Here is a 91,945-nt window from a genome sequence, read left to right as displayed (position 1 = left end):
GGATGGCATCGGTCCAGTTGCCGGCCGCCGACCTGGGTCCGTATCTGGAGCCGTGGGGTGAGCGGTTGTCGGTGGCCGCGGTCAACGGCCCGTCGGCCACGGTACTGGCGGGTGACACCGAGGCCGTCGAGGAGGTCGTGCGGCGGCTGGTCGCGGACAATGTCGCGGCCCGGGTGATGCCCGTGGACTACGCCTCGCACTCCGCGCAGGTCGAGGAGATCCGGGACACCCTGCTGACCTCGCTGGCCGGTGTCACCCCGGCCCGGTCCGCGGTCCCGTACTACTCGACCGTCGACGCCACCTGGTGTGACACCGGCACCCTGGACGCCGCCTACTGGTACCGCAATCTGCGCGAACCCGTCCGGCTGCACACCGCCGTAGAGCGTCTCCTCGACGCGGGCCACCGCACCTTCCTGGAGATCAGCCCGCATCCCACCATCACCTGGGGTATCGCGGACACCGCCGCCGAGGCGGGGGCCGACGACACCGCGGTGATCGGCACTCTGCGCCGTGACGACGGCGGGCCCCGGCGCATGCTGCTGTCCCTCGCCGAGGCGTACACCGCCGGGCTGCCCGTCGACTGGCGGCCCGCCTACCCGACGGGCGGCGCCCGCCGGGTCCCCCTGCCCACCTACGCCTTCCAGCGGCAGAGGTACTGGCTCGACGCGGGCCGGCGCGGCGGCGACCCCGGCGCCACCGGCCAGTCCGGCACCGGCCACCCCCTGCTCAGCGCGGCGGTCGAGCTGCCGGAGGACGGCGGGACCGTCTTCACCGGCAGGATCTCCGCCACCACCCACCCCTGGCTCACCGACCACACCGTCCTGGGCACGGTACTGCTCCCCGGGGTGGCCTTCGTCGAGATGGCCGCCCACGCGGGACGGCGGCTGGACTGTCCGCGGATCGAGGAACTCACCCTCGCCGCGCCGCTGACCCTTCCCGAGGCCGCCACCGACGGCGGTGTCCATCTGCGGCTCACCGTCTCCGCCGCGGACCCCGACGGCCGCCGCGCCCTGTCCTTCCACTCGCGTTCCGAGTCGGCCACGGCCCAGGACCCCTGGACACCCCACGCGACCGGCCACCTCACCCCCGGCCTGCCGGCACACCCGGCCCAGGACCCGGTGTGGCCCCCAGCCGGAGCCGCCGCCCTGAGCGTCGAGGAGCTGTACAGCGCGCTGGACGCGCAGGGCATCGAGTACGGCCCTGCCTTCCAAGGGCTGCGCTCCGCATGGAGCAGGGGCGAGGAGGTCTTCGCCGAGGCGACCCTGCCCGACGCCGTGTCCGACACCTGGGCCACCGGATTCGCCGTCCATCCCGCGCTGCTGGACGCCGCACTGCAGACGGTCGGCCTCCGCGCCACCGCGGCGGACCAGCACTCCGCCCAACCACCCCTGCCGTTCTCCTGGCACGACGTGGACCTCGTCGCCACACCGGGCCGCACCGTGCGGGTGGCCCTGCGCCCCGCCGGGACCGACGCGGTCTCCGTGAGCGTCACCGACGAGGACGGTCAGACCGTGGCGGAGATCGCAACGCTGACGGTCCGTCCGGCCTCCTTCGCCGCGCCGCGAGCCACCGACCGTTCCCTCCACCGGCTGACCTGGTCCCCGATCACGGTCCCCACCGCCGCGTCACGCCGCTGGACGCTCCTCGGGGAACACGACGGGCGGCTGCTGCCCGAAGGGTTCGCCGAACCCCTGACGGACGGCGCCGCGAACCGGACCGCCGGGTCCACCGCCGCGCTGCTGCCGTGCCCGCCGACCGGAGCGGACGGTCCCGAAGCCGTTCACACCGTCACCGCCACCGTCCTGGAGCGGCTCCGCGGCTGGCTGGCGGACCCCGCCACCACCACCGTGCCACTGGTGGTCCTCACCCGTGGCGCCACCGGCCCCGGCCGTGACGAACCGGTGGACCTCGCGGGCGCCGCCGTCTGGGGCCTGCTGCGCTCCGCCCAGCTCGAACACCCCGGCCGGTTCCTCCTGCTGGACACCGACGACCCGGACGCCACCGCCGCCGCCCTGCCCGGCGCACTCGCCGCTGATGAACCCCAACTCGCCCTGCGCGACGGTGTGCTGACCGTGCCACGACTCATCCGCCAGCCCTCGCTGACCCTTGCCGCCGCCGTTCCGGACACCGGGCCGTTCGACCCCGAGGCCACCGTCCTGATCACCGGCGCGGGCGGCGTCCTCGCCGGGATCACCGCCCGGCACCTGGTCCACCGGTACGGGGTACGTCATCTGCTGCTCATCGGCCGTCGGGGCGACGATGCCCCCGGGACCGGCGAGCTGGTGGCGGAGCTCACCGCGGCGGGGGCCCATGTCACCGTCATCGCCTGTGACGTGACCGACCGGCACGCCCTGACCGAGGTTCTGGCGGACGTTCCCGCACGGTGTCCGCTGCGCGCCGTCGTCCACACCGCGGGCGTCCTCGACGACGGACTGCTGGAGGCCCAGACGCCCGAGAGGCTGAGCGCCGTCCTGCGGCCGAAGGTCGACGGCACCTGGCATCTGCACGAGCTGACCCGCCACCTGGACCTGACGGCCTTCGTCGTCTACTCCTCGGCCGCGGGTGTCCTCGGCAGCCCCGGTCAGGCCACCTACGCCGCGGCCAATGCCTCCCTCGACGCCCTGATGACCGCCCGCCACCGCGAAGGACTGCCCGCCACCTCACTGGCCTGGGGGCTGTGGGAGCGGCGCGGCGGCCTCACCGCCGAACTCTCCGACACCGATCTGCGCCGGATGGTCCGCAGCGGTGTGCACGGCCTGTCCGACGAGGACGGTGTCGCGCTCTTCGACACCGCGCTCACCACCGGTGAGCCCCACCTCGTCCCCGTCCACCTCGACCTGGCGGCCTACCGCGGCACCGAGGTGCCCCCGCTGCTGCGCTCGCTGGTCCGCACGCCCGCCCGTCCCCACCCGACGGCCGACCAGAGTCCGCTGCGGCAGCGGCTCGCGGCGGCCACGGCGCAGGAACACCCCGGGATCCTGCGTGAACTCGTCCTCGCGGAGGCCGCCGATGTGCTCGGACACACCGGAGCCGCCGCCCTTGACCTGGACGACGCGTTCCTCTCCGTCGGCTTCGACTCGCTGACCGCCGTGGAACTGCGCAACCGGCTCGCCGCCCGCACCGGACTGCGGTTGCGCCCTACCGCCGTCTTCGACAGCGGCACCCCGGCCCGGCTCGCCGAACTGCTGCACACCCAACTGTCCGCGGCTGACGTGCCGGACGAGGCCGAGCGCACCGAGGAGACCGCGGCACCCGAGGCGACGGGCCCGGTGGCCACCCTGTTCCGGCAGGCCTGCGAACTGGGCCGCACCGACGAGGGTCTGGCCCTGCTCAAGAACGCCTCGGCGCTGCGCCCCGACATCCGTACCGGTGAGGAACTGCTCAGCGCCGATGCCCGCCCCCGGCTGCTGCGGCTGAGTCCACACGACACCGCTCCGGAGGTGGTGTGCTTCGGCTCCGTCGTGGCGCTCGGGGGCGCCCATCAGTACGCGCGCTTCGCCTCGCACTTCCGTGACCACTTCGGCGTCAGCGCCCTGGCGGCCCCCGGTTTTCTGCCCGGTGAGCCGGTGCCCGCCGATATGGCCGCCCTGCTGGACTTCCAGGCCCGGACCCTGCTCGAGACGGTGGGGGACCGGCCGCTGATCCTCACCGGCTCCTCCTCGGGCGGCACGCTGGCGCACGGTGTCGCCGCCCGGCTGGAGGAACTCGGCGCGGGACCGAGGGCGGTGGTCCTCATCGACACCTACCTGTCCCACAACCAGGGGATCACGCAGTTCAACGACGTACTGATCGGTGGGATGTTCGCGCGCGAGGACCGGGCCGCCCCGATGGACGACACCCGGCTCACCGCCATGGGGCGCTACTTCCGCATCCTCGACGACTGGTCCCTCCCTGTCGTCGCGGCGCCCACCCTGCTGGTCCGGGCGACCGAACCCCTCGGGCGCCCGGACCCCGGAGCGGGGGAGTGGCGCGCGTCCTGGCCCACCGCCCACACCGTCGTGGACGTACCCGGCGACCACTTCACCCTCATGGAACAGCACGTCGCGACCACCGCTCAGGCCATCCGCGACTGGCTCACCACCGTTTCCGGCCAGCCTGCCGTCCCGGCACACGGCTGACCGACCCCCAAGCCCCCAGGAGAGGCCCATGCCAGCAGAACCACCTCAGGAATCCCATCCGTCGCACGCCCACCGGATCGCCGTGCTCGGCGCCGGAGTGATGGGGGTGGGCATCACCGCCCTCGCGCTCGGCCACGGATTGCCGGTGCTGCTCATCGACACCGACCGGGACAAGCTGGACCGGGCGGGCGGCGCCATCGACCACGAGCTGCGCATCGCGCAGCTGATGGGCACCCTGCCGCCGGACGTCCGTACCGGCCCCCTGGAGACCGCGACCACCACCGGCGGTATCGGTGGGGTCACCGCCGTGATCGAGGCCATCACCGAGGACACCGGACTCAAGGCCAAGGCCCTCGCGGAGGTCTCGGCCCGCGTCCTCCCCGGTACGCCGCTGATCTCCAACACCTCGTCGATCCCCATCGACGAGCTCGCGGGCTGTGCCGAACGCCCCGAGGACGTCATCGGCACCCACTTCATGAACCCGCCGTACCTCATCCCGACCGTGGAGGTCATCCAGGGCGCCCGGACCGCTGCCGCCACCATGGCCGCGGCCGGTGAGCTCCTCACCGCCCTCGACCGGCGGCAGGTCGTGGTCAGGGACGCGCCCGGCTTTGTCACCAGCCGGGTGCTGCACCCGATGATCAACGACGCGGCCCGTGTGGTGCAGGAAGGCACCGCCACCGCCGAGGCCGTCGACGCCCTGATGGAGGGCTGTCTCGGCCATCCCACCGGCCCTCTGCGCACCGCCGACCTGATCGGCATCGACAACCTCGTCGACTCGCTCCGCGTACTGCACCAGCACACCGGAGACGACGGATGCCGCCCCTGCGACCTGCTGCTCGACAAGGTCCGGCGCGGCGAACTCGGCCGGAAGTCCGGCCGTGGTTTCTACGACTACCAGGAGGAGAACTGATGGACACCCACACCCAGGGCCGGATCACCACCCGGACCGCGTCGACCGTGCCTACGGCGGACCAGACGGAAAGGGACGTGCAGAAGGACATCCTGCGCTTCCTGCAGACGCGCACCAAGCGCACCTGGCAGCCCGAGACGGACATCTTCGCCTCCGGTGGCCAGTCCTCGCTGTTCGCCATGGAACTCGTGGTGCACCTGGAGAAGTCGTTCGGTGTCGCGATCCGCGGCAAGGACCTGCGGCTCGACAACTTCCGCACGGTGGTGTCGATGACCGAGCTGGTCCACCGCCTCCAGGCGGCGGCCGGAGGAACCGGTGACTGATCCGATCTCCTTCGCCAGCACCGAGATCACCGGGCTGATCGCCGGCGACGCCGAGGAGTGGGACCGCACCGGAGCGCTGCCGGTGGCCCTGCTGCGCAAGCTGGGCGCCGACGGACGGCTGTGCGGACAGGTCCCGGCCACCTACGGGGGCTGGGGGCTCGACAGCGCGGCCAACGGGGCGTACACCGCACATGTCGGCAGTCTGTGCAGTTCCGTGCGGAGCGTGATGACCTCCCAGGGCATGGCCGCCTGGACCGTCGAACGGTTCGGCACCCCCGAGCAGCGCTCGGACTTCCTGCCGCTGCTGACCGGCGGTGAACTGGCCGCGATCGGCTTCAGCGAACGCGGTGCCGGAAGCGATCTGGCCGCCATGTCCACCCGTGTCCGGCGCGATGGAGACACGGTGGTCCTCGACGGGCACAAGGTGTGGGTGACCGCCGCCCACTACGCGGATCTGCTGGTGCTGTTCGGCATGTTCGAGGACGACGGCGACCTTGACGCCCAGGAGGAGGGGGCGGTGGCCGTCGTGGTCCCCGCCTCCACCCGTGGGGTCCGGGTCGACCGCGTCCCCGATCCGCTGGGCTGCAGGGCGGCGGGCCACGCCGACATCACCCTCGATGAGGTCCGCGTTCCGCTGACCCATGTGCTCGGCGGGGCGGCCCTGCCCCTTCCCCTGCTGGTCACCACCGCCCTCGCCTACGGTCGGATGTCGGTCGCCTGGGGGAGCGTGGGCATCCTGCGCGGCTGTCTCACCGCGGCCGCCCGCCACGCCACCGTCCGCGAGCAGTTCGGCGTACCCCTCGGGGAACACCAGCTCGTCGCCCGCCACCTCGCCGAACTGCTCGTCGCCGAGCAGACCGCGACCCGTGTCTGTGAGCATGCCTCCCGCTGCTGGGACGAAGGCTCCCCGGACCAGGTCATGGCCACGGTCCTGGCCAAACACATCAGCGCGGGCAACGCGGCCCGCGGGGCGGCCACCGCCGTCCAGGTGCTCGCCTCGGCCGGGGCCCGTGACTCCCATCTGGTCGCCCGTGCCTACCGGGACGCCAAGCTGATGGAAATCATCGAGGGCAGCAATGAGATCTGCCAGCTCATGCTGGCCCGGCACGTCCTGGGAAGCGCCGCGTGAAGGGAACCGGAGTGAACACCCCCGACAGCGATCTCCTCCCCCTGGTCAAGTGCCTGGTGTGGGACCTGGACAACACCCTGTGGCAGGGCACGCTGCTGGAGGACGGTGAGGTGGTGCTGTCCGACGCGGTGCGGGAGACCGTCGCCGAACTCGACGCCCGTGGCATCCTCCAGTCGGTCGCCAGCAAGAACGACCACGACCTGGCCTGGGCACAGCTGGAGAAGCTCGGTGTCGCCGAGTACTTCGTCCTGCCGGAGATCGGCTGGGGCCCGAAGTCAGGGTCGGTGCGGCGCATCGCCGACACCCTGAACTTCGCGCCGACCACCATCGCCTTCATCGACGACCAGCCCGCGGAGCGTGCCGAGGTCACCCACCACCTGCCCGATGTGCGCTGCTATCCGGCCGAAGCGGTGGCGGAGCTGTCGCGGCTGCCGGAGTTCACCCCCGCCCTGCGGACCGTGGACTCCGGGCGGCGGCGCGAGATGTACCAGGCGGGCTTCCGTCGCGAGGCGGCGCGGGCGGATGCCACCGGGCCGGACGAGGACTTCCTGCGCTCGCTCGACCTCGACCTGCGGATCGGCCGGGCCACCGAGGAGGAGCTCTCCCGTGTCGAGGAACTCACCCTGCGCACCAGCCAGATGAACGCCACCGGTGTGCACTACGGAGACGCCGATCTGCGGCGGCTGCTCACCGATGACGCCCATGAGGTGCTGGTGGTCACGCTCACCGACCGCTTCGGACCGCATGGCGCCGTGGGGGTGCTGCTCCTGGAGCGCCACCCCGGGGTCTGGCACCTCAAACTCCTCGCGACCTCCTGCCGGGTGGTGTCCTTCGGTGTCGGAGCCACGGTGCTGAACTGGCTCACCGGCCAGGCGTCCGGTGCGGGGGTCCATCTGGTGGCCGACTTCAGGCCCACCGACCGCAACCGGATGATGGAGATCGCCTACCGGTTCGCCGGGTTCGAGGAGGATCCGTGCGGATGCGCGGACACCCTCCGCCGTAGGGGCGCCGCCGGCCTCCAGCGCCTGCATCTGCGCCCCGAGCCGCGCCCGGCCTCCGCGACCATACGCGTCACCGCGGTCGACCTGGCGGTGGAGAGGGGGGAAGCCGTGCCCGGCCGGGTCTGAACCGGCGGTGAGCCCGGTACGCGTCGAGGCGCGTACCGGGCTCACGGCCTGTCGGCGTACGTTCGGGAATTCAGCGTTTACGGGCGAGGGTGATGCCGTCGGCCATCACCAGGAGAGAAATGTCCACGCGCTCGTCCCCCGACAGTTTCGCGTTGAGTTCCCGTACCGCCGCGGTATCGGGATCGTCGGCCAGCGGATCGGCGACGCGGCCGAAGAAGAGCGTGTTGTCGATGACCAGCAGTCCGCCGGACCGGGTCAGTCCGAGCGCCTTCTCGTAATACACCGGATAACCGGACTTGTCGGCGTCGATGAACACCATGTCGAACGCCTCGGTGCCGCGCTCGTCCAGCAGCGTGTCCAGTGTCTCGACGGCGTCCCCGATCCGCAGGTCGATTCGTCCCTCCACCCCGTCCCGTTTCCAGTACTCGGCCCCGACCGCCGGCCACCGGTCCGTGATGTCGCAGGTCACGACCTGCCCGTCGAGGGGCACGGCGCGCGCCATGCACAGGGTGCTGTATCCGGTGAACGTCCCGATCTCCAGAACCCGCCGGGCACCGGTCAGCCGCACCAGCAGGGCCAGTAACTGCCCCTCTTCCGCCATGACTTGCAATGCGGCGCCCCCGGGGAGCTGTGCGGTCTCCTCGCGCAGCCCGCTCAGGATGTCGTCGTCCCGCAGGGAGACGTCCCTGACATAGGAAAGGAGCTCCTCCGTTGCGTCTATCTGCTGGGCCATGGGTGATGCAACCCCCTCTGTTCTCTCCGGAATTCGATGAAAATGATGCGAGGTCATTTTATGGTCGGCGCACCGGAAAGTGGGTGGGGAGCGGTTTCCGGAGGACTCCTGTACTGATGTGCGAAATCTTCCGGACACCGCTTCCGTTCAGAGCAGTTGCCTGTGCATCACGACACAGGGGCGGCCGTACTGGTTGTCGGCCCGGCGGTCGATCTCCCGCCAGCCCAGGGAGTTCCAGAAGACCGTGGCCGACGGGTTGTTCTCCAGCACGGCCAGCCGGACACCCCGGTGCCGCCGTTCCCGGAGCCGTTCCTCCACCACGGCCGTGAGGCGTCGTCCCATGCCCTGGCGGTGCAGATCGCCGTGCACCATGAGCAGCCCGATCCAGGGGAAGCCGTCGGTGGGGTGGCGATCGAGGAGGCAGACGAGGCCGACGAGCCGTCCGTGGCGCTCGCGCGCCAGCAGCACTTCGCAGCCCTCGCCCTCCGCCTCCTCGCGCAGGTCGGCCTCGAGCCGGTCGGTGGGAACGTGCTCGGGGTCGTACTCACCCGCGGCCCGGCAGTACCCGGGGTTGCTCGCGTAGAGATCCGTCACCTCGGCCATCTCTTGTGGGGAGAAGCGGAGAGGGATGAGGGACAGGGCGGGTGCGCGGTTCAGTGTGATCAGTCCCGGGGTTCTGGGGCCGTCGTGGTGGGTGGTCAGGGGAGCTCGGGGCGCATCAGCGCCCGGCGGAACGGCTCTCCGGTGGTCCGGGCGTACGCCATGCGTTCGCGTACCTCGCGGAGGGTGCGCGGACGGTAGCCGGGGCCGCCGCAGCAGCTCTTGTGGAACCGCACGCCCGCGTGGAGCAGTACGGACGCGACCCGCCACCCCTGCGTGTCCCGCCGCCGCGGCGCGGCGAAGGCGGACCCCGCGTGCATCAGCGGTTCCGCGCAGCGCGGGCAGCGCCGTTCGTGGTCACCGAGGTAGGGCTGTTTGTACGAGACCCGGCACGGCAGGCACACATACGAGGTCTTCCCATGCGACATGCGCTCCAGGCTAGGTTCCCCGGCGGCGGTGAGCGACACTATTTTCCCTGGTCCCGGTCTCGGGGCCCCGGTCTTGAGCCTCGGTGCCCGGAGCGCGCCGCCTCAGCCGGTCACCTTCGCGATGAACGCGGCCACGTTCGCCACCGTCCGCTCGATCTTCTCCTCCAGGGTCAGCGATTCCTGCGGCCGCGAACCGACACCCGCGTCCTTCTTCCCTCGCACGTACAGCGAGCAGGCCAGGTCGTCGCAGAGATAGCTGCCGACCGAGTTCCCCTGCTGCCGGGCCCTTCCCGCCTTTGGCGCGACCATCAGCGAGACCCCGCCGGTGTGGGAGGTCAGACATATCGAGCACATACTGCGCCGCCGGTGTGCCGAGGCGAGTCCGGGGGAGCGCAGCGCGAGGGCCCGGGGGCGGTCGTCCACCACGGTGACCAGGTAGGCGCGGTCGTGGGCCTGGGGGTCGCGCCAGCCGAGGAAGTCCAGATCCTCCCAGGGCCGGTCGGCCAGATCGCGGGGGATGTACAGGCGCTTCGCCTCGCCCTTGGTGCAGTTGACGAACGCGGCACGTATCTCTTGCCCGGTCAGCGGTTCCATAATGGCAGGCTAGTTTGCCTAAAGGTATTAGGCAAATGCATAATCGCTTCAGGCAGGCGGAGGGAGCGACATGGCATACGCGGGACTGAACGCGGAGCGTCTGACCCGGGCGGGCGCGGAGCTGGCCGATGAGGTCGGATTCGACCAGGTGACCGTCTCGGAGCTGGCCAGGAGGTTCGACGTCAAGGTCGCGAGCCTCTACTCGCATGTGAAGAACTCCCAGGACCTCAGGACCCGGATCGCCCTCCTCGCGCTGGAGGAGCTCGCCGACCGGGCCGCCGAGGCCCTGGCCGGGCGGTCCGCCAAGGATGCCCTCGCCGCCCTGGCGAACGTCTACCGCGACTACGCCCGGGAGCACCCCGGCCGCTACGCCGCCGCTCAGCTCCGGCTCGATCCGGAAGCGGCTGCCGCCAGCGCCGGTGTCCGGCACGCCCGGATGACGCGCGCGATCCTGCGCGGCTACGACCTGACCGAACCGGACCAGACCCATGCGGTCCGGCTGCTGGGCAGCGTCTTCCACGGCTACGTCAGCCTGGAGATGGGGGGAGGGTTCAGCCACAGCGCCCCCGACACCCAGGAGACCTGGTCGCGGATCCTGGACGCGCTCGACGCCCTGCTGCGGAACTGGCCCGAGCGCTGACGCGCGCCGGTGTCACGGACCGTCAGCGGATCCCGCACGCAACCTCCGACAGGCTGGGACGATGCACACCACCGAGTACGACTGGATCACCACGCCCATCACCGCGGACCTCCTGCGCGGAGCCCTCGACCTGGAGCACACCGCGCGCGGCGTGCTGCCGCACCGGCTGCCCGCCCGGGCCCGCGCCCAGTGCACCGACGCACAGCTCGCCATGGCGGAATCCCAGCCCTCCGGTGTCCGGCTGGTCTTCCGGACCCGGGCCACCGCCGTCGAACTGGACACGCTGCCCACCAAGCGCGTCTACGTGGGCGCCCCGCCGCGCCCGGACGGTGTGTACGACCTGCTCGTCGACGGCCGACCGGCCGGCCAGGGAAGCGTCACCGGCGGCGACACGCTGACCGTCGACATGGCCGCCGGTACCGCCACCAGCCGGTCCGGCCCGGTGGGCACTCTCCGCTTCACCGGTCTGTCCGGCGCGGTGAAGGATGTCGAGATCTGGCTGCCGCACAACGAGACCACCGAACTCGTCGCCCTGCGTACCGACGCCCCCATTGAACCCGCTCCCGCCACGGGCCGTCCCGTCTGGCTGCACCACGGCAGTTCGATCAGCCATGGCTCCGACGCCGCGAGTCCCACCACCACATGGCCCGCGCTCGCCGCCGCCCTCGGCGGGGTGGAACTGGTCAACCTGGGCCTGGGCGGCAGTGCCCTGCTCGACCCGTTCACCGCCCGCGCCCTGCGGGACACGCCCGCCGACCTGATCAGCCTCAAGATCGGCATCAACCTGGTCAACACCGATCTGATGCGGCTGCGCGCTTTCACCCCGGCCGTGCACGGTTTCCTCGACACCCTCCGCGAAGGACACCCCACCACCCCGCTGCTGGTCATCTCGCCCATCCTGTGTCCGCTCCACGAGGACACCCCCGGCCCCAGCGTCCCCGACCTCGGCGCGCTCGCCACGGGACAACTCCGGTTCCGGGCCGCGGGTGATCCGGCGGAGCGCGCGAGCGGAAAGCTGACCCTCGGCGTCATCCGGGACGAGCTGGCGAGGATCGTGGAGCAGCGTGCGGCAGCGGATCCGCACCTCCACCACCTCGACGGCCGTGAGCTCTACGGCGAGGCGGACACCGGTGAACTGCCGCTGCCCGACGGGCTCCACCCGGACGCCGCCACCCACCGCCGCATGGGGGAACGCTTCGCCGAGGCGGCTTTTGCCTCCAGCGGGCGTCTGTCGCGATGGGCTCACTAGGGCGTCCAGCCATGTGTCTTCGGGTCAAGGTCCGCCGAGGAGAGCCGAACGTGCCGGTCTGGTCTCCCGGATCGGTGGCGACGGCCCACCCGCCACGGCGGTCAGGCGCTCGTCCGCACCCCCGCGTTGACCAGGATCTCGCGCGCGGGCAGGGCGGTGCTCTCGGCAGCGGTCAGACCGGAAGCCGCCAGGTGCGCGTCCACTATCCGCAGCCCGACCGCGTACCCGGCGAAATCCGGCAGCCCCACCGTGGGCTGCCCCATCCGCCGCGCCGTGGCGTCGCCGAGGACGTAGCCGGTCAGGTTCTGCATCCCGGCCACATCGATATCGCTGGTGATCCGGTCATGAGCGCTGTCCAGCCCGGCGCCGGTCAGGGCGCTGGACCACGGCCCCAGGGCCCCCTCACCGGCCAGCTCCCTTACGAACGCCTCCGCCAGCCCCTCCGCCACGACGTGTTCGCCGACGGTGACGGTCGCCGGGTTCCAGACCACGTTCGCGTAGCGCACGTTGTGGTGCAGTTCGTGTGCGGCGGCGTGGCCGATCTTCGCGAGGCTGGTCTCGGTGGGCCACATCAGCAGATGGATCGAACCGGGGATGCCGCCCGATCCGAAGTACCCGGCGCTGCGCACCGTCAGGTGGTCGTCGTCGGGGTCCCCGAGCACCAGGACGACATGGACGGTCTCCGCGTGCCCGATCCCCGGCACCGCACCGCTGATCCGTTCCCACGCGGCGGTGAGGGACTCCTCGATCCGCCGCCACACCCCCGCCTCCATCATCTGCCGCAGGGCGGGCAGATACCGCGGGTCCTCACGGTCGAGCCGGAAGCCGCTGCCCATCTGGTGCAGTTGGACCAGATCCATGTCCCCCATGACGGACATCGCGCTCCGCAGCGGCTCGAGCATCTCGCGCAGCGCGTCGGCCCGCTCCTCCAGCGGCCGCCCGAGGAGCTCGAGCATGGCGGACGCCGTGTCATGAACAATGATCTTCATGCCCCGTGACGGTAGGTCCTCACGCCACGTGAGGTGCAAGCCTCCGCCACGTCCCCGCGCGTCCTTCGCCACGTCCCGAGCGCCCAGGGACGGCCGTCCCCTCAGGCGCCGCCGCGGGGCAGTCCGCGGCCGGTCGTGGCCAGGGCATAGACCAGCAGACCGAAGGCGGTGGTGGAGGTGACCGCGCGGATGATGTTCCAGCGCACCCACCGCGCCTCGAACCGCTCGCGGACCGCGGACAGATCGGTGATCCGGTCGGGATGTCCGGCGTCGGCGAGGGCATTGTTGAGGGGTACGTTGACCCGGACGGTGATGACCAGCATCACCAGGTAGAGCACCACCGCGGCCACGATCCACGGCAGTGCCGGACGCCCCGCGCCCCGCAGATGCAGTGTCCCGGCCAGGACGGCCAGCAGCAGGGCTCCCGCGAAGACCAAGGCGAACCAGCCGTTGAGGATGGCCACGTTGATGCGCTGCATCGCGTCGATGAAGGTGCGGTCCTCGGCCCGTGCCAGGCCGGGCATCACCGAGCACGCGTATCCGTAGAACAGGCCCGCGCTCAGGCCGGTGGCGACGGTCGCGGCGATCAGGGCGGGGGTCTGCAGGGTGTGGTGGTTCATCATGCCCTCCAGCCAACACCGGCATCGATGGGGCGGGCCATGGCCGAGAGGCTCAGCCCCATACGCGAGCGTCCAGGCGCGGACGACGGCGTGCGCACAGGAACTCCGATCACCTTCACTGAATATCCCGTCACTTTTCACCGATCCGCCCGGGGAAGCGAACACGCGGCTGCGGCAAGGGGGTCAGTCGCGGTCGCTTGCATATGGAAATTGCAACGGCTCATGCCGAGATTTCCTGGTGCTGGCGGCGTCCATCAGATCGGTGAATATCCGACATCGTGCTCCATACAGTGCCACGACATGGTGTCGGCGGGAACGTGTGAAGTCGCGCGGTGTTTCGACCATTGATTCCCGCTGACTAGTGATTAACCCAGGTCCTGTGCGCCTCGCCGCTTCAGGCGGTTTTTCGATCAGAGCGAATCGGATCACTGCTTCTGACTGGTGGGGGCGTATTTTGCCAGGTGGCAGCCCTGAGGTGACGGCGTGGGCGGACATCCCGGGCAGAGTTCTTGGCGGACATTGGATTTCGGCAAAGACTTGCGGCAATAGATGCCTTCTGCCAATTATTTGATTCATGAAGTTGTTCAACCGCATCTCGTCGCATCGCCGCACGCTGGCCCATGCCGCTCCCGCGGCGCACGGCGGTCCGCCGGCCTACGATCCCGTCGTCGCGCCGGATCCCGCCCTCGCGGGTCTGACCGGGGAGTGGATAATCGATCCGGCGCACAGCAGGATCGGGTTCTCCGTCCGGCACGCCATGGTGACCACGGTGCGCGGCTCCTTCACGGAGTTCGAAAGCCGCCTCTACTTCGACGGCAGCGATCCGGCCCGCTCCCGGGCAGAGGTCGTGATGTCCACCGCCAGTGTCCAGACCGGTGTGGAGCAGCGGGACGCCCACTTGATGAGCCGTGACTTCCTGGACGCGGACACCTACCCGCGTATGAGCTTCCGCAGCACCGCGGCGCAGCTCGTGGGGAAGGACGTCTACCGCATGAACGGCGACCTCACCATCAGGGACACCACCCGTCCCGTCGTCCTGGAGCTCACCTACATCGGACACGTCACCGATCCGTTCGGCTATCAGCGGGTCGGCTTCGACGGCACCACCACCATCAACCGGTCCGAGTGGGGGCTGACCTACAGCGCCCGACTGGCCGAGGGCGGTGCGATGGTGAGTGAGAAGGTGCGCCTGCAGTTCGACATCGCCGCCATCCGCACACCTCCACAGGGCTGAGCCCCTGTTGTTCACCGCTCAGCCGGTGATGGCACATCAGGTGGCGGGAGGGCAAGTGCATACGCGCCGCGCGCCGGGGTCCGGACCTGATGCCGGGCGAGAGCCCCTGAGCGAAGCCCGGCCCCGCTCGGGGGCTCTCGCGCCGTCGCCTCGGCGGTCGTCTACATGACAGTGCCGGCCCCCGGGAGACACGACCCGGAGACCGGCACCCACCGCCGGCCCTCACGGGGCAACGGCGTCAGCGGGTCACACGTAGGTGAACCCGCCCGGGACGGTCGCCGTGCCGTTCGCCGTGGTGACCTGAACCGTCTTGTTGCCCACGGTGTTGGCCGGAGTGGTGCCGACCAGCAGGGTCCCGGTGGGGTCGACGGTGATCCCGGTGGCCGGGACACCACCGAAGGTCACGGTGCCGCCGGTCAGGTTGGTACCGATGATGACGAACGGGGTGCCGCCCGCCGTCGGACCGGAGACCGGTGTGATGCCGGCCGCGGTCGGAGGCGGCCCGGTGTAGGTGAAACCGCCCGGAACCGTGGCGCTACCCGCCGGTGTCACCACCTGGACCGTGACGTTGCCGGGCGCGAGCCCCGGCGGGGTGGTGCCGGTCAGCGAGGTACCGGCCGGGTTGACGGTCACGCCGACGGCGGGCACGCCGTTGAACAGGACCACCGCGTTGGCCAGGTTGGTCCCGGTGAGTGTGAAGGCAGTGCCGCCGGTGACCGGGCCGGTGGCCGGGGCGATCGAAGCGGCGGTCGGCGGGAGGACCGGCGCGCCGTAGGTGTAGTTCACGGCGTTGCTGGTGCCGCTGGGAGTGGTCACCGTCACGGACACCGTGCCCGCGGCGTGGGGCGGCGCGGTGACAACGATCGCCAGGCCGAAGGGACTCTGCGCCAGAATGGTCGCCGGGGTGCCGCCGAAGGAGACACCGGTGGCGTTGTTCAGGCGGACCCCCTCCAGCAGGACGAGGTTGCCACCGGTCGTCGGGCCGGAGGTGGGTGTGACCGAGAGCAGCAGCGGCGTCGACGGCGGTGTACCCCCGCCGGGGCCCGGCCATCCCGGGCCTGGCCATCCCGGGCCCGGGTCCCCCGGGCCCGGCCATCCCGGGCCCGGGTCCCCCGGGCCGGGCCAGCCCCCACCGGGGCCGGTCTGGGTGGGGCGACCGCCGTCGTTCGCGAGCATCTGCTGGGACATGGACGTCCTCCTGTCGGACTGTCCCGGGCGACGGCGGCCGCGGATGGTCGCGCGGCCGGTACGAAGGCGGGTCGGCCGCAGGTGCGTGCCGCCGCCCGGAACGGGGGTGATGGGGCCCTGGGTCCGCTGTCGGAAGGGGTGGGACGGACTCTCCGTGCCACCCCGGAGGATGAGGCGTCTGCGCCTCGCCGACACCGGAGTCGGGCGCGATGTGGGGCCCAGCCCCTTCCGGGAGAACTCGCCGCGGGGCAGGGACCGTCGCCGCCGCACAGAGACACGGGGTGCAACGGGTGGGTCGACTGCCGAGCTCCCGGGAAGGGATGGGCGACCCACCGGTTGGATGTGTTCAGTAACCCATAGGGGCGACAAGACAGCAATGGGGTTGACGCGCAGTCACCCGGTCGGCGTAGTGCGTCTCGTGGGTCACCCGGTGTGTTTGCGCCTGTGCCGGCCGGCCGGAACGCATGACGTGACGGGTGTGCTCCGATCATGGAGAAGCCGGTCCCCGAGCCCGGCCCCTCTGACGCGGTGGTGCGCACCACCGCGGCCATGGTGTGCACCACCGATGTGCACACCATGCGGGGTGCGATGCCGGTCGCCCCGGATGTGACGTTGGGTCATGAGGCGGTCGGTGTCGTCCACGCGCTCGGCTCCGCCGTCGAGGGCCTGGAAGTGGGCCAGTGGGTCGCGGCCGCCGAAATCACCCCGTGTTTCCAGTGTGATTCGTGCCAGCGCGGGTTCTCCTCGCAGTGTGGGGGACGGATGCTCGGCGGTGCCAGGTTCACCCAACAGCGGGACGGGAACCTGGCCGAGTACTTCCTGGTGAACAACGCCCAGGCCAATCTGGCGCCGATCCCCGACGGACTCTGTGACCACCGGGCCCTCTACGCCACCGACATGCTGTCCACGGGCTTCGTCGCCGCCGAACGCGCCGAGCTCGCACTGGGGGAGACCGTCGCGGTCTTCGCCCAGGGGGCGGTGGGCCTGTCCGCCACGATCGGCTGCCGACTGCTGGGCGCGGGCCTCATCATCGCCGTCGAGTCGGTTCCCGCTCGCCAGGAGCTGGCCCGCCGCTTCGGCGCCGATGTGATCGTCGACCACACCCGGTGCGAGCCGGTCCAGCGGATCCTGGAGCTGACCGACGGCCAGGGCGTGGACGCCGCCATCGAGGCCCTCGGCACGCCCCGGACGTGGGAGGCGACGTTCCGTGCCACCAGACCCGGAGGACGGATCTCCAATGTCGGGTATCACGGTGAGGTGGCCGAACCGCTGCGGATCCCGCTGGAACCGTTCGGCTACGGGATGTCCGACAAGCAGGTCTACGCGGCGTTCAACCGTGGCGGGCGGGGATGGCTCCGGCGGATCTTCCGGCTGCTGGAGTCCGGAAAGGTCGACCCCACGCCGATGACCACGCACGAGTTCGGCTTCGACGCGATCGAACGGGCCTTCCGGATGATGGCTTCGAAGGACGACGGGATCATCAAGCCGCTGATTCACTTCGACGCCGGCCATGTGTAGACCGCACCGCGCCCACGGCACCGGACCCTTCGGTGCCGCACGGCTTCTCGGGAGCGCAAAGGTGGGCCAGTGGAAGAGCCACTGACCCACCTCTTTACTGGCTGGTAGTCATGCTCCACTCTGTGGGGGTGCGGGCCGTCCGAAGGTGCGGCCCGGACACCTCCGTGTGCCCGCGTTGCCCGCGTGCGTGCGGTCGTTGCTGCCCTCGTCCCGTCCGCACCCCGCTTCGCTGTCCGTCCGCGCCCCGCCCCGACGCGAGTCCGTGCCGCGTCGCGGAGCCACCACCCACCACCCCCGAGTGCGCAGCGGCCCCCATCCGGGCCGCACCGCTCTTCGAGGAAGGCAGGAACCATCGTGTCCCGTTCGACCCGCATCCGTAGATCTGTCATGTCCCTGGCAATTGTGGCTGGAGTGTGCACCGCCACCCTCACCCCCGTGGCCGCCTCCGCCACCCCTGGCCCGGGAGCCACCCGTACCACCGCCGGATCCCAGTCCGCCACCGCCACTGCCACCCGGACGCCGGGTCCGTTCACCGAGCCCGGCTTCGCCGCCACCTGCGAGTGGCACCGCTTCGGTGAGGGCGAGGTCCCGCCGTGGCAGCTGATGTTCCGCGATCCGCTGTGCGTCGAGTACAGCAAGCGCGACATCACCTTCGACAACGGCGGTGCCCTGCGCTTCCTGGTCGCCGAACCCTCCCGCTTCGCCCTCGCCATGGTCACCTGCCGCTACTACCAGCAGGACCACTGGAGCGTGCAGACCACCACCGGCTCAACGCCCTGGGTGACCTGGGACGGTCAGTACTGGTGGGACAAGACCAGGCAGCGGGCCGGAGCCCGGCTCACCCACTTCCGGATCCACGGCACCAGCGTCGGGATCGGCGACGCCGTGGCCGCGCTGCGCCCCACCCATCCCGAACTGGCCGATGTCCTCGACGAGTACGGCAGTGAAGCCGGAGAGACCGGCCTGACCACGACCCTCCCGTATGATCTGCGCTGCGATCTGGCCGGATGACCACCATGCCCCCGCACCCTGAGCACCCTGAGCACCCCGGCACCTCCGCGCCACCCGCTCGCCGGACGATCCTCAGCGCCCTCACCGCCACCGTCGCACTCCTGGCCGCCGGTCAACTCCCTCCCGCCGTCTCCCGGGCGGTCGCCGCCGAGACCGGGGCCACGGGATGGACCGTCCAGACGATGGAGGCGTTCGCGGACACCCTGATCCCCGGTGAACGCCGCTCCAGCGCTGACCGCGCCATCGCCGGGGCCGTCACCGGCCCCGGCGCCGTACAGGCCGGGGTGATCCAGACACTCACCTCGCCCGAACTGCCCCTGGCTCCGCTCCTGCCGGAGATCGCGGCCCTGCTCAACGCCCGAGCACTCGCCTACGCCACGCTCCACCTGATCCTGCTGCCGCCCACCCTCCCGGCCTTCGTCGGCCTGCCGTTCCGCCACCGCACCACGCTCCTCGGCACCCTCTTCGATCCCGGGGAGCCCGACCGCGCCATCTGGCAGGTGCTGAGCCTGCTGACCGGTCTCGCCTTCGACAGCGCAGCCCATCTGGACACCCGCCAGGCCCTGGACGCCCACCACCCCGGACTGGACTGGCTGGACTTCCCACCGCCCGGAGCGGACGGGCTGTGGCGCTTCCCCCACTACTCCTACGGCAAGGCCCTGGCCACCCCGCACCCCGCCACCACCCCGTCGGGGAGCCCCGCATGAGCGCGCAGACCACCGACGTACTCGTCATCGGCAGCGGCTTCGGCGGCGCCATCCCCGCGTACTACCTGGCCGCCGGAGGCGCCCGCGTCACCATCCTGGAACGCGGACCGCGGCTGGCCGCGGACGACTTCGCCCACTCCCTGCAACTGGGCACCTACAACCGCATCGTCGACGTCGTACGCGGTGAGGGCATCGCCGTGGTCACCGGCAACTGCGTCGGCGGCGGCAGCGTCGTGTACTTCGCGGCCTCCCTGCGCGCTCCCGCGTTCATCTTCGAACGCCGTGGCGGCACCGGCCGCCGCATCTGGCCCGCCGCACTCACCCGCGCCGCACTCGACCCCTGGTACGACCGCGTCGAAGAAGCCCTGCCCGTCACCCGCACCGACTGGTCCGACGTCTCCTACGCGGGCGGGATCCTGGCCGCCGCGTGCCGGCGCACCGGGCACACCTGCAACCCCGTGCCCGTCGCCGTCGACACCGACCGCTGCACCAACTGCAACTGGATGCTGTCCGGCTGCCGGTTCGACGCCAAACGCTCCATGCTCCTCAACTACCTGCCCGCGGCCGAGGCCCACGGCGCCACCATCCACCCCCTGCACGAAGTGCAGAGCATCAGTCCCTCACCCCTGTCCGGCCACCGCTACGCCGTCAGCTACACCGTCCTCGACCCCGATGACTACACCTGCACCCCCACCACGGGCACCATCCACGCCAAGGTCGTCGTCCTCGCGGCCGGGGCCGTCGGCACCCCCGTCATCCTCCAGCGCTCCGCACTGCTCCTCGGCGGCATCCCGGCCGCCGTGGGACGGTACTTCTCCGGCAACGGCGACCGCGTCAGCGTGGCCGACGTGAACGAGGACAAGGTGCGCACACTGCTCGGCCTGTCCCGCCCGGACGGCGTCCCCTACCAGGGGCTGCCGATCGGCCGCCCCATCACGGCGGCCACCTACGACTACCTGGACGCCGCGGCACCCGAGTACAGCCGCTTCAGCCTCCAGCAGATCTACTTCCCGTCGCTGACCAATGTGCTCGCCCAGGCCGCCGACCCGCCCCACTGGTTCGGCATACCGGCGCGCGCCCTGCGCTCCCGGTGGAAGTCCTGGCTCACCCTGCTGGCGATGACCGAGGACGACAACGAAGGCACCTTCTCCGCCGTCCCGCCGCTCACCGGCAGTTTCACCCGCCTCGCCCCCGGCCTCGGCCTCGGCACCATGACCTACCGTCCCACCACCCGGACCCGCGACGGCTGGCACACGGCGGACCAGGCCCTGCGCGGGATCCTCGAAAAGGACGGACTGGCCCAGGTGCGGCCCTGGAGCGAAGACGTGGCCGGAGCGGTGACCGCCCATCCGCTCGGCTCCGCCCGCATGGGCGACACCTCCGCCACCAGCGCCCTCACCGACACCGGAGAACTCCGCGGCCACCAGGGCCTGTTCATCACCGACGGCTCGGCCGTCCCCACCTCCCTGACCGTCAACCCTTCCCTCACCATCGCCGCCCTCGCCGAACGCGCCACCCCCGCCATCACCCGGCGCGCCGCCCAGACCGGTGCCGAGGTCCGCTACGGAGCGCCCGTGCCCACCCCATGACCACGATGTCCACCTCACCCAACCGGCCATGTACCCCGGTGCGGACCCGCACCGGGGTACACCGCCGCCGGTAGCGTGCCCACCATGATGGTGGGCACCGAGGAAACCAGGCTGGTCGTGCTGCGCGGCAACAGCGCTTCCGGCAAGTCGTCCGTCGCGGCCGGGCTCCGCGACACCTTCGGCCGCGGCCTCGCCCTGGTCGGACAGGACACCATCCGCCGCGTCGTGCTGCGCGAACGCGACCGCCCGGGCGCCGTGAACATCGGCCTGATCGACGCCGTCGCCCGTCACGCCCTGGACGCCGGGTACCACGTCGTCGTCGAGGGCATCCTGTACGCCGAGCACTACGGTGAGATGCTCGCCCGGCTGCGTGCCGACCACCGGGGCCCGACCCACGGCTACTACCTGCAGGTGCCGTTCGCCGAAACGCCGGCCCGGCACCTCACCGAACCCCAGGCGGACGAGTACGGCGAGGCGGAGATGCGCGAGTGGTACCGCGAACTCGATCTGCTGCCCGGCGGCGTCGAAAGGGTCATCGGCGCCGACAGCACCCTGTCCGACACCGTCGACCGCATCATGTGCGACACCGGGCTGGCCCATCTCCCGGCGCTGGAGCGCTGACCCGAGGACACGCACACGCGTCGCGCCGCACCGGTGCCACGCCGTCACCCCGCACCGCGGCGGGACGCCGCCACGCGGAACTTCTCCACCGGGCGCTACTTCTGCGTGCTTCCCCGAGTCGGTACAGTCCGTGATCCACGCCGGAACGTTTTCCCCGTACAACGGTCCGGTGACACACGTGCCCCAACGCCCAGGAGACCCCATGCTTCGTCAGCAGGCTCTCAGGCCCGCGATGACGTGTCTGGCGCTCGCGCTCGCCGCCACCGTCAGCGCTCCGGTGACCGCCACCGCCCGGGAGACCACCGCGCACCGCACGCCGCGCGCCGAGTGTCCGCAGCTGAACAAGGACCTGCACTGGTACGGCGACAACCGGGCCGGACTCCAGCGCATGATCGACGAACGCGGAACCTGCGGTCAGGGCTCCCGTCCCGGATCGCCGAAGCCCGTGGCGGCGTTCGACTGGGACAACACCATCGTCAAGAACGACATCTCCGACGCCACGCTCGCGTGGATGCTCAAGCACGACAAGATCCTCCAGCCCAGCAGCTGGCGCGCCACCAACAAGTGGATGACCGAGGCGGCCCATCGCGCGCTCACCCGCGCCTGCGGCACCTCCGTTCCCGTGGGACGGCCCCTGCCGACCTCGACGGACACCGACTGCACCGACGAGATCCTCGACATCTACGCGGACGAGGAGACGTCGACCGGGAAGACCGCCTTCAGCGGGGTGTGGAACCACCGCAGGACCGTACCCTCCTACGTCTGGATCACCCAGCTCTTCGCCGGGCACACCCCGGCGCAGCTGACCTCCTTCGCCCGCAAGGCGCGTGCCGAGAACCTCGCCGCGCCGATCGGCACGAAGCAGACGGTCGGAACCCACAGCTGGGCCGGTTACGTGCGCTACTACGAGCAGCAACTCGACCTCATCCGCACTCTCCGCGAGGCCGGGTTCGACGTCTGGGTGGTGTCCGCCTCCGCGGAGCCGATCGTCCGGGCCTGGGCCCCGGGCGCGGGATTCCCGGACGACCGTGTCGTGGGCATCCGCAACGTCGTCAAGAACGGCCGGCTCACCACGGGTGTCCAGGGATGCGGTGACGTCGGGGACAACACCGGCGGTGACGTCCTGACCTACATGGACGGCAAGCGCTGCTGGATCAACAAGAGCATCTACGGCATCAAGGGCGCCGAGGCATGGCGTGAGCAGGACCCCGCACACCGGATCGCGTTCGGCGCGGGCGACGCCGAGACCGATGTCACCTTCGTCAATGACGCCACCGCCGGGCACCTGGCCATCAACCGCAACAAGACCGAGCTGATGTGCCGGGCGTATGACAACGCCGACCGGCGGTGGTTCATCAACCCGATGTTCATCGAGCCGAATCCGCGCCAGAAGACGCCCTACCCCTGCGCCACCAAGGGACATATGAACACCGATGGTGTCGAGGCACCCCTGCGGCGCCCCGACGGATCCGTCGTCCCGGACCAGGAGGACCGGGTGTACCCGCACACCTCCTGACGGACCTCACCGGGCCCCGCCGCCCACGGCCGGGCGGGGTGAATTCGGGCGTTCGAGGGGCGGGCCCTGTCTCCGGGCCCGCCCCACACCCCGCGCCGTTGGGACGGACCGGACCCGCCGCCCTCGTACCCTGGTCCCCGTGCCATCCTCCCGACTCCACCGTGTCGCCGTCCTCGTGCTCGAAGGCGCGAAACCACTCGACGTCGGCATTCCCGCCCAGGTGTTCACGACCCGCGCGAGCATGCCCTACGAAGTGCGGGTATGCGGTGCGTCGCCCGGTCTCGTCACCGGTGGCGACGGCCTCTCGTACCACGTGGCCCACGGTCTCGACGCGCTCGAGTGGGCCGACATCGTCTTCGTCCCCGGCTACCGGCACCCGGACCGCGAGGATCCGCCCGGGGCCGTCGTGGCCGGGCTGATCGCGGCCCACCGGCGGGGCGCGCGGCTCGCCGCCATCTCCACAGGCGCCTTCGCGCTCGCCGCCACCGGTCTGCTCGACGGCAAGCGTGCCACGACCCACTGGCACTACGCGCGGGCCCTCGCGGTGAAACACCCGCTCATCGACGTCGACGAGAACGTCCTGTTCGTCGACGAGGGCAGTGTGCTCACCTCCGCGGGCGCCGCCTCCGGTATCGATCTGTGTCTGCACATCCTCCGAGCCGATCTCGGGGTGGCCGCCTCCAACCACGCCGCCCGCCGCCTGGTCGCGGCCCCCTACCGCAGCGGCGGTCAGGCGCAGTACGTACCGCGCAGCGTGCCCGAGGCGCTCGGTGAGCGTTTCGCCGCCACCCGGGAGTGGGCGCTGCAGCGCCTCGGCGAACCCCTCACCCTCAAGGCGCTCGCACGGCACGCGGCGGTGTCGCCGCGCACCCTGTCGCGGCGCTTCGTCGACGACACCGGCTACACCCCCATGCAGTGGGTGATGCGCGCCCGCATCGACGTGGCCCGTGAACTGCTCGAGCGGTCCGAGCGGAGTGTGGAGCAGATCGCCACCGATGTGGGCCTGGGCACCGGGGCGAACCTGCGGCTGCACTTCCAGCACATCCTCGGCACCACCCCCACCGAGTACCGGCGCACCTTCACCCAGGGCGAGTAGCCGTTCGCGAGCTGGCGCGATCCTTTTGAACCGTGGCGCTCTCGCCTAGGTCACGGACCGGCATCCGCGCGCGACGCTGGTGGCGAACGGAAGGGACACCATTCATGACTCGCATCGCCATCAACGGGTTCGGCCGCATCGGACGCAATGTGCTGCGCGCACTGCTCGAGCGCGACAGCGACCTCGAGATCGTCGCCATCAACGACCTCTCGGAGCCCGCGACCCTCGCACGGCTGCTCGCCTTCGACACGACGGCGGGCCGTCTCGGCCGCCCGGTGACGGTCGACGGGGACACCCTCGTCGTCGACGGCCGTCGGATCAAGGTGCTGGCCGAGCGCGAACCGGAGCGGCTGCCCTGGGCCGACCTCGGGGTGGAGATCGTGCTGGAGGCCACCGGCCGCTTCACCTCGGCCAAGGCCGCCCGCGCGCACCTCGACGCGGGAGCGAAGCGGGTCCTCGTCGGCGCTCCGTCCGACGGTGCCGATGTCACGCTCGCCTTCGGGGTCAACACCGACGCGTACGACCCGGACGTGCACACGATCGTCTCGAACGCCTCGTGCACGACCAACGCGCTCGCGCCGCTGGCCGCGGTGCTCGATGAACTCGCGGGCATCGAGCACGGCTTCATGACCACGGTGCACGCCTACACCCAGGAGCAGAACCTCCAGGACGGCCCGCACCGCGACGCCCGCCGCGCCCGCGCCGCCGGTGTCAACATCGTGCCGACCACGACGGGCGCCGCCAAGGCGATCGGTCTGGTGCTGCCGAACCTCGACGGCAAGCTGTCCGGTGACTCGATCCGCGTACCGGTTCCGGTGGGCTCGATCGTCGAGCTCAACACGACCGTCGCCCGTGACGTCACGCGCGAGGAGGTGCTGGCGGCGTACCGGTCCGCAGCGGACGGGGCGCTGAAGGGCGTCCTCGAGTACTCCGACGACCCGCTCGTGTCGTCCGACATCACCGGCAACCCGGCGTCGTCGATCTTCGACTCCGAGCTCACCCGTGTCGAAGGCCGCCACGTCAAGGTGGTCGCCTGGTACGACAACGAGTGGGGCTTCTCGAACCGGGTGATCGACTCGCTCGAGCTCCTCGCCGCGCGCTGACCCGCGCCACGGGCGCCCCCACCGGGCCGCCACCCCGCTACGGCACCGCCGGGGTGGTCACGGTGGGGGCGCCCGAGGCGTTTGTGCGCTGATTGGCGCAAGAGGGGGTCCGGGACGGCTGATGCCTGCGAGGCTGTCTCAATGAGGACCCTTTACAGAAGCCTGCTCCGTATGCTTCCCCGGTTCGGGGTACAGGTGCTCGATCTCGGCGCCGGTACGGCGGTGCTGTCCCGGCGGGGTGAACGCACCCGTGTCCCCGTGGGCCGGGAGGCCGATCTCGTGATCCGCGGCGAGGGCCCGTACACCGCGGCGCGGATGCGCAAGGGCGTGTGGGTGGTCGCCCGCGGCCGTGGCGATCCGGCCGCCACCTGGAAGTCCGTCCCGCTCGGCAACACCGGTGCCCAGCTCCTCCTCGACGAGAGCGCCGCGTCCGACGAACGCTCGCTCCAGCTGGCGGCGGCCACCTTCCTGTGCACCCACCACGTGGCTGGGCTGCTGGAGCACTACGGGGTGAACTGCGTCTTCGACGTCGGCGCCAACACCGGTCAGTACGCCAAGCGGCTGCGCGGGCTCGGCTATCCGGGCAGAATCGTTTCCTTCGAGCCCACCGAGGATGCGTTCGCCAAACTGCGGCAGGCCGCGGAGCCCGATCCCGAATGGTGGGTGTACCCCTTCGGCCTCGGGCGCGAGGACGCCACACACTCCATCCACGTGGACTGGAACACCATGAACTCGCTGCTCCCGCCCAGCGAGTACGGCAAGGGCCGCTACCGCCGGTTCGCCAGGACCCGCACCGAGGAGATCGAGCTCCGCAGGCTGGACGGTGTGATGGACAAGGCGCTGGCCGGCCTGACCGAGCCCCGGCCCTATCTGAAGATGGACACCCAGGGGTACGACCTGGAGGTGTTCGCGGGCGCCGGGGACCGGGCGGGAGAGTTCGTGGGGATGCAGTCCGAGGTGGCGGCGCTGCCGCTGTACGAGGGGAGCCCCCGGATGGCCGAGGCGATCGCCGTGTACGAGGAGAGCGGCTTCGAGATCACCGGTATGTATCCGGTGACCCGGGAGGCGACGACGGGCCGGGTGGTGGAGTTCGACTGCGTGATGATGCGCGCGGCCGCCGCCCCGCGCTAGGGCATGTCCGCGAGGTCGCGTCGGATCAGCCCGCGGCGACTTTGCGGACACGCCCTGGGGCGACGGCGCTTCCCCGCATCCTGAGGCCCCGGACCGGCAGACGGTCCGGGGCCCTCGGCGTTCCCGCGGCCGCCCGGCCGCCCGCGAGGGTGAACCATGCCTCATTCCGGAGGGCGTCCTTGCTATGCATCGAGTTGCATAGCAGGATCATGGCCATGGCGCTCGAACACGCGATCCTCGTTTCCCTGCTCGAGAAGGCCGGATCCGGCTATGAGCTGGCCCGGCGGTTCGAGCGGTCCATCGGCTACTTCTGGACCGCCAGCCACCAGCAGATCTACCGCGTGCTCAAGCGCATGGAGAGCGATGGCTGGATCGAGGCCCGCGAGGTGCAGCAGCAGGCCCGGCCGGACAAGAAGGAGTACTCCGTCGCCGAGCCCGGCCGCGCCGCCCTGTCCGAGTGGCTGCACGAACCGGTCGAACCCGAGAGCGTGCGGCATGACCTCGCCGTGAAGATCCGCGGCGCGGCCTTCGACGATCCCGCGGCCCTGATCAGCGAGGTCGAGCGGCACCGCCGGGCGCACAGCGACCGGCTCGACCGCTATCTGGCCGGTGAGGAACGGGACTTCACCGGCCCCGAAGCCCCCGTCGAGCTCAGCGCCGGGGAGTCGCTCCAGCACGTCGTGCTGCGCGGCGGCATCGCCTACGAGCGGATGACGCTCGCCTGGCTGGACGACGTCCTGGACACGCTCCACCGGCTCCGACCCGAGAGCTGAACCCCGGCGCCACGAGCGGCTCACACCGCACCCCGACGCGCCCCCGTACCTCCACCACCCACCCCACCACTGCGAGCAGGAAAGGTGACCCTCCGTGGCCGACGCACTGCTGTTCAACCCGCGTACCTACGACCCGGCGCACTTCGACCCCGAGACGCGCCGACTGCTGCGCGCCACCGTCGACTGGTTCGAGGACCGCGGCAAGCGCCAGCTGATCGAGGACTACCGCACCCGCGCCTGGCTGGCGGACTTCCTGGCGTTCTCCGCCAAGGAAGGACTCTTCGCCACCTTCCTCACCCCGGCCTCGGCCGCCACCCCCGAAGAGGGGGACAAGCGCTGGGACACCGCCCGGATAGCCGCCCTCAACGAGATCTTCGGCTTCTACGGGCTGGACTACTGGTACGCCTGGCAGGTCACCATCCTCGGCCTCGGCCCCGTCTGGCAGAGCGACAACGCCACCGCCCGCGCCCGGGCCGCCGAACTCCTCGCCCAGGGCGAGGTGTTCGCCTTCGGCCTGTCCGAGAAGTCCCACGGCGCGGACATCTACTCCACCGACATGCTGCTGGAGCCGGACGGCGAGGGCGGCTTCCTGGCCAGCGGCTCCAAGTACTACATCGGCAACGGCAACGCCGCCGGGCTCGTCTCCGTCTTCGGCCGGCGCACCGACGTCGAGGGCGCCGACGGCTACGTCTTCTTCGCCGCCGACAGCCGCCACCCGTCGTACCATCTGGTGAAGAACGTGGTCGACTCCTCCAAGTACGTCAGCGAGTTCCGGCTGGAGAACTACCCGGTCGGTGCCGACGATGTACTGCACACCGGCCGCGCCGCCTTCGACGCCGCGCTCAACACCGTCAACGTCGGCAAGTTCAACCTCTGCACCGCCTCGGTCGGCATCTGCGAGCACGCGATGTACGAGGCCGTCACCCACGCCCAGAACCGCATCCTCTACGGCCGTCCCGTCACCGCCTTCCCGCACGTACGCCGGGAGCTGGCCGACGCCTACGTCCGGCTGGTCGGGATGAAGCTGTTCAGCGACCGTGCCGTCGACTACTTCCGCACCGCGGGCCCCGACGACCGCCGCTACCTCCTCTTCAACCCCATGACGAAGATGAAGGTGACCACCGAGGGCGAGAAGGTCATCGACCTGATGTGGGACGTCATCGCCGCGAAGGGCTTCGAGAAGGACACCTACTTCTCCCAGGCCGCCACCGAGATCCGCGGGCTGCCCAAGCTGGAGGGCACCGTCCACGTCAACCTCGCCCTGATCCTGAAGTTCATGGGCAACCACCTGCTGGCCCCGGCCGAGTACGAGCCCGTGCCGACCCGCCTGGACGCGGCCGACGACGCGTTCCTCTTCCGCCAGGGACCGGCCCGCGGCCTGGGCGCCATCCGCTTCCACGACTGGCGCGCCCCCTACGACGATTACGCCCACATCCCCAACGTCGCCCGCTTCCGCGAGCAGGCCGACGCCCTGTGCGAGTTCGTCACCACCGCCGCGCCCGGCGAGGACCAGAGCAAGGACCTGGACTTCCTCCTCGCCGTCGGCCAGCTCTTCGCGCTGGTGGTGTACGGCCAGCTGATCCTGGAGCAGGGGCGGCTGACCGGCGTCGAGGAGACCGTGCTCGACGAACTGTTCGCGGTCTTCGTGCGTGACTTCTCCGCCTACGCCGTGGAACTGCACGGCAAGGACTCCGCCACGGCGGAGCAGCAGAACTGGGCCCTGGGCGCGGTCCGGCGCCCGGTGGTGGACGAGGCCCGCTCGGCCCGTGTCTGGGAGCGGGTCGAGGCGTTGTCCGGGACCTACGAGATGGCTCCCTGACCGGGGCCATACGGCTTCCCTGACGAACGGCGAAGGCGCCCGCACCGGTGGTACCGGTGCGGGCGCCTTCGGCCGGACGGGACGCGGGATCCGGGGATCAGACCCGGCCCGCGGGCAGCTTCCCGCGCCCGAACAGCTTCCGTTCACCGTGGAGGGCGAACGGTGTGGTCCGCAGATCGGCGATCCGTATCCCGAAGATCTTCAGCTGGAGCATCAGCTCGGTCTTCAGGTCGTAGCCCGCGCTCAGCGCCCACGCCGGAGCGCCGCCACCGGTGCCTGCCGCGGCGCGTCCGGTGAGATACACCGACAGGTCCCCGCCCACACCGACGGTGTCGTAGAGGAACACCTCGGCGTGTGCGCCGACACGGGCCGTCGCGGTGGCCGCCCCCTGGACCCGGGGATTGCCGCCCTTGGTCCGCTGATCCGCCTCGCGCAGCGCGCGCCAGCCGTTCTCCCGGTCGTACCGTGCGCCCACGGCGAACGAGCCGGTGGTGCGCTGGTCGGCGTCGAGCACGATGCGGCCACCCGCGGTGAAGCGGTAGTTGAAGGTCACCTCGGTGCTCACCACGACCGGAATCGGGCCCACCCAGAAGACATGACGGCCGGTGACCGCCGCCAGCGGCACCGAGACCTTCCCGGTGTCCGCGGTGCCCCGCACCTTTCCGTGCACCTGCCAGCCGTAGCTGTAGGAGCCGCCGAGGCCGACGGCCGCCCGCTGCGGCAGCAGACTGAGCCCGCCGCGCCGGTCGTACTGGAAGATCAGCTCCGGCCGGAAGGTGATGTCCCCGGCCAGCCGGGCGGGCGACCTGTCGGTTGCCTGCACTCCCTTGGGCAGGGGCACGTCGAGGCCCAGGCGCAGGGCGCCCAGTCCCTTCGCCGCGGCGGACGGAAGGGGCCCGTGCGGGGCGGTGCGTGCCGCGCGGTGCCCGAGCTGGGTGTGCGCGCCGCTGTCGGAGGCCGACGGGGCCGGGGTCGGTGAGGCATCACCGGCCGGGATGTCGCCGGCGCCGGCGGACGGCGTCGGGCTCGTCCCCTGGGACGGCGCCGTGGCAACGCCACCGTCCTCCGCGCCGGGGCCGCCGCCGTCGGACGGCTTGCGTACGGTGACACCGGAGGAGAGCGGTTTGACGCTGAGCTCATCGCCGCGCAACGCCGTGCGGCGGTTCACCTTCTGATCGCCGAGCAGCTCCGAGAGGGTGGCGGGCGCGGTGGTGACCCGGACCTCGCCGTCCTGCGAGCCGGTGACGGTGCGCACCTTGAACAGCGCGCCCGCCGGGGCCTTCCGGCTCGGCGCCGCGGCGATGACGTCGCCCGAGCGTACGGACTTGCCACCGGATGCCTTGAGCACCGCCCGCTTCCCGGCGGCGTCGTACGACGACAGCTTCACGGCGACCGACCGGTTCGGACCGGTGGGCGTCCCCGAGGGCTTGGCGACCACGGCACCGCCCTCCGGGGCGGCGGCCGCGCCATCGGCACCGGACACGGTGTCCGGGCCGGGGGAGCCGGTGGCTCGTGTCCCGGACGCGCCGGGGCCGGAGTCCGGGGAGTCCGAGAGGAGCGAGTAGCCGCCGAGGGCGGCGGGGACCAGCACACCGAGGGCGGCGGCGGGCACCGCGATGCGGCGCCAGGAAACAGCCATGGGAGTCCTTGGGGATGACCGATGAGGGGACGGCAGGGCCGCGGACCACACCCCCGGCGGATCCTGACAACCCGGAAGTTATCCAAGATCGAACATCTGTAGGGGTTCGGGCGGCTTCCTCGTAGCATGGCGGCGAATGATCACTTCTGCCATGGAGAAAGACACCGACTCGGGAGGGGACGGGTGGAGGGTTCCACAACGGTGCCGGAGGCGGTCGCCGCGCTGCACGCCCGGATCGGCGCGCTCACCGACGAGGTCATCGCCGCCCTCCGCGGCCAACTCCCCTCCTATGCCGCGCTTCCGCCGGAGGGCATCCGGCCGCGGGTGACCATGGCGATCCGCAACGGCCTGGCGGTGGTGCAGCGCTGGGCCGACGAGGAGCAGCGGTCACCGCGGGACGGCGTGCGCGACGGCGGCCGGTCCCACGACCTCCCCGCCGGATACCTGGGTGAGGTCGCCGCCCTGGCCCGGGTGCTTCCGGTGGAGGACGTGCTCTCGGCGTACCGCATCGGATCGGACGTCGTCTGGCGGTGTTTCGGGGAGGAGATGGCCGCCCGGCACGCCACCGCCGAGGAACTGCTGCCGATCGCGGAGACACTGCGGGCCTGGGCCAACGCCACCACCCTGCGCATCGTCCGCAGCTGCCACACCGCGGCCAGGCGGGACATCACCACCGACCGGCGGAACTCCGCCCTGGTCCGGGCCCTGCTCCTGGGCGAGGCGCGCTGGGACGATCCGCATGACCCGGACGCCGTGGACGGCCAGGGCACCGACGGGGCCACCTGCGACCGGAGCGCCCTGCGCCTGCCGTTCCGCGCACGCCTGCCCGGCTCCGGCTCCGGGCGCCCCGCCCCCGCGGCCGCCGCCGAGCACGAGGTCCTGGCACGCGCTGTCGATCTGCTGGGGCCCTGGCTCGCGGGCGACGCGGTCGGCGGCCCTCTGGTGACGACCGTCGACGGGGACGCCGCCGGGCTGCTGACCGCGCGCCCGGACGGACTGTGCCGCGGCCTGGTGGTGGGCGTGGGCGCCCCGGCCGCCCGTGCCGCCCTCGCCACCGAGTTCACCCGCGCCACCCAGGCGCTGCGCGCCGCGGTCGACTCCGGCCTCGTGGGGACCTTCACCCGCGAGGAACTGGGGCTGCGGGCCACGGTCGTGGCGATGCCCGCGATCGGCGCCCAGCTGGTGGGACTCCGACTGGAACCGCTGGCCGAACGCGGTGAGGACGGCGCCCAGTTGGAGGAGGCGGCCGCCGCCTACCTCCGTGCTGGCATGCGCCTGGAGGCCGCCGCCCGCAGCCTCTACGTCCACCCCAACACACTGCGCAACCGGCTCCGGCGCTTCGAGGAACTCACCGGAACCCATCTGCGCGACCCGGCCGACCTGGCCGAGGTGTGGTGGGCGCTGGCTCACCGCCGCATCCACGGCCCGGAGGACTGATCCCCCGGCGCGGCGGTCAGGCCCCGGCCGCCCGCGCCGCCTCCTCGACACTTTCCCGGACCCAGCCCAGAAAGGCCCGGACATCGGCGTCCGGCAGGGCGACCGCGAAGGCGCGGGGGCGTTCGAAGCTGTGCACCGCGGCGTCGACCAGCGGCCGGAACCGCTCCTCGGTCAGGGCGATCTCCCGCGCCGCGGTGCGCTTGGCCACCCAGCGGCCGGTGCGGCAGAACACCACGGCCCGGCAGCCGTTGAGCACCCGGTTGTCCGCGAGGTGTCCCTCACCGCCACTGTGCTCGACGACCGACGCGCGGACGGCGGCGAGCACGTCCCGGCGATCCGGCGCGGCGACCAGGTCCCGTGCGGGGCCGCCGAAGAGGGGGAGCCCGGTGTGGTGGGCGATGGACCGGTCGATGACGTACCAGAAGGCGGGGGACCGCGCCGGGTCGGCGTCGGCCCGGTCCGGCAGCGACGGGCCGGTGTTGAGATCGAGCAGATATCCCGCCTCCTCGGAGGGCCGACGGGCGAAGTCCGCTCCGTAGACGACCAGTTCCAGTCCGGCCGCGGGACAGGGCAGTGCGGAGTGGGCGAGGTCGTCGGCCAGGTCGTGCAGGGCCGAGCCGGGCAGGGACGGCTCCACCACGACCGTCAGATCGATGTCACTGCGGCCGTGCCGGTAGTCCCCGAGCGCCAGGGACCCGACCGCGAGGACACCGACCAGGTGGTCCCCGCACACCGCGCGCGTGCGCCGGAGGAGCTCCTGAAGGTAGGAGTGGAGTTCGGTGGGGAGGGACCGCGGCGGTCCGGATGCCGGGGTCACCCGCCCGCTCGCTCCGTGTCCGGCTCGGTGGACCGGGCGGCAGCCCGTACGAGGTTCTGCTCCAGTCGTTCCAGGGTGGCGAGGGCGTCCGCGCGTTCGTCGTCCGAGAGACCGGTGGCCGAGATCTCCTCGAGCTGGCTCCAGACCCGCTCCACCTCCCGGCGCAGGGCGTGGCTGGCCGTCGTGGGCTCGATGAGCGAGGCGCGCTTGTCGGTGGGGGAGGGACGGCGGCGGACGAAACCGGCCTGTTCGAGGCGGCGGACGGTGCGGGTCATGGTGGCGGCGTCGGAGTCCATCAGGCGCACCAGGTCGATCTGACGCTGCGGGCCCAGTTCCCAGAGGTGCATCATGACCAGCTCCTGGCCCGGGTGCAGACCGATGCGGCGCAACAGCTGTCCCGCGAACATGCGGTGCAGCCTGGCCAGCCGGAAGATCGCGTGGCTGATCGGTCCGCCGCCGGCCGCGCCGGGAACCGGCACGGTGGCTTCCCGTTCCGTCACTCCGGAACCCCGCCCGGCGTCAGGTGTGGACTGGGCCATCTCTTCCCCACTCTCCTGTCTGGACAGCCGAAACTGTACCTGTGAGCTGCCCGTGGGCGTTTCCTCGATCGCGTGGGGCATCGGTCAGGCGAGGGTGACGAGGTCGCGGTAGTCCTCGCTCCACAGGTCCTCGTCCGCGTCCGGCAGGAGCAGGACGCGATCGGGCCGCAGCGCGTCGATGGCACCCTCGTCGTGAGTGACCATCACGATGGCGCCCGGATAGGAGCCGACCGCGGTCAGGACCTCGGCCCGGGAAGCGGGATCGAGGTTGTTGGTCGGCTCGTCCAGCAGCAGGACGTTGGCTCCGGAGTGCACCAGAGAGGCCAGCGCGAGCCGCGCCTTCTCCCCGCCGGAGAGCACTCCCGCGGGCTTGTCGGTGTCGTCCCCGGAGAACAGGAACGCGCCCAGCACCTGCCGCACTTCGCCCTCGGTGAGGTGCGGGGCGGCGTCGGCCAGGTTGCGCAGGACGGATCGGTCCGGGCGCAGGGTGTCGTGTTCCTGCGCGAAATAGCCCAGCCGCAGCCCGTGCCCGTGCACCACACGTCCCGCGTCCGGCCGCTGCTCGCCCGCCAGGATGCGCAGCAGGGTGGTCTTGCCCGCCCCGTTGAGCCCGAGGACGACCAGCCGGCTGCCCCGGTCCACGGCCAGATCGACCCCGGACAGAACGTGGTGCCCGCCGTAGGACTTGGTCAGACCGGCCGCGCCCAGCGGGATCCGTCCGCACGGCCGCGGTTCGGGCAGCCGGATCCTGGCGACCCGCTCCGTCCGGCGTGCCGGTTCCAGGCCGGCCAGCATGCGATCGGCGCGCCGTGTCATGCTCCGGGCCATGACCGCGGTCGCCGAGCGGGCCTTCATCTTGTCCGCCTGTGCGTGCAGGGCGGCGGCCTTGCGCTCGGCTCCGGCCCGTTCGCGGGCACGCCGCCGTTCGTCCGCCTCCCGCTGGGTGAGATAGGCGTCCCAGCCCGTGTTGTGGATGTCGATCGCCGCCCGGGTGGCGTCCAGGTGGAACACCCGGTTGACGACATCGGCGAGCAGCGAGGTGTCATGGCTGATCACCACGAGACCGCCCCGGTGGTTCAGGAGGAAGGCCCGCAGCCAGCCGACGGAGTCGGCGTCGAGGTGGTTGGTCGGCTCGTCCAGCAGCAGGGTGCCGCCGTCCTGGCCGGAGAGCAGGATCCGCGCCAGCTCCACCCGGCGCCGCTGTCCGCCGGACAGTGTGCCCACCGGCTCACCCATGACCCGGTCGGGCAGCCCGAGACCGGCCGCGACCCGGGCGGCCCCGGCCTCCGCCGCGTATCCGCCACCGGCCTCGAACGCGGCCTCGGCCCGTGCGTAGTCGTTCATCGCCCGCTCCAGCACGGCGGGGTCCTCGGCCCTGGCCATCGCGGCCTCCGCCGCGCGCAGCCGACGCAGTGCCCGGTCCAGGCCCCGGGCGGACAGGATCCGGTCGGTGACGGTGACCGCCGGGTCGGCGGCCCGGGAGTCCTGGGCGAGAAGCCCGACCGGGCCGGTGTGCGTGATCGTCCCGGCGGTGGGGCGGGACTGTCCGGCGAGGGCGGTCAGCAAGGTGGTCTTGCCCGCGCCATTGCGGCCGACCAGACCGATGCGGTCGCCGGGCGAGACGGTGAAGGAGAGGTCGGACAGCAGCAGGCGGGCACCCGCGCGCAGCTCGACCCCATGAACGGTAATCATGGAAGAACGCTCCGAAACAGCGAAAGGACACACTTCTGGCGTGGAAGCGGGTCCTCAGCTAGGAAATGCGGGGCGTCGACATGGGGCCACCGTAAGGGGCCGCCCGCGGCGACCGCATCCGATTTCTTGCCGCGGGCCTGCGCGCAAGCCGTTCCAGGGCCGGTTCGCGGCGTGCGCGTCGAGGCACGACCGCACCGCCCCCCACACCGTCCGGCCGTGACATGATCGGATCATGGCCGAGGACACGGGATATCTGCTGGACAACCGCCAGGCCGAGGCGGGCACCCGCTTCGAGGCGCTGTCGGCCCTCTTCGACCCCTCGACGTTCCGGCACTTCGAGACGGTCGGTATCGACGAGGGCTGGCGGTGCTGGGAGGTCGGGGCCGGCGGCCCCACGGTCCCCGGCTGGCTCGCCGGACGCGTCGGACCGAGCGGGCAGGTGCTCGCCACCGACATCGATGTGTCCTGGATCCGGGAGGCCGCCACCGAAGGAGTCGAGGTACTCCGCCACGATGTCGCCCTCGACCCGCCCCCGCCCGGCCCCTTCGACCTGATCCACGCCCGCCTCGTCCTGGTCCACATCACGGACCGCGACGCCGCGCTGCGCTCCATGGCCCGGGCGCTCCGCCCCGGCGGCTGGCTGCTGATCGAGGACGCCGACCCCGCTCTCCAGCCACATATCTGTCCCGACGAGTACGGCCCCGAGCAGGAGTTGGCCAACCGGCTGCGCCGCGGAGTCCGCCAGTTGCTCGAGGGGCGGGGCGCCGACCTCGCCTACGGACGGAAACTGCCGCGGCTGCTGCGCGGGATCGGCCTCGTGGAGGTCGAGGCCGACGCCTACTTCCCGATCGCCTCGCCCCACTTGGACGTCCTCGAGGCGGCCACCGTCCATCAGGTACGGGACAAGCTCATCGCCGCGGGTCTCGCCACGGACGAGGAGATCGAGCGGCACCTCGCCCATATCGCGACAGGGCGGCTGGACCTCGCCACCGCACCGTTGATCTCGGCCTGGGGCCGCCGGCCCCTCGAAGACGGCCCCGGCCGACGGCCCCCCGAACACTAGGCCCAGTTCTGTCGGTCTGCGTGGATCAGGCCGCGGCGTCTGGTGCAGGGGGCACCTCCCCGCGGTAGCCGGGTCGGCTGGCATGGCCGAGCGTCGTCCTTGCACTGGGCGTACTCGGACGATCCCACGATGATCGCGCGGCGCTTCCCTGTCCGCTTCAGCCCCGCGCAGACCTGGCGGATCCTGCGTCAGATGGGCTGGACCGTACAGGTCCCGGCGCGCGCCGGGCCGCCGAACGCGACGAGGTCGCGGTGACCGCCGTGGGAAGAAGGGCTGTCAGGAAAAGGATTTCGCTGCCTTGCTGGATGCACCCATCAGCAGCTCGGCAGGCCACCGTCGTGCTGGTGTGGGACGACTGCACCCACCACGTCGGTGCCGCGATGCGCGAACTGATCGCGACCCGGCAGTGGCTGACCATCTTCTCATTCCCTGCTACACACCGACCGCAACCCCGGCCGCCGGCATGTGGGCCCCATCTGGAGGCCGGACTCTCCCCGCCCCGACATGACGTCAGCCCGACCCGGAAAACTCTGTATCTCTGGCGTGCCTCCCTGGACGGCGGTGCCGTTTGGTTCTTTTGGCTGTGTGATAGGTGAGGCGACGTTCGTATGTTGGTATGAATAGCCGCAAAGCGGTCATCACAGTCGCGGCGAGCGGCTGCCGCGCGCCATGAAAGAGGTGTCCGATGGGCATCAGTTGTCGGTCGGGGCCGAAGAACAGGCCCGCGGAGGTTGTGCCGCCGCATCGCGATGGCCCTGGCCTGACGCCGGCACCCGCGCTGGTGGCGGCCAGTCAAGAATTTCCGCGTGGGCGCTCATGGTGGCGGCGGCTCGTTGGGGCGGTGCTGGCGCCGCTGCTGGCGTTCACGGCCACTGCCGCACACGCTCAGGGCGTCTGGTTGACCTTGCCGTCGATGCCGACCGCCCGCTTCAGCCCGGCAGGGGCGGCGGCGCCCTGCCCGGCGGGAATGACGAACACCTGCGTGTACACCATCGGCGGGGATAGTTTCTCGGGCTTTCTGGACACGGCAGAGGTATACACACCAGCCACCAATACGTGGGTGACCCTGCCGTCGATGCCCACCGCGCGCTCCGGCCCGGCAGGGGCAGCGGCACCCTGCCCCAAGGCGTCGAATGGCCCCTGCGTGTACGTCGTCGGCGGAGAAAAGGCCAGTACTGGCTCGCTCTCGGACTTCGTGAACACAGCGGAGGCATTCGCGATCGAGCGCTCCTCCGATCCGCAGCCCCCTCTCCCCTGCCCCCACGATCCGCATGGCAAGTGCCCGCCCAAACCTCGACCGCACCCTCACCACTGACGAGGGCGGCTTCGCAACCGTGCGGAAGGCCTTCAGCTTGTTGATCGCCCCTTCGACGGTGTTGCGCTTCTTGTAGCGGGCCTTGTCGAAACCGGGCGTCCAGCGGGAACCTCCAGCCGTGGCATGTGTATGTCGTGACCGGCGAACCCTTGGCCGAACTGAAGAGACACGCGAGCGCCAGGGCACTGGCGGGAGACCCGGGTGATGAGCGGGAGTATCCGATGTACCCGGACGAACTGACCTCGCCGTATCTGGACCGCTTCTCCGCTGCGGCAGCTCAGCGATACGAAGAGCTGGGGATGGAGCGCGACGACCCCGACCGGCCCTGCCGAGATCGACGGGACACTGCCTAGTGGTCGGTTGTGCCACGGATCGCCTCGGCGGCCGACCGTGCGAACCCCGCCACGGTACGCGGGCAGCGCCAGCGGGACTCCGGATCGGGGTCCTCACCCTGCTCGTCGAGGTCGTGCCACGAGTACTCCGCGCCCCCGCCGAGCAGCGACAGCAGCACGGGGAAGAGCTCCAGCCGCATGTCGAGGTCGCCGTCGTCGCAGGGATGACTCCCGTGGTCGCAGCTGAGGTCCGCCGCGGCCGGGTCCGAGGCGACGGCCAGCAGCGCGTCCGCGGTCCGGTCCGCCACCGCGGAATCCGCCGCCCATGTCGCATGGCCGGACATCAGGACCAGCCCCAGCGTGAAGAACGCAGTCACATCCGGATCCCGGGGCACCGCGGCCCGCGCCCGGCCGAGCCGCTCCACACACCGCGACAGGGTCTCGTCGGGCTCCCCCAGGAAGTACCCCTGTCGTATCGAGTCCCAGTCATCGACCAGCTGTTCCGCATCGGAGATCATGATCCGAAGGACGATGGACCGGGCGTACCGGTTCCCCGTGCGCCGGATCCTGCTGAGAGAGTGAGGCGATGAACGCACGCATGAAGCAGGGACAGTGCCCGGACTGCGGATCGACCGAGGTCTTCCCCATCGACCTCCACCGGAACCAGGGGGGAGCGATCTGGGTCATGCTCTGGGACACCTACGGGCGCAAGCGCATCGATCTCACCACACTCGCCTGTGCGGACTGCGGATTGATACGCCAGTACGCGGCCGACGACGCGAAGAGCCGCAATCACCTGGCACGGGCCCTGATCCGCCCCGCGGACGACCCCCGCTGAGCCGTCTTCGTCACAGGTCCACACCGGACGCCAGACGCTGGCCCACGGCGTTGTAGACATTGACGGTCGCGTCCGATCTCGACTCCTTCCAGTCCGCGTACGCCCACGCCAGAGCCCTCGCCGGTGACTCGTCCACGCTCCCGTCCATCGCGTTGCCCGGCTGGGGGCTATCGGTGAGATCCGTAGCGATATGGACGTCCCCGTCCTTGCTGAAGATGATCCCGACAACCGCGGTGACGTGCCGGGCGAGCTTCCTCTGCTCGGGCGTCCCCTTGGTCTTCAGACGGACACGGAACTCACGGGCCAGCTCCAGTGCCTCGTCATGATGGTCGATACGCGGCATGTCGGCTGTGGGGACCTCATCCTCGGCGGACGATCCGAAGGGCGTCAGACCAGTCACTCCGAGGGCGAGGGCGATCGTCAACGCCACGAGCGCCGCCAGGGCAGCAGCCGTCCACGTCCGGAGTCTGCGCTGAGCCATTCGCGTTCCATTCCACTCATCGATGCGCCATGCAGCGCGAGTGTAGGAACGCCCTCACCGATCGGCTGGAGTAGGCACTACTCATCTGCGGGAGTCGAGCGACCGGGTTGCTTCGGTTGTCCGCGCCGTGATGAAGAGACGCTTGTGCTGGGTTCCGCGGTCGGCACCGCGGCTACCCGCGCCCGGCGCGGGGCGCCACCCCCAGCCCCTTCAGCCGTTCGAAGTCGGCCGCGTCGATCTGTTCCAGAACCTTCAACTGGCGTTCCAGTGACTTGAGCTGGCGGCCGCTGTCCTCGTGGCGCCTGAGGGCGTCCGCGGTCGTGACGTGGAAGCGGGCGAGCGCGACCTTGAGGCTGCGGCTCTCAAGGATCATCCGGTAGATGGTCTCCTCCGCCAGGGCGTCCCGGACGGACCGGACCGGGCGGGTGAAGAACAGGGTGACGATCTGCCCCGCGCCCAGGGTTCCGATGATCGCGGGGGTCTGCCAGGTGACCCGGCCCGGCCACACGACCTGGACCACCGACAGCGCGAGCGCGATCAGCAGCAGACCCGCGCCCAGGCCGAGCAGGAACGTACTGGCGAACCGGACCGTGCGCTGCGCCCGCCGGAGCCGTTCCGAGGTCTGGATGCGGTAGTCGCGCAGCCGGGCGTCCTCGTAGGAGAGGATGCCCTCCTTGTCCTGGATATAGGAGGCGTAGCCGGTGAACTCGGCCTCCCCGCCCCTGGTCAGGCGGCGGTCGTCATCGGGCCGGGAGCCGAGGAAGCGGGCGAGCTCCGCCAGCCCGGTCATCACCTCGGCGCGCAGCACCCGTTCACAGAAGTCCAGCGCCGACAGGTGCCGCTCCAGCGTGCGGCTCGCGGTGAGGGCGTCGGAGACGACGAGCTGGCGGACGTTGTAGCGCGAGCGGATACCGGTCAGCAGTAATTGGATCTTGATGTCGGTGAGCACACCGAGCACCACGACATGAGTCGTCTCCTCCCGGCCGTCCGCCAGCAGGCCGTCCAGCAGCGTCGCCAGGCGTGACGGCTGACGGGGCTCGGGGCGTCCGCCGGAGCTGTGCTGGAAGTCGAACAGCGTGTTGGACGTCAGGTGGTGGACGCGCAGCCTGCCGCCCCAGCCGTCCTCGCGGGGCGGCGGGTCCAGCAACTCCGCGAGGCCGTCGACGTACTCGGCACCCCAGGTGTTCGCCTCGCAGTGCGCGCCGTACTGCCTGCGTTCGAGGTCGTACGCCTCACCCGGTACGTGCCAGTCACGGATGTTGATCAGATGGAGCACTCCGTCCCCGTGGCCGCGGGTCCGGGAGCCCACCGTGGCCTGGAGGAAGCGGGCGAGCGGGGAGTGGCGGATCTGCCCGGCGGACAGGACCCTGCGGTGCCCCTCCGTCCGGAAGCCGGTCCCGTTCTCGCTGTCGAGCAGCAGCTTGGACGCGGCGCTCTCCGGGAGACACAACTGGCAGTCCAGGTTCAGGAAGAGGTCGTTCTGCAGACACTGCGTGATCAATATGTACTGCGGTGCGCTCGCGTCCGGGCGTGGTGCGCGCGGTTCCATGGTCCCCCCTCGGCCGTCACACGCGCATCGGCATCCGGGGGTGCGACGGTCGTCCCCCTCGACGCGTGCTCCAGCGTCCATCATGCGACTGTTGATGAGGAGGCGGAAGCATCTGGCCGGTTCTGACACCAATCGACCGGATGAGTCAACGCGACCCGCCCCGGCCTCCTTGACCCCCGTCGTCAGGGGTGGGCCCTGACCGCGCCCAGCCCGGAGGTCCGGTGAGACCATCTCCACCACGATCTGGGAGTACGAAAGGTTGGGCTCATATGGCACGCCGGTCCGGGGCAAAGGCCAGAGAGGCTCGGCGTGCACGGGAGGCGAAGCGGGCCGAGGACGCGCGGCTCACCGCGAAGCGGGCCGCGCCCGGCGGCGAGGGCGTCAAGCACCGCGGGGGACTGCGCGGCAACCTGTGGCCGGTGGTGGGCGTACTGGCCTTGCTGACCGCGATCGGCGGATCGGTGCTGCTGGCCTCCTCTCGACTGCTGGAGGACATGTGGCGCGACCTCGCCCCGCGATGGCCCGGCGGCGGATACGGTTTCGCGGCCTCGGCCGGGTTCGTGCTCTTCCCCGCCGTGGCCGGAGTCGTCGTGGGGCTGGGCACTCTCTCCGAGGACATCAGGGGATGGCGGCGGAGCCGGAGGCCGCACCACATCGCCAGGGCGGCTGGTCACGGTGTACTCGCGGTGGCGAGCGGCCTGCTGGGCACCCTCGGCCTCGTGGTGGTGACGACGACGCTCAACGGGAAGGGGGGCACCCGCTCGGACGGCCTCTCCATCTTCCTCCGGCGCGAGTACCCCTTCATCGGGTACGTGGCGCTGGGCGGCATCGTGGCCCTGCTCGCGGTCGCCGCGGTGACGGTGAAGCTCCGGGAACTGCTGCGGCGCCGGGCGAGCGGGTCCGGTACCGCGCGGCCGTAGCCGGTTCCGCAGTCACACGAAGGGGCCTCGCCCTACCGGCCGGTTCGCCGCTCTACGGTCCTCGCTGCCGGCCCATGCCTATTCTGTGCCGGAGCCGCCGCCGGCGCCTGAAACGCGCACGCCGTGACCTCGCCGACCCGGCCCGGAACGGCACCCCAAGCGGTGCCGAGTTCAGGGGGTGGGCGGGCTGATGCCGCACCCGCCCCCTTGGGCGTCACGGAGCTGATCCCTGCCACGTGCGTTGCAGATGGCGCACGGATACGACGCCGGTTTACCCCAGGATCAATTCGTCGTTGGATGTGGTGATTTCAGGCTGCCGCATAGTCTCCCTGTCGACCGCACGGAGTGTTCCTGGAAGGCGCACTCACCGACATCGCGCCACCGGGGGATGCGCGCGCTTCCGCGAGCCAAGGGGGAATCACGGCGCGGTCGGTCAGGGAGAACCGTGGAAGAAGGGCGAGCATGAGCACTTTGCGCAAGCGCACCAAGGTCGGCGTCGCCGCGACCGTGCTGGGGGTCAGCGCACTGTTCGGAATGGCCGGACCGGCCTCGGCCGCGTCGGCGAGCACCACTCGCGCGAACGCCGACGCCGGCCAGGCCAGTGTGTCGGGGACGGCGCCGGACTGTGTGCATCGATCTGTGAACGGGCGGACGCACGAAGCCGTCGCGAGCAACAACTGTGATGGGACCATGCGACTGAAGATCGTCGTGAAGAACGGCTATGACAGTCGCTGTACGTCCATCGCGCGGGGGAGGTACCTCTACCACTCGTGGCCGTTCGGCTCCTATGACCGCACGGTGACCTGCTGACCGACGGGGGAGCCCGCGTTCAGCGTCCCCGTTCCTCGCGGCAGCGGTGCGCTCACGGGGGGAGTCGAGGGTTCCGCCGGGCTGACCCGGTCCCGGGCCCGCCGGTGTCAGGCTACGGGGGACACCGGCCCGTGACGGGAGGGGCGGGATGAGCAAGCGCGGGGTTGCGGAGGGCCGGTCTCGTCGAGGCCGGCCCTTCCGTCTGCCCGTGGCTCACCGCGTATGGCCTACGGCGGGGGCCGCCCCGGCGCCCCCTGCCATGCCTGCTCCGGGCCGGCGATCACCACGTCCACAACTCCTGTGCGGGGCAACCACGTTGACCTCTGCGCGTATCCACCGGGACTAGGCTGCGGCGATGCGGATCCACACCCTCGTCGCCGACGTGCTCATCGCGTTGGCGCAGACCAGCGTCGCCGTGCTTCTCGGGCAGGAGTCCGCGGCCCAGGGCTGGCCCGCGCTCGATGCGACGGGGTACCTGATGGTCGCCTTGGTCAACGCTCCGGTGGTGCTCCGCGGCAGGGCGCCCGTCGCCGTCTGCCTCGTGGTCCTGGTGATGTGGGCCGTGTATGTGACGGTCGGATACTGGCCCGTGGTCAACTCCTTCGCCCCGATGCTGGCCGTGTACACGGTCGCGGCCACGCGGCCGGTACGCACCGCGGTGGGCTGCGCCGCCCTGATGAGCGCCGTCTGGATCTACGCCGGTGCCATCAGCGAAGACGCCGTCATGGTGTCGGTCCTCGGCCAGGCCGTCGGCTTCTCCGTCGTCCTCGTCCGCTTCGGGTACACCGCCCGTCGTTCCGTGGAGCTGGCCGACCGGTTGCGTGAGGAACAGCAGGAACGGGCGCGCCGCGAGGTGGCGGATGAGCGCGGACGGATCGCGCGGGAACTCCATGATGTGGTCGCGCATCACATGTCGGTGATATCCGTCCAGGTGGGGCTGGCCCGCTTCGTCTTCGACACGGATCCGGAGACCGCCCGCAACGCGCTCGCCACCATCGAGGAGAGCAGCAGGAACGGTCTCGAGGAACTGCGGAGGGTCCTGCGGGTGCTGCGCGTCGACGGTGATGGGGGACCTGCCGCGCCCATGCCGGGAATCTCCCGGCTGGACGAGATGGCCGACCGTGTGCGGGCGGGAGGAGTGCCGGTGGACCTCCGTGTGCACGGCAGGCCACGTCCCCTTCCGCCCGGGGTCGAGCTGTGTGCGTACCGATGTGTCCAGGAGGCCCTGACCAACGTACTGAAGCATGCTCCCGGAGCGAGCACACAGGTACAACTGCACTACCAGTCACACCAGTTGACGGTCTCCGTCACGAACGGCGGCCAGGGCGTGAATCCGGACAAGATGCGGACCGGCAGCGGCCATGGCTTGATCGGCATGCGGGAGCGGGCCAAGCTGTACGGGGGCACGGTCACCGTCGGCCCACGGAGCGAGGGGGGATTCGCCGTCCGGCTCATCCTGCCGGTCTCCGTACAGACCTCGCCGAAGAGAGACGGCACAACGGAATGACCGCCGCATGACCAAGGTGCTTGTCGTCGACGATCAGTTCCTCATCCGGGCCGGGCTGGTGGGGCTGCTCCGTGCGGCCCCGGGGGTGGAGATCGTGGGGGAGGCCGCTGACGGCGGGGAAGCCGTGGCCCTGGCGGCCCGCACCCGCCCCGATGTCGTACTGATGGACATCCGGATGCCCGGCATGGGTGGTATCACGGCCACCGAGAGGATCCTCGCCCAGTCGGAGGATCCCGCCCCGAGGATCCTGGTCCTGACCACGTTCGACCTCGACGAGTATGTGTACGGGGCGCTGCGGGCCGGTGCTTCGGGCTTCCTGCTCAAGGACTCCGGCCCCGAGCGGATACTCGCGGCGGTCGCTGCCGTCGGAGGCGGCGACACGCTTTTCGCGCCCTCCGTCACCAAGCGTCTGGTCGAAGCGTACGCCCGGCACAGCGGTCGGTCATCTGCCGAAGCGCCACCCGACCTGGACGCGCTGACCGGCCGCGAGACGGAGGTGCTGCGGCTGGCCGCCCGTGGCCTGAGCAATCTGGAGATCGCCGGTGAGCTCTTCATCAGTGAGGCGACGGTCAAGACTCATCTGAACCGGGCGATGACCAAGCTCGAGTTGTCGAGCAGGGCACAGGCCGTGGTGCTGGCCTATGAGACGGGGCTGGTGCGGCCGGGCGAAGGAGCCTGCTGAACGCCGGCGGATATGGGAACGTCCCGCCGGCGCCCACCCTTCTGAGGGGGCGCTTGTGCGACGGTCTGCCGGCCCAGTCCGCGATCCCGGAGAGTGAGAAGGCGCGCTACCGGAATCTCGGGTGGACCATCGAGGACGGTGCGGACTGTCGTATCGCCCCTGTCGCCGCCGATCATCTCCAGGGCACCGGCCTCGGAACCGAGCTGCTCAAGGGAGCGCTCGGCGTCCTGCGTGAGCGTGGATGCCGGCACGTCATCCTCTTCGGCGGCACCCAGCCCTCCAACACCGGGGCGATCCGCGCCTACGAAAAGGCGGGATTCAAGCCGGCCGGTGTCTTTCGCGAACGAGGGATCGAGAGCGTCGATATGTGGCTCTCCTTGAACTAGAGGGCACGATGCTGTTCATGCGGTCATGTCGACGTTCCATTCCAGCGGCAGGGGCGTGTCGCAGAAGACGCAGACGAAGTGTTCGTCCCGCACGATGTTGCGCTGCTGACAGCCGGGGCAGCGACGGAAGGTCACCTCGTGGGTGAAGCCGCTCGGGGAAGCAATGCCGGCTCGGTCCAACGCCTTACCGACAGCCGTCCATGAGCTGATGTCCGGGCAGTAGCCGGTCGACTGGTTGCTGACTTCGTCGACCACCCACCACCCGGATTCCTCGCGGAAGCTCATCTCTCCGGCGCTCAGGACCGCTTCTCCGCCCGCACAAGACCTTTCAACTCGGCAGGTCCGACGTACTGGTAGCTCCGCCCCCGCATGCACATGATGGCCAATCCAGCGGCAGGCTGGGTCTCTTCAGAGCTAGGGGAGGTCGGCTCCGATCATGTCATTGGCCGTCACGACGAAGAAGATACAGAAGGCGAGGACAACGCCCAGGAAGCAGAGCAGACCGACCGTGCTCGCCGCGTGCTTGACGGGGCTGGGCGCCTGCGCGGTGGCGTTCTGGGGCTGCTCGGCCGTGTAGTACACGGTGACGAAGTCGTCCTCCACGGTCGTCGCGGGGCCGTTCGCCTCGTCGAAGCGGACGGGGGCGCCCCCGCGCGGTGTGAACTCGTAGACGTGGTGATGCGTGGTGGTGATGTGGCCGCTGTCGTTGTGGTGGCGTGTCGTGGTGTAGGCGCGCAGACAGCGGGCCTCCGCCGTCAGGCCGCTCGACCACGCCTGCTTCAGCTCCAGGGAGCGCCGGATCACCTTGACCGCCATCACGATCACCACCACGGCGATGAACGCCGGTACGACATAGAACATGAACTCCATGGCTGCCCCCGATTCACCCCGTGTGCGCCGCCCGGATTCCGGACGGTGTGTGCAGAACCTACCCACGGGGAGGACCGGGGAGCCTCAAGTCCCGCTCAGAATCCGGCGTCCGAGCGGTCGCCGGAGCCATCGGAAGCGGTGGCGATCTCGAGTGGCTCATGCCCCTCGGTGGGGCGGTGGCCGCTGGGTGGTGTCGCGCGGTCCTTCTCGGTCGTGATGGCGGAGGCGGACAGGAGCGTCGCGCCCGCGAGGCTGCCCCACAGGGCGGCCGGGCCGTGGGACGCGAGGGTGGTGATGGCTGCGGGGGAGACGGCGAGGCCGAGACCCGTGGAGAGTTCGAAGCGGGCCAGCGTACGTCCCAGGGCGTGGGGCGGGGCGAGGGCGGTGACGAGCGCGGTGGCGCTGCCGGCGTAGATGATCTCCCCGAGGGTGCACACGACGGACACCGCGGCGACGGCCGGCGCGCCCCAGCCGTGTCCCAGCGAGGTGGCCACGAGGAAGCCGAGGTAGGACACGGTGAGGACCACACCTCCGAGGGCGAGCACGGTCCGCCGGGGGTAACGGGAGAGCAGGACGGTGACCGGAACCTGGAGGGTGACCACCAGCACGGTGTTGGCCACGAAGATGGCCGCCGACCACACCGGGGAGGCGTTCAGCTGTGTCACCAGGATGAGGGGAAGCGCGATTTCGGGGACGTTGAGGCAGAAGACGTAGACCACGTTGGCGGCCAGCAGCGCGCGCATCCGGGGTGCGGGCACCTCGGCCTTGTCCTCGGCCGGGAGGGCGGCCGGACGCGCGTGCAGATGGACCGACCACGCCAGGACCGCCGCGGCGAGATAGGCGACGCCGGTGACGGCTGCCAGCGCCTGCAAGGCCGTGGTGCCGCCCGTCAGACAGACCGTGGCGAGGAGCGCGCCCACGCCCAGACCGGCGTTGCGCAGGGCCCGGCCGGCCGCGAGGGCGGCGTCGCGCTCCCGGCCGTGGGCGACGGTGGCCACCAGAGCCGCGTGGGCGGGTGGCCAGGCCTGGTTGCCGACGCCGAGGAAGAGTGTCGCCACCGTGAACAGCCAGACGTGTCCGGTCGGGGTCGCCAGCAGCAGCCCCACGCCCAGCATCCGCACGAGCATGGACGCTGCCACGACCGTGCTGCGTGCGCCCCGGTCCAGCCACCGGCCCACGGCGGGCATGCACACCAGCCCCGCGACGATGCCGCCGGTCATGGCGATACCGGTGACCGGTGCGGACAGCTTCAGCACGGTTACCCCGTAGAGCAGCAGGAAGGGCCGCAGCAGTCCGGTCCCGAGCGAGTCGACGGCCAGGGCGACGGCGTAGCGGGGGCCGCCGGAGGCGCGGACGAGGGCGCCGGGCCGGATCTTGGTGGTGGTTGCCATGGGTCCACGGTGGATCCGGCCGCGGGGGATGGCCGTGTCAGTTGACGGACACTGTCAATTGACGAGGTCACCGGCCATGGGATCGGGGATGCTGAGGGGGTGACGTTGAGGATCGACATCAGTGGCCTGCCGTCCGAGCGGCTGCGGTTCGCCGCTTCCCCGCTGGCCGAGCTGACCGCGATGCTGCACGTGCTGGCCGAACCCGGACATCATCCGCAGTACGCCCGCTGGGCGGGGGAGGTCTGGGCCGGGCTGCGCCCGGAACTGGCCGAGCGCCTGCGGGAGGCCGAGTTCCTCTGGCGTTCCTCACAAGCCGACTTCCTTCTCCCCGCCCGGCCCCGGCCCACCCTCGCCGAGGAGCTGGACGAGGTGGACCGGATCGACGACGACACCTATGTGACCGCCGCGCTCGTCACCACGTGCGGCGGGCACCGGGTCCCGCTCGCCGTGCGCTCGCCGCTCACCGACGCGGCCGCGCGCGGCCGCGCCCTGGACCTTGCCCAGGCCCGCGGACCTCGGCAGGAAGCCTTCGCGGAACGGCTGCTCGCGGACCCGGCCGCCGTACGGGGGCGGGTGCGCCACACCCTCGAACAGTGCGCCGAGGCCTTCTTCGACGCCGCGTGGGCGGACGTGGCGGTGCGGCTCGCCACCGACCTGCGGCTCAAGAACGACCTGCGGGAGCGCCAGGGCATCGCGGCGGCGCTCGCGTCGGCCTCCGGCGCGGTCACCCTGACGCCGGACGGCGCCTGCATCGTCGTGGACAAGCTCCAGGACAAGGCGACCACCGCCCGCGACACCGGCGTCACCTTCATCCCCAGTGTCTTCGGCCACCCGCACCTGGTGGTGGTCCACACACCCGGGTGGCAGCCGGTGGTGCAGTACCCGGTGGCCGAGTCGAGTCCAGCGGAGCCGGTATCGCTGGAAACGGTCACCCTGCGGCTGGAAGCGCTCGCCCATCCGGTGCGGCTGCGGTTGCTGCGCACCCTGGCCCGTGGCCCACACACCACCGGTGAGCTGGCCCATGTCTGGGAGCTCACGCCCCCGGAGGTCTCCCGTCACCTGGCGGTGCTGCGCCACGCGGGTCTGCTCACGGCCCGGCGGCACGGTCGTTACGTCCGGCACACCCTCAATCTGCCCGACCTGACGGCGCTGGGCGCCGACCTGCTGGCCGCGGTGCTGCGCTGACGCGCTACCGCGCCGAGTCGGTGCAGGCCCGCCCTCATTCGGGCGACCCCGTCGTCCTGACGCGTGGCTTCCGGTTTCAGGGAGCGAGGACGGCGACGACCCGGTTGACCATGTCCTCCTCCGCGTTCAGGGGAGTCGGAGTGTAGGACAGCACGAAACGGGTGCTCAGGTCGCGGGTGGCGAACATGCGGGTGCGGTATCCGTAGGTCTCCCCGGTCTTCCCCCAGAAGGTCGTGCCGCGCACGGTGGCCGCTTGCAGGCCCATGCTGTAGCGGGCCGGGCTGCCGTCCAGCATACGTACCGTGGGCGGGGGCAGGGTGAAGACCTTCTTCCGCGCTCGAGGCGGCAGGAGTGCTCCGCTGAACAAGGCGTTCTGGAAGCGGAAGAGGTCCCTGGCGGTGGAGACGAGTTCACCTTCACCCCATGAGGAGGACTGGTCGTACCGCGTGATGTCGCGCAGACTGCCGTCGGTCATGCTCAGATACCCGTGGACATGGGACCCGTGCATACGGGAATCGTCGCCCGGGATCAGGGTGCCGGTCAGATCCAGGGGGCGCACGATGCGCTCGGCGATCGCATCACCGTAAGGATGCCCGGTCAGCTTCTCCACGAGCAGTGCGAGGAGTACGTAGTTGACACCCCGGTACTCCTGCTTCGTGCCGGGGACGAACTTCAGGGGTGCGTATGTCACCGTGTCGACCAGGCGCTGTGGTGTCCAGTGGTCGAAGCGGTGGTTCAGGACCGCCTCCGGTGTGCTGAGGTCCGGCACCTTCCGGTGGTCGGGCAGGCCACTGGTGTGGTGGAGCAGATGTGACACCGCGATGCGGTCGAATCCGGAGGGCATGGAGAGCTCGGGAAGGCAACGAGTGACCGGGGCGTCGAGATCCAACCGGCCTTCTGCCCAGAGCTGGAGGACGACCGTCGCCACCAAAACCTTGGTCACGCTGCCCGCCCTGAAGCGGTCGTCGGCGCGCACCGGACGCTCGCTCATCACATCGGCGACGCCCGCGCTGCCGTACCAACGCCCTCCCGGCCATGCCGCCAGCAGCTGTGAGGCGGTCGCCCGCGGACGGGAGAGATCGCTGATGGCGGCATGGAGGGCCCGCGGATCGACGGCCGGAGCGGCCGTGGCAGGAGCGCTGCTGCCTCCCGTGGCGAGAGTGAGAGCACCGATGGCGGAAGCGCCTGTGAAGGCGCGTCGGGAAAGACACGTCATGGTGATCGATGGTTCCGCTCGCCACGCCCCGTGGCATCCGGGGCGCCCCTGGCGGAACCCTGGAACACCCCTGAGAGCGAGCGGGAGGGCCACACCCTATGGTCTGCCGTACGCGGCCTGTCTTCCCGCCGTCGTCCTTCCTCCCTGGGTCATCCCGAGCCCTGGAGACCGGCCGGGCCGGGGGCGGGTGGCTGGAAGCAGGCGGTGACATCCTTGCCGCGAGGACAGCGGTAGATGTGCCAGTCATCGGCCAGGGCGTCGATCAGCAGAAGACCGCGGCCACCGAGAGAACCATCGGTCGGACGGCGCGGGTCGGGCAGCTGAGGAGAGGCATCGTGCACGGTCACATGCAGGCACTTCTCGTCCCAGGTCAGGATCAGCTGCGCGGAGCTGCGGGCATGGATGTGAGCGTTGGTGACGAGTTCGGACACGGTCAGCAGGATGGAGTCGGCGAGATCCGGTGCTCTCTCCAGCCAGCCGATCGTCGCCAGGTGCGTACGTGTCCAGTCCCGGGCGGTCTTCACCCCGCGGTTCACCGGCAGCGAGCGCGCCCATCCCACAGCCCGCAGCGAAGAATGCTCTGTCACGGTTCCTCCTCCAGCCGGTCGGGCAAGGTGTCTGTTCCGTCTGCCCACGGATCGGCAAACCCATCGGGTCCGGAGGCCACGAACTTCAGTCCGGATCGCCCGTGGAAGGTGAAAGCGCCGTCGGCCCCCTATGGGGATCATTCACCCGGTCCGGGGGGACGGCTCAGGGGGCTTGTAGGGAGTCCCTTAGTTTCCCCGGTTCACCGTTTCGGTCGTCCGAACGTGACTTCAGGCCGATGCACGGCGAAGAACCCGGCGTCCGCGCACGTCGGCCGTGACGCGGAGGCGATCCGGAACGCCGTCACACGCGGCTCGCGCCGTGCTGCGGTGCCGCGATACTCGAAACGGAATCCGGGCATATCCGCTCGGGCCTGATCTGGGAGGGGCACCGACGTGGCGTCCGTGGCGGAGAGACTGAGCAGAGCGCGGGAACGTGCCTTCATCGGCCGGGAGGAAGAACTCGGACGCTTCGGCGACGCATTGGCCGGGGATCCGCAGGCGCCGTTCGCCTTCTACCTCTACGGTCCGGGCGGAATCGGGAAGTCGTCGCTGCTGCGGTGTCTGGCGGACGAGGCCCGTACGGGGGGTCGGCTGCTCCTCGAACTGGACGGTCGTTTCATCAGCCGGGACCCGGCCGATTTCGAGCGTGCGGCCGACCCGTTCCTGGACGTCGCCGGCACGGTCCTGCTCGTGGACTCCTTCGAACACTGCCAGTGGCTGGAGAGCTGGCTGTGGCAGCGATTCCTGCCCCGCGCCGCTGACGACACCCTGGTGGTCCTGGCCGGCCGGCTGGCGCCGCAGCCGCAATGGACCGCCGATCCGGCCTGGGCCGGGGTCCTGCACGTCCGTGAACTGGAGCCGTTCTCCGATGAGCAGGCCCGGAGCCTGCTGGCCGGTGCGCGGATCCCGTCCGCGCTGCGGGAGCGGGTGCTCCGCTTCGCCGGGGGGAACCCTTTGGCGCTGTCCCTCGCGGCCGCGGCGGGAGCGACGGGCTGGAGCAACGAGGAGATATGGGCGCCCTCGGCCGACGTCCTGCGGACCCTGCTGGCGGGGCTCATCGGAGAGGTGCCGTCGGCGGCCCACCGCCGCGCCCTGGAGGTGGTGGCACAGGCGCATTCGACCTCCGAGGAACTGCTGGCCTCGGTCCTGCCCGAGGAGGACGCCCCCGCGCTGTTCGCATGGCTGAGGGATCTGCCCTTCATCGAGTCCACGCCCCGCGGGCTCTACCCGCACGACGCCGCACGCGAGACCCTCGCCGCCGATCTGCGCTGGCGCGCGCCCAACGCCTTCACCACGGTGCGCCAGCGGCTGGCGGAGGAGTATCTGCGCCTGCTGCGCGAAGCACCCGAGGAGCGGGTCTGGGTCGTCACCGACGAAATCTTCTACCTCTTCCGCGAGTTGGAGAGCCTGGCACGGCTGCGTGCGTGTTCCCGTGAGAACGAGGTGCACGAACGTCCCCTGTGCCCGGATGACATCGATGTCGTGCTGCGCATGGCCGAGGAGACCGAGGGAGCCGAGTCGGCGGAGCTGGTGCGCTACTGGATCCGGCGCCAGGCGGACGGGTTCAGCGTCTTCCGCTGCGTCGCCACGGGCCGCCCCGTGGCGTTCACGGCCCGCATCGTCCTGCCCGCTCCGCCCGACCCCGAGGATCTGGCCACCGACCCCATCGTCGCGGCCGCATGGGCGCACACGGAGGCCACCACGCCGGTGAGCCCCGGCGAGCACATCGGCATGACCCGGTTCTCCATCTACCCCGAGCACTACCAGATCCCCTCGCGGGTCATCGACCTGAGCAACTCCCGGGCCCAGGCGGAAGCCGCCCGTGCCCGAGGCCGCGCGCACGGCTTCGTCGTCTACCGGGACGCCGAGGTCTGGGCCGAGCGTTTCAAGGGCGTCATGCACGACACCGGTGCGCGACCGCGGGTCGGTGGGCACACCTACGGGCTCTTCAGCAACGACTGGCGTCAGGTGCCCGTCGAAACCTGGTTGCGTCATCTGATCACCGCCACCGAAGTACCCGCCCCGTCCGGTCCGTCGGCCTTCTCGCGCCCGGTGTTCGACCAAGCCGTACGGGAAGCCCTCTCGCACTGGCGTGACACGGGGTCCTTCGCCGCCTGTGCCCTGATGCGGGCCCGACTCGCCGCCGACCTGGGCGATCCCGCCGAAGAGCTGCGCGCCCTGCTGCGCCAGGCTGTCGACGACCTCGGGGCCGATCCCCGCGGTGTGCGCGCCCGCGAGGCCCTGACGGCAGGCTACTTCTCCGGAGCGCCCACCCAGGAAGCCGCCGCCCGCCGTCTGGGCCTGCCGTACGGCACCTACCGGCGCCATGTACGCCAGGGCCTGGATCTGCTCTGCGCGGCATTGTGGCACCGGGAACTGCACGGCGTGCCTCGATAGGAGCGCGTTCCTCCTCGCGTGGACAGGTGCGGACACTTGCGTGGACAGGTGCGGACAGGAATGGACAGTCCTTGCGTCTGTCCGGTCTGGAAAGTGGACACCGTCCGCCATGAGTCTGTGCGGCATGAACGTTGCACGCACGCAGACGGATCCGGCGGCAGCCCGGGCTCCCCGGCCGGGAGTCGCACTCGCGGCGCTGGCCGCGGCCCAGTTCACCGTCATGCTCGCCACGTCGATCGTGAATGTGGCGCTGCCTCAGATCCGCTCCGGGGTGGGGTTGTCGGATGGCGGGACCACCTGGGTGGTCAACGCCTACGGCCTGGCGTTCGGGGCGCTGCTCCTGGCCGGCGGTCGGGCGGCCGATCTCCTGGGCCGCCGCCGGGTGCTGATCTGGGGCCTCGGACTGTTCTCGGTGTCCTCGCTGACGGCGGGACTGGCCGCCTCCCCGGGGCTGCTGATCGCCGCGCGTGCCGTTCAGGGCCTCGGTGCCGCGGCCATCGCCCCGGCCGCGCTGGCCCTGGCGATGGGCCTGGTCCCGACCGCGTCCGGGCGGGGCAGGGCACTGGGGGTGTGGGGAGCGGTCTCCGGTGCGGGAGGGGCGGGCGGAGTCCTGCTGGGCGGCGTCCTGACCCAGGCATGGGGCTGGCCCTGGATCTTCCACTCCGTGGCGCTCGGGGCGGCGTTGGTCCTGGCGGCCGTAGCCGCGCTCGTCCCACGGGAGGCCGGAGGGGAAGGCGGACGGAAGGCCGGACGGTTCGACCTGCTGGGCACTGTCACCGTCACCCTCGCGCTGACCTGCCTGGTCTGGGGACTGACCGCCGCACGGGGCACCGGCTGGACGGACACCGGGGTGCTGGGCGCTCTCGTCGGCGCCGCCGCACTGTTCGCGGCCTTCGCCGTGATCGAGCTCCGCCGACCCCATGCGCTGCTGCCACCACGTCTGTTCACCACCGGCCGGGTCGCCGCGGGTAATCTGCTGATGGCACTGCTGGGCTCGGTGTGGATCGCGCTGTTCTTCTTTCTGCCGCTCTACCAGCAACAAGTCCTCGGATCAGGGCCCCTGGCGACCGGGGTGGGCCAACTCCCGCTCGCCGTGGCCAATATGTTCGGCGCGGCCGTGGCACCCCATATCTCCCGGCGCATCGGCGCCCCCGTCACGGTGACCGCGGCACTGCTCACCGAGGCGGCGGGCCTGCTGTGGCTGTCCCGGATGAGCGCCCACGGAAGCTATCTCACGGACATCCTCGGCCCCAGCATCCTGGTCGGCTTCGGTCTGAGCGTCGCCTTCGTCCAGCTCACCGCTCTCGCCGTCGACGAAGTCCCGCCCCAGGACGCGGGGCTGGCCGGTGGGCTGGTGAACACCACCCGTCAGGTCGGAGGCGCCATCGGCCTCGCCGCCCTGGCGACCCTGGCCGGCTCCGTCACCGCGGACGCCGCGGCCCGTCAGCCGCACCTGGAGGCGCTCACCGCCGGCTACCGCGCCGCCTTCACGCTCTCGGCCGCGGTCCTGGCCGTCACCGCCCTCCTCGCGCTGGCCCTCACCCGCCGCACCGACCCGCGAACCGTGACCACCGCCCCTCACCCGACCCCCGAACCGCACACCCCCCGAATCCCCTGAACCGACGGGACCGGCGGAGCGGACCCGACCGACACATCCATGCCCATCGAGAAAAGAGACACAGCCATGACCACCATCGACGAGACCGCCCCCGTCATCGTCCGCCTGGACACCGTGATCGATGCTCCTCTCGCGACGGTGTGGGAGCTGCACACCGACATCGCGGCCTGGCCCACCTGGAACACGGACATCGACGAGGCCGAGCTCGACGGCCCGCTGGCCCCCGGCGCCTCCTTCAGCTGGCGGACCCACGGTCTCAGCATCACCTCCACCGTGTACGAACTGGTTCCCGGTGAGCGGATCGTGTGGGGCGGAGACGCCGACGGCATCGCGGGAATCCACGTGTGGACCTTCGAGCAGAACGGTGACCAGGTCACCGTCCGCACCGAGGAGTCCTGGAGCGGCGCACCGGTCGAGGCCGCGGTCGACCAGCTGGCGAAGGCTCTCCACGACTCCCTGGAGAGCTGGCTGGGACACCTCAAGACCCGTGCCGAACAGTCGGCCTGACAACTCCCCATCACACCACCGAGACGAGGTTCCGCCATGACCGCTGAGAAGCCGTACCTGAACGGCCACTTCACCCCCGTCGCCGACGAGGTCACCGCCACCGGGCTGACCGTGGAGGGCACCCTGCCCCCGGAGCTGTCCGGCCGGCTGATCCGCAACGGCCACAACCCCAAGCCCGGTGTCACCCCGACGCACTGGTTCAAGGGCAGCGGCATGGTCCACGGGATCCGGCTGCGTGAGGGCCGGGCGGAGTGGTACCGCAACCGCTGGGTGCGCACGCCCGCCCTCGACGGCGCCCCCTATATGACCGAGCACGGGCCCGATCTGACCGCCAGCGCCGCCGGCACCCACGTCATCGAACACGCCGGACGCCTGCTCGCCCTCTGCGAGGCCAACGTCCCCTTCGAGCTCACCCCGCAGCTGGAGACGGTCGGCGCCTACGACTTCCGCGGCAAGCTGCGCAGCGCGATGACCGCGCACCCCAAGGAAGACCCGGTCACCGGGGAGCTGCACTTCTTCGGGTCCTCGCCCTTCCCGCCGTTCCTCACGTACTACGTCGCCGACGCCAAGGGCGAGATCGTGCACAGCGCCGAGGTCGAGGGAGCGACCGCCTCCCTGAAGCACGACTTCGCCCTGACCCGCCACCACGTGGTCTTCGTCGAGGGCAATGTCACCTTCGATCCGGCCGAGCAGTCCGGTATCCCCTACAGCTGGAGCGACCAGCAGCTCTCCCGCATCGGTGTCATGCCGCGCGGCGAGGACGGTGACCGCCACATCCGCTGGTTCTCCATCGAGCCGGGCAACATGCTGCACGTGGCCAACGCCTACGAGGACGGCCAGGGCCGTATCGTCCTCGAGGGCCCCACCGTGGACCGCGAGGGATTCCAGCTGTCCTGGAACTGGTGGGTCGGCGCCCCCGGACGCGGCACCGAGCCCGTCGCACGCTCCTACACCCGCCGCTGGGTGGTCGACATGGCCGCCGGTACCGTCGACGAGCAGATCACCGACGACCTCGCGGTGGAGTTCCCGACCCTGAACGAGGACTACCTGGGCGCCGAGAACCGCTATCAGTACGCCATCTCCTTCCCCGACGAGAAGGGCTTCGGCGGCTATGGTGTCGTCAAGTACGACCGCACCACCGGCGCCCGCCGCATTCACCACGTCGGCGACGCCCGTATGCCCAGCGAAGCGGTGTTCGTCCCCGCGACCGGAGCCACCAACGAAGACGACGGCTACCTCCTGACCGTCATCTCCGACATCAAGCAGGACGCCTCGCAACTGCTGGTCCTCGACGCCTCCGATCTCGACCGGATCGCCACCGTCCACCTGCCGCAGCGGGTGAGCTCCGGACTCCACGGCTCCTGGATCCCCGACAGCGGCCTCGATCTCGCCGACTGACCCCAAGTTCTCCACGTCACCGCGGACCGGGGCCCTCGTCAGTCGTCTCGACTGGCCTCCGGCCCGGCGCTCAGATGGGGTGGGGCGACAGCGATGACCTCCCCAGGTGCAACGCTGCCGCCCCGCCCGGCTCTGACTACGCGCGAAGGCCCAGCTTTTCGTCTGGGGTGTTCCCTGGCCGTTGTTCCGGCATGATCTCACCGCTGTCGCTAGGCATTCCGCCAGTCCTCCGGCGGCGGCCGCGTCTGCTGGCCGTCGGCGGAGCCGGTTCTGTGAGCCATCCGCAGCAATGCGGCCCGCGCTCGCATGCGCCTGCCGCCGGCTCACCCACCCCACGCTGGACAATCGGACCGGTCACGATTCAAGGGCTGGTCCGAGCGCATCGAGGGGAACGAGCGATGGACAGAGCTGGACGTCCGGACCGTAGAGCGCTGCTGGTCGCCGGACTGGCCGGCGGCACGGTCGCGCTTTCGGGGTGTTCCTCGGCGAGGCCTGCCCCCTCGGGGAACAATGCTTCGCCGACAGCGCGGCCGACCACGCCCGCCACCGCGTTCGCCAGGCTGATGAAAGGCAACGAGCGCTGGGTCAGCGGAGACCTTCACCACCCCGACCGGGATCCGAACCGGCGTCAGTTCGTGGCCCAGAAGCAGGAACCCTTCGGGGCGATCCTCGCGTGTATCGACTCCCGAGTACCGCCAGAACTGCTCTTCGACACCGGCCTCGGCGACCTGTACGTGATGCGCACGGGCGGTGAGGCCGTCGGACCGGTGGTCACGGGCTCGGTCGAGTACGGGCCCCTGACGAGCGGCACTCCACTCATCGTGGTCCTCGGACACCAGCGCTGCGGCGCCATCAAGGCGGCGTACACCTCCCTGCGCGACGGCAAGCCGCTGCCCGGCAATCTGCAGGCGATCGTCAAAGCCCTGCAACCGGCATACGAGTACACGGTCCGCAAGCGCGGCACCGACCCGGTGGAGACCATGGCCCGCGCCCAGGTCACGCTGACCGCGGCCGAACTGCGCTCCAACCAGGCCCTGGCCCCGCTGGTGAAAAAGCGTGCCCTTGCCGTGGTCGGCGCCTACTATTCACTCGATACCGGCACGGTGGAAATCCTGGCCGGAGCGCCCTCCTGAACGGTCGGGAGGGACACATGAGAGAGGGTGCTTCCCCGGGCTCCCGTCTGCCGAGGACGCTGAGCACCTGGCAGGCGATCGGTCTGTCCATGGCGCTGATGGCACCGAGTATGGCCGCCAACATCAACCCGCAGGGCACCGAGCGCTCGGTCGGCCGGGCCGTGCCGCTGGCCTTCCTCCTGGCGGGAGTGGCGGTGCTGCTCGTGGCGTATGTGTTCGTGCGGTTGTGCCAGCACTTCCACAGCGCCGGTTCGGTCTACGCCTTCGTGGGCGCGGCTCTGGGACCGCGGGCGGGATTGATCGCCGGATGGTGCCTGCTGGGCGCGTACATCCTCTTCGGTGTGGTGACGTCATCGGCAGCGGGTGTGTTCGGGATCGCCTTTCTGCAAGGGGTCGGTGTCTGGGAGCACCCTGTCTGGTGGTCCCCTTTCCTCCTCGTCGCGGTCGTACTGGTGGCAGCGCTGGGACTCAGTGTGTCCCCGGCGAAGCGCGGCACCCGTGTTCTCCTCTCCGTCGAGGGCGTGACCGTGGCGCTCATCCTCGTGGTCAGTACCGTCGTGCTGGTACGACTGATCTCAGGGAGCGCGCCGGAAGGCCAGCGCGTCACTCTTGACGTCTTCCGGCCCCAGCCGGGTACGAGCTGGTCGGAGCTGTTCCTCGGTGTGGTGTTCGGCTTCCTGTCCTTCGCGGGTTTCGAGGCCGCGGCCACCCTGGGGGAGGAGGCTGCCGAACCCAGGCGTGCCATTCCGCGAGCCATCCTGGCCACCGCGGTATTCGGGGGCCTCTACTTCACGTTCGTGACGGCCGTCGAGGTGATGGGGTTCGGGGTCGGGAAGGCCGGGCTGGAGGCCTTCGCGGCCTCCTCCTCACTGCTGGGCGACCTCGGCGAAACCTATGTCGGCTCATGGGTCGGCGACTGCATCACCCTTGGTACGACGGTCAGTGCGTTCGGCTGTTGCCTGGCGTCCATGGTCGGAGCGTCGCGGGTGACGTACACACTCTTTCGTGACGGGGTCGGCAACCGTGGCCCTGGCCGCCTCTCGGCCACCGGCACCCCAGGCGTCTCCGCCGCGCTGATCGCCGGTGTCATGGGCTTCATCATGCTGGTCTGTGCCACCGTGTTCTCCGCACGGCCGATGGACACCTTTCTGTGGAGCGGGACGGTGGGCACCCTGCTCCTGCTGGTGGCGTACGCGTTGACCACGGTCGGTGGGATCTGGTTGCTGTTCCGTCGCGTGATGCCGGTGGCCGCCTGGCAGATCGTGTTTCCGCTCGGTGCACTCGCGATCCTCGGATACACCCTCTACCGGAGCGTGTTCCCGTATCCGGCCTCGGGCGCGGCGCGGTGGTTTCCCGTGGTCTCCGGCGCCTGGGTGCTGGCCGCGATCGTCACTGTCTTGGTGGCACCCGCGTGGACGCGGCGGATGGGCAGCGCGCTCGCCGAGCACGAGGGCATCGCCGCGGAAAGCCTTCCGGAACCGTGACGGCACTGTCCGGGCTCGGCTCGACGCGGTGTCGGCTCGTGGGCTCGGTCCTTCGGCGTCACCCGAAGTCGTCCCTGCCGCAAGAGCCGTGCGCGGCACCGAAGATCCGCGAAGCCTGCTTCCCGGTGAGCTCGAGTTCCCGCTTGGTCTTCTTGAACTGGTCGACGAGGTCCTGCCCATAGGAGACGCAGAGCGCGTTGCCATGTGCCACCAGCACGCCATCGCTGATGCGGTCGAGATCCGGGTAGTGCTTCCGGATCGTCCTGAGGTAGAGCTGCGCCGACAGCCCTGTCAGCCCACGCACTTCAGAGGGAGCCGGCGAAGGGCTCTTGGACGGGGCGGTCGAGGCGGGCTCGGCCGCGGCGGCCGGTGTCGCCGAGGCGCTCGATCCACGGTCCCCGGACGATCCGCATGCCGAGGCGCCGATGGCGGCGAGCGCAACACAGACCATGAGCAGGGGCAGACGCTTGTGCATGAGTCTCCTGGTACATAGGTGAACCGAGGGATTCTCCCTCATACCCGGTGTGCTCCACGACTGCATTTTTTCTCGTGGAATGGCAGGACTTGACCCATCTGGCGATGTGAGCGGTGTCGACCGCACCGCGAGCGCCGACCACACCACCGCCTACGGCGTGTCCGGACGATGCCTGCGGACCCTCAGGGGATATGGGGCTCGGCGGAGCCCGGACTCTGACAGCCTGAAGGAATGACGACGAAAGGGGTCTTGTGAGCGACGACGGGGAGTCCCGGCTCGGGGAGTTCGGTGCCCGCCTGGAGAGTGACGACATCGACGTCGTCCGGGGAGCGCTGGACGATTTTCAGCAGGCACAGGCGGACACCAGGTGGGGGGTGGACAACCCGTACCAGCCCCTGGCCGACGAGATACGCTCCGCCGCCCGAGACCTCCTCGAGCAACCTCCGTCCGGCCACAGCCATGCGAGCGCTCTCACCGTGTTGTGGCATCTTGCCACGGAGGAGGACGCGGACGTGATCGCCCACGTCCTCGAGGGCGCCCCGGACGGCGAGGTACGGGAGATGGCACTCCGCGCCTCCGGCACCGCCCTCGCGGCCGGCGAGGAACCGAACCAGCGGCTGTTGGCGCTGATCACCGCCATGGTGATGGACGACGGCCTCGATGTGGAGGATCGCAAGGTCGCCTTGCGCGCCCTCGACGATCTCGATTTCCGGTGGATCGAGGACCTCGTCGTCCGGGTCAGCGAGTCGCCCGAGCCGGAGCTCCAGATGTGCGCGGCGGCTTGTCTCGCGACGCCCCTGCGGCTCCGTGTCCACCGCGACCGCGTCAGCCGTCTCGCGCGGTCCTGGACGGAGGCCGCGGGGTGGTGGGCCGAGCACGTTCGCGAAGCGCTCGAGGGCTTCCACAGCACCTACTGGAAGGACACCGAGCTGGACGATCCGGAACTCCGGGAGGCCCACGAGGCGTTGAGGTTCCCGCTCAGCGACGAGGGGTGCCTGCAGGCGTTCACCTCCATGCTCCGCAGTGAGAACCCCATCGCGGTGGGGATCGCGCTCGACCACTACGAGTCCTCGGAGGGGCTGCGTCATGTCGTGGAAGACCACGAGCGTGTCGAGGCCTACCTGCCCGAGGTGCTGGCCCGCGCGCGTGAGGTGCTCAGTCGGCCCATGTCGCCCGCCGAGGTGAGTGCCCTGAACATGATCGGGGTGCGGCACGCCGAGCCCGGCGACGCCGACCTCCTGGTGGACGTTCTGGCGCGCACGGACTCGGGCACGGTGCGCCACGATGCCGTCTGGATGGCCTACGGCCTGCTCGACGAGGCCGGGATACGGGACGAGAGGCTCATCGCCGCCCTGAGTGAGCTGATCTTCGACCCGTCCGTCGGCTTCTCCCTCCAGAAGGAGACAGCGATTCGTGTCCTGGCCGACAGCCTAGGCGCGGAGGCGGATGACATCCTTCTCCGGGCGCTCCGTGAGGGTGAGCCGAAGGTGCAGGCCCACGCGGCCTATTTCCTGGTCAGGACCGGAGGTCTGGACCGGCACCGGGCCACTTTGGAAGAGGTCGCCGAGAGCTGGGGCGACCGGCCGCCCCAGCACCCCTGGGGCCAGGACCCCATTGAGCTGATCTTCGGCAAGCCGCACAGCGTCCACTGGGAAGGCCACCGGCTGGCGGATCCGGACTTGTATCGCGCCCACAAGCGGCTGAGGGCTCCCGCGGTGGACGAGTCGTATCACCAGGCGCTTCGCACACTGCTCGAGAGCGACGACCAGGCGGCCGTGGGCATCGCCCTCGACCACTGGTGGAGTCCCGACGGCGCCGTGCAGCGGGGCGGTGAGGAAGCACGTGAACCGGAGAGGGCACTCGTCCTGGACCGCGTCCGGGAGGTGCTGCGACAGCCCCCGTCACCGGCCGAACTCAGCCGTGACTACGGGTCCGGGGCCATCCATCTCACCGCGTTGTCGGTGCTGCGCCTCGTGGCAGCGGAAGAGCCGTCCCTGCTGGCCGAGGTCGTGGCGACCGCCGCGAGCGCATACGTTCGCGAGCGGGCTTTCGACGCGGTGGAAGAGGTGTTCCATGAGGCGGAGGAGGCGGACCCACGGCTCGTCGAGGCGCTCGGAGATGTCGCCTGCGATGAGAACGTGCCGTTGGACGACCGCGTCAGGGCACTCGGAGTGCTGGACGAGTCTCCTGGAACCAACTCCGTGGTCGCGCTCGTCCGGGCGACGGGCTGCCCCGAGGTGGAGGTTCAAGCCGCTGCGGCTTGGGGGCTGATGTACGACGAGTTCATCGAGGACCATCGCGCCCTGCTCGAGGCGCTGAGCGCGAACTGGCCCGTGGAGGACGCCCCGTGGGAGGTCACTCGGGTGCGGGACGTACTCACGGCCGGTGGGGAGTGAAGCGGGCCGCGCACGAGTGCGTGCGGGTGACGCAAGGGCTGAAGGCTCGTGAGCCCGCCACCGCCTGATGTACGGCCCGTCGCCACGGTCCGTACGCCAGGGGTCCAGGCGCCGGGGCCGCGGAGCCACCCGGCGCGCTTCACCTCCGTTCAGGTGGCGTTGAAGTCGGTGCGGGTGACGCGAATGTGCCGGAGCACGGCGCAAGGACGCCCCTGGGCGGCGCGTCATCCTCGACCGGCTGCTCGACCTGCTGTTGCTGTCCACGCTCCGCGACTGGTTCGACCGACCCGAATCCCATGCCCCTGCCTGGTACCGGGCGCATCGCGACCCCGCCGTGGGCCGGGCGCTGAAGCTCATTCATGGTGACCTCGCCCGGCCGTGGACCGTCGCATCGCTCGCCGCCGAGGCCGGCATGTCCCGTGCCCGCTTCGCGTAGCGTTTCCACAACCTCCTCGGGCAGCCGCCGATGGCGTATCTCACCGAGTGGCGGATCTGCCGCGCCGCCGACCTGCTGGCCGGCACTGACGCGACCGCCGACGCGATCTCCCGCCAGGTCGGTTACGCCAACGCCTACGCCCTCAGCGTGGCCTTCAAGCGCACCCTCGGTATCCGCCCCACCGAACATCGCGCTCTCGCCCGCGCCGGAGCCACCCCGGCCACGGCCCCTGTCCGTCAACCGTGACACCAGCGCTGCCGAGCGGTAGTGGAACGAGAACCACCTCCGGCACAACCCCGAAGCGTCCGACGCGCGCGATCGTCTCGCCGGTATCGCCGCGGCGTCGGCCCCCAGTCCTCCAGGTAGTGCAATACCAGCGACGCCACCACGTCGTCGAACGCACCGTCGGCGAACGGCAGGGGTCGCTCAGGTCGACCATGTGCGGAGCCGCGTCGTCGCCGAGCCGCTGCCTGGCCAAGGCCAGCATCCCGGCGCCACAGCCGGCGTCCAGGATCCGGCGGCTTGCGACATCTCCGGCGAGGGCTGTCATCGCGGGCCGCTCGTCGTACGCGTTCGGTCCGTACCGTCCGCCGGGCGACGCGCCGCGGGACCCGCCGAGCGGTGGGGGAGTCGGCACGGCTACTCTGACCGGCTATGACTGGCATGGACAACCCCGTCGCGTCGTTCGCAGTGCACATTCCGGACGTGGAGCTCGAAGTGGAGCCCATCGCTCCCGAGCAGATCGTCTCGGGCGACCCCGTGGTGAGCGGGAAGGTGCTGTGGGAATCCCCGGACGGCAAGCAATTGCGCGGCGTCTGGCAGATCACCCCGGGCGTGGTGACCGACACCGAGACCAACGAGCTGTTCGTCGTCGTGAGCGGGCGGGCGACGATCGAGATCGAGGGCGGTTCCGTCCTCGACGTGGGCCCGGGGGACGCGTGCGTGCTGCGCGAGGGGGACCGGACCACCTGGACCGTGCACGAGACACTCCGGAAGGCGTACCACATCAGCCTCTGACGACGGTTCAGGCTGTTGGCCACCGGGCAGGCCCTTCCGCTGTTGAAACCAGCCGTGCTCGCCGAGCCTCGGTGGCACGGCTGCCGCGTCTACGCGGCCGGGAGGAATGCCGACGACGGAGGGATGCGGAAGTGCCCGCCTTGGATCAACAACGGACCTGCTCTCCCGCGTGCCTGCCCCAGGCCCAGTGCGGCGTCGCTGCTGCGCTCTGGCACTACACGGCCGCACCGGTGGCCAGACCGTATTACGTGCGCGGCAGCACCCCGGCCCCGGGCGACGAGGCAGCGGTGACCGTTGCCCTGTGGACCGGCCCCGCGGCGCGGGAGAAGAAGAACCTCTTCCTGCACGTCCCGCTCATGTCCGGCGGACTGCCGGTTCCAGCGGTACAGGTCGTCGCCGGGCTGATGCGACTGGGTCGTGGAACGCACCTGTTCGGCTTCACCGGCCGACACTTCGACGGCAAGCCCGTCCTCAACGGCAGCGGACTGGCCGAAGGCCGGGAAGCGCCATGCCTGTGCGGCGGGGTCGGCGAGCGGGAAGGGCCAAGGGGCTTCTACTGTGAGCGGCCGGGAAGGCTGAGACACTGCACCTGAAGCGGTGCCGTCGACGCCCGCCTGGCGCACATGAGTCCGGAGGCGGCCGCGCCCACCTTGGTGGCGGCGCCCGCGCGGGCTCAAGTGGCCTGGCTCGAAATGCATGGGGTCGATGCGGACGAGATCGCCCTGGACTTCGAGCACGCTTTCCTCTTGGCCGAGCGGCTGGCAGGGATTGATGCACCGTGGCGCACTGCCCGGCTTGCGAGTGATCGATGCGGTCTTCGGCGGGATGACGAGCGACGAGACGGCGGATCGGTGGACTGTGGAGGCGTTGTTCCAAGATGCCGGGTGGAGCCGCGCCCGAGGTTTCGCCCAACGCATCCTTGCCAGCGAAGGCATCTCTTCATCGGAAGTGTGGACACCGTCCAAAATTATGACTGCCCGGACCATCCCGTGCGCGGGGACCTCCGGGGATTTGATGGACTGGGCGCCATGACGAGACTCCCTGACCGCATCCTGCACGCGCTCGACCGGTTCAACGCCGCCCACCCCTGGGACCACAACGCCCATTACCACCGGTGGATCCTGCGGCAACTTCCCCGACGCGTAGACAGCGCCCTGGACATCGGCTCCGGGAGCGGTGACCTGGCCAGGCTGCTGGCCACGCGTGCCGCCACGGTACGGGGAATCGACTCCGATGCGGCGATCAGCGCCCATGCCCAGGAGCTGACCCACCCGGCAACGCCCGTCACCTTCACGGTCGCTGACGCACCGACCGGAATTCCCGACGGCTCCTACGACGTCATCACCTGCGTCGCCACCATCCACCATCTGCCCTTCGCCGACGCGCTCACCGCCTTCCGGGACCACCTGGCGCCCGGCGGAACACTGGTGGTGGTCGGCCTCGCCCGCCCGACGACTCCCGTCGACCATCTGCTCGGAGCCGTGGCCATCCCGCTCAACGTCGCCATGGGCTGGTTCAAGAACAAGGGCCGCCACACACCCCGGCCGCTCTCGATGACCGCCCGGACCCGACCGGCGGAGATGAGCTTTCCCGACATCGCCCGCCAGGCTCGCGGCATCCTGCCCGGCGCCCGGCTCCGCCGACGGGTGTTCTGGCGTTACACGCTCGTATGGCATCACCGTTAGGCCGGTGCCGGTGAGTGCCCCGAGCCCTGTCGTCTATGTGTTGCGCACGGCCGAAGCCGGCTCGCGCACCATGAACACGTCCACCGGATCCTCGGTCTCGAGCGTGAATCCGTGCCGTTCGTACAGCCGTCGGGCCGGACTGCCCTGCAGCACGTTCAGCCGGACCAGGGTGCCGTCGCGGTCGCACTGGTCCAGGAGCTCACGCAGTACGGCCGTGCCGATGCCGCTTCCCTGCAGGTGCGGGGCCAGGTAGAAGTGCTCCAGCCAGTGGGCGTCCTCGGCCGGACGCAACGACAGGCAGCCCGCGAACGTGTCGTCCACCTCGATCACCAAGGTGTGCGCCGGAGCGAACCCGTTCCGCAGTCGCTGCCGCACTCGCTGCTCTTCGTAGCGCCCGAGCCGCTCCAGATCCGATCGCAGCACCACGGCCCGCAGCTCGGCCACTGCCTCAACGTCCGCCACCGAAGCCGGCCGAGTCACCCAGTCCGCCATGGTCCTCAGACTAACGTGCCGAGTTCGCCCGTTCTCAGTGGCCTGTGAGCCTGAGGCCCGATTGTCGCAGCGCTGTTATATTAGTGCTGTGACATTTTCGGATCCCACAGCGCTACCCGATCCCTGGCACTCCTTGCACGAGCTGCTGGCAGCCATGGATGCCGAGATCGAGCAGGTCTACGTCGAGCGTGGCATCGAGGGGGTGCGGCCTCGCTTCGCGTACCCGCTGATCCGGCTCGCCCATACCGGGCCACTGACCATTCGCGAACTTGCCAAGTCCCTGGACCGCTCGCACTCCGCGATCAGTCAGACCATCGCCGCCATGCGCAAGGAGGGTCTGGTCACCTCCGAGCCGGGACCTGACGCCCGCACCCGGCGGATCGACCTGACCGAGCGCGGTCGATCGTTGGTGCCGTTCCTGGAAGCGGAGTGGCGCGCTACCCACGAGACGGTCGCCGAGCTGGACAGCGAGGTCCCGTACGCGATGACCGCCGTTGTCGAGGAGGTGCGACGGGCGCTGGAACGCCGGCCGATGCGGCAGCGAATCCTCCACCACCTTGTCGAGCCACCGAGATGAGGGGGCGTGGCCGAGTCCGCTTCCTTGATATCCGCCCGCTGCGCAGTAGTGAGTCGTTCCGCGCCCTGTGGATCGGTACGTCGGTCTCTCAACTCGGTGGACAGATAGCCAACGTGGCGGTGCTGGCCCAGGTCTGGGACCTCACCGGCAGTCCGGTGGGCACTGGTGTCATCGGGCTCGCCACCGGCCTGCCGATGGTGCTGTCCGGGCTGATCGGCGGCACGTTGGCCGATACCCTCGACCGCCGTGCGGTGGTTCGGGCCACCACCGCGGGCCAGCTGCTGGCCGCCGCGGGGATGTGCGCCCAGGCCCTGGCAGCGAGCCGAAGTGTGTTGCTGCTGCTCGTCCTGGTTGCCATGGGTGCGAGCTGCAGCGCTCTCGGAGCTCCTGCCCGGCGCACCTTTCCGGTCCGGCTGTTGCCGGGCGACCAGGTCGCGGCCGGTCTTGCGCTGACCAATGTCTCCTTCCAGGCAGCGATGCTGGCCGGACCCGCGCTGGCCGGGCTGATCATCGCCCGCTGGGATTTCCCTGCCGCATACGCAACCCAGGCCGTGGCCATGGCGGTCTCGATGCTCGCGGTGATCCGCCTGCCCGCCATGCGGCCCGAAGGCGCCGACACGGCAGGCGGCAGGCGTCGGCCGGAACGCGGCGGTTGGCTGATCGTCCTGCGCCGCCCGACGCTGTGGGGCTCGATGGCCACCGACCTGTCCGCAACGCTGCTCGCCATGCCCATCGCACTCTTCCCGCTGGTGAACGAGATCCGCTTCGGGGGAGACCCGCGGACCCTCGGCCTGTTTCTCTCGGCCGTCGCGGTCGGGGGTATCACGGCCGGTCTGCTCTCCGGCACGGTGACGCGCTGGCGTCATGGCGGACTCGTGCAGCTGTCCGCAGCCGGTGTCTGGGGCCTGGCGCTGGCCTGCTTCGGCCTGGCGGGCCCGCTGTGGCTGGCGCTCGGCTGCCTGGCCGTGGCCGGCGCTGCCGACACCCTGTCCGTCATCACCCGCAGCGCCCTGGTCCAGTTGGAGACCCCGGACGCCTGCCGGGGGCGGGTCTCCTCGGTGGAACACGTCATCGGTGTCGCCGGCCCCGAACTCGGCAACTTCCGTGCCGGCCTGTTGGCGTCGGCCACCTCCGCCCCCTTCTCCCTGGTCTTCGGCGGACTGTCCGCCATCCTGGCGATCGCCGTCGTGTCCGCGACCAACGCCCCCCTTCGCGCCTACCGCACGCCGCCCGCCGACACGAAGCCGCCCGCCCCCGCAGCCACCGACCCGGCGGCCGCCGCCGGTCAGGCTCGCTGATTCGCCTGCGGGCGGTGCTCACCGGGGCGCTGGCCTAGGGAACGGTGGCCGACCGCTTCCGGCGATGGCCCGGTAGTCATGATCGCGTTCCTGACCGTCGGCATGCCTCCCGCCTGTTCACCGCGATGCTGGCGGTCGGCGGTGCGTACTTCCTCGCCACGCTCAGCCCGGTGATCTTTCCTGTCTGGAGGCAGATGGACGGCGCTGGCCCTTCCCGGGGTGAATCGAATAGCCGGCAGTCCTAGCCCCACGGCTGTACCGAGTTCCAAGCAGCCGCGGATCCGGTCGGGTTCGCGGGAGGCGGACGAAGTGGCGGTCACGTCGGCCGCTGGCCCTCGGCTATGACGGGCGACCGCCGAACTGCCAGTTGTGCACTTCGATGTCGGCGTACCGGTCCGGGCTCAGGATGGCGCGTGCCGTGTCCGGGTCCGAGGCCTGGACCAACATCGCCGTGCCGAGCCAGGTGGCGCCGTTGTCGGACAGCAGTGGCCCGTAGGCGATCACCCCCTCCTGATCGGGCGGTACCGTGAGATCGGCGGCCTGCCCCTTGCCGAGGCCGATCACCAGGTACCGGTTGCCGCCGGTCCGGCCGCCGGGGGAGTCCCACATGGTGCGCCCCAGTGTGTTGCGCCACCGTCGCAGCAGCACGTCCCGGTAGACGCCGGCCTGGTAGTTCGGCTCGTCGAAGGCGAACGCGCGGGCCGCGGCGGGATCGGGCAGGTCGACGATGTGCACGCTTCCGGTGGGTGTCTCGCCGTCGTCGGTGAGGGTCGGACCTCGGGCGATCATCTCCTTCGCGTACCGGTCCATGTATGCCCAGTGCTCTTCGAGCAGCTCGTCGCGCAGCGGCAAGGAGTCGGGCCGGTCGCGGTGGTAGCAGAGGAATTCCATGCCCAGTGACCCCTTCATGGCAAGAACAGCGTCGAGTGGGTTTTGATGCGAAGGCTGCGCGGTTGGTCTGGAGGGACGGCTTTCCGTCCGGATCCCGCGCGATATCGCGAGGTGTGGGTTCCCGTCAGTCCATCACGCCTGGCGGGTAGGCGGGGCGGCGGCTTCCAGGTCGGCGATGCTGCCCGACATGATGGTTCGCACCTGCTCGGTGATGTGCTCCGCGGGCCAGTCCCACCATGCCACCGCCAGCAGCCGGGCGATGTCCTGGTCGCTGTAGCGGGTGCGGATGAGGCGGGCCGGGTTGCCGCCGACGATGCCGTAGTCGGGTACGTCGGCGGTGACCACGGCGCCGGAGGCGATGATGGCGCCGTGCCCGATCCGTACGCCGGGCAGGACTGTCGTGCCGTGGCCGAACCAGACGTCGTTGCCGACGATGGTGTCGCCTCGGTTGGGCAGATCGGTGAGCAGATCGAAGTGTTCGGACCAGGAGCCGCCCATGGTGGGAAAGGGAAAGGTCGAGGGTCCGTCCATCCGGTGGTTGGCGCCGTTCATGATGAACCGCACGCCGGTGGCCAGGGCGCAGAACTTGCCGATGACCAGTTTCTCGGGTCCGTAGTGGTAGAGCACATTGCGTGTTTCGAAGGCGGTCGGGTCGTCCGGGTCGTCGTAGTAGGAGTACTCCCCGACCTCGATCAGGGGGGACTTCACGAGCGGTTTGAGCAACACCACCCGGGGCTGCTCGGGCATCGGGTGGAGAGCCGTCGGGTCGGCGGGAACAGGCATGGAAGTGGGATCCTCATCGGTAGCGGCGTGTGTCCCGTCCATGATCTCGGCTCGGCGCCGCCACGGGACATTCATTTATCGCCCGCCTCGTGACCCTGCGGATCAGCGGTATCGAGCCCGTCCTGCCGCCGCGATGACGGTGAGCGGCAGCGTCAGCACGGCTGCCAGCAGGAACAGGGGCCGGTAGGCGTGTGTCTCCGCGGCACCAGCGGCCAGGCCGCTGGCCACCGCGCTGCCCACGTACAGGGCGACACCGAACAGCGCGACGCCGGTGGCCCGGGCGGCCGGAGACAGAACGGTGGCCCAGGACTGCACCGTGGAGTGCATGAACGACCAGCCGCCTCCCAGCAGAAGTGCGGTGACGGCCAGTGCCGGGGCGGACTGGCTGACCCCGGCAACCACGTAGGCCACGGCCATCTGGGCGCCACCGGCCACGATGAGAGTCGCCGGCGTCCATCGCCCGATCAACCGCTTGACCGTCTGGGCCGCCGCCATCGACCCCACGCCGTACAGAGCCGAGACGACGCCGGCCAGCGTGGCAGGGACGCCGTTGGCTTCCAGGGCCGGTGCCAGATACGTCAGGAAACCCAGCAGGACGGCGCCCTCCAGCAACGCGACGGCCATCACGAACCACTGCCACCGGGAGCGCAGCACCACCTGGAACGGCGCCAGCAGCGAGTCGGTGCACTCCCTCTGCGGTTCGGGCAGGCGGCGCAGCGCCATCGCGAGATAGGCGGCGAGCAGGCCGGGCAGCGCGAAGACCAGTCGCCAACTGACATGGTGCGCCAGCGCGCCGGCGATCAGTGTGGCGACCGCGGTGCCCAGCGCGAACGCCGTCATCAGCTCACTCAAGGGGCGTTGCCGGACCTCGGCCGGCACGATGTCCCCGACATAGGTGAGCGAGGCGGCGATGGAGGCGGCGAAGAACGCTCCGCAAAGGGCTCTCGCGCCGATCAGGGCGGGGGCGTTGGGAGCGAGTGCCGAGCAGAACGCCGCGAGCGCCGCGCCGCTGAGGGAGAACCGCATCACCCGCACCCGTCCCAGCCGGTCGCTGGCCACGCCCCACACCGGTTGCATCAGACCATAGGCGAGGTAGTAGGCGCTGGCGGCGAACGCCGCGGTCGCCAGCGACACGCCGAGCTCGGTGCCGATACCGGCCAGCATCGGCGCGATGCAGAAGCGGTCGAAGTTGCTGAGGAATCCGGCGGCGCACAGCAGGCGGAGCGCGCCCGTGGGGAGGGCGGCTACGGGGGCAGTGGCTGACGGTGTGGTCGCGGGTGGGTCGGTGGCGGTCATGGGTGGGAGGCTCCTCTCAGTTCTTCCGGCAGGTCTCCAGCTCAGCACCGGCCCGGACCGCCCAAGGGGCTCAAGCGATTACCATCGCTTACAGCCTGCCGACCGGGCCCGACCCGGGGCCCGGCAGGACCGGCGAGCGGACGTCTCACCGCCGCCACGAGGGGGAAGCGCACCACATGCACTGTGCGATGCCGCACCGTGGCCGCCGGAGCACCGGCGCGGGAGGCTTGTGGTGAGTGAGCGGCCCGCAGCCCGAACGCCGCGTCAGGAGCTCGGCACATTCCTGCGATCGCGCCGCGAGCGGTTGCGCCCGTCGGAACTCGGCCTGCCGACGGCACCGAGGCGGCGCACACCGGGGCTTCGGCGGGACGAGGTGGCCGAGCTGGCAGGGATCAGCAGTACCTGGTACGCGTGGCTGGAACAGGGCCGGGTGCGTACTTCCGCGCAGGTCCTACGAGCTGTGGCACGGGCCCTGCGGCTGGACACGGCCGAGACGGCGCACGTGTTGTCCTTCGTGGAAGAGACACAGCCGGAAGCGGAGCCGCGCACCTGGGTGTCGCGCAACCTTCTGACGCTGGTGCGGTCCATGGCCCCGAACCCGGCGGTCGTGCTCGATCCGCACTGGGACCTGCTGGCGTGGAACACCGGGTACGCCGCGCTGCTCACCGACCCCGCGCGGTTGCCCCCGAAGCGGCGCAACCTGCTGTGGCTGGTGTTCCGATGGGAGCCGGCCCGCACACTTCTGGCCGACTGGGAGCGCGAAGCCTGCGCCCTGTTGGGGCAGTTCCGGGCGCAGGCCGCACGCCACCCGCAGGACCGGCGGTACGCCGAAGTGGCCGAGGAGGTGCTGAAGGATCCGGACGCGGCGCGATGGTACGAGCGGCGGGTGACCACCGGGTTCCAGCCCGCCGTACGTTCCTTCCGGCATCCGTCAGCGGGCGAGCTGCGACTGCGCTACGTGAAGCTGGCCGCGGTCGACGAGCCGGGCCACCACTTCCTGGCCTATCTGCCGGACGACCGGGCGACGGAGGAAGCGGTGTGCCGGCTGTCCGGCACGGGGTGAAAGGTGTGCGGTGCCGGTACCTTCCCCTCCGCCCGCCACGACTCAACTCCGCTCGAGCGGACTGCACGGTTAGAATGAGTCATGACATCGAACGCCATGCATCCTGGAACGAGTTGGAGCCGACAGCGCACAGCGGCTCTGGCTTCTTTGCTGAGTGCGGCGGCCCTCGGCTGGGTTGCGGTCGCCCTGAGCGTGGACTCGAGCGGTTCGAACCCCCTGGAACCTGGCGGCGTGACCGATGCTGATCTGGCTCGGCTGGCCGCTGCCGTGATGGCCGGAATCGCGGCGGTGGCTGCCGGACTGTGGTGGCGCCACTGGGCGACCGTACGTGGGCCGGTGATCGGCGGAGGTTGGGCGCGGGGAGCCTTCGCTGTGTCCGCAGTCCATTCGATGTTCGTCCTACCAGTGATTGTGATCGCCTCTTGGGGCTGGAAGGCCCTTGCGATCGCGTTCACGTGCGCGATACTCGCCGGCGGTGTGCGGGAGGCCGCCGGTGTGTCGGCGTCCCGCGGGCGGGCGTGTCAGGCATAGGCGGGCTTGCGGGAGATCCGTGATCGCCGTGCGACCTGCGATGGCGTCACCGCTTCAGGCGCAGCACACCCCGTGGAGCGCAGTACAGCGCACTTTCGGCGGTCGGCCGAGCCGTCTCCGGTCGGCCTGCTCGGCGACCGGCCCTGGCAGAGCCCGCTGTCCTGGGCGGCGCGTGGCACAGTGGTGGTATGTGCGGCCGCTACGTGTCCACCCGCAGTCCGAAGGACCTGACCCGGCTCTTCGGCGTCAAGGACTGGCACTCCGAAGAGACGCTGGACCCGAACTACAACGTCGCCCCCACCGATGATGTGTACGCCGTCCTCGAGCGCGCCCCGCGCGACAGCGACGACCAGGAGATGGCGCGCAGGGAACTGCGATCGCTGCGGTGGGGTCTGGTGCCCTCCTGGGCCAAGGACCCGAAGATCGGCTCCCGCATGATCAACGCACGGGTGGAAACCGTGCACGAAAAGCCCGCCTACCGCCGCGCCTTCGCCCGACGCCGCTGCCTGCTCCCCGCCGATGGCTTCTATGAGTGGCAGCAGCTGAAGGACGCCACGAGCGGCAAGGCGCGGAAGCAGCCGTACTTCATCCATCCCGCCGATGGGCAGGTGATGGCCCTGGCCGGTCTGTATGAGTACTGGCGCGACCCGGATGTGGAGAAGGGCGATCCGCGCGCCTGGCTGATGACCTGCACGATCATCACGACCGAGGCCACCGACGCGGCCGGCCGCGTTCACCCCCGCATGCCGCTCGCCCTGACCTCCGACCACTATGACGCCTGGCTCGACCCTCACCGCGACGATGCGGACGAGCTGCGCGGCCTGCTCATCCAGCCCGCAGACGGCCACCTGGATGCCCGGCCCGTCTCCACCGCTGTGAACAACACCGGCAACAACGGCCCGCACCTCCTGGACGAGGTCACCTCTTGAGCACTCCGCTGACCAGGATTCCCAGGAGAGTCTCCTAGTCGCAGTTCTCCCATACGAGGACCCCGGGACCGTCGGGTGTCACCACCGGTACCCATGCCTCGTCGACTTCCGAGAGCCGGGACTCGTCGAGCGCCAGCGGAGCAGGGGACACATCGCCACCGTCCGTGGAGACAGAGATGTAGAAGGCGACCGCAACCCGCAACCGGTCGAGCAGGTCCGCCGGCCAGTCCATGCGCCGTGATCCTTGGCCCTTCAGCTCCCGAACGAAGATCCCCTTCAGGTCATCGTCCAGGTCGCGACCGAATACGGGGACCAGATAGCCCTCCTGCTGGTACTGGGCGCAACGGAATCCTCCTGCCTGATTCCGATAGATCACACCGGTCGGCGCCTCCACGATGACGAACATCCAGCCCTGACCCGAGCCGGTGCCATCAGGGTCCAGGAAGATGTATCGCTTGCCGCCGTCTGTATCAGCCATGACCAGGAGGGTTGCACAGGAAGGACGCCAGGCCCGTCTCGACCGCGGTGAACGGTGTGTACCTCCTGGGCGAGGCCACCTCTTGAGCGCTGAGCCCGGGTGGGGTGTACCGCTGGGGCCGGGTCACCCCACCCGGGCCATCGGCGTCAGACGGTTGAGGCCAGCCAGCCGATGGTCTCGGTGGTGTGCTTGCCGTCGCTCTTCGTGCTTCCGGCAAGGATTTCGTTCATCCGGATCAGGAAGCCCGTGTTGGTGACATCGTGGATCCGGATCCCTGGGGTCTCAGGGCCGTTGAACGTCTGGGTCAGCGGAAAGACCACGACTTCCGAGCCCTGCGGGAACGGGGTGGGAAACGTGACCCTGGTGAAGGTCGAGGTGTTCCCGCCGACGGTCTCGGTGGCGTTGCCGGAGTTCAGATCGACCTTGCCGGTCTGGATCAGGCTCATTGCCCATCCTTCCTGTTCAGAGACGCTGTGCTGGGCCACCAGCGATGGCCATGAAGACTCTGATCATCTGGAAGGCAGTCCATGCGATGCCCCTACGATCGAGTGATCGCTTTTCGGCCGGGCGGGGAACGCCGACGCGGGGCGGAAACTCCGAGCGGTACCCCGGCGATCTGGCGCGGATCCAGCGACAGTCCAGGAAATCTCAGCCCGAAATGGCACCGTCAACGGCGGCAGACGCATCCCGACGGCTGTGAGTTCTCCGTACGGAGGCTCCGTCTCGAGCCCTGGTGCCGGGTGGGCTGTGTTTCATGGGCGTCGCGTATGAAGATCCCGGCTGGGCAGGCAGCCGGCGCCGAACCTGCATCACCGGGTATGAGAACCGCGTCCTCGGCCTCGTTTCGGTCGGCGACGGACCGTCTTGCGGCAAGCCCACTGCGGCGTTGTCGAGTTGATGCGTCCGGTGGTGCGCGCGCGTCGAGGGAATCTAGGCTGAGGACATGGACTGGGGGCCCTTGTTTGGCACGGCACTGGGCGCGCTTGTGGGCGTCGGCTCGACCTTGATCTCCGATCGTGCCCGTTGGCGGCGCGATCAGACGGCACAACAGAGGGAGGTGAAGCGGCAGCTCTATGGCGAATACTTGGCCGCCCTGATGCGAACGCGGAACCACTTGAAGGACATCGCGGCATCGTCCATGGGCGCAGAGGATCGTCGCCTGCAAGCCGGAGAAGTATTTCGCGAGGGTGGTGCCTATGAGCTGCGGTATCAGATGTCCATCACCGCGTCCGTGGCCGTCGCGGAGCATTCCGACGCCTCACTCCGACGGCTGCGCGACGTACGGGACAAGATCCAGGTGGGTGCCACTGGTGATGGCCTCAAGGACGACTACACCGCATTGATCTCCACTATCAAGGTACTGCGGGACGCGATGCGCTTGGACCTCGGAGCAAGCGAATGAGCGGCGCCGGCCAGGGGGCGCCGTGGTCGCTGGGCCGCGTGCGATAGCTGTCCATGCCGGGGTCGGCGCAGTGGCCGGATGGCTGCTGGCCTGCCACGCGGCGGTCGTACAGGCTGCTGTGTCAGGCGTGTTGGTCCGGGGTGGGGCTGCGGGGTGTCGTGGGCAGCGGGATGCGGGCTGTGATGCGTTTGCCGATCGGCCTCTGTTCGATGATGAGTTCCTCGGTGACCGCCTTGACGATCTCCAAGCCGTGCTGACCGATCCGGCCGGGATCCGCGGTCCGGGCCGAGGGAACGACGGGGTCGCTGTCCCACACCACGACATCCACGCCACTGGCGTCGATGCGGAGTTCCATCAGGATGGGGCCGGGGGCGTACTTGCGGGCGTTGGTGACGAGCTCGCTGGCCACCAGCTGGGTGAGACCCTTCACGCTCGCGGATACGGGCAGCTGCCGGTCGGTGCGGGCCCGGTCGAGGAAGGCGCTGACATGGTCGCGGGCTTCGGCGATGCAGCCGTCGTCCCCGTCCAGGGCATGGCCGACGTGCAGCAGGTGCTCATCCGACCCGCTACGGCCCTCGCTGCCGGCATGGGAATTCACGTTGTCTCGCCCTCGCTGCCCCTTCACGCGCACGCGCCAGTACCCGCCCCCTGCGCATGCCCACCGGGGATGCCGATCGACTCAGCCGCCTGGGTGTATTCCGTCGTGGTCATAGGGCAGAATCGCCGCGCACGTTCTGACCGGACAAGCCTAGATGCAGTCGAGGGGACAGTGACCGACAACCAGGGAGAACACCAGCCCCACCGGCTTGTTGTCGAATCCGCGGTGGTCGATACGGTCCGTGTCGTGACCGTGCGGGGCGAAATCGACCACGAGGTGAAGGACATGCTCAGTGACGCACTGATGTCCGAAGACCAGCCGGTGCCACCCCGGATCGTCGTGGACCTCAGTGGGGTGTCGTTCATGGACTCCAGCGGGATCAACGTCTTCATCGCCGCTCACCGGCGGGTGAATGACAGCCAGGGCTGGCTGCGCATCGCCGCCGCCCAGGAGCCCGTCCTGCGTATTCTGCGCCTGGTCGGCCTCGATGCCCTCATCGACTGTCACCCCACCATCGAACAGGCAATGAACGCCTGACCGCGCATGCCCCGTACCGAGCCGAAGGCGTCCTGGCCGAGAGCCTTCGCGCGAGCACCATGGCCCGGCCAGTCCGACAGGTGTCAACCGCGGGACAGTTCACGCCACCCGTTCCGGCCATCGCGATCCCGATGACCGGCCGGGGTGCCGGGGCTGTCATACCACCCCACCACCGTGGCACGGCACCGGCCGCCGCGCGTGCCCGCCCGCCCGTACGAATCGACCCTGCCCCTCCGCGCGGACGGCATGACCCACCTCCGGCCGCCCTCCGGCGTCGAGCCCTACAGGGCCTCGCCGGGAATCGACAGATAGCCATTCCGCAGCCGCCTCAAGGCGCGGTGCTCGACGGCGAACTCGGTCTCATCCAGCGCCGACAGGGGCCTGACGCCGATGCTGGTGTTCGTCGCGAAGGCCGCGGCCATACCCGTGGCCTGGTCCAGGCTGACAGGGGCGATCCGGTGCTCGACGTGCTGCTGGAGCAGCGCCATGGTGACGCCCGGCAACACGGGAGCTTCCGGCCACACGATGGTGCCGTCGTGATCGACGAATCCGACGTTCCAGGTGCCGCCCTCGCTGATGAGCCCGTCGCGGCCGACGAACAGCGCGTCATCGAATCCGGCGAGCTGAGCCGTACGCCGGGCCTGCAGGGCGCCGAACAGCCCGCAGTGTTTGACCCGGGGCAGGTCCCGCTCGTACGGCACGCTCATCGTGCGCAGGGGCTCGGGAGGCAATGCGCCGGCGCCGCGGACGGACACCATGATGTGCGGCTCACCGGCGTCGGCCGGGTGCCCCATGTCGACCTTCGGGTCGAAGACGGTGACGCGGACGACACACGGGCGGCTCTGCCCTTCCAGGCTCTGCTGGACGTACGCACGGACGCGTCCGGTGTCGAGGCCGGTGCCCCACACGATCTCGCTGTCCCGCCGGAGTCGTTCCATGTGGAGCGCCAGGCCGCGGATGGCGCCATCGGCACCGACACGCATGGAGGTGAAATGCCCGAGACCGGTCAGGGCAAGCGGCAGCAGGTCATCCGCTGAGACGGGCTTTCCATCGAGAGTCGCCATGCCGCTCAGCATCGCAGGAGTGCCCGCCCCGGAGGCGAGCGCGGGTCCGGACCCGCGCCCGGAGGCGGACACCCCCTCGGGCCGCGAACCTCGGCGAAGCGTCACCTGTCGAGACCCCCCACCCGGTGCGCGATGGCCGCGGCCTCGCCCCGGCTTGAAGCGCCCAGCTTGGCCAGGATGTTGGAGACATGCACACTCGCCGTCTTCGGCGAGATGAACAGCTCCTCCGCGATCTGACGGTTGCTCCGCCCGGCGGCGACCAGCCGCAGCACGTCCCGCTCCCGGACGGTCAGCCCCAGCGCCGCTGCCGGCGCCGGGGGAGGGGCCGTCTCCCCATCGGCCTGCCGCAACGGGATCCGGGCACGCCCGGCGAGCGCGGTGATCTCCGCCTCGAGCGGCGCCGCGCCCAGTTCGCGCGCTACCGCCTCGGCCTGCCGCAGCAGCTCACCGGCCGCTGTGCGGGATCCGTTGACGCCCTGGATGATCAGGGCTTCCGCGAGCCGCAACCGGGCGGTGGCCAGCAGCGTCGGGGACTCCAACTGTTCGGCGGCGGCGACGGCGTCCGTCCAGTGAGCGGTGGCGTCCTGCCCTTCGGCGGTGAGCAGCTCGGCCTGGATCATCAGGGCCTGTGTGGCCCACAGGGGTACGAAATCGGGCTGGCCCTTCATCGCCTCGCGTATCCGCTCCACCGCTGCCTCGCGTCCCGGTTCGGCCACCGCGAGCCCACGGGTCCGCGCCTCCGCCGCCGCGGCCTCGTACAGCAGCGGCCAGCCGTAGCGCTGGTGGCTGGGGGCGATGGCCTCGCCGACCGCCGTCTCCAGCAGGGAGCGGACGTCCAGGATCCGGCCGTCTGCGGAGGCCAGCGCGATGGCGACCCGGGCCATGGGCAAGGTGTGCTGCGGCTCCGGGTAGGGGCCGGTGGTCCAGCTGTCGGACTCCGCCAGCCGCCGTCGGGCCTCGTCGTACGCGCCCAGGGCCAGGGCCAGCTCGGCCCGCTGCCCGGCGATCTGCCCGTGGGTGCGCACGCTCACCCCGCGGCGGCCGCCGGCCCGTTCCAGCACATCGTGGGCGTCGGCCCAGCGGCCGAGCTGGGTGAGGGACTCGGCGAGGTTGCTGTCGATGAACGAGGCGGTGTCCGGCAACCCGTGCCGCTCGGCCAGCCCGCTGCCCTCCTCGGCGACCTCGACGGCCTCGGCGAAGCGGCCGATCCCGTGCAGCGCCGTGGACAGATTGCCGTAGCCGCGCAGCAGGACGTTGGCGTTGCCCGGCTCCAGGGCCCGGGCGCACACCTCGCGGGCCTGCCGGATCCCGGCTTCGACGTCGCCCGAGTCGATGGTGAGCCAGGCCAGGGTGTGCTGCGCGGCGAGGCCGGTGATCTCGGCGCCGGTCACCCGGCAGAGCTCCACCGCCTGTGCCGCGGTCTCGATCGCCGTCGGCCCCGGCTGGTGCACGGCGTACCAATGGGCCGCATGCGTCAGCACATCGGCGTGTACGACGGACGGCGGCAGGCCCTTCACCAGCTTCTGAGCCTGGGCGATCTCGTGCCAGCCGTCGGAGCGGGAGAGGTCGCGCATGAGCTGGTAGCGCTCGGTCCAGAACCAGGCCGCGCGCAGGGGGTCCTCGCCCTCCAGCTCGCGCAGCGCCCGCTTGCTGATGGTCAGTGCCCGCTCCCGCTCGCCCGCCAGACGGGCGGCGACGGTGATCGCGGCGAGCAGGTCCACGAAGTCCCCCGGCACGTCCGGGGAGATGGCCGGGCACAGGCCCTCGGCCACGGCTTTCCGCATCGTCCGGCGGTGCAGCTCCTCGGGGGCGTCGTCCCACAGCTCCAGCGCCCGCTCCAGCAGATGGTGCTGTTCGGCGGACGCGTGCCTGCCGCGGGCGGCGGCGGCCGCGGCGATCACGGCGGGCAGCGTCTTGGCGGGGTCGCGGGCGTCGTACCAGTAGCGGGCCAGCCGGCCGGCCCGCTCCTCGGACCGTACGAGCGTGGGGTCGGCTTCCAGCGCCTCGGCGTAGCGGCGGCTGAGCCGGGAGCGCTCGCCGGGCAGCAGGTCGCCGACCACGGCCTCGCGCATCAGGGCGTGCCGGAAGCGGAAGGACTCGCCCTCGTCGGAGGGCTGCAGGACGGCGGCGCCGACAGCGGTACGCAGGGCCTCGATCAGCTCGTCCTCGGCGAGGCCCGTGACGGTGGCCAGCAGCCGGAACTCCACGTCGGAGCCCCCCTCGGCGGCGGTCCGCACCACGCGCTGCACCTCGTCCGGCAGCGCCTCGACCCGGACCAGCAGAAGGTCGCGCAGGGAGTCGCTGATGCCGCCCGGGGAACCGCCGAGGATGCTGCACGCCAGCTCCTCGACGAAGAAGGCGTTGCCCTCTGAGCGTTCGAAGACCCGGTCCAGCACCTGCTCGGGAAGGGCCTCGCCGTGGATGGCGGTGAGCTGGCGGCGGACTTCGGTGCGGTCGAAGCGGGGCAGTTCGAGACGGGTGACGGTGCGCAGCCGCTCGTACTCGGCGAGGGCGGGACGCAGCGGGTGGCGGCGGTGCAGGTCGTCGGCGCGGTAGGTGGCGACGATGAGCAGGCGGCTGTCGGTGAGGGCGCGCAGCAGGTAGCTGAGCAGCTCGCGGGTGGAGCGGTCGGCCCAGTGCAGGTCCTCCAGGGCCAGGACGAGGGTCCGGTTCGTGGCGAGACGCTCGAGGAGGCGGACGGTGAGCTCGAAGAGCCGGGCGCGGCCGTCGGTCTCCGAGCGGTCCCGGTCCATTTCGCCGAGCTCGGGCAAGAGCCGGGCGAGCTCGCCCTCCTGGCCGGCCACGGCGGCGCGGAGCTCGGCGTCGAGCTGGCGGCGCAGGGAGCGCAGGGCGGCCGAGACGGGGTGGTACGGCAGGGCGTCGGCGCCGGTTTCGACGCAGCCGCCGAGGGCGACGACGGCCCCGTCCACGGCGGCCCGGCCGAGGAACTCCTGAATCAGCCGGGTCTTGCCGACGCCGGCCTCGCCGCCCAGGAAGAGCGCGCCGGGCTCCCCGGCGTCCGCCCGGGACAGGGCCTCGCCAAGGGCGGTCAGCTCGGCGCTGCGGCCTATGAAAACGGGACTGATGTGACTGGTGCGCACGATGCTGAGCATCGCATCTCGTATGAGGTCGGGGACAGTGGTTTCGGCGTCGGCGGGCGGCCGGGCCGCCACGGCCGGGTGCCCGGCCGCGTGACGCTCCTGCTCCGTCACGCGGCGCGACGGTACTGCTCGCGGCGGTCGGCGTCGGTACGGGCTGCCTTCGCGGCCCGCTCGGCCTGCTTGGCCTCGTGGGCCAGGCGGCGCTGCGCGGCGCGGGAAAGGAGCTCGGCGTGTTGGGCGGCCAGGAACTCACGGTGCAGCACGGGGTCTCCTCGGACGGGCTGGGAGCTGGTCTCCTGCTTGTGCTTCCAACGTCGTCTCTAAGGTGGGGACACCACATCGGGAGACTTCCGCATCCTGCCGCGCAGCGGGTGCCTTAGCGGGAAGTCGAGACTTCCCGGCGGCCGGTATCGCGCTGACGGAGGGCCGCTCCTGCCGCAGGACTGCTGAGTCGTCGCTCAAGGATCCCGTGGGCCACCCCGCCGGTACGAGGCCGCGTGCGCCGTGGCTTCGTCAGGCGGCAGGATGACCGGCGCGCCGAGCTGTGCGAGCGGAGCCCTCGTGAGGACGCTCAGTCCAGACAGAACTCGTTGCCCTCGACGTCCTGCATCACGATGCAGGATTCGTTGTCGTCATCGGCAGCCAGCAGTCGCACACGCACCGCGCCGAGCGCGACCAGTCGTGCGCATTCGGCCTCAAGCGTGGCCAGGCGCTCTTCCCCCACGAGTCCGGTGCCGACCCGCACGTCAAGATGCACCCGGTTCTTGGCGACCTTGCCTTCGGGAACCCGCTGAAAGAACATGCGCGGGCCCACACCTGTGGGATCCATGCAGACGAACCATGAACCCTGATCCTCAGGAGACTGGGAGCGGTCGAAATCGTCCCAGGTGACGAACCCCTCCGGTGGCGGCGGTACGACGTACCCCAGCACCTCGCACCAGAAGCGAGCGACGCGCTCGGGTTCCGCGCAGTCGAAGGTGACTTGGAACTGCTTGATCGATGACATCGGCGCACCATAGCAGGGGGATTCTGTTGCTCATTGCCCCGTGTGGATACGCAAGTTGGTCATGTCTCCTTGTGGCGGCAGGAAATCTGTCCACGGACCCCGCCCCGGGTGCGGTCCATGGGGCCGTCGTCGAGGACAACCCTGCCGTTACCTGCCGTACGCCAGGGCGCGGCAGGGTGGGCCCATGACATACGACCCCATACGGTCCGTGGACGCGCTCATGCTTCTGCTGGCCGACTGCGCGGACGTCTGGGACACCCCGGACCGCTCCGGTGACCCGGTGGGCATCCTCGACCACGGCCTCCAGGTCGCCGCCGTGCTGGCCGAACGCCATCCGGACGACGAGGAACTGCAGCTGGCCGGGCTCGTCCATGATGCCGGCCACCACCTTGTGCCCGGTGACGAAGCCGGGCACGGCACCCACGCGGCGACGGCCGTCGAAGGTCTGCTGGGACCCCGTGTCGCCCGGCTGGTCGCCCTGCACATCCCGGCCAAGCGCTATCTCGCCACCGTCGACCCGGATCTCGCGCTGTCCCCGGAGAGCGCCCGCAGCCTCGGCTGCCAGGGCGGTCCGATGACCTCGGTGGAGGTGGCGGCGTTCGAGGCCGATCCCGACTTCACGGCCGCGGTCGCACTGCGCCGTGCCGACGACGCGGGGAAAGTGGTCGGCCTGCGGGTAGCGGCTCTGGAGTCCTGGCGCCCTGTCGTGCGACGCGTGGCCGCCCGCTGAGTGTCCCAGATGCGGCGACGGGTGCTACCGGGGGATCGTCATCTCACCGGTGTCTCCCTCCGGGCGATTCACACCGCCCGGAGGGACGCACACGTGGCGATGAGGCAGATCACCGAGGCAGGTGTGCCGGATCCGTGGCCCAGGTGGTGTCGGGCCGATCGCCGAGCTGGAACCTCAGTGATCCGCCGTCGCGGGCGAAGGAGCCGTCGAGCCAGGAGGTGCGATGGGTCCGCTGGCCGCGCTTGACCGAGCGTATGTAGCGGTTGCTGTCGGATGCCCCGGGTGCGTCGATCACGATCTCACCGCGGTGTCCGGCCGGGGCGATGACGGAGCGGGTGAAGACCGGGGTGCTCAGCAGGAAGTCGGCGGAGCCGGGCGCTTTGGGGTAGAGCCCGAGCGCGGAGAAGACGTACCAGGCGGACATGGTGCCCAGGTCGTCGTTGCCGGGGAGGCCGGACGGGCCGGTCGTGTACACGGTGTCGACGATCTGGCGGACCGTCCTTTGCGTCTTCCACGGGCTGCCCAGGGCGTTGTACAGCCAGGGGGCGTGGATGCCCGGCTCGTTGGTGGGGTCGTAGCGCAGTGGGCCACCGCCCTGGACGGACCATGAGCCGTCGGGGTTGTGGAAGAAGCCGTCGAGGCGGGCGGCGGCCTTGTCCCTGCCGCCCATCGCCGTGGCGAGTCCCTGAACGTCCTGCGGGACCATCCACACGTAGGTGGCGGCACTGCCCTGGGCGAATCCGCTGTCGGAGGCCGGGTCGAAGGGGGTCACCCAGGAGCCGTCGGCCTTGCGTGCCTGGATGTAGCCGGTGCCGGGGGTCGCGGTGGGGTTGAAGACGTGCTTCCAGTGTGCGCCGCGCTCGCGAAGTTTCCGGTACTCCTCGTCGCGGCCGAGCATACGGGCCCACTGGGCGAGGGCCGCGTCGGCGACGGAGCCTTCCAGCGTCTCGGCCGCGCCGCCCCAGCAGTGGCAGGTGTCGTGCGGGGCGTATCCGAGAGCCATGTACTGGGTCAGGTTGGGGCGTGCTGAGACGCACTGGCCGGGGCACCCGGCGTCCGACAACTGGTCCGGGGCCGGAACGGTGGCCTGCCGGTAGAGGGAGTCGAACGCACCCCGGACATCGAAATCGCGTACTCCCATGGCATACAGCGTTGCCAGGGTCGCGGCAGAGGGATCGCCTGTCATGACGTGTGTGGCACCGCTGATGTGCACCCAGCGATCCCAGACGCCCTTGTTCTGCTGAGCGAAGTGGTAGAGCGATTGGGCGAAGTCGCCCGCGACCCGCGGCTGGAGCAGCGCGAGCAGCTGAACGTGGGCACGGTACTGGTCCCAGCCGGAGAAGTTGCTGTACTGCGCCTTCTGGCCGCGGGCGATGGTGTGTACCCGGCGGTCCATGCCCGTGTACCTGCCGTCGCGGTCACTGATCACATTCGGCTGCTGAAAGGCGTGGTACAGCGCGGTGTAGAACACCGTGCGCCGGTCTTCGGTCCCGCCGGAGACCTTGACGCCGCTCAGGGCGCGGTCCCAGGCGCGCTCTCCGGAGGCGGCCACATCAGATACATCGGCGTTCCGGGGTATCTCGCCGCGGAGGTTCGCCTCGGCGCCGGCCAGGGACACATAGGAGATGCCCACGCGCATCCGGACGTCGTCGTCGTGCGCGGTGTCGAAGGACACGTAGCCACCGGAACCGCGGCCCGCGCGGTCCGCACCGGTGGCGTACCCTTCCCCGCCGTCGGCACGGGTGGACCCCGGTGAGAGCCGGCCGTCGTGCCAGGTGCCCGTAGCGGAGAAGGTCCGGTCGAAGGCCGCGGAGAAGTAGAGACGGTAGTAGCTCTTGCGGTTGTTGGTACCGCCGTTGGCGCGCCGCCCGCAGAACGCGCCGGTCTCCACCCAGCCGGTCACCTTGCGATGTGCGCTGTCCATCTCGATATGCGCGTCCTCACTGCCGTTGAGCGAGTTGGAGACGCGGAACAACAGGTTGGCGGGCCGGTCACGAGGAAAGGTGAAGTCGGCGACACCGGCGCGCGTGCTGACCGCAAGATCTGTCGTGACATCGTTGTCAAGTTTCACCTGGTAGCGCCCGGGTTCTGCCTTCTCCTCCTCATGGGAGAAGTTGGCGGCGTACTTGGCGTCCTTGGTGTCCGCGCTGGGTGAGGAGTCGACCGAACCCGCATGGGGCATGATCGGGATGTCTCCGGCGGCGCCGGGGTGGCAGCCCGTTCCATTGAGATGGGTGAGGGAGAACCCGCGCAGCCGGGTGGTGTCGTAGGAGTAGCCGCCCGCGGCCGCCGTGTTGGTCTGGTCGCCTGCGGTGCTGGTGGGCGACCAGGCGATCATGCCGAACGGCAGGCCGGCGCCGGGGAAGGTATTGCCGCCCTTGCTCGATCCGATCAGCGGATCCACGTACCGCGCACCGTGGTCGACCCGGGCTGTGGTGGTCGGTGCGGCCCCGGCCGGGGGAATCCCCGGGAGAAGGGCCACCACTGTCGAAGCGGCTGCGGCGCCGACGGTGAGCATTCGCCGCACCGCACGACTTCTGGACGCTTGCATCAACAATGACCCCTTCTGTCGGACGAATACCGGGACGGTGTCAGACCGCCCTGAGCTGCGAAGGGCTCGCAGCGCAGATGAAGAGCCACGACGCGATGAACAGTCTCCTGAGGGGGATTCAGGGAGGTTGACAACGTTGTCTAGCTCATGGTGAGGCCATTATTACGTGGCTGCGAACGCCCGGTGAAGGGGTCGGAGCGACCAACGTGCCGTAGGGGCCCTGACGCTTCATGCCGCCACGCGGGCGGGTTCGAGACCTGCCGTGTTCGGGCGCCACCACCGTCAGCGGACTCCGTAGGCCCGGGCGAGTACACGCACGGTGGCGGTCATGGCCTGGTGCAGTTCGGCAGGTGAGACGACCTCGACGTCGACCCCGAGCCGCAGCAGCTCCCCGCAGGCGTGGTCGATGCTCTCGATCGGGATCTCGGCCTCGACCCAACCGTCTTCTCCGACGGCGGTCGCGGTGGAGTCGACCGCTCGCACCACCTCCGGAGGAACGTTGTCGGGCAGGCGCCGGAGTCCCCGCGGCGACAGGCGGATGGTGGCCGTGCCCGTGTAGCGGCGTGCCTCGAAGTCGTCGAGGTAGGAGGTCCAGTACGCACCCAGGTCGAATTCCGGCGGCCGGCTGAATCGCTCGTCGCTCAGCACCGCGTCGAGGACTTGGGCGACCCGGTAGGTGGCGATCCGGCTCTCGGCGACGGCGGCCACGAGGTACCAGGTACCGGATTTGAGCACCAGGCCGTAGGGGCGCAGGCGGCGATTCACCTCCTGCGGCGCGCGCCAACGGCGATAGCGCACATCCACCGCACGCCGAGTGAGCACCGCGTCGACGAGCAGGGGCAGCTGTGGTGTCCGTTCGGGCTCCCGGTACCAGCCCGGGGCGTCCAGATGGAACACCGCCGCGGTCCGCGCGGCTTCCTCGCGCAGTTCCGTCGGCAGCGCTGCCAGCAGCTTCAGCCGTGCTGCCGTCACCTCGTCGGCAAGCCCCAAGTCGGCGGCGGGCCCGGGCAGTCCGGCGAAGAAGAGTGCACGCGCCTCGCCCTCGCTCATCCCGGTGAGGCGGGTGCGATAACCGTCGAGCAGCTGATAGCCGCCCCCGCGACCCGGCTCCGCGTAGACCGGGACCCCGGCGGACTGCAGACGCGCAAGGTCGCGATAGGCAGTCCGCACGGACACACCCAGCTCATCAGCGATCCTTCGGGCGGGCATGCCGCCACGAGCTTGCAGCAGCAACAACAGCGACAACAGCCGACCGGCAGACATGCGCGCCATTCTCCTCGGAAACCCTGACAGCATGTGGCACACGGGTCCCCTAGCGTCATCGGCGTCCGGCTCCGACCGAACCGGCCGGAATTCCATGCCTGGACAAGAGCAGCGAAGAGGAGTTGCACCGTGTCGCCCACCGACCCCGCCGTCCACCCCGCCGTGATCGAGCTTCGCCAATACACACTGCGTCACGGACGGCGCGACGAACTCATCGAATTGTTCGATGCGGAGTTCGTCGAAACGCAGGAGGAGACCGGGATGGCCGTACTCGGCCAGTTCCGGGACCTCGATGATCCGGACCGCTTCGTATGGTTGCGTGGGTTCCCGGACATGGCGGTACGGCAGCGTGCGCTGACGGCCTTCTACGACGGACCCGTCTGGGCCGAACACGGTCCCCGGGCGAACGCCACCATGGTCGACTCCGACGATGTCCTGCTGCTGCGGCCCCAGTCGGCTGGGAGCGGTTTCGCCGTCCGCCCGTCCTCCGAGCGGTCCCGAGTCGGTGCTCCGGCATCGGACCGGCTCGTGTCCGCCACCGTCTGGTCCTTTCCTCCCGGACGGTCCGACGGCATCGCACTCATCCGGGACGGTCTCCTCCCCGCTCTCGGCGAGACAGGACCCGCACCGCTCGCCGTCCTGACCACCGAGACGGCGCACAACACCTTCCCCAGGCTGCCGGTCCGCACCGGAGAGAACGTCGCCGTGGTCTTCACCTCCTACCCCGACGAGAGTGCGCGTCGCCGACACCTCGCCGAGGTACAGGCTCATCCCCTCATACGGGACGAGGTACTGCCGGCCATCAGCAAAGAACAGTCAGCGGCACCCCGGACACTGCGGCTGGCGCCCACGGGACGCTCGCTCATCTCCTGACTGCTCGGCGCCGCCGGGGCGGGCCTCGCGGGCGGACCGCACCGCCTTCGGGATCGGCGAGGACGTGGCGGGGCTTCTCTCCGGTCCGACCGATGCCGCCGAGTTCGGCGTCCTGGCCCAGCACCGTTCTGTGGGCTGAGGACGGGCAGGGGGCTCCGAGCCAGGCTGAACGGTCTTGTGCCGAGGCGTCTCGTATGAGGTATGAGCTCCCGGTGACCTCTCGGCACTGCGGGGCCTGAACCGCCGGATCACACCCTGGAACTGCTGCGGCAGCCGCCCCGAGCGCGGGCCGTATTCGCCGATCGGCAGGAGGATGGACGACACTGGGTGCCATGGCAAGATGTAGGAAGTGCGGCGGGCAGAAGCGTCGATGGCCGCGGTCCTGTTCCCGGTGCAGCTCAGCGGCTGACCGGGCGGACACCGTCGCCGACGCGGGTGAACTGGCCGTGGATGTGGGGTTGTTCGGTTGGATCGGCCGGGGGATAGGGGCCGTCGGGCGCTTGGTGCTGAGAGCCTTCGACTGATCGACGACACGCAGGCATGCGCCGTCCAGGTACGCGTACCGGCCCGTCGGCCGAGGTGGCGGCCGCGGTTCCGGGCCGATGCCCATACGCGCTGTGCCCGTTGCGCAGGGTTCTGCCCTCGCGTCCGTCGCTGCCGTCCCCCGACGCCTCGTATCCCGGTGAGGTGCGCCCTCACCACCCGGAGGCATCGCATGGGCGCGCAGCATTCTCATGAGGAACCCGGCAAGCGGCATGGCCCCGCCGCGAGCCCCGTGCATCTGGCGGCTCGGGCGCTGGCCGACGCCCGCCCCTCCGTTCTATGACGGTCGTTATGGACCTGATGTAGCCTGCCTCCTATAACAGTTGTCATAGGAGGCAGGCGTGACCGTCATCAGCGTGAACACCCTGAAGGCCGCCTTGGCCTGGAGCAGCGCCGCAAGCTGGCCGAGACGCTGACCGACGCCGTGCTCGTGCCGGAGGTCGGGCAGTTCGCCCCGGCCGCCCGGGTCGGATTCCAGGTGCATTTCGTCGAGCGAGAGCCGGACATGATGGCCATCGGTGCTCGGCTCCTGGCGGATGCGGAGCCGGGCCTCGACGTCATGGTGATCGACGTGGCGGTCATGGACGGGGACTGGCGCCAGTCGGTCCGCGCTCAGGTCATCGAACGCGTCCTGGCCGCGATGGCCGACGTTTGCGGCCTGGCGGAGCCGTCACCGGCCCGGTGGGTGTATTTCCGTGTGATCGACGAGGGGAGCTGGGGCTCCAGCGGCGGCGTACTGTCGGTTCTTTCCCTCCTCGGCAGCGGCGTGTTCACCGAGGAGAAGGCCAAGGCCATCCGCGCCGCCCTCGGCGCGTAGAAGACCCCGGCGGCAACCGGACGGGCGGCCGGGTCGAGGCCTGGCTCAGCCCCCGACCGCATCGGCGATGAGGGCCTGGAGTTGGGCTGCGGCGCGGTCAAGGGGCTCAGTGCTCCGCTTGGCGCGGCACATGGCCACGGTGCCCTCGACGGCGGCCACGATCAGTGTGGCCATCCGTGCGGCCCGCTCGGTGCCGGCGCCGTGTTCCCGCAGTGAGTCCGCGAGCAGGCCCTCCCACTGCTCGAAGGCCTCCGCCGCGGCCTCCAGGGCGGGCGGGACTTCGTCGGCCGGGGGTTCCTCGATGGCGACCGCCAGAACGGGGCAGCCGGCATGGAAGTCGGTGTCGACGACGACCTTCCTCCACAGGGCGAGGAAGGCGTTCACGCCGGCGGCCGGGCCGGCCTTCAGCTCCTGGCGCAGACTGCGCGCCACCCGGTCGCCCGTGTGGCGGACGGCCTCCGTGGCCAACTGCTGCTTTCCCTCGGGAAAGTAGTGATAGGTGGACCCGAGCGGCGCCTTGGCGTGCTTGGCCATCTCCCGGATGCTCGTCGCGCTCAGGCCGCGCCGGCTGATCATGTCTGCGGCGCCGGCCACGATCCGCTCGCGGGACGGCGTGCTGCTCTTGGCCACCGGTCTCCACCCTCTTCTGGCTATAACGATCGTCATAGCCTAACCTGTCAGGGCTGATGGGCGACCGTTGGTCAGCGGTGTCCGGGCTTGTGGCCGGGCTCCGGGCGAATGACCGCTACGCCGGATTGCAAGTCCACGGAGCTGCGCGGTGGTGCACCGGACTCCGTACCGTCGCGGAGGGCCAGCCGGCGTTCCTTCTCCTCCTGGACGTGCTGTCGTGAGGGTTGGAAGAGCTCGTCCCATGCACCGGACGTAGCGCCGCCCCCTCCGAACGTGCGCCGACGCCAGCACACCCAAGCGAAGAGCAACACCCACAGGACGGCGATCACGCCCGCGACCGTCAACAACATCTGTTTCAGCCTCCGAATGCGGTACTTCTGGGAGCTTGCCGCACCCGAAGTCCTGTCCGCTGCTTGTTCGTTGCTCCCTCGTGGGAATCGTAGAGGAGCTTCCCCGGCAGTCAGAAGCCTCGAAGGCCACGGACAGAATGTTCTCCATGGTCAGCCCCCTCACACAGCCGGCAGCCGACAGCAGGCCACAGGCCGTCGTCTGTACAGCTGATGGGCAATCAGGTAGCCGCCCCCGCAGCGTGTCCGGTCGGCGAAGTGTGAACCGGGCCGAACTGCTCGAGGTGGCTCCCGGAGGCGCTACGTGTCCGCGACGGCATCGCACACTTGGCTCTACTGGAGCCGTCGGATGTCTCCGCGGACCCGGTAGAAGCCGCTGGACGCGGCGTGCAGGGAGTCGACGACGTACCGCGCGCCCGGTTCGCGTATCGCCCGCGGGAACTGGACGTTCCACGAGCGCTCATAGCCGTCCGAGACCACGTGCACTCGGGTGCGGCCGCCCTCCTGCACGCATTCGACGATCACCGCTCCGGCCGGGGCCGTTGTCACGGTCGTCACGGACGCGAGCGCGGTGGCCGGCGCGTAGGTGGGCAGCGCGGCGCTGAGCTTGATGTCCCGGGCGACGGGCACGGAGCCCTGCTGGGCTGCTGTCACCGCGGCCTCGCTCGCATCCACGCACACCAGGGAGCCGTCCGTGGTGACCAGGTAGAGCCGCTCGTCGCGATACTGCATGGAGAGTGCGGATCCGCTGCCGGTGCCGAGCTTCCACAGCCGGGTGCCATCACGGTCGAAGCAGTACACGGAGGAAGCTGCGTCACCGGCGAACACGTACCGGCCGCCGGGGGAGGTGGCGCATGAGTAGACGGAGCTGTCGCACCGGTACGTGGCCTCCGTGGCTCCGGTGCGCTTGGAGATCCGGTGGACGACCTGGTGGGAGGTTCCGGCGTAGACGGCGTCGTCCTCCTGCCAGCCGAACAGGACACCGCCCTTGGTCGGCGTGTGCCACAACTCGGTGGTGCCGTCCGTGGAGTGAGCTGTCACGCCGCGCGAATGTCCGTGGTACACGGCGCGGTCGTCGGCGCGCACCATCCAGGCGTGTTCACCACGCCCGCCCCGGGCCCACTGGTGTTCGTCCTCGTGATCGATGACGGTGAGCCGTCCGGCGCAGTCCGAGACATTGAGCACGCCCTCGTGGATGTCGAGCCAGAAGATGTCGACGTCGGCGGCGATGTCGTAGGCCGCGAAGGGCAGCTTGGACGACAGGTCGTAGACCCGGCCGTCGTCACAGCCGGCGTAGATCCAGAAGTCGTCGGCGACCAGGCACTTGACCCCGTCCGGGAGCTGGTAGCGCGCCAGGACCTCGCCACCGTGCGCCAGCGTGTAGACATCGCCGGCCTGGTTGCCGACCCAGCAGCGATCGTCGTCGATGTGAATGCCGAAGGCCGCTGAACCGGTGCGGAACCGCCACAGCACCGGGGCGGTCGCGCGGGCCGTGGACGGGGCGGAGGTCACCTGCCGGCGGGTGACCGCGCGGGGCGCGCGCTGGCCCTGCACGGCGGGGGCGTATCCCTTGCGCACCTTCTCGCCGATCTTCTTGGTGGCGGCGGCTTGCGCCTTCTCGGCCGTGGGGAAGGTCGACGTCTGCGTCTGTCCGTCGGAGCCGATCCGTCCGTAGCGCACGCTCACGACCTGTCCCACGACCGTCACCTCGTAGAACTTGTGCGCTCCGCCGCCGTCCTGGGACAGCTCCAGATACGTCCTTGACATGACAGACCCTCTCCAACGGCCGGACCGCGGTGTGTTCCGCGGGTTCCACTGACTCGAACCATAGGAGTGACCACTGACAACGGCCCCGCCCTGCCGCTCTCGGGCAGCGGCGCTCTGCCGCTGTACCGCGGGCGGGGCCCGGGGCGGCGTCGTCCGTGTCGGCGGATCGGTCTGCCGTTGCTACCGGCTGCCCGTTGTCCCCTCGTCGTGGTCGAGGGTGGACAGCAACTGCCGCAGACACACCCGGGTGGCGCGGATGTCCTCGTCGGGGATGGCGGAGAAAAGAGTGCGGTGTACCCGCGCGGCCCGGGCGGTGACACGGCCGAGTGCCTCGTGTCCCCGGGACGTCAGCGCCAGCAGGGGGGAGCTCCGGTGATCCGGGTTCGGCTCGTAGGCGGCGAGTCGGAATGCCACGAGATCGTTGGCGACCCGCTGGACGCTCTGACGGCTCGTACCGAGTCTGCGCGCGGCCTGGGACGCGGTGAGGGGGTCTTTGGACACGGTGCTCAACAGCTGCCAGCGGGTCTGTGTGAGCCCTTCCGCCCTCGCGGTGTGATCGCCCAGGCGGCGCAGGGTTCCGGCGGCTGCCTCGAAGACATCGGCTATCAGCAGGGCTGTCTCATCGGGCATGTCCACCACTCCTTCATTTGACAATAGATTGTCAATATAGCAACATGTTGTCTATCGCTCCATTCGTGTGACCCCTTGAGGAGCAGGTATGTCCAAGATCGACCTTTACCGTCACGTTCACATGGGGCAGCGTGCGCGTCTGTTCACCTTCGCCGTCGAGCTCGGCGCCGTGGATGTCTCCCGTGGCGATGCCGCTGCCGACCATGCGGAGCGCTGCCTGGCCTTGACGCAGGAGCTGCGCGAACACGCCGACCACGAGGACACCTTCATCCATCGGCTCCTGCGTGAGCGCGCGCCCGAGGCGGCCGACGCGCTGGAGGCGGAGCATGTGCGCCTCGACGCGGTCTTCGTCGCGCTGGACGAGCGGGCGCGGGCACTGCCCGCGCATGCTGGCGCGGACCTCGCCGAGGCCCAGCGCGCGCTGTACCTCGCCCTGAACGAAGTGATCAGTGCGTACCTCGCGCATCTGCACGTGGAGGAGACGGTCGCGATGTCGGCGCTGTGGGAGTCCGCGAGTGATGAGGAGCTGGAGGCCGTGTACGCCGCCTTCCGGGCCTCGCGTACGCCGGAAGAGGCACTCACCGACCTCCACAGGATGCTGCCCGCCGTGCCACCCGCGACGCGCGCGACGATCGTGCGCGATGTCATCGAGGCCGCGGAGGCAGATCCGGGCAGTACATTCGTCGCGGTCACCACCACCCTCAGCTCTGAACAGCTCGGACGACTCCACGAGGACCTCGCTCTTCCCGAGGCCTGGGCGCTCTAGCAGAGGGGCGGGGTGCGGGGTGTCTCCGTGGCCGGCTGACAGTGGTCTGACAACGATGGGGAAGTAGGTGAAGACGTGTGTGATGCCCTTCAGGTGCACTGTGCACGTCAATCTGTAGTCGTTTCCGCAGAGTCGTCACGGACTGTCACCGGTGTGGTGGGGGGTCTGCCTACGATCCATGGGCTGAACCAATCACTTTCCTGGAGATACCGTGCAAACCGCTCAAGCCAACGATCGCCCCGGCGATCAGCGGCACACCGGCCCGTCCTATACCGAGGTGCAGACGGGCGCCGAGTTCGGTGAACTGCGTACCGCTCACCGCTCGTTCGCGTTTCCGCTGACCGTCGCGTTCGTCACCTGGTACCTGCTGTACGTGCTGTTGTCGAACTATGCCGATGGCTTCATGTCGAC

At 70.3% G+C, this 91,945-nt stretch carries 88 protein-coding genes and 3 pseudogenes; 53 read left to right on the top strand and 38 right to left on the bottom strand.

Annotation, left to right across the window (positions count from 1 at the left end; translation table 11 throughout):
• Positions 1–17: 17 nt before the first annotated feature.
• The 5 genes from AC07FT_RS32465 to AC07FT_RS32445 are packed head-to-tail and all read left to right on the top strand — an operon-like array spanning position 18 to position 7,610.
• On the top strand, positions 18–4,118 hold the full coding sequence (locus AC07FT_RS32465; protein ID WP_479179623.1) for an SDR family NAD(P)-dependent oxidoreductase: 4,101 nt from the start codon (positions 18–20) through the stop codon (positions 4,116–4,118).
• Between the two features lie 28 nt (positions 4,119–4,146).
• Positions 4,147–5,031 carry a 3-hydroxyacyl-CoA dehydrogenase family protein gene (locus AC07FT_RS32460; protein WP_479179622.1) on the top strand — a complete coding sequence of 295 codons (885 nt, stop codon included), beginning with the start codon at positions 4,147–4,149 and terminating at the stop codon, positions 5,029–5,031.
• Positions 5,031–5,354, top strand: a complete 324-nt coding sequence (locus AC07FT_RS32455) for an acyl carrier protein (protein ID WP_479179620.1) — start codon at positions 5,031–5,033, stop codon at positions 5,352–5,354. The genes AC07FT_RS32460 and AC07FT_RS32455 overlap by 1 nt, the downstream gene beginning before the upstream one ends.
• A complete protein-coding gene (locus tag AC07FT_RS32450) occupies positions 5,347–6,483 on the top strand; it encodes an acyl-CoA dehydrogenase family protein (RefSeq protein WP_479179618.1) in 1,137 nt (378 codons plus the stop codon). The genes AC07FT_RS32455 and AC07FT_RS32450 overlap by 8 nt, the downstream gene beginning before the upstream one ends.
• Positions 6,484–6,494: 11 nt before the next feature.
• The gene (locus tag AC07FT_RS32445; protein WP_479179616.1) at positions 6,495–7,610 is read left to right on the top strand and encodes an HAD-IIIC family phosphatase; all 1,116 of its coding nucleotides are present in this window, start codon (positions 6,495–6,497) and stop codon (positions 7,608–7,610) included.
• A gap of 70 nt (positions 7,611–7,680) precedes the next feature.
• On the opposite strand, the gene AC07FT_RS32440 is transcribed toward AC07FT_RS32445, so the two are convergent.
• The 4 genes from AC07FT_RS32440 to AC07FT_RS32425 form a co-directional block, all read right to left on the bottom strand.
• Entirely contained in the window at positions 7,681–8,343 is a 663-nt protein-coding gene (locus AC07FT_RS32440) for an O-methyltransferase (protein ID WP_479179615.1), read from the bottom strand.
• Positions 8,344–8,490: 147 nt separating this feature from the next.
• Complete coding sequence (locus AC07FT_RS32435) at positions 8,491–8,946, bottom strand: GNAT family N-acetyltransferase (RefSeq protein ID WP_479179614.1); 456 nt, start codon at positions 8,944–8,946, stop codon at positions 8,491–8,493.
• 95 nt (positions 8,947–9,041) lie between these two features.
• Positions 9,042–9,371, bottom strand: a complete 330-nt coding sequence (locus tag AC07FT_RS32430) for a deoxyxylulose-5-phosphate synthase (RefSeq protein WP_479179612.1) — start codon at positions 9,369–9,371, stop codon at positions 9,042–9,044.
• A gap of 102 nt (positions 9,372–9,473) precedes the next feature.
• The gene (locus tag AC07FT_RS32425; RefSeq protein ID WP_479179610.1) at positions 9,474–9,965 is read right to left on the bottom strand and encodes an FBP domain-containing protein; all 492 of its coding nucleotides are present in this window, start codon (positions 9,963–9,965) and stop codon (positions 9,474–9,476) included.
• Between the two features lie 70 nt (positions 9,966–10,035).
• Here AC07FT_RS32425 and AC07FT_RS32420 point away from each other — a divergent pair, with 70 nt between their 5' ends.
• Both AC07FT_RS32420 and AC07FT_RS32415 read left to right on the top strand, forming a co-directional pair.
• Positions 10,036–10,605: a TetR/AcrR family transcriptional regulator gene (locus AC07FT_RS32420; protein ID WP_254749194.1), complete on the top strand. Its 570-nt coding sequence runs from the start codon at positions 10,036–10,038 to the stop codon at positions 10,603–10,605.
• 61 nt (positions 10,606–10,666) lie between these two features.
• On the top strand, positions 10,667–11,854 hold the full coding sequence (locus AC07FT_RS32415; RefSeq protein ID WP_479179609.1) for a GDSL-type esterase/lipase family protein: 1,188 nt from the start codon (positions 10,667–10,669) through the stop codon (positions 11,852–11,854).
• 101 nt (positions 11,855–11,955) lie between these two features.
• On the opposite strand, the gene AC07FT_RS32410 is transcribed toward AC07FT_RS32415, so the two are convergent.
• Positions 11,956–12,843: a DUF2268 domain-containing putative Zn-dependent protease gene (locus AC07FT_RS32410; RefSeq protein WP_479179607.1), complete on the bottom strand. Its 888-nt coding sequence runs from the start codon at positions 12,841–12,843 to the stop codon at positions 11,956–11,958.
• Between the two features lie 101 nt (positions 12,844–12,944).
• Entirely contained in the window at positions 12,945–13,463 is a 519-nt protein-coding gene (locus AC07FT_RS32405) for an anthrone oxygenase family protein (RefSeq protein ID WP_479179605.1), read from the bottom strand.
• 574 nt (positions 13,464–14,037) lie between these two features.
• Between AC07FT_RS32405 and AC07FT_RS32400 the strand changes: the two genes are divergently transcribed.
• Complete coding sequence (locus AC07FT_RS32400; RefSeq protein ID WP_479179603.1) at positions 14,038–14,697, top strand: YceI family protein; 660 nt, start codon at positions 14,038–14,040, stop codon at positions 14,695–14,697.
• Positions 14,698–14,943: 246 nt separating this feature from the next.
• Here AC07FT_RS32400 and AC07FT_RS32395 read toward each other — a convergent pair whose 3' ends face one another.
• Entirely contained in the window at positions 14,944–15,885 is a 942-nt protein-coding gene (locus AC07FT_RS32395) for an IPT/TIG domain-containing protein (protein ID WP_479179602.1), read from the bottom strand.
• Positions 15,886–16,374: 489 nt separating this feature from the next.
• Between AC07FT_RS32395 and AC07FT_RS32390 the strand changes: the two genes are divergently transcribed.
• The 11 genes from AC07FT_RS32390 to AC07FT_RS32340 all read left to right on the top strand — a co-directional run bounded on the left by AC07FT_RS32390 (position 16,375) and on the right by AC07FT_RS32340 (position 28,769).
• Positions 16,375–17,403, top strand: coding sequence for an alcohol dehydrogenase catalytic domain-containing protein (locus tag AC07FT_RS32390; protein WP_479179600.1), 1,029 nt, complete (start codon positions 16,375–16,377; stop codon positions 17,401–17,403).
• Between the two features lie 411 nt (positions 17,404–17,814).
• A complete protein-coding gene (locus tag AC07FT_RS32385; protein ID WP_479179598.1) occupies positions 17,815–18,414 on the top strand; it encodes a hypothetical protein in 600 nt (199 codons plus the stop codon).
• Complete coding sequence (locus AC07FT_RS32380; RefSeq protein WP_479179596.1) at positions 18,411–19,121, top strand: DUF5987 family protein; 711 nt, start codon at positions 18,411–18,413, stop codon at positions 19,119–19,121. Before AC07FT_RS32385 ends, AC07FT_RS32380 begins: the two co-directional genes overlap by 4 nt.
• Positions 19,118–20,710 carry an FAD-dependent oxidoreductase gene (locus AC07FT_RS32375; RefSeq protein WP_479179595.1) on the top strand — a complete coding sequence of 531 codons (1,593 nt, stop codon included), beginning with the start codon at positions 19,118–19,120 and terminating at the stop codon, positions 20,708–20,710. Before AC07FT_RS32380 ends, AC07FT_RS32375 begins: the two co-directional genes overlap by 4 nt.
• Positions 20,711–20,797: 87 nt before the next feature.
• Positions 20,798–21,331, top strand: a complete 534-nt coding sequence (locus AC07FT_RS32370) for a P-loop NTPase family protein (protein ID WP_479179627.1) — start codon at positions 20,798–20,800, stop codon at positions 21,329–21,331.
• Positions 21,332–21,533: 202 nt separating this feature from the next.
• Positions 21,534–22,847: a haloacid dehalogenase-like hydrolase gene (locus tag AC07FT_RS32365; RefSeq protein ID WP_479179594.1), complete on the top strand. Its 1,314-nt coding sequence runs from the start codon at positions 21,534–21,536 to the stop codon at positions 22,845–22,847.
• Positions 22,848–22,986: 139 nt separating this feature from the next.
• Positions 22,987–23,943 (top strand): GlxA family transcriptional regulator, encoded by a 957-nt coding sequence (locus AC07FT_RS32360; RefSeq protein ID WP_254749236.1) that lies wholly within the window; start codon positions 22,987–22,989, stop codon positions 23,941–23,943.
• A 104-nt stretch (positions 23,944–24,047) separates the two neighbouring features.
• Positions 24,048–25,046: a type I glyceraldehyde-3-phosphate dehydrogenase gene (gene gap / locus AC07FT_RS32355; protein ID WP_471205038.1), complete on the top strand. Its 999-nt coding sequence runs from the start codon at positions 24,048–24,050 to the stop codon at positions 25,044–25,046.
• 171 nt (positions 25,047–25,217) lie between these two features.
• The gene (locus tag AC07FT_RS32350) at positions 25,218–26,177 is read left to right on the top strand and encodes an FkbM family methyltransferase (protein ID WP_479179592.1); all 960 of its coding nucleotides are present in this window, start codon (positions 25,218–25,220) and stop codon (positions 26,175–26,177) included.
• Between the two features lie 215 nt (positions 26,178–26,392).
• A complete protein-coding gene (locus tag AC07FT_RS32345; protein ID WP_479179591.1) occupies positions 26,393–26,950 on the top strand; it encodes a PadR family transcriptional regulator in 558 nt (185 codons plus the stop codon).
• 94 nt (positions 26,951–27,044) lie between these two features.
• Complete coding sequence (locus AC07FT_RS32340; RefSeq protein WP_479179590.1) at positions 27,045–28,769, top strand: acyl-CoA dehydrogenase family protein; 1,725 nt, start codon at positions 27,045–27,047, stop codon at positions 28,767–28,769.
• Positions 28,770–28,866: 97 nt separating this feature from the next.
• On the opposite strand, the gene AC07FT_RS32335 is transcribed toward AC07FT_RS32340, so the two are convergent.
• Positions 28,867–30,408 (bottom strand): hypothetical protein, encoded by a 1,542-nt coding sequence (locus AC07FT_RS32335; RefSeq protein WP_479179589.1) that lies wholly within the window; start codon positions 30,406–30,408, stop codon positions 28,867–28,869.
• Positions 30,409–30,591: 183 nt separating this feature from the next.
• On the opposite strand from AC07FT_RS32335, the gene AC07FT_RS32330 reads away from it, so the two are divergent.
• A complete protein-coding gene (locus tag AC07FT_RS32330; RefSeq protein WP_479179588.1) occupies positions 30,592–31,845 on the top strand; it encodes a helix-turn-helix domain-containing protein in 1,254 nt (417 codons plus the stop codon).
• Positions 31,846–31,861: 16 nt separating this feature from the next.
• On the opposite strand, the gene AC07FT_RS32325 is transcribed toward AC07FT_RS32330, so the two are convergent.
• The 3 genes from AC07FT_RS32325 to AC07FT_RS32315 form a co-directional block, all read right to left on the bottom strand.
• Positions 31,862–32,662, bottom strand: coding sequence for an aminoglycoside adenylyltransferase domain-containing protein (locus tag AC07FT_RS32325; RefSeq protein WP_479179587.1), 801 nt, complete (start codon positions 32,660–32,662; stop codon positions 31,862–31,864).
• On the bottom strand, positions 32,659–33,201 hold the full coding sequence (locus tag AC07FT_RS32320) for a MarR family winged helix-turn-helix transcriptional regulator (protein WP_479179586.1): 543 nt from the start codon (positions 33,199–33,201) through the stop codon (positions 32,659–32,661). The genes AC07FT_RS32325 and AC07FT_RS32320 overlap by 4 nt, the downstream gene beginning before the upstream one ends.
• A gap of 84 nt (positions 33,202–33,285) precedes the next feature.
• On the bottom strand, positions 33,286–34,893 hold the full coding sequence (locus AC07FT_RS32315; RefSeq protein WP_479179585.1) for an ABC-F family ATP-binding cassette domain-containing protein: 1,608 nt from the start codon (positions 34,891–34,893) through the stop codon (positions 33,286–33,288).
• A 232-nt stretch (positions 34,894–35,125) separates the two neighbouring features.
• On the opposite strand from AC07FT_RS32315, the gene AC07FT_RS32310 reads away from it, so the two are divergent.
• The 4 genes and pseudogenes from AC07FT_RS32310 to AC07FT_RS32295 all read left to right on the top strand — a co-directional run.
• Positions 35,126–35,956 (top strand): class I SAM-dependent methyltransferase, encoded by an 831-nt coding sequence (locus AC07FT_RS32310; protein WP_479179584.1) that lies wholly within the window; start codon positions 35,126–35,128, stop codon positions 35,954–35,956.
• A gap of 129 nt (positions 35,957–36,085) precedes the next feature.
• Positions 36,086–36,211: a winged helix-turn-helix domain-containing protein gene (locus AC07FT_RS32305; protein WP_479179582.1), complete on the top strand. Its 126-nt coding sequence runs from the start codon at positions 36,086–36,088 to the stop codon at positions 36,209–36,211.
• A 430-nt stretch (positions 36,212–36,641) separates the two neighbouring features.
• The gene (locus tag AC07FT_RS32300) at positions 36,642–37,271 is read left to right on the top strand and encodes a Kelch repeat-containing protein (RefSeq protein ID WP_479179581.1); all 630 of its coding nucleotides are present in this window, start codon (positions 36,642–36,644) and stop codon (positions 37,269–37,271) included.
• Between the two features lie 125 nt (positions 37,272–37,396).
• Positions 37,397–37,597, top strand: a pseudogene (locus AC07FT_RS32295) (nitroreductase); the annotation flags it as partial.
• 23 nt (positions 37,598–37,620) lie between these two features.
• Here the strand turns inward: AC07FT_RS32295 and AC07FT_RS32290 are convergent.
• Positions 37,621–38,121 carry a hypothetical protein gene (locus AC07FT_RS32290; RefSeq protein WP_479179580.1) on the bottom strand — a complete coding sequence of 167 codons (501 nt, stop codon included), beginning with the start codon at positions 38,119–38,121 and terminating at the stop codon, positions 37,621–37,623.
• Positions 38,122–38,189: 68 nt separating this feature from the next.
• Between AC07FT_RS32290 and AC07FT_RS32285 the strand changes: the two genes are divergently transcribed.
• The gene (locus AC07FT_RS32285; protein ID WP_471205017.1) at positions 38,190–38,441 is read left to right on the top strand and encodes a hypothetical protein; all 252 of its coding nucleotides are present in this window, start codon (positions 38,190–38,192) and stop codon (positions 38,439–38,441) included.
• Positions 38,442–38,451: 10 nt separating this feature from the next.
• On the opposite strand, the gene AC07FT_RS32280 is transcribed toward AC07FT_RS32285, so the two are convergent.
• Together AC07FT_RS32280 and AC07FT_RS32275 are read right to left on the bottom strand one after the other, a co-directional pair.
• On the bottom strand, positions 38,452–38,922 hold the full coding sequence (locus AC07FT_RS32280; RefSeq protein ID WP_471205015.1) for a hypothetical protein: 471 nt from the start codon (positions 38,920–38,922) through the stop codon (positions 38,452–38,454).
• A 172-nt stretch (positions 38,923–39,094) separates the two neighbouring features.
• Entirely contained in the window at positions 39,095–40,471 is a 1,377-nt protein-coding gene (locus AC07FT_RS32275; protein WP_479179578.1) for a hypothetical protein, read from the bottom strand.
• Between the two features lie 269 nt (positions 40,472–40,740).
• Between AC07FT_RS32275 and AC07FT_RS32270 the strand changes: the two genes are divergently transcribed.
• The 5 genes from AC07FT_RS32270 (at position 40,741) to AC07FT_RS32250 (ending at position 44,776) form a co-directional block, all read left to right on the top strand.
• Entirely contained in the window at positions 40,741–41,391 is a 651-nt protein-coding gene (locus tag AC07FT_RS32270; RefSeq protein WP_479179577.1) for a hypothetical protein, read from the top strand.
• Between the two features lie 462 nt (positions 41,392–41,853).
• The gene (locus AC07FT_RS32265; RefSeq protein ID WP_479179576.1) at positions 41,854–42,201 is read left to right on the top strand and encodes a hypothetical protein; all 348 of its coding nucleotides are present in this window, start codon (positions 41,854–41,856) and stop codon (positions 42,199–42,201) included.
• Positions 42,202–42,556: 355 nt separating this feature from the next.
• Positions 42,557–43,708, top strand: coding sequence for a sensor histidine kinase (locus tag AC07FT_RS32260; protein WP_479179575.1), 1,152 nt, complete (start codon positions 42,557–42,559; stop codon positions 43,706–43,708).
• Between the two features lie 7 nt (positions 43,709–43,715).
• Positions 43,716–44,390 carry a response regulator gene (locus AC07FT_RS32255; RefSeq protein ID WP_479179574.1) on the top strand — a complete coding sequence of 225 codons (675 nt, stop codon included), beginning with the start codon at positions 43,716–43,718 and terminating at the stop codon, positions 44,388–44,390.
• Between the two features lie 53 nt (positions 44,391–44,443).
• Positions 44,444–44,776, top strand: coding sequence for a GNAT family N-acetyltransferase (locus tag AC07FT_RS32250; protein WP_479179572.1), 333 nt, complete (start codon positions 44,444–44,446; stop codon positions 44,774–44,776).
• 15 nt (positions 44,777–44,791) lie between these two features.
• Here the strand turns inward: AC07FT_RS32250 and AC07FT_RS32245 are convergent, their stop codons facing one another.
• The 3 genes from AC07FT_RS32245 to AC07FT_RS32235 all read right to left on the bottom strand — a co-directional run bounded on the left by AC07FT_RS32245 (position 44,792) and on the right by AC07FT_RS32235 (position 47,037).
• Positions 44,792–45,061, bottom strand: a complete 270-nt coding sequence (locus AC07FT_RS32245) for a hypothetical protein (RefSeq protein ID WP_479179571.1) — start codon at positions 45,059–45,061, stop codon at positions 44,792–44,794.
• A gap of 129 nt (positions 45,062–45,190) precedes the next feature.
• Positions 45,191–45,637, bottom strand: a complete 447-nt coding sequence (locus AC07FT_RS32240; RefSeq protein WP_479179570.1) for a hypothetical protein — start codon at positions 45,635–45,637, stop codon at positions 45,191–45,193.
• A 104-nt stretch (positions 45,638–45,741) separates the two neighbouring features.
• A complete protein-coding gene (locus AC07FT_RS32235) occupies positions 45,742–47,037 on the bottom strand; it encodes an MFS transporter (RefSeq protein ID WP_479179568.1) in 1,296 nt (431 codons plus the stop codon).
• Between the two features lie 99 nt (positions 47,038–47,136).
• Here AC07FT_RS32235 and AC07FT_RS32230 point away from each other — a divergent pair, with 99 nt between their 5' ends.
• Positions 47,137–48,222 (top strand): DUF5937 family protein, encoded by a 1,086-nt coding sequence (locus AC07FT_RS32230; protein WP_479179567.1) that lies wholly within the window; start codon positions 47,137–47,139, stop codon positions 48,220–48,222.
• A 76-nt stretch (positions 48,223–48,298) separates the two neighbouring features.
• Here the strand turns inward: AC07FT_RS32230 and AC07FT_RS32225 are convergent, their stop codons facing one another.
• Together AC07FT_RS32225 and AC07FT_RS32220 are read right to left on the bottom strand one after the other, a co-directional pair.
• The gene (locus tag AC07FT_RS32225) at positions 48,299–49,438 is read right to left on the bottom strand and encodes a serine hydrolase domain-containing protein (RefSeq protein WP_479179565.1); all 1,140 of its coding nucleotides are present in this window, start codon (positions 49,436–49,438) and stop codon (positions 48,299–48,301) included.
• 149 nt (positions 49,439–49,587) lie between these two features.
• Positions 49,588–50,025, bottom strand: a complete 438-nt coding sequence (locus AC07FT_RS32220) for an ATP-binding protein (RefSeq protein WP_479179563.1) — start codon at positions 50,023–50,025, stop codon at positions 49,588–49,590.
• A gap of 402 nt (positions 50,026–50,427) precedes the next feature.
• Between AC07FT_RS32220 and AC07FT_RS32215 the strand changes: the two genes are divergently transcribed.
• The 6 genes from AC07FT_RS32215 (at position 50,428) to AC07FT_RS32190 (ending at position 58,562) form a co-directional block, all read left to right on the top strand.
• A complete protein-coding gene (locus AC07FT_RS32215) occupies positions 50,428–52,422 on the top strand; it encodes an AAA family ATPase (protein ID WP_479179562.1) in 1,995 nt (664 codons plus the stop codon).
• A 124-nt stretch (positions 52,423–52,546) separates the two neighbouring features.
• The gene (locus tag AC07FT_RS32210; RefSeq protein WP_479179561.1) at positions 52,547–54,040 is read left to right on the top strand and encodes an MFS transporter; all 1,494 of its coding nucleotides are present in this window, start codon (positions 52,547–52,549) and stop codon (positions 54,038–54,040) included.
• A 66-nt stretch (positions 54,041–54,106) separates the two neighbouring features.
• Entirely contained in the window at positions 54,107–54,547 is a 441-nt protein-coding gene (locus tag AC07FT_RS32205; protein ID WP_479179560.1) for an SRPBCC family protein, read from the top strand.
• A 36-nt stretch (positions 54,548–54,583) separates the two neighbouring features.
• Positions 54,584–55,945: a carotenoid oxygenase family protein gene (locus AC07FT_RS32200; RefSeq protein WP_479179559.1), complete on the top strand. Its 1,362-nt coding sequence runs from the start codon at positions 54,584–54,586 to the stop codon at positions 55,943–55,945.
• A 563-nt stretch (positions 55,946–56,508) separates the two neighbouring features.
• Positions 56,509–57,078 (top strand): carbonic anhydrase, encoded by a 570-nt coding sequence (locus tag AC07FT_RS32195; RefSeq protein ID WP_479179558.1) that lies wholly within the window; start codon positions 56,509–56,511, stop codon positions 57,076–57,078.
• Positions 57,079–57,095: 17 nt separating this feature from the next.
• Positions 57,096–58,562: an APC family permease gene (locus AC07FT_RS32190; protein ID WP_479179557.1), complete on the top strand. Its 1,467-nt coding sequence runs from the start codon at positions 57,096–57,098 to the stop codon at positions 58,560–58,562.
• Between the two features lie 58 nt (positions 58,563–58,620).
• Here the strand turns inward: AC07FT_RS32190 and AC07FT_RS32185 are convergent, their stop codons facing one another.
• Entirely contained in the window at positions 58,621–59,037 is a 417-nt protein-coding gene (locus AC07FT_RS32185) for a hypothetical protein (protein ID WP_479179556.1), read from the bottom strand.
• 251 nt (positions 59,038–59,288) lie between these two features.
• Here AC07FT_RS32185 and AC07FT_RS32180 point away from each other — a divergent pair, with 251 nt between their 5' ends.
• Together AC07FT_RS32180 and AC07FT_RS32175 are read left to right on the top strand one after the other, a co-directional pair.
• Entirely contained in the window at positions 59,289–61,433 is a 2,145-nt protein-coding gene (locus AC07FT_RS32180; RefSeq protein WP_479179555.1) for a hypothetical protein, read from the top strand.
• 202 nt (positions 61,434–61,635) lie between these two features.
• Positions 61,636–62,115: pseudogene (locus AC07FT_RS32175) on the top strand (helix-turn-helix domain-containing protein); the annotation flags it as partial.
• A gap of 77 nt (positions 62,116–62,192) precedes the next feature.
• On the opposite strand, the pseudogene AC07FT_RS32170 reads toward AC07FT_RS32175, so the two are convergent.
• Positions 62,193–62,443, bottom strand: a pseudogene (locus AC07FT_RS32170) (class I SAM-dependent methyltransferase); the annotation flags it as partial.
• An 80-nt stretch (positions 62,444–62,523) separates the two neighbouring features.
• On the opposite strand from AC07FT_RS32170, the gene AC07FT_RS32165 reads away from it, so the two are divergent.
• From AC07FT_RS32165 to AC07FT_RS32155, 3 genes are all read left to right on the top strand, one after another.
• Positions 62,524–62,886 (top strand): cupin domain-containing protein, encoded by a 363-nt coding sequence (locus AC07FT_RS32165; RefSeq protein ID WP_479179554.1) that lies wholly within the window; start codon positions 62,524–62,526, stop codon positions 62,884–62,886.
• Between the two features lie 230 nt (positions 62,887–63,116).
• Positions 63,117–63,479 (top strand): hypothetical protein, encoded by a 363-nt coding sequence (locus AC07FT_RS32160; RefSeq protein WP_479179552.1) that lies wholly within the window; start codon positions 63,117–63,119, stop codon positions 63,477–63,479.
• Positions 63,480–63,914: 435 nt separating this feature from the next.
• Positions 63,915–64,571: a class I SAM-dependent methyltransferase gene (locus AC07FT_RS32155; protein WP_479179551.1), complete on the top strand. Its 657-nt coding sequence runs from the start codon at positions 63,915–63,917 to the stop codon at positions 64,569–64,571.
• Between the two features lie 33 nt (positions 64,572–64,604).
• Here the strand turns inward: AC07FT_RS32155 and AC07FT_RS32150 are convergent, their stop codons facing one another.
• Entirely contained in the window at positions 64,605–65,063 is a 459-nt protein-coding gene (locus tag AC07FT_RS32150) for a GNAT family N-acetyltransferase (RefSeq protein WP_479179549.1), read from the bottom strand.
• Positions 65,064–65,196: 133 nt separating this feature from the next.
• Here AC07FT_RS32150 and AC07FT_RS32145 point away from each other — a divergent pair, with 133 nt between their 5' ends.
• Together AC07FT_RS32145 and AC07FT_RS32140 are read left to right on the top strand one after the other, a co-directional pair.
• A complete protein-coding gene (locus AC07FT_RS32145) occupies positions 65,197–65,640 on the top strand; it encodes a MarR family winged helix-turn-helix transcriptional regulator (RefSeq protein WP_471204970.1) in 444 nt (147 codons plus the stop codon).
• Positions 65,637–66,938 (top strand): MFS transporter, encoded by a 1,302-nt coding sequence (locus AC07FT_RS32140; protein WP_479179548.1) that lies wholly within the window; start codon positions 65,637–65,639, stop codon positions 66,936–66,938. The genes AC07FT_RS32145 and AC07FT_RS32140 overlap by 4 nt, the downstream gene beginning before the upstream one ends.
• A 339-nt stretch (positions 66,939–67,277) precedes the next feature.
• Here AC07FT_RS32140 and AC07FT_RS32135 read toward each other — a convergent pair whose 3' ends face one another.
• The 3 genes from AC07FT_RS32135 to AC07FT_RS32125 all read right to left on the bottom strand — a co-directional run bounded on the left by AC07FT_RS32135 (position 67,278) and on the right by AC07FT_RS32125 (position 69,908).
• Positions 67,278–67,829, bottom strand: a complete 552-nt coding sequence (locus AC07FT_RS32135; RefSeq protein WP_479179626.1) for a YciI family protein — start codon at positions 67,827–67,829, stop codon at positions 67,278–67,280.
• Between the two features lie 132 nt (positions 67,830–67,961).
• Positions 67,962–68,612: a CatB-related O-acetyltransferase gene (locus AC07FT_RS32130; RefSeq protein ID WP_479179547.1), complete on the bottom strand. Its 651-nt coding sequence runs from the start codon at positions 68,610–68,612 to the stop codon at positions 67,962–67,964.
• Between the two features lie 102 nt (positions 68,613–68,714).
• Positions 68,715–69,908, bottom strand: coding sequence for an MFS transporter (locus AC07FT_RS32125; protein WP_479179545.1), 1,194 nt, complete (start codon positions 69,906–69,908; stop codon positions 68,715–68,717).
• On the opposite strand from AC07FT_RS32125, the gene AC07FT_RS32120 reads away from it, so the two are divergent.
• Together AC07FT_RS32120 and AC07FT_RS32115 are read left to right on the top strand one after the other, a co-directional pair.
• Complete coding sequence (locus AC07FT_RS32120) at positions 69,907–70,971, top strand: helix-turn-helix domain-containing protein (protein ID WP_479179624.1); 1,065 nt, start codon at positions 69,907–69,909, stop codon at positions 70,969–70,971. The genes AC07FT_RS32125 and AC07FT_RS32120 overlap by 2 nt on opposite strands.
• 719 nt (positions 70,972–71,690) lie before the next feature.
• Positions 71,691–72,431 (top strand): SOS response-associated peptidase, encoded by a 741-nt coding sequence (locus tag AC07FT_RS32115; RefSeq protein ID WP_479179544.1) that lies wholly within the window; start codon positions 71,691–71,693, stop codon positions 72,429–72,431.
• Between the two features lie 34 nt (positions 72,432–72,465).
• On the opposite strand, the gene AC07FT_RS32110 is transcribed toward AC07FT_RS32115, so the two are convergent.
• The gene (locus AC07FT_RS32110) at positions 72,466–72,909 is read right to left on the bottom strand and encodes a DUF6210 family protein (RefSeq protein ID WP_479179542.1); all 444 of its coding nucleotides are present in this window, start codon (positions 72,907–72,909) and stop codon (positions 72,466–72,468) included.
• 146 nt (positions 72,910–73,055) lie between these two features.
• On the bottom strand, positions 73,056–73,355 hold the full coding sequence (locus AC07FT_RS32105) for a hypothetical protein (RefSeq protein WP_479179541.1): 300 nt from the start codon (positions 73,353–73,355) through the stop codon (positions 73,056–73,058).
• A gap of 497 nt (positions 73,356–73,852) precedes the next feature.
• Between AC07FT_RS32105 and AC07FT_RS32100 the strand changes: the two genes are divergently transcribed.
• Entirely contained in the window at positions 73,853–74,311 is a 459-nt protein-coding gene (locus AC07FT_RS32100; protein WP_479179540.1) for a hypothetical protein, read from the top strand.
• Between the two features lie 121 nt (positions 74,312–74,432).
• On the opposite strand, the gene AC07FT_RS32095 is transcribed toward AC07FT_RS32100, so the two are convergent.
• On the bottom strand, positions 74,433–74,909 hold the full coding sequence (locus tag AC07FT_RS32095; protein WP_479179539.1) for an ATP-binding protein: 477 nt from the start codon (positions 74,907–74,909) through the stop codon (positions 74,433–74,435).
• 171 nt (positions 74,910–75,080) lie between these two features.
• Here AC07FT_RS32095 and AC07FT_RS32090 point away from each other — a divergent pair, with 171 nt between their 5' ends.
• Positions 75,081–75,446 carry an STAS domain-containing protein gene (locus AC07FT_RS32090; protein WP_479179537.1) on the top strand — a complete coding sequence of 122 codons (366 nt, stop codon included), beginning with the start codon at positions 75,081–75,083 and terminating at the stop codon, positions 75,444–75,446.
• Between the two features lie 281 nt (positions 75,447–75,727).
• On the opposite strand, the gene AC07FT_RS32085 is transcribed toward AC07FT_RS32090, so the two are convergent.
• From AC07FT_RS32085 to AC07FT_RS32070, 4 genes are all read right to left on the bottom strand, one after another.
• Positions 75,728–76,510 carry an aminotransferase class IV family protein gene (locus tag AC07FT_RS32085; protein ID WP_479179535.1) on the bottom strand — a complete coding sequence of 261 codons (783 nt, stop codon included), beginning with the start codon at positions 76,508–76,510 and terminating at the stop codon, positions 75,728–75,730.
• Between the two features lie 101 nt (positions 76,511–76,611).
• Complete coding sequence (locus AC07FT_RS32080) at positions 76,612–79,722, bottom strand: helix-turn-helix transcriptional regulator (protein WP_479179534.1); 3,111 nt, start codon at positions 79,720–79,722, stop codon at positions 76,612–76,614.
• Positions 79,719–79,874 carry a hypothetical protein gene (locus AC07FT_RS32075; protein ID WP_479179533.1) on the bottom strand — a complete coding sequence of 52 codons (156 nt, stop codon included), beginning with the start codon at positions 79,872–79,874 and terminating at the stop codon, positions 79,719–79,721. Before AC07FT_RS32075 ends, AC07FT_RS32080 begins: the two co-directional genes overlap by 4 nt.
• Before the next feature lie 308 nt (positions 79,875–80,182).
• A complete protein-coding gene (locus AC07FT_RS32070) occupies positions 80,183–80,617 on the bottom strand; it encodes a VOC family protein (protein WP_479179532.1) in 435 nt (144 codons plus the stop codon).
• A 184-nt stretch (positions 80,618–80,801) separates the two neighbouring features.
• On the opposite strand from AC07FT_RS32070, the gene AC07FT_RS32065 reads away from it, so the two are divergent.
• The gene (locus tag AC07FT_RS32065; RefSeq protein WP_479179531.1) at positions 80,802–81,347 is read left to right on the top strand and encodes an HD domain-containing protein; all 546 of its coding nucleotides are present in this window, start codon (positions 80,802–80,804) and stop codon (positions 81,345–81,347) included.
• Between the two features lie 109 nt (positions 81,348–81,456).
• Here AC07FT_RS32065 and AC07FT_RS32060 read toward each other — a convergent pair whose 3' ends face one another.
• Together AC07FT_RS32060 and AC07FT_RS32055 are read right to left on the bottom strand one after the other, a co-directional pair.
• A complete protein-coding gene (locus AC07FT_RS32060; RefSeq protein ID WP_479179529.1) occupies positions 81,457–83,898 on the bottom strand; it encodes a GH92 family glycosyl hydrolase in 2,442 nt (813 codons plus the stop codon).
• A gap of 282 nt (positions 83,899–84,180) precedes the next feature.
• Entirely contained in the window at positions 84,181–85,161 is a 981-nt protein-coding gene (locus AC07FT_RS32055) for a helix-turn-helix transcriptional regulator (protein WP_479179527.1), read from the bottom strand.
• Positions 85,162–85,290: 129 nt separating this feature from the next.
• Between AC07FT_RS32055 and AC07FT_RS32050 the strand changes: the two genes are divergently transcribed.
• Together AC07FT_RS32050 and AC07FT_RS32045 are read left to right on the top strand one after the other, a co-directional pair.
• Positions 85,291–86,034: an NIPSNAP family protein gene (locus AC07FT_RS32050; protein WP_479179526.1), complete on the top strand. Its 744-nt coding sequence runs from the start codon at positions 85,291–85,293 to the stop codon at positions 86,032–86,034.
• 967 nt (positions 86,035–87,001) lie between these two features.
• Positions 87,002–87,394: a tautomerase enzyme gene (locus AC07FT_RS32045; RefSeq protein ID WP_479179525.1), complete on the top strand. Its 393-nt coding sequence runs from the start codon at positions 87,002–87,004 to the stop codon at positions 87,392–87,394.
• 45 nt (positions 87,395–87,439) lie between these two features.
• On the opposite strand, the gene AC07FT_RS32040 is transcribed toward AC07FT_RS32045, so the two are convergent.
• From AC07FT_RS32040 to AC07FT_RS32025, 4 genes are all read right to left on the bottom strand, one after another.
• Positions 87,440–88,024: a TetR/AcrR family transcriptional regulator gene (locus tag AC07FT_RS32040; RefSeq protein WP_479179523.1), complete on the bottom strand. Its 585-nt coding sequence runs from the start codon at positions 88,022–88,024 to the stop codon at positions 87,440–87,442.
• Positions 88,025–88,095: 71 nt separating this feature from the next.
• Complete coding sequence (locus AC07FT_RS32035; protein ID WP_479179521.1) at positions 88,096–88,374, bottom strand: DUF6191 domain-containing protein; 279 nt, start codon at positions 88,372–88,374, stop codon at positions 88,096–88,098.
• 330 nt (positions 88,375–88,704) lie between these two features.
• Complete coding sequence (locus AC07FT_RS32030) at positions 88,705–90,138, bottom strand: WGR domain-containing protein (protein WP_479179520.1); 1,434 nt, start codon at positions 90,136–90,138, stop codon at positions 88,705–88,707.
• A 180-nt stretch (positions 90,139–90,318) separates the two neighbouring features.
• Positions 90,319–90,768 (bottom strand): MarR family winged helix-turn-helix transcriptional regulator, encoded by a 450-nt coding sequence (locus tag AC07FT_RS32025; RefSeq protein WP_479179518.1) that lies wholly within the window; start codon positions 90,766–90,768, stop codon positions 90,319–90,321.
• Between the two features lie 88 nt (positions 90,769–90,856).
• Here AC07FT_RS32025 and AC07FT_RS32020 point away from each other — a divergent pair, with 88 nt between their 5' ends.
• A complete protein-coding gene (locus tag AC07FT_RS32020) occupies positions 90,857–91,534 on the top strand; it encodes a hemerythrin domain-containing protein (protein ID WP_479179516.1) in 678 nt (225 codons plus the stop codon).
• Between the two features lie 211 nt (positions 91,535–91,745).
• On the top strand, positions 91,746–91,945 hold a 200-nt coding region (locus AC07FT_RS32015; protein ID WP_479179515.1), incomplete at its 3' end, for a DUF485 domain-containing protein.

Source organism: Streptomyces sp. NPDC045899 (assembly GCF_056431485.1).
The sequence above is the reverse complement of the archived record's forward strand: the minus strand, read 5'-3'. Positions and strand labels throughout refer to the sequence as shown.

Excerpts from the sequence above, each read along its gene's own strand:
- gap (WP_471205038.1), top strand. The coding sequence starts at position 24,048 with ATGACTCGCATCGCCATCAACGGGTTCGGCCGCATCGGACGCAATGTG.
- AC07FT_RS32235 (WP_479179568.1), bottom strand. The coding sequence starts at position 47,037 with ATGGCAACCACCACCAAGATCCGGCCCGGCGCCCTCGTCCGCGCCTCC.
- AC07FT_RS32125 (WP_479179545.1), bottom strand. The coding sequence starts at position 69,908 with ATGACCGCCACCGACCCACCCGCGACCACACCGTCAGCCACTGCCCCC.
- AC07FT_RS32405 (WP_479179605.1), bottom strand. The coding sequence starts at position 13,463 with ATGAACCACCACACCCTGCAGACCCCCGCCCTGATCGCCGCGACCGTC.
- AC07FT_RS32275 (WP_479179578.1), bottom strand. The coding sequence starts at position 40,471 with ATGGAACCGCGCGCACCACGCCCGGACGCGAGCGCACCGCAGTACATA.
- AC07FT_RS32120 (WP_479179624.1), top strand. The coding sequence starts at position 69,907 with ATGGGTGGGAGGCTCCTCTCAGTTCTTCCGGCAGGTCTCCAGCTCAGC.
- AC07FT_RS32035 (WP_479179521.1), bottom strand. The coding sequence starts at position 88,374 with ATGTTGTTGACGGTCGCGGGCGTGATCGCCGTCCTGTGGGTGTTGCTC.
- AC07FT_RS32165 (WP_479179554.1), top strand. The coding sequence starts at position 62,524 with ATGACTGGCATGGACAACCCCGTCGCGTCGTTCGCAGTGCACATTCCG.
- AC07FT_RS32370 (WP_479179627.1), top strand. The coding sequence starts at position 20,798 with ATGGTGGGCACCGAGGAAACCAGGCTGGTCGTGCTGCGCGGCAACAGC.
- AC07FT_RS32085 (WP_479179535.1), bottom strand. The coding sequence starts at position 76,510 with ATGGCGACTCTCGATGGAAAGCCCGTCTCAGCGGATGACCTGCTGCCG.
- AC07FT_RS32335 (WP_479179589.1), bottom strand. The coding sequence starts at position 30,408 with ATGGCTGTTTCCTGGCGCCGCATCGCGGTGCCCGCCGCCGCCCTCGGT.
- AC07FT_RS32315 (WP_479179585.1), bottom strand. The coding sequence starts at position 34,893 with ATGATTACCGTTCATGGGGTCGAGCTGCGCGCGGGTGCCCGCCTGCTG.
- AC07FT_RS32380 (WP_479179596.1), top strand. The coding sequence starts at position 18,411 with ATGACCACCATGCCCCCGCACCCTGAGCACCCTGAGCACCCCGGCACC.
- AC07FT_RS32320 (WP_479179586.1), bottom strand. The coding sequence starts at position 33,201 with ATGGCCCAGTCCACACCTGACGCCGGGCGGGGTTCCGGAGTGACGGAA.
- AC07FT_RS32425 (WP_479179610.1), bottom strand. The coding sequence starts at position 9,965 with ATGGAACCGCTGACCGGGCAAGAGATACGTGCCGCGTTCGTCAACTGC.
- AC07FT_RS32200 (WP_479179559.1), top strand. The coding sequence starts at position 54,584 with ATGACCGCTGAGAAGCCGTACCTGAACGGCCACTTCACCCCCGTCGCC.
- AC07FT_RS32300 (WP_479179581.1), top strand. The coding sequence starts at position 36,642 with ATGGGCATCAGTTGTCGGTCGGGGCCGAAGAACAGGCCCGCGGAGGTT.
- AC07FT_RS32285 (WP_471205017.1), top strand. The coding sequence starts at position 38,190 with ATGAACGCACGCATGAAGCAGGGACAGTGCCCGGACTGCGGATCGACC.
- AC07FT_RS32375 (WP_479179595.1), top strand. The coding sequence starts at position 19,118 with ATGAGCGCGCAGACCACCGACGTACTCGTCATCGGCAGCGGCTTCGGC.
- AC07FT_RS32400 (WP_479179603.1), top strand. The coding sequence starts at position 14,038 with ATGAAGTTGTTCAACCGCATCTCGTCGCATCGCCGCACGCTGGCCCAT.
- AC07FT_RS32245 (WP_479179571.1), bottom strand. The coding sequence starts at position 45,061 with ATGAGCTTCCGCGAGGAATCCGGGTGGTGGGTGGTCGACGAAGTCAGC.
- AC07FT_RS32100 (WP_479179540.1), top strand. The coding sequence starts at position 73,853 with ATGGACTGGGGGCCCTTGTTTGGCACGGCACTGGGCGCGCTTGTGGGC.
- AC07FT_RS32150 (WP_479179549.1), bottom strand. The coding sequence starts at position 65,063 with ATGGCGGACTGGGTGACTCGGCCGGCTTCGGTGGCGGACGTTGAGGCA.
- AC07FT_RS32265 (WP_479179576.1), top strand. The coding sequence starts at position 41,854 with ATGAGCACTTTGCGCAAGCGCACCAAGGTCGGCGTCGCCGCGACCGTG.
- AC07FT_RS32190 (WP_479179557.1), top strand. The coding sequence starts at position 57,096 with ATGAGAGAGGGTGCTTCCCCGGGCTCCCGTCTGCCGAGGACGCTGAGC.
- AC07FT_RS32260 (WP_479179575.1), top strand. The coding sequence starts at position 42,557 with ATGCGGATCCACACCCTCGTCGCCGACGTGCTCATCGCGTTGGCGCAG.
- AC07FT_RS32430 (WP_479179612.1), bottom strand. The coding sequence starts at position 9,371 with ATGTCGCATGGGAAGACCTCGTATGTGTGCCTGCCGTGCCGGGTCTCG.
- AC07FT_RS32305 (WP_479179582.1), top strand. The coding sequence starts at position 36,086 with ATGATCGCGCGGCGCTTCCCTGTCCGCTTCAGCCCCGCGCAGACCTGG.
- AC07FT_RS32255 (WP_479179574.1), top strand. The coding sequence starts at position 43,716 with ATGACCAAGGTGCTTGTCGTCGACGATCAGTTCCTCATCCGGGCCGGG.
- AC07FT_RS32155 (WP_479179551.1), top strand. The coding sequence starts at position 63,915 with ATGACGAGACTCCCTGACCGCATCCTGCACGCGCTCGACCGGTTCAAC.
- AC07FT_RS32270 (WP_479179577.1), top strand. The coding sequence starts at position 40,741 with ATGGCACGCCGGTCCGGGGCAAAGGCCAGAGAGGCTCGGCGTGCACGG.
- AC07FT_RS32455 (WP_479179620.1), top strand. The coding sequence starts at position 5,031 with ATGGACACCCACACCCAGGGCCGGATCACCACCCGGACCGCGTCGACC.
- AC07FT_RS32310 (WP_479179584.1), top strand. The coding sequence starts at position 35,126 with ATGGCCGAGGACACGGGATATCTGCTGGACAACCGCCAGGCCGAGGCG.
- AC07FT_RS32065 (WP_479179531.1), top strand. The coding sequence starts at position 80,802 with ATGACATACGACCCCATACGGTCCGTGGACGCGCTCATGCTTCTGCTG.
- AC07FT_RS32135 (WP_479179626.1), bottom strand. The coding sequence starts at position 67,829 with ATGGAATTCCTCTGCTACCACCGCGACCGGCCCGACTCCTTGCCGCTG.
- AC07FT_RS32435 (WP_479179614.1), bottom strand. The coding sequence starts at position 8,946 with ATGGCCGAGGTGACGGATCTCTACGCGAGCAACCCCGGGTACTGCCGG.
- AC07FT_RS32210 (WP_479179561.1), top strand. The coding sequence starts at position 52,547 with ATGAACGTTGCACGCACGCAGACGGATCCGGCGGCAGCCCGGGCTCCC.
- AC07FT_RS32020 (WP_479179516.1), top strand. The coding sequence starts at position 90,857 with ATGTCCAAGATCGACCTTTACCGTCACGTTCACATGGGGCAGCGTGCG.
- AC07FT_RS32185 (WP_479179556.1), bottom strand. The coding sequence starts at position 59,037 with ATGCACAAGCGTCTGCCCCTGCTCATGGTCTGTGTTGCGCTCGCCGCC.
- AC07FT_RS32115 (WP_479179544.1), top strand. The coding sequence starts at position 71,691 with ATGTGCGGCCGCTACGTGTCCACCCGCAGTCCGAAGGACCTGACCCGG.
- AC07FT_RS32390 (WP_479179600.1), top strand. The coding sequence starts at position 16,375 with ATGGAGAAGCCGGTCCCCGAGCCCGGCCCCTCTGACGCGGTGGTGCGC.
- AC07FT_RS32070 (WP_479179532.1), bottom strand. The coding sequence starts at position 80,617 with ATGTCATCGATCAAGCAGTTCCAAGTCACCTTCGACTGCGCGGAACCC.
- AC07FT_RS32345 (WP_479179591.1), top strand. The coding sequence starts at position 26,393 with ATGGCGCTCGAACACGCGATCCTCGTTTCCCTGCTCGAGAAGGCCGGA.
- AC07FT_RS32055 (WP_479179527.1), bottom strand. The coding sequence starts at position 85,161 with ATGTCTGCCGGTCGGCTGTTGTCGCTGTTGTTGCTGCTGCAAGCTCGT.
- AC07FT_RS32365 (WP_479179594.1), top strand. The coding sequence starts at position 21,534 with ATGCTTCGTCAGCAGGCTCTCAGGCCCGCGATGACGTGTCTGGCGCTC.
- AC07FT_RS32030 (WP_479179520.1), bottom strand. The coding sequence starts at position 90,138 with ATGTCAAGGACGTATCTGGAGCTGTCCCAGGACGGCGGCGGAGCGCAC.
- AC07FT_RS32195 (WP_479179558.1), top strand. The coding sequence starts at position 56,509 with ATGAAAGGCAACGAGCGCTGGGTCAGCGGAGACCTTCACCACCCCGAC.
- AC07FT_RS32130 (WP_479179547.1), bottom strand. The coding sequence starts at position 68,612 with ATGCCTGTTCCCGCCGACCCGACGGCTCTCCACCCGATGCCCGAGCAG.
- AC07FT_RS32060 (WP_479179529.1), bottom strand. The coding sequence starts at position 83,898 with ATGCAAGCGTCCAGAAGTCGTGCGGTGCGGCGAATGCTCACCGTCGGC.
- AC07FT_RS32280 (WP_471205015.1), bottom strand. The coding sequence starts at position 38,922 with ATGGCTCAGCGCAGACTCCGGACGTGGACGGCTGCTGCCCTGGCGGCG.
- AC07FT_RS32420 (WP_254749194.1), top strand. The coding sequence starts at position 10,036 with ATGGCATACGCGGGACTGAACGCGGAGCGTCTGACCCGGGCGGGCGCG.
- AC07FT_RS32395 (WP_479179602.1), bottom strand. The coding sequence starts at position 15,885 with ATGTCCCAGCAGATGCTCGCGAACGACGGCGGTCGCCCCACCCAGACC.
- AC07FT_RS32105 (WP_479179541.1), bottom strand. The coding sequence starts at position 73,355 with ATGAGCCTGATCCAGACCGGCAAGGTCGATCTGAACTCCGGCAACGCC.
- AC07FT_RS32205 (WP_479179560.1), top strand. The coding sequence starts at position 54,107 with ATGACCACCATCGACGAGACCGCCCCCGTCATCGTCCGCCTGGACACC.
- AC07FT_RS32290 (WP_479179580.1), bottom strand. The coding sequence starts at position 38,121 with ATGATCTCCGATGCGGAACAGCTGGTCGATGACTGGGACTCGATACGA.
- AC07FT_RS32025 (WP_479179518.1), bottom strand. The coding sequence starts at position 90,768 with ATGCCCGATGAGACAGCCCTGCTGATAGCCGATGTCTTCGAGGCAGCC.
- AC07FT_RS32110 (WP_479179542.1), bottom strand. The coding sequence starts at position 72,909 with ATGGCTGATACAGACGGCGGCAAGCGATACATCTTCCTGGACCCTGAT.
- AC07FT_RS32140 (WP_479179548.1), top strand. The coding sequence starts at position 65,637 with ATGAGGGGGCGTGGCCGAGTCCGCTTCCTTGATATCCGCCCGCTGCGC.
- AC07FT_RS32240 (WP_479179570.1), bottom strand. The coding sequence starts at position 45,637 with ATGTTCTATGTCGTACCGGCGTTCATCGCCGTGGTGGTGATCGTGATG.
- AC07FT_RS32440 (WP_479179615.1), bottom strand. The coding sequence starts at position 8,343 with ATGGCCCAGCAGATAGACGCAACGGAGGAGCTCCTTTCCTATGTCAGG.
- AC07FT_RS32410 (WP_479179607.1), bottom strand. The coding sequence starts at position 12,843 with ATGAAGATCATTGTTCATGACACGGCGTCCGCCATGCTCGAGCTCCTC.
- AC07FT_RS32350 (WP_479179592.1), top strand. The coding sequence starts at position 25,218 with ATGCTTCCCCGGTTCGGGGTACAGGTGCTCGATCTCGGCGCCGGTACG.
- AC07FT_RS32415 (WP_479179609.1), top strand. The coding sequence starts at position 10,667 with ATGCACACCACCGAGTACGACTGGATCACCACGCCCATCACCGCGGAC.
- AC07FT_RS32225 (WP_479179565.1), bottom strand. The coding sequence starts at position 49,438 with ATGACGTGTCTTTCCCGACGCGCCTTCACAGGCGCTTCCGCCATCGGT.
- AC07FT_RS32460 (WP_479179622.1), top strand. The coding sequence starts at position 4,147 with ATGCCAGCAGAACCACCTCAGGAATCCCATCCGTCGCACGCCCACCGG.